This window comes from Actinomadura luzonensis (genome assembly GCF_022664455.2).
Taxonomy (GTDB): domain Bacteria; phylum Actinomycetota; class Actinomycetes; order Streptosporangiales; family Streptosporangiaceae; genus Nonomuraea; species Nonomuraea luzonensis.
Map to the genome: position 1 here is coordinate 2064344 of NZ_JAKRKC020000001.1, position 111807 is coordinate 2176150.

At 73.2% G+C, this 111807-nt stretch carries 106 protein-coding genes, 1 tRNA gene, 1 other RNA gene and 1 pseudogene (2 of these 109 only partly in view); 56 read left to right on the forward strand and 53 right to left on the reverse strand.

Annotated elements, in window-relative coordinates; all coding sequences use genetic code 11:
• Nucleotides 1-674, forward strand: partial view of a GmrSD restriction endonuclease domain-containing protein gene (locus MF672_RS09730; RefSeq protein WP_242373399.1) — the final stretch only. Its footprint begins 1180 nt before the window's first position; only the last 674 of its 1854 coding nucleotides appear in the window; its start codon lies beyond the left edge, outside the window; the stop codon is at nucleotides 672-674.
• Between the two features lie 386 nt (nucleotides 675-1060).
• Here the strand turns inward: MF672_RS09730 and MF672_RS09735 are convergent, their stop codons facing one another.
• From MF672_RS09735 to MF672_RS52075, 3 genes are all read right to left on the reverse strand, one after another.
• Complete coding sequence (locus MF672_RS09735; RefSeq protein WP_242373400.1) at nucleotides 1061-1462, reverse strand: hypothetical protein; 402 nt, start codon at nucleotides 1460-1462, stop codon at nucleotides 1061-1063.
• Nucleotides 1463-1986: 524 nt separating this feature from the next.
• The gene (locus tag MF672_RS09740) at nucleotides 1987-2424 is read right to left on the reverse strand and encodes a recombinase zinc ribbon domain-containing protein (protein ID WP_242373401.1); all 438 of its coding nucleotides are present in this window, start codon (nucleotides 2422-2424) and stop codon (nucleotides 1987-1989) included.
• Entirely contained in the window at nucleotides 2421-2723 is a 303-nt protein-coding gene (locus MF672_RS52075) for a recombinase family protein (RefSeq protein WP_407654764.1), read from the reverse strand. Before MF672_RS52075 ends, MF672_RS09740 begins: the two co-directional genes overlap by 4 nt.
• A 625-nt stretch (nucleotides 2724-3348) precedes the next feature.
• On the opposite strand from MF672_RS52075, the gene MF672_RS09745 reads away from it, so the two are divergent.
• Entirely contained in the window at nucleotides 3349-4086 is a 738-nt protein-coding gene (locus MF672_RS09745; RefSeq protein ID WP_242373402.1) for a DUF433 domain-containing protein, read from the forward strand.
• A 60-nt stretch (nucleotides 4087-4146) separates the two neighbouring features.
• Nucleotides 4147-4500, forward strand: coding sequence for a PIN-like domain-containing protein (locus tag MF672_RS09750; protein WP_242373403.1), 354 nt, complete (start codon nucleotides 4147-4149; stop codon nucleotides 4498-4500).
• A gap of 303 nt (nucleotides 4501-4803) precedes the next feature.
• On the opposite strand, the gene MF672_RS09755 is transcribed toward MF672_RS09750, so the two are convergent.
• Nucleotides 4804-5208 (reverse strand): hypothetical protein, encoded by a 405-nt coding sequence (locus tag MF672_RS09755; protein ID WP_242373404.1) that lies wholly within the window; start codon nucleotides 5206-5208, stop codon nucleotides 4804-4806.
• A 372-nt stretch (nucleotides 5209-5580) separates the two neighbouring features.
• Between MF672_RS09755 and MF672_RS09760 the strand changes: the two genes are divergently transcribed.
• Nucleotides 5581-6240 carry a hypothetical protein gene (locus MF672_RS09760; protein ID WP_242373405.1) on the forward strand — a complete coding sequence of 220 codons (660 nt, stop codon included), beginning with the start codon at nucleotides 5581-5583 and terminating at the stop codon, nucleotides 6238-6240.
• On the forward strand, nucleotides 6237-8459 hold the full coding sequence (locus MF672_RS09765; RefSeq protein ID WP_242373406.1) for a bifunctional polysaccharide deacetylase/glycosyltransferase family 2 protein: 2223 nt from the start codon (nucleotides 6237-6239) through the stop codon (nucleotides 8457-8459). The genes MF672_RS09760 and MF672_RS09765 overlap by 4 nt, the downstream gene beginning before the upstream one ends.
• 2 nt (nucleotides 8460-8461) lie before the next feature.
• On the opposite strand, the gene MF672_RS09770 is transcribed toward MF672_RS09765, so the two are convergent.
• The 3 genes from MF672_RS09770 to MF672_RS09780 form a co-directional block, all read right to left on the reverse strand.
• Complete coding sequence (locus tag MF672_RS09770; protein WP_242373407.1) at nucleotides 8462-9316, reverse strand: CU044_5270 family protein; 855 nt, start codon at nucleotides 9314-9316, stop codon at nucleotides 8462-8464.
• Nucleotides 9309-9869, reverse strand: a complete 561-nt coding sequence (locus MF672_RS09775) for an RNA polymerase sigma factor (RefSeq protein WP_308210474.1) — start codon at nucleotides 9867-9869, stop codon at nucleotides 9309-9311. Before MF672_RS09775 ends, MF672_RS09770 begins: the two co-directional genes overlap by 8 nt.
• 103 nt (nucleotides 9870-9972) lie before the next feature.
• Nucleotides 9973-10170, reverse strand: coding sequence for a hypothetical protein (locus MF672_RS09780; RefSeq protein WP_242373409.1), 198 nt, complete (start codon nucleotides 10168-10170; stop codon nucleotides 9973-9975).
• A gap of 158 nt (nucleotides 10171-10328) precedes the next feature.
• Here MF672_RS09780 and MF672_RS09785 point away from each other — a divergent pair, with 158 nt between their 5' ends.
• Nucleotides 10329-11234 carry a helix-turn-helix domain-containing protein gene (locus MF672_RS09785; protein ID WP_242373410.1) on the forward strand — a complete coding sequence of 302 codons (906 nt, stop codon included), beginning with the start codon at nucleotides 10329-10331 and terminating at the stop codon, nucleotides 11232-11234.
• 2 nt (nucleotides 11235-11236) lie between these two features.
• On the opposite strand, the gene MF672_RS09790 is transcribed toward MF672_RS09785, so the two are convergent.
• The 3 genes from MF672_RS09790 to MF672_RS09800 form a co-directional block, all read right to left on the reverse strand.
• Nucleotides 11237-11674: a DoxX family protein gene (locus MF672_RS09790; protein ID WP_242373411.1), complete on the reverse strand. Its 438-nt coding sequence runs from the start codon at nucleotides 11672-11674 to the stop codon at nucleotides 11237-11239.
• A gap of 209 nt (nucleotides 11675-11883) precedes the next feature.
• On the reverse strand, nucleotides 11884-14823 hold the full coding sequence (locus MF672_RS09795) for a histidine kinase (RefSeq protein WP_242373412.1): 2940 nt from the start codon (nucleotides 14821-14823) through the stop codon (nucleotides 11884-11886).
• Nucleotides 14824-14937: 114 nt separating this feature from the next.
• A complete protein-coding gene (locus MF672_RS09800) occupies nucleotides 14938-16041 on the reverse strand; it encodes an epoxide hydrolase family protein (RefSeq protein ID WP_242373413.1) in 1104 nt (367 codons plus the stop codon).
• 158 nt (nucleotides 16042-16199) lie between these two features.
• On the opposite strand from MF672_RS09800, the gene MF672_RS09805 reads away from it, so the two are divergent.
• The 3 genes from MF672_RS09805 to MF672_RS09815 are packed head-to-tail and all read left to right on the forward strand — an operon-like array spanning nucleotide 16200 to nucleotide 18651.
• Nucleotides 16200-16799 (forward strand): hypothetical protein, encoded by a 600-nt coding sequence (locus MF672_RS09805; RefSeq protein ID WP_242373414.1) that lies wholly within the window; start codon nucleotides 16200-16202, stop codon nucleotides 16797-16799.
• Between the two features lie 23 nt (nucleotides 16800-16822).
• Nucleotides 16823-17992, forward strand: a complete 1170-nt coding sequence (locus MF672_RS09810; protein ID WP_242373415.1) for a sensor histidine kinase — start codon at nucleotides 16823-16825, stop codon at nucleotides 17990-17992.
• Nucleotides 17989-18651, forward strand: coding sequence for a response regulator (locus MF672_RS09815; RefSeq protein WP_302893184.1), 663 nt, complete (start codon nucleotides 17989-17991; stop codon nucleotides 18649-18651). Before MF672_RS09810 ends, MF672_RS09815 begins: the two co-directional genes overlap by 4 nt.
• A 3-nt stretch (nucleotides 18652-18654) precedes the next feature.
• Here MF672_RS09815 and MF672_RS09820 read toward each other — a convergent pair whose 3' ends face one another.
• On the reverse strand, nucleotides 18655-19998 hold the full coding sequence (locus MF672_RS09820) for an FAD-binding oxidoreductase (RefSeq protein ID WP_242373416.1): 1344 nt from the start codon (nucleotides 19996-19998) through the stop codon (nucleotides 18655-18657).
• Nucleotides 19999-20221: 223 nt separating this feature from the next.
• On the opposite strand from MF672_RS09820, the gene eno reads away from it, so the two are divergent.
• Entirely contained in the window at nucleotides 20222-21496 is a 1275-nt protein-coding gene (eno, locus tag MF672_RS09825; protein WP_242373417.1) for a phosphopyruvate hydratase, read from the forward strand.
• A 69-nt stretch (nucleotides 21497-21565) separates the two neighbouring features.
• Here eno and MF672_RS09830 read toward each other — a convergent pair whose 3' ends face one another.
• Complete coding sequence (locus MF672_RS09830) at nucleotides 21566-22030, reverse strand: VOC family protein (protein ID WP_242373418.1); 465 nt, start codon at nucleotides 22028-22030, stop codon at nucleotides 21566-21568.
• A gap of 101 nt (nucleotides 22031-22131) precedes the next feature.
• Here MF672_RS09830 and MF672_RS09835 point away from each other — a divergent pair, with 101 nt between their 5' ends.
• Entirely contained in the window at nucleotides 22132-22950 is an 819-nt protein-coding gene (locus MF672_RS09835) for a patatin-like phospholipase family protein (RefSeq protein WP_242373419.1), read from the forward strand.
• 4 nt (nucleotides 22951-22954) lie between these two features.
• Here MF672_RS09835 and MF672_RS09840 read toward each other — a convergent pair whose 3' ends face one another.
• On the reverse strand, nucleotides 22955-23992 hold the full coding sequence (locus tag MF672_RS09840) for an endo-1,4-beta-xylanase (RefSeq protein WP_242373420.1): 1038 nt from the start codon (nucleotides 23990-23992) through the stop codon (nucleotides 22955-22957).
• 106 nt (nucleotides 23993-24098) lie between these two features.
• On the opposite strand from MF672_RS09840, the gene MF672_RS09845 reads away from it, so the two are divergent.
• Nucleotides 24099-24647, forward strand: coding sequence for an AAA family ATPase (locus MF672_RS09845; RefSeq protein WP_242373421.1), 549 nt, complete (start codon nucleotides 24099-24101; stop codon nucleotides 24645-24647).
• Here MF672_RS09845 and MF672_RS09850 read toward each other — a convergent pair.
• Both MF672_RS09850 and MF672_RS09855 read right to left on the reverse strand, forming a co-directional pair.
• On the reverse strand, nucleotides 24619-26853 hold the full coding sequence (locus tag MF672_RS09850) for a polysaccharide lyase 8 family protein (RefSeq protein WP_247815212.1): 2235 nt from the start codon (nucleotides 26851-26853) through the stop codon (nucleotides 24619-24621). The two genes, MF672_RS09845 and MF672_RS09850, sit on opposite strands and share 29 nt — an antisense overlap.
• 11 nt (nucleotides 26854-26864) lie before the next feature.
• A complete protein-coding gene (locus MF672_RS09855; protein WP_242383047.1) occupies nucleotides 26865-27848 on the reverse strand; it encodes an Lrp/AsnC family transcriptional regulator in 984 nt (327 codons plus the stop codon).
• An 84-nt stretch (nucleotides 27849-27932) separates the two neighbouring features.
• Here MF672_RS09855 and MF672_RS09860 point away from each other — a divergent pair, with 84 nt between their 5' ends.
• Complete coding sequence (locus MF672_RS09860; protein ID WP_242383046.1) at nucleotides 27933-29312, forward strand: MFS transporter; 1380 nt, start codon at nucleotides 27933-27935, stop codon at nucleotides 29310-29312.
• Here the strand turns inward: MF672_RS09860 and MF672_RS09865 are convergent.
• The 4 genes from MF672_RS09865 to MF672_RS09880 all read right to left on the reverse strand — a co-directional run bounded on the left by MF672_RS09865 (nucleotide 29309) and on the right by MF672_RS09880 (nucleotide 35208).
• Entirely contained in the window at nucleotides 29309-30733 is a 1425-nt protein-coding gene (locus tag MF672_RS09865) for a WGR domain-containing protein (RefSeq protein WP_247815213.1), read from the reverse strand. The two genes, MF672_RS09860 and MF672_RS09865, sit on opposite strands and share 4 nt — an antisense overlap.
• A 59-nt stretch (nucleotides 30734-30792) precedes the next feature.
• Nucleotides 30793-32154: a polysaccharide lyase domain-containing protein gene (locus MF672_RS09870; protein WP_242383043.1), complete on the reverse strand. Its 1362-nt coding sequence runs from the start codon at nucleotides 32152-32154 to the stop codon at nucleotides 30793-30795.
• Between the two features lie 113 nt (nucleotides 32155-32267).
• Nucleotides 32268-32738: an ATP-binding protein gene (locus MF672_RS09875; RefSeq protein WP_242383041.1), complete on the reverse strand. Its 471-nt coding sequence runs from the start codon at nucleotides 32736-32738 to the stop codon at nucleotides 32268-32270.
• A 184-nt stretch (nucleotides 32739-32922) separates the two neighbouring features.
• Nucleotides 32923-35208 (reverse strand): xanthine dehydrogenase family protein molybdopterin-binding subunit, encoded by a 2286-nt coding sequence (locus MF672_RS09880; protein WP_242383039.1) that lies wholly within the window; start codon nucleotides 35206-35208, stop codon nucleotides 32923-32925.
• Between the two features lie 75 nt (nucleotides 35209-35283).
• On the opposite strand from MF672_RS09880, the gene MF672_RS09885 reads away from it, so the two are divergent.
• Nucleotides 35284-35763: an MSMEG_6728 family protein gene (locus tag MF672_RS09885; RefSeq protein WP_242383038.1), complete on the forward strand. Its 480-nt coding sequence runs from the start codon at nucleotides 35284-35286 to the stop codon at nucleotides 35761-35763.
• 73 nt (nucleotides 35764-35836) lie between these two features.
• On the opposite strand, the gene MF672_RS09890 is transcribed toward MF672_RS09885, so the two are convergent.
• Genes MF672_RS09890 through MF672_RS09900 form a run of 3 tightly spaced genes read right to left on the reverse strand, consistent with a single transcriptional unit; the run spans nucleotide 35837 to nucleotide 38783 of the window.
• Nucleotides 35837-37300 (reverse strand): multicopper oxidase family protein, encoded by a 1464-nt coding sequence (locus MF672_RS09890; protein WP_242383036.1) that lies wholly within the window; start codon nucleotides 37298-37300, stop codon nucleotides 35837-35839.
• Complete coding sequence (locus tag MF672_RS09895) at nucleotides 37297-37698, reverse strand: hypothetical protein (protein WP_242383035.1); 402 nt, start codon at nucleotides 37696-37698, stop codon at nucleotides 37297-37299. The genes MF672_RS09890 and MF672_RS09895 overlap by 4 nt, the downstream gene beginning before the upstream one ends.
• Nucleotides 37695-38783 (reverse strand): carboxymuconolactone decarboxylase family protein, encoded by a 1089-nt coding sequence (locus MF672_RS09900; protein ID WP_247815214.1) that lies wholly within the window; start codon nucleotides 38781-38783, stop codon nucleotides 37695-37697. Before MF672_RS09900 ends, MF672_RS09895 begins: the two co-directional genes overlap by 4 nt.
• Before the next feature lie 165 nt (nucleotides 38784-38948).
• Between MF672_RS09900 and MF672_RS09905 the strand changes: the two genes are divergently transcribed.
• From MF672_RS09905 to MF672_RS09940, 8 genes are all read left to right on the forward strand, one after another.
• The gene (locus MF672_RS09905) at nucleotides 38949-40142 is read left to right on the forward strand and encodes a sensor histidine kinase (RefSeq protein ID WP_242375572.1); all 1194 of its coding nucleotides are present in this window, start codon (nucleotides 38949-38951) and stop codon (nucleotides 40140-40142) included.
• Nucleotides 40139-40816, forward strand: coding sequence for a response regulator (locus tag MF672_RS09910; RefSeq protein WP_242375571.1), 678 nt, complete (start codon nucleotides 40139-40141; stop codon nucleotides 40814-40816). The genes MF672_RS09905 and MF672_RS09910 overlap by 4 nt, the downstream gene beginning before the upstream one ends.
• Nucleotides 40817-40830: 14 nt before the next feature.
• Nucleotides 40831-41430: a sulfite oxidase-like oxidoreductase gene (locus tag MF672_RS09915; RefSeq protein ID WP_242375570.1), complete on the forward strand. Its 600-nt coding sequence runs from the start codon at nucleotides 40831-40833 to the stop codon at nucleotides 41428-41430.
• Nucleotide 41431: 1 nt separating this feature from the next.
• Nucleotides 41432-42160 (forward strand): ferredoxin reductase, encoded by a 729-nt coding sequence (locus MF672_RS09920; protein ID WP_242375569.1) that lies wholly within the window; start codon nucleotides 41432-41434, stop codon nucleotides 42158-42160.
• Nucleotides 42161-42163: 3 nt separating this feature from the next.
• Nucleotides 42164-42430 carry a DUF6510 family protein gene (locus MF672_RS09925; RefSeq protein WP_242375568.1) on the forward strand — a complete coding sequence of 89 codons (267 nt, stop codon included), beginning with the start codon at nucleotides 42164-42166 and terminating at the stop codon, nucleotides 42428-42430.
• Between the two features lie 171 nt (nucleotides 42431-42601).
• On the forward strand, nucleotides 42602-44011 hold the full coding sequence (locus tag MF672_RS09930; protein ID WP_242375567.1) for an LCP family protein: 1410 nt from the start codon (nucleotides 42602-42604) through the stop codon (nucleotides 44009-44011).
• 39 nt (nucleotides 44012-44050) lie between these two features.
• Nucleotides 44051-47098, forward strand: coding sequence for a helix-turn-helix transcriptional regulator (locus MF672_RS09935; protein WP_242375566.1), 3048 nt, complete (start codon nucleotides 44051-44053; stop codon nucleotides 47096-47098).
• 53 nt (nucleotides 47099-47151) lie between these two features.
• The gene (locus MF672_RS09940; RefSeq protein WP_242375565.1) at nucleotides 47152-48051 is read left to right on the forward strand and encodes an alpha/beta fold hydrolase; all 900 of its coding nucleotides are present in this window, start codon (nucleotides 47152-47154) and stop codon (nucleotides 48049-48051) included.
• Nucleotides 48052-48494: 443 nt separating this feature from the next.
• Here MF672_RS09940 and MF672_RS09945 read toward each other — a convergent pair whose 3' ends face one another.
• The gene (locus tag MF672_RS09945) at nucleotides 48495-48665 is read right to left on the reverse strand and encodes a DUF3073 domain-containing protein (RefSeq protein WP_242375564.1); all 171 of its coding nucleotides are present in this window, start codon (nucleotides 48663-48665) and stop codon (nucleotides 48495-48497) included.
• 86 nt (nucleotides 48666-48751) lie between these two features.
• Between MF672_RS09945 and MF672_RS09950 the strand changes: the two genes are divergently transcribed.
• A complete protein-coding gene (locus MF672_RS09950) occupies nucleotides 48752-49084 on the forward strand; it encodes an ArsR/SmtB family transcription factor (protein ID WP_020542962.1) in 333 nt (110 codons plus the stop codon).
• A 45-nt stretch (nucleotides 49085-49129) separates the two neighbouring features.
• On the opposite strand, the gene MF672_RS09955 is transcribed toward MF672_RS09950, so the two are convergent.
• The gene (locus MF672_RS09955) at nucleotides 49130-49687 is read right to left on the reverse strand and encodes a DUF3159 domain-containing protein (RefSeq protein ID WP_242375563.1); all 558 of its coding nucleotides are present in this window, start codon (nucleotides 49685-49687) and stop codon (nucleotides 49130-49132) included.
• Between the two features lie 75 nt (nucleotides 49688-49762).
• Here MF672_RS09955 and MF672_RS09960 point away from each other — a divergent pair, with 75 nt between their 5' ends.
• Entirely contained in the window at nucleotides 49763-50275 is a 513-nt protein-coding gene (locus MF672_RS09960) for a PadR family transcriptional regulator (RefSeq protein WP_242375562.1), read from the forward strand.
• A 10-nt stretch (nucleotides 50276-50285) separates the two neighbouring features.
• Nucleotides 50286-51164, forward strand: coding sequence for a 1,4-dihydroxy-2-naphthoyl-CoA synthase (locus tag MF672_RS09965; RefSeq protein WP_242375561.1), 879 nt, complete (start codon nucleotides 50286-50288; stop codon nucleotides 51162-51164).
• An 8-nt stretch (nucleotides 51165-51172) separates the two neighbouring features.
• Here the strand turns inward: MF672_RS09965 and MF672_RS09970 are convergent, their stop codons facing one another.
• A complete protein-coding gene (locus tag MF672_RS09970; protein WP_242375560.1) occupies nucleotides 51173-52150 on the reverse strand; it encodes an NADP-dependent oxidoreductase in 978 nt (325 codons plus the stop codon).
• Nucleotides 52151-52231: 81 nt separating this feature from the next.
• Between MF672_RS09970 and MF672_RS09975 the strand changes: the two genes are divergently transcribed.
• A complete protein-coding gene (locus tag MF672_RS09975) occupies nucleotides 52232-52804 on the forward strand; it encodes a TetR/AcrR family transcriptional regulator (RefSeq protein WP_242375559.1) in 573 nt (190 codons plus the stop codon).
• Between the two features lie 289 nt (nucleotides 52805-53093).
• Here MF672_RS09975 and MF672_RS09980 read toward each other — a convergent pair whose 3' ends face one another.
• A complete protein-coding gene (locus MF672_RS09980) occupies nucleotides 53094-53933 on the reverse strand; it encodes a lipase family protein (RefSeq protein WP_242375558.1) in 840 nt (279 codons plus the stop codon).
• 89 nt (nucleotides 53934-54022) lie between these two features.
• On the opposite strand from MF672_RS09980, the gene MF672_RS09985 reads away from it, so the two are divergent.
• Nucleotides 54023-54937, forward strand: a complete 915-nt coding sequence (locus tag MF672_RS09985) for an aminoglycoside phosphotransferase family protein (protein ID WP_242375557.1) — start codon at nucleotides 54023-54025, stop codon at nucleotides 54935-54937.
• A 61-nt stretch (nucleotides 54938-54998) separates the two neighbouring features.
• On the opposite strand, the gene MF672_RS09990 is transcribed toward MF672_RS09985, so the two are convergent.
• Entirely contained in the window at nucleotides 54999-55910 is a 912-nt protein-coding gene (locus MF672_RS09990; protein WP_242375574.1) for an NADP-dependent oxidoreductase, read from the reverse strand.
• Nucleotides 55911-56092: 182 nt separating this feature from the next.
• Between MF672_RS09990 and MF672_RS09995 the strand changes: the two genes are divergently transcribed.
• Genes MF672_RS09995 through MF672_RS10005 form a run of 3 tightly spaced genes read left to right on the forward strand, consistent with a single transcriptional unit; the run spans nucleotide 56093 to nucleotide 63560 of the window.
• Nucleotides 56093-56620, forward strand: coding sequence for a YqiJ family protein (locus MF672_RS09995; protein ID WP_242375556.1), 528 nt, complete (start codon nucleotides 56093-56095; stop codon nucleotides 56618-56620).
• Nucleotides 56620-58731: a flotillin family protein gene (locus MF672_RS10000; protein WP_242375555.1), complete on the forward strand. Its 2112-nt coding sequence runs from the start codon at nucleotides 56620-56622 to the stop codon at nucleotides 58729-58731. The genes MF672_RS09995 and MF672_RS10000 overlap by 1 nt, the downstream gene beginning before the upstream one ends.
• 2 nt (nucleotides 58732-58733) lie before the next feature.
• Nucleotides 58734-63560 (forward strand): DNA repair ATPase, encoded by a 4827-nt coding sequence (locus MF672_RS10005; protein ID WP_242375554.1) that lies wholly within the window; start codon nucleotides 58734-58736, stop codon nucleotides 63558-63560.
• Here MF672_RS10005 and MF672_RS10010 read toward each other — a convergent pair.
• A complete protein-coding gene (locus MF672_RS10010; RefSeq protein WP_242375553.1) occupies nucleotides 63541-64416 on the reverse strand; it encodes a dihydrodipicolinate synthase family protein in 876 nt (291 codons plus the stop codon). The genes MF672_RS10005 and MF672_RS10010 overlap by 20 nt on opposite strands.
• Before the next feature lie 71 nt (nucleotides 64417-64487).
• On the opposite strand from MF672_RS10010, the gene MF672_RS10015 reads away from it, so the two are divergent.
• A complete protein-coding gene (locus MF672_RS10015; RefSeq protein ID WP_242375552.1) occupies nucleotides 64488-65375 on the forward strand; it encodes a LysR family transcriptional regulator in 888 nt (295 codons plus the stop codon).
• Here the strand turns inward: MF672_RS10015 and MF672_RS10020 are convergent.
• Entirely contained in the window at nucleotides 65358-65957 is a 600-nt protein-coding gene (locus tag MF672_RS10020; protein ID WP_242375551.1) for a TetR/AcrR family transcriptional regulator, read from the reverse strand. The genes MF672_RS10015 and MF672_RS10020 overlap by 18 nt on opposite strands.
• An 85-nt stretch (nucleotides 65958-66042) precedes the next feature.
• Here MF672_RS10020 and MF672_RS10025 point away from each other — a divergent pair, with 85 nt between their 5' ends.
• On the forward strand, nucleotides 66043-66999 hold the full coding sequence (locus MF672_RS10025) for a quinone oxidoreductase family protein (protein WP_242375550.1): 957 nt from the start codon (nucleotides 66043-66045) through the stop codon (nucleotides 66997-66999).
• Here the strand turns inward: MF672_RS10025 and MF672_RS10030 are convergent.
• Together MF672_RS10030 and MF672_RS10035 are read right to left on the reverse strand one after the other, a co-directional pair.
• Complete coding sequence (locus MF672_RS10030) at nucleotides 66988-67944, reverse strand: serine hydrolase domain-containing protein (protein WP_242375549.1); 957 nt, start codon at nucleotides 67942-67944, stop codon at nucleotides 66988-66990. The two genes, MF672_RS10025 and MF672_RS10030, sit on opposite strands and share 12 nt — an antisense overlap.
• Before the next feature lie 17 nt (nucleotides 67945-67961).
• Nucleotides 67962-68504, reverse strand: coding sequence for a flavoprotein (locus MF672_RS10035; protein ID WP_242375548.1), 543 nt, complete (start codon nucleotides 68502-68504; stop codon nucleotides 67962-67964).
• Nucleotides 68505-68655: 151 nt separating this feature from the next.
• Between MF672_RS10035 and MF672_RS10040 the strand changes: the two genes are divergently transcribed.
• Together MF672_RS10040 and MF672_RS10045 are read left to right on the forward strand one after the other, a co-directional pair.
• Complete coding sequence (locus MF672_RS10040) at nucleotides 68656-69315, forward strand: hypothetical protein (protein ID WP_242375547.1); 660 nt, start codon at nucleotides 68656-68658, stop codon at nucleotides 69313-69315.
• Between the two features lie 42 nt (nucleotides 69316-69357).
• On the forward strand, nucleotides 69358-69975 hold the full coding sequence (locus MF672_RS10045) for a thymidylate synthase family protein (protein ID WP_242375546.1): 618 nt from the start codon (nucleotides 69358-69360) through the stop codon (nucleotides 69973-69975).
• Here the strand turns inward: MF672_RS10045 and MF672_RS10050 are convergent.
• Together MF672_RS10050 and MF672_RS10055 are read right to left on the reverse strand one after the other, a co-directional pair.
• Nucleotides 69902-71341, reverse strand: a complete 1440-nt coding sequence (locus MF672_RS10050) for an MFS transporter (protein ID WP_242375545.1) — start codon at nucleotides 71339-71341, stop codon at nucleotides 69902-69904. The genes MF672_RS10045 and MF672_RS10050 overlap by 74 nt on opposite strands.
• Nucleotides 71342-71372: 31 nt before the next feature.
• Nucleotides 71373-72098 (reverse strand): class I SAM-dependent methyltransferase, encoded by a 726-nt coding sequence (locus MF672_RS10055; protein ID WP_242375544.1) that lies wholly within the window; start codon nucleotides 72096-72098, stop codon nucleotides 71373-71375.
• A gap of 100 nt (nucleotides 72099-72198) precedes the next feature.
• Here MF672_RS10055 and MF672_RS10060 point away from each other — a divergent pair, with 100 nt between their 5' ends.
• The 7 genes from MF672_RS10060 to MF672_RS10090 all read left to right on the forward strand — a co-directional run bounded on the left by MF672_RS10060 (nucleotide 72199) and on the right by MF672_RS10090 (nucleotide 78243).
• The gene (locus tag MF672_RS10060; RefSeq protein ID WP_242375543.1) at nucleotides 72199-73563 is read left to right on the forward strand and encodes an LCP family protein; all 1365 of its coding nucleotides are present in this window, start codon (nucleotides 72199-72201) and stop codon (nucleotides 73561-73563) included.
• A gap of 85 nt (nucleotides 73564-73648) precedes the next feature.
• Nucleotides 73649-74686, forward strand: a complete 1038-nt coding sequence (locus MF672_RS10065; protein ID WP_242375542.1) for an ABC transporter substrate-binding protein — start codon at nucleotides 73649-73651, stop codon at nucleotides 74684-74686.
• Nucleotides 74687-74692: 6 nt separating this feature from the next.
• Nucleotides 74693-75481 (forward strand): ABC transporter ATP-binding protein, encoded by a 789-nt coding sequence (locus MF672_RS10070; protein WP_242375541.1) that lies wholly within the window; start codon nucleotides 74693-74695, stop codon nucleotides 75479-75481.
• The gene (locus tag MF672_RS10075; protein ID WP_242375540.1) at nucleotides 75471-76328 is read left to right on the forward strand and encodes an ABC transporter permease; all 858 of its coding nucleotides are present in this window, start codon (nucleotides 75471-75473) and stop codon (nucleotides 76326-76328) included. The genes MF672_RS10070 and MF672_RS10075 overlap by 11 nt, the downstream gene beginning before the upstream one ends.
• Complete coding sequence (locus MF672_RS10080; RefSeq protein WP_242375539.1) at nucleotides 76328-76711, forward strand: RrF2 family transcriptional regulator; 384 nt, start codon at nucleotides 76328-76330, stop codon at nucleotides 76709-76711. The genes MF672_RS10075 and MF672_RS10080 overlap by 1 nt, the downstream gene beginning before the upstream one ends.
• A 127-nt stretch (nucleotides 76712-76838) precedes the next feature.
• Nucleotides 76839-77771 (forward strand): ATP-binding protein, encoded by a 933-nt coding sequence (locus MF672_RS10085; protein ID WP_242375538.1) that lies wholly within the window; start codon nucleotides 76839-76841, stop codon nucleotides 77769-77771.
• A gap of 85 nt (nucleotides 77772-77856) precedes the next feature.
• Entirely contained in the window at nucleotides 77857-78243 is a 387-nt protein-coding gene (locus tag MF672_RS10090) for an SCO5389 family protein (RefSeq protein WP_242375537.1), read from the forward strand.
• On the opposite strand, the gene MF672_RS10095 is transcribed toward MF672_RS10090, so the two are convergent.
• The 3 genes from MF672_RS10095 to MF672_RS10105 all read right to left on the reverse strand — a co-directional run bounded on the left by MF672_RS10095 (nucleotide 78212) and on the right by MF672_RS10105 (nucleotide 81081).
• Nucleotides 78212-79261, reverse strand: a complete 1050-nt coding sequence (locus tag MF672_RS10095) for an LLM class flavin-dependent oxidoreductase (protein WP_242375536.1) — start codon at nucleotides 79259-79261, stop codon at nucleotides 78212-78214. The two genes, MF672_RS10090 and MF672_RS10095, sit on opposite strands and share 32 nt — an antisense overlap.
• Nucleotides 79262-79340: 79 nt before the next feature.
• A complete protein-coding gene (gene rnhB / locus MF672_RS10100; RefSeq protein ID WP_242375535.1) occupies nucleotides 79341-80012 on the reverse strand; it encodes a ribonuclease HII in 672 nt (223 codons plus the stop codon).
• A 37-nt stretch (nucleotides 80013-80049) separates the two neighbouring features.
• Entirely contained in the window at nucleotides 80050-81081 is a 1032-nt protein-coding gene (locus tag MF672_RS10105; RefSeq protein WP_242375534.1) for a LysR family transcriptional regulator, read from the reverse strand.
• A 79-nt stretch (nucleotides 81082-81160) separates the two neighbouring features.
• Here MF672_RS10105 and MF672_RS10110 point away from each other — a divergent pair, with 79 nt between their 5' ends.
• The 3 genes from MF672_RS10110 (at nucleotide 81161) to MF672_RS10120 (ending at nucleotide 86509) form a co-directional block, all read left to right on the forward strand.
• The gene (locus tag MF672_RS10110; protein ID WP_242375533.1) at nucleotides 81161-82408 is read left to right on the forward strand and encodes a pyridoxal phosphate-dependent aminotransferase; all 1248 of its coding nucleotides are present in this window, start codon (nucleotides 81161-81163) and stop codon (nucleotides 82406-82408) included.
• 181 nt (nucleotides 82409-82589) lie between these two features.
• Complete coding sequence (locus MF672_RS10115) at nucleotides 82590-83234, forward strand: GNAT family N-acetyltransferase (protein WP_242375532.1); 645 nt, start codon at nucleotides 82590-82592, stop codon at nucleotides 83232-83234.
• 170 nt (nucleotides 83235-83404) lie between these two features.
• Entirely contained in the window at nucleotides 83405-86509 is a 3105-nt protein-coding gene (locus tag MF672_RS10120) for an AfsR/SARP family transcriptional regulator (RefSeq protein WP_242375531.1), read from the forward strand.
• Between the two features lie 280 nt (nucleotides 86510-86789).
• Here MF672_RS10120 and MF672_RS10125 read toward each other — a convergent pair whose 3' ends face one another.
• Nucleotides 86790-88196 carry a DUF7059 domain-containing protein gene (locus MF672_RS10125; RefSeq protein ID WP_242375530.1) on the reverse strand — a complete coding sequence of 469 codons (1407 nt, stop codon included), beginning with the start codon at nucleotides 88194-88196 and terminating at the stop codon, nucleotides 86790-86792.
• Nucleotides 88197-88348: 152 nt separating this feature from the next.
• Here MF672_RS10125 and MF672_RS10130 point away from each other — a divergent pair, with 152 nt between their 5' ends.
• The gene (locus tag MF672_RS10130) at nucleotides 88349-88651 is read left to right on the forward strand and encodes a hypothetical protein (RefSeq protein ID WP_242375529.1); all 303 of its coding nucleotides are present in this window, start codon (nucleotides 88349-88351) and stop codon (nucleotides 88649-88651) included.
• A 10-nt stretch (nucleotides 88652-88661) separates the two neighbouring features.
• Here the strand turns inward: MF672_RS10130 and MF672_RS10135 are convergent, their stop codons facing one another.
• The 3 genes from MF672_RS10135 to MF672_RS10145 form a co-directional block, all read right to left on the reverse strand.
• The gene (locus tag MF672_RS10135; protein ID WP_242375528.1) at nucleotides 88662-89630 is read right to left on the reverse strand and encodes a 2-hydroxyacid dehydrogenase; all 969 of its coding nucleotides are present in this window, start codon (nucleotides 89628-89630) and stop codon (nucleotides 88662-88664) included.
• Nucleotides 89631-89828: 198 nt separating this feature from the next.
• Nucleotides 89829-90425: a TetR/AcrR family transcriptional regulator gene (locus MF672_RS10140; RefSeq protein WP_242375527.1), complete on the reverse strand. Its 597-nt coding sequence runs from the start codon at nucleotides 90423-90425 to the stop codon at nucleotides 89829-89831.
• Nucleotides 90422-90937, reverse strand: a complete 516-nt coding sequence (locus MF672_RS10145) for a GNAT family N-acetyltransferase (protein ID WP_242375526.1) — start codon at nucleotides 90935-90937, stop codon at nucleotides 90422-90424. The genes MF672_RS10140 and MF672_RS10145 overlap by 4 nt, the downstream gene beginning before the upstream one ends.
• 59 nt (nucleotides 90938-90996) lie before the next feature.
• Here MF672_RS10145 and MF672_RS10150 point away from each other — a divergent pair, with 59 nt between their 5' ends.
• The 4 genes from MF672_RS10150 (at nucleotide 90997) to MF672_RS10165 (ending at nucleotide 94438) form a co-directional block, all read left to right on the forward strand.
• Nucleotides 90997-91464: a winged helix-turn-helix transcriptional regulator gene (locus MF672_RS10150; RefSeq protein ID WP_242375525.1), complete on the forward strand. Its 468-nt coding sequence runs from the start codon at nucleotides 90997-90999 to the stop codon at nucleotides 91462-91464.
• A gap of 27 nt (nucleotides 91465-91491) precedes the next feature.
• Nucleotides 91492-92319 carry an SURF1 family cytochrome oxidase biogenesis protein gene (locus MF672_RS10155; protein WP_242375524.1) on the forward strand — a complete coding sequence of 276 codons (828 nt, stop codon included), beginning with the start codon at nucleotides 91492-91494 and terminating at the stop codon, nucleotides 92317-92319.
• Between the two features lie 9 nt (nucleotides 92320-92328).
• Nucleotides 92329-93072, forward strand: coding sequence for a tyrosine-protein phosphatase (locus MF672_RS10160; RefSeq protein ID WP_242375523.1), 744 nt, complete (start codon nucleotides 92329-92331; stop codon nucleotides 93070-93072).
• 169 nt (nucleotides 93073-93241) lie between these two features.
• Complete coding sequence (locus MF672_RS10165) at nucleotides 93242-94438, forward strand: amidohydrolase family protein (protein WP_242375522.1); 1197 nt, start codon at nucleotides 93242-93244, stop codon at nucleotides 94436-94438.
• Nucleotides 94439-94466: 28 nt separating this feature from the next.
• Here MF672_RS10165 and MF672_RS10170 read toward each other — a convergent pair whose 3' ends face one another.
• The 4 genes from MF672_RS10170 to MF672_RS10185 form a co-directional block, all read right to left on the reverse strand.
• On the reverse strand, nucleotides 94467-94814 hold the full coding sequence (locus tag MF672_RS10170) for a YkvA family protein (RefSeq protein WP_247815215.1): 348 nt from the start codon (nucleotides 94812-94814) through the stop codon (nucleotides 94467-94469).
• Between the two features lie 65 nt (nucleotides 94815-94879).
• Entirely contained in the window at nucleotides 94880-96319 is a 1440-nt protein-coding gene (locus MF672_RS10175; RefSeq protein ID WP_242375520.1) for an amidase, read from the reverse strand.
• Complete coding sequence (locus MF672_RS10180; protein ID WP_242375519.1) at nucleotides 96312-97289, reverse strand: LLM class F420-dependent oxidoreductase; 978 nt, start codon at nucleotides 97287-97289, stop codon at nucleotides 96312-96314. Before MF672_RS10180 ends, MF672_RS10175 begins: the two co-directional genes overlap by 8 nt.
• 60 nt (nucleotides 97290-97349) lie before the next feature.
• On the reverse strand, nucleotides 97350-98018 hold the full coding sequence (locus MF672_RS10185; protein ID WP_242375518.1) for a TetR/AcrR family transcriptional regulator: 669 nt from the start codon (nucleotides 98016-98018) through the stop codon (nucleotides 97350-97352).
• Between the two features lie 175 nt (nucleotides 98019-98193).
• Here MF672_RS10185 and MF672_RS10190 point away from each other — a divergent pair, with 175 nt between their 5' ends.
• Nucleotides 98194-99501, forward strand: coding sequence for a hypothetical protein (locus tag MF672_RS10190; protein WP_242375517.1), 1308 nt, complete (start codon nucleotides 98194-98196; stop codon nucleotides 99499-99501).
• A 66-nt stretch (nucleotides 99502-99567) separates the two neighbouring features.
• Here MF672_RS10190 and MF672_RS10195 read toward each other — a convergent pair whose 3' ends face one another.
• The 5 genes from MF672_RS10195 to MF672_RS10215 all read right to left on the reverse strand — a co-directional run bounded on the left by MF672_RS10195 (nucleotide 99568) and on the right by MF672_RS10215 (nucleotide 103511).
• Nucleotides 99568-100626 (reverse strand): aspartate-semialdehyde dehydrogenase, encoded by a 1059-nt coding sequence (locus MF672_RS10195; protein WP_242375516.1) that lies wholly within the window; start codon nucleotides 100624-100626, stop codon nucleotides 99568-99570.
• Entirely contained in the window at nucleotides 100623-101897 is a 1275-nt protein-coding gene (locus MF672_RS10200; protein WP_242375515.1) for an aspartate kinase, read from the reverse strand. Before MF672_RS10200 ends, MF672_RS10195 begins: the two co-directional genes overlap by 4 nt.
• 114 nt (nucleotides 101898-102011) lie before the next feature.
• A complete protein-coding gene (locus tag MF672_RS10205) occupies nucleotides 102012-102566 on the reverse strand; it encodes a DUF5063 domain-containing protein (RefSeq protein WP_242375514.1) in 555 nt (184 codons plus the stop codon).
• The gene (gene recR / locus MF672_RS10210; protein ID WP_242375513.1) at nucleotides 102559-103158 is read right to left on the reverse strand and encodes a recombination mediator RecR; all 600 of its coding nucleotides are present in this window, start codon (nucleotides 103156-103158) and stop codon (nucleotides 102559-102561) included. The genes MF672_RS10205 and recR overlap by 8 nt, the downstream gene beginning before the upstream one ends.
• Before the next feature lie 2 nt (nucleotides 103159-103160).
• Nucleotides 103161-103511 (reverse strand): YbaB/EbfC family nucleoid-associated protein, encoded by a 351-nt coding sequence (locus tag MF672_RS10215; protein ID WP_127937722.1) that lies wholly within the window; start codon nucleotides 103509-103511, stop codon nucleotides 103161-103163.
• Nucleotides 103512-103968: 457 nt separating this feature from the next.
• Between MF672_RS10215 and MF672_RS10220 the strand changes: the two genes are divergently transcribed.
• Nucleotides 103969-105654 carry a helix-turn-helix domain-containing protein gene (locus tag MF672_RS10220; RefSeq protein ID WP_242375512.1) on the forward strand — a complete coding sequence of 562 codons (1686 nt, stop codon included), beginning with the start codon at nucleotides 103969-103971 and terminating at the stop codon, nucleotides 105652-105654.
• A 609-nt stretch (nucleotides 105655-106263) separates the two neighbouring features.
• Here MF672_RS10220 and MF672_RS10225 read toward each other — a convergent pair.
• The 3 genes and pseudogenes from MF672_RS10225 to ffs all read right to left on the reverse strand — a co-directional run bounded on the left by MF672_RS10225 (nucleotide 106264) and on the right by ffs (nucleotide 108912).
• Nucleotides 106264-107112 carry a hypothetical protein gene (locus MF672_RS10225; RefSeq protein ID WP_242375511.1) on the reverse strand — a complete coding sequence of 283 codons (849 nt, stop codon included), beginning with the start codon at nucleotides 107110-107112 and terminating at the stop codon, nucleotides 106264-106266.
• 150 nt (nucleotides 107113-107262) lie between these two features.
• Nucleotides 107263-108785, reverse strand: a pseudogene (locus MF672_RS10230) (DNA polymerase III subunit gamma and tau); the annotation flags it as partial.
• A 31-nt stretch (nucleotides 108786-108816) separates the two neighbouring features.
• Nucleotides 108817-108912, reverse strand: an RNA gene (gene ffs, locus MF672_RS10235) — signal recognition particle sRNA small type.
• Nucleotides 108913-109055: 143 nt separating this feature from the next.
• Between ffs and MF672_RS10240 the strand changes: the two genes are divergently transcribed.
• From MF672_RS10240 to MF672_RS10255, 4 genes are all read left to right on the forward strand, one after another.
• Nucleotides 109056-109140 (forward strand) — tRNA-Ser (locus MF672_RS10240).
• Between the two features lie 334 nt (nucleotides 109141-109474).
• Entirely contained in the window at nucleotides 109475-110230 is a 756-nt protein-coding gene (locus tag MF672_RS10245) for a GNAT family N-acetyltransferase (protein ID WP_242374535.1), read from the forward strand.
• A 53-nt stretch (nucleotides 110231-110283) separates the two neighbouring features.
• Complete coding sequence (gene infA, locus MF672_RS10250; RefSeq protein ID WP_242374537.1) at nucleotides 110284-110505, forward strand: translation initiation factor IF-1; 222 nt, start codon at nucleotides 110284-110286, stop codon at nucleotides 110503-110505.
• 131 nt (nucleotides 110506-110636) lie between these two features.
• Nucleotides 110637-111044, forward strand: a complete 408-nt coding sequence (locus MF672_RS10255) for a hypothetical protein (RefSeq protein ID WP_242374538.1) — start codon at nucleotides 110637-110639, stop codon at nucleotides 111042-111044.
• Here the strand turns inward: MF672_RS10255 and MF672_RS10260 are convergent.
• Nucleotides 111034-111675: a LysE family translocator gene (locus MF672_RS10260; RefSeq protein ID WP_242374540.1), complete on the reverse strand. Its 642-nt coding sequence runs from the start codon at nucleotides 111673-111675 to the stop codon at nucleotides 111034-111036. The two genes, MF672_RS10255 and MF672_RS10260, sit on opposite strands and share 11 nt — an antisense overlap.
• A 106-nt stretch (nucleotides 111676-111781) precedes the next feature.
• On the opposite strand from MF672_RS10260, the gene ypfJ reads away from it, so the two are divergent.
• A protein-coding gene (gene ypfJ, locus MF672_RS10265) for a KPN_02809 family neutral zinc metallopeptidase (RefSeq protein ID WP_242374541.1) crosses the window boundary here: on the forward strand, nucleotides 111782-111807 show its beginning. 964 nt of this gene lie beyond the right edge of the window; only the first 26 of its 990 coding nucleotides appear in the window; its start codon is at nucleotides 111782-111784; its stop codon lies off the right edge, out of view.

The following is a 111807-nucleotide window of genomic DNA, read 5'->3' on the forward strand; positions in this document are numbered from 1 at the left end:
GCATCGTCGGCGAGCTATACGGCTCAGCCATCGAGACTCGGTTCGCCCGCGATATCGAGCAGGTCCCCGTTTGGGCACGGGGCATCGAGGCGGCGGTACCCCGGACCGTCGCGGACTGTACCTTCGCCGCTTCCCGTCTCCTGTCGCTACGGACCCGGAATGCGGCGGCATACAAGGGAATCTACGCCCTTGTCCTAGCTCAAGGGGCCAAGGATTGGATGTACGACAAGGCGCTCGACAAGATCCAGTATGTAGATCTAGCCGTCGACATTCACCACATCTTCCCGTCAAAGTGGTGCCTGGACCACGACATCGACCCGAGCCGGCGAGAGAGCATCGTCAACAAGACCCCTCTTTCCGCCGAAACCAACCGCGCGATCGGAGGCGTGGCGCCCTCTGCATACCTCCCGAAGATCGAGAAAAGGGCAGGCGTCAGCTCTACCCAACTCGACACTCTTGTCGGTACCCATCTGGTAGACGCAGCGGAGCTGCGGGGGGACAACTTCGACGTGTTCTTCAACAAGCGCTTGCAGAAGCTCGCTACCCTCATCGAGAACGCAACCGGCAAGCCTGTGCAGAACGACCTCAACGAGGGCAACGGCACTGAGACCCTGCAACTGTTCGACCCCGAAGACGTCGCCGTCGTCCCGGACCTCGATGAGGCCGAGGTTTGACGCCTGGTGAAACGGTGGCGAGTTGCGAAGACGGGATTTCTGGCCTTGGGTATCGGCGGGGCTACGGCGCCTGGGTTTCGGTCAGCTGTCTGCAAGCCGATGACTCGAGGAGATATCCCCTCATGGTGCGCTTAACCGATCACGCTTAGATCGGCGAGCGATCTGCTGCTGCTGTGAGGGCGTCGAGCAACACAGGGAGATCTGAAACCTCGTCAAGGGCCAGCGGGGCGAGGGGGACGTGGTCAAGGAGCAGGGCAGCCGGTCCTCCAACGAGCGCCGTCATCGTCCAGAAGGACCCGTTGGCACGGATCACATAGGTCTCCCGAGGCCACGTCTTCCAGAGGCGGATGGAGCCCGGGGGTAGTTCCTCCTTCGTTGCAAGTGACCTAGCTTCGGCAAGAGCGGCGTCGAAGTGCTGTCGCGCTGGGTAATCCTCTCGGATCAAAAGCCGGGCATCGATGAGCCGTGCAGGTGGTGAGGGGGTCCTGATCCCCCATGTTGTAGGCGTCGAACAGGTAGTTGTCGACGTACTGCTCCTTGCGCAGGTGACCGCCGGCGCGCAGTTCATCGGTGATCCGGTCAGCCATGCTCCGGCGGCCGACAGGTTTCCATTTCAGCTCTGGGGCGCGAAGGAGATCCGCTGTCAAGGCGTCTCGCGGGTCGTGCGGCTCCGGCAGGTCGGCATACCCAAATGTGCAGGGAAGCGGCCATCCCGGACGCAGGCCAATCACGGTCGTCGCAGCCGCCTCGTAGCCCGCTTCATGGCCCGTCTCCCAGATGGAATTCACACTGTCGACCCCGCGGACATCCGTAGTCAACTCGGTCCATCGGGCGCCGCTCTCGTCCTGACACAGGAGGATCCCGTATCCGTCCTTTCTTGCTTTTAGCCCCAGTTCCGCGCAGGCAGAGGAGTAGCTGTCGCCAAGAGCGCCGGGAAATCCTCAACGGTCAGCAAGGTTGCCGTGACCACGCGGAGACGACGCTGCTGGCCCCGCGCCAATCCTTGAGGGCCGGGGAGGCTTTCCGCACGCACGAAGCGTTCCCCGTTCCCCCTACTCTCACCGCTCCTACGCCGCCGTTTTTTCCTGCCTCCGCTCATGACATACGAGCGTCTCAGGAACTCAAGGTCCATCGCATCGCCGAACGGCTACAGGTCGCTCCCCTGTGAACTCGGATCGAGCAGACGGGGTCGCCCGGCCGAGTGCTCAGCCGGGCACAGGTAGGTACGTCAGGCCACGTGAATATGGTGTATGGGAATAGGGATGGTGGTGGGCCATGTGCAGCCGGTGGTGCTCGCCCCTCGGACACAGGATTACCCCATGAAGAGCTCGTCCCCAGGGACGAGCTCTTCTGTGTCGAGCGCAGGCACGACACGAGTCGCCGCTTGGCAGACGATGACCAGGTCTTTGGCTCGTATTGCAGAGACGATCTCCGCCGGCTCCCTCCGCTCTCTGCCGCCGACATGCGCCAATAGCTCCGCCAGCAGTCGGTCCTCACGTATGTACAGAAACTTCAGTCCGGCCTCGCGAGGTCTGGCGCTGGTGTAGCCGTGGCGGCATCGATATCCGGGACGTCCGTTCGCCCAATGCGAATCCAGGCGACGCCCGCAGAACCCGCACTTCAGGAGGCCGGCGAGCAGATAGACGCGCGGGCTGCCGTCCTGGGTGGGTCGAGCAGCCCGGATCGCCTGCGCGGCGACGAAATCGTCGTCGCTGACCAGTGCCGGATGGCTCAGCTTCGTCGAGATCATCCACTCTTGGGGAGCGTTCCAGCCGCGCACGCCGTTGCAGCGGTGACGCCGCCGTTCTGACGATTCCTGACCTGGCGACCGGTATAGCGCGGATTGCTAAGGATCGCCGCAACGGTCCGTAACGTCCAAGCATGCCCAGACCTGTGCGGGTTACGCTCGCGATCCGCGTCCGAGGGGCACGGTACGCCGCGTTCGTTCAGCATCCGGGCGATTCCCGCCACGCTGACACCTGCCAGACGCTGCGCGAAGATACACCGTACGTGCGGTGCCGTGGCCGGGTGGGCGTCAAGCTGATGCAGACGGCGTCCCCAGCGGGCGTGCGCCCGGTTCGGATGCGGACCCCGTCGACCAAGCGGTAGCCATACGGTGGCCGCCCACCGAGAAAGCGCCCCTGATCGGCCACCTGGTTCCGCATCACGGCCAGGACGCGATAGCGGGCCCGCAGCACCTCACGCTGTGATTGCCCGCCCAGCAACAGCATCAACGCCTGATGCGTCGGGCTCTCCGGACCTACCGGCCCACCCGTCTCCGGCATCCACAGCTGGACGCCGCAGGACTGAAGGAGCGGCAGAAACTGCGTGAGCTGATTTCCGCAGAACGCTCTTTCGTACTCACCGACCACGATCGCGTCCCAGCCACGGTTCGGATCGGTCAGAGCCGCCAGCAGCTCGGCGGACTGCGGCCGCTCGCTCCAGCGACCAGGATCTGCGCCGCCTCACGCTGCCACCCGCACGAGGAGACGGGATCCTGGAAATCCTCGGTGGAGGTCCGCGCGTCGAGGGCGAACCGCAACGGCCCGCCCTTCGAACGATGACGATAAGACCGCGGACTGATGACCTTGTGCTGGACCCAGCTGTCGAACAAAGAGGACATACCTGGTTGACGCAGGAATGCGCCGCCTGTGACACCTCATCATGAGGCATCATGGAGAAGCTCAACGACGTGATCCAGGAGGTGAGCATGGCCATCGACCGGTTCACCACGCCGCTGTACGGCATCGCCGAAGCCGCCGGCTACCTCGCGATCCCCGCCTCCACCTTCACCAGTTGGGCCTTTGGTTACCAACGCCGTCAGCGCGACGGTCGTGCGCTCCGCGCTAAGCCGGTCATCACCGCCACCCGGGCAGAGCGGCCGAACGAGGCGTCTGTGCCGTTCATCGGCTTGGCCGAGGGATACGCCTTGGCCGCGTTCAGGCAGGCCGGCGTACCACTGCAGCGCATCCGGCCGGCAATCGACGCATTGCAGCGGGAACTCGGTCTGGAACACGCCCTGGCCAGCCGCCGACTCTTCACCGACGGCGCCGAAGTCCTCTACGACTACGCCGAGCACGTCGGCGACGACTCGGCCCGCGAGCTGGTCGTCGTCCGCAACAACCAACGAGTCTTCACCGAGATCGTGCAGAGCTACCTGCGCCGCGTGCAGTTCGCACAAGATGGATACGCCGAAGTGATCACCCTTCCGCAATACCGTGTCGCCGAGGTCACGATAGATGCCGGCCACGCCTTCGGCCGACCTCGATTCGCCCGCGGGGGCGCCAAGATCGAGGACGCGATCGACCTGTTCCGAGCAGGAGAGCCTGTCGACGTCGTGGCGGAGGAGTACGGGCTCACCCGCGACGAGATCGAGGACGTCCTGCGTGTCGCCACCCGAACAGCCGCGTAGGTTCTTCGTGGATCGCAGTCTCGGCCGGATCGCCGTCCCCAAGCTGCTGCGCGAAGCCGGATGGGAACCGTCGAAGACACCCGCTGGATCGAAGACAGCGCCAAGCTAGGCTGGACCGTCCTCATGAAGGACAAGCGTATCCGCTACCGGCAAGCCGAGATCGCCGCAGTCATCGAGCACCAAGCCCGCTGCTTCGTCATCACCCGCGGCGATCTCACCTCCGCCGCCTACGCCGAACGCTTCATCACCAACCAACAGGCCATCTTCGCCGCCTCCACCACCTCTGGACCCTTCATATACGCCGTCCACACGACCGACTGGAGCGCCTGTATCCCCCACATCACTGATACGCGCACTCGCTGCGCGCTCCTGCCGCTCGTTCTTATCGGTTCGGGCATACCCGGGGGGACGTGAGTCCGGACACCCCCTTCAGCGGAAGTCGGCTTCGAAGGCTGCTGCCGCAGACCATCCGCTTGGGGGCAGCGGATGTGCTACTTCGACCCGTCTCCGTTCAGGGGCGGATCGTCAGGCCACGCGAATGTGGTGTACGGGAATGGGGACGGCGGAAGGCCATGTGCGTCCGGTGGTGCTCAGCCCTCGGACACCCAGGAGACCCCGAGTTTGTGCAAGGCACAGGCTCGGGGCTTTTGCTTTTCCCGCCTGCCTTCCGACGATCAGCGGAAGCCGTCGAGAGGTTCGCCGTAGGGTCGAGGGCCGTCAGGCGGCGGGCGGTGCCGGCTGTGACGGGCTTCTTGCCTGGAGGGCGGGGGTGAACCAGGTTCTCGCCGGGGGAAGCAGGAGCAGGGTCACGATGAGGGCTGACCAGGGTGCGGTGAGGGCCCAGTCAAGGGTGTTCTCGATCAGGAAGTGAATGAAGTCGAGCGAGGGAATGGCGAGCTGGACGGCGATGGTGGCCAGGCGGACGGGAGGGCGTCGGGTGGGCCATTGGTTCGCCAACCAGGCGGCGGCCAGTGGTGGGAGGTAGACGAGGGCGTGGAGCGGGCCCTCGGGGGAGTCGTCCGGGTCGAGAATCAGCCCCAGGATGAGCAGGACGACGCTGATCAGGGCGAGTGTCGCCTGGAACCAGATCAGGTTCCGGGCGATCCTTACGGACAGGGGCATGCTGGGGGATCTGCTTTCGGTTCTCGGGAGCGCGGCGGGGGCGCCCGTGCGGACGGCTCTCCGCGCCAATGGTCCCATTTCTTTCGCTCGGGGCGACGAGGAGCCCCAGGGCGGGCTGGATGCAGATGGCCGGCGTGATGTGCGCCCGAGTTGGTAACGACAAAGGCACGTGCGCATTTCGAAATCGCGTGGGCGAGGGGGCGAATTCCGTCCGGGAGCGTGCGGGGTGCGGGGGGCGATCGAGGCAGGGGGGCGGGTCGGTGGAGGCCGTCCTAGCAGGAGAGACGCCCTAGCCTGCATTTTGGTCACGATTTGTGGAAATGTCCGGAGAATGAAATGAGGTTGCTCCCTCCTCATTTACGATCTTCACTCGTGAATAAGCGGGAGCGGCCGGTGGGGTCCGCCGTGTTCGTCGACCACAGCGGCCGGCGGACGTGGACATTGACGATCAGCGGGATCCTCGCGGGCACCCTCCTGCTGGCCCTGACCGCCGTGCTGATGGGGAGCGCCTTTCGCGGCATCAGGCTGGAGTCCGTGCAGTGGCCGGCCGACGGGCGGGGTGGCGGCGGTGCTCCTGAGCGGTCCGAAGCCGCCGGCGGGACGTCCCCGTCGCCGTCCCTGTCCCGGTCGCCGTCGCCCTCCGCCTCGGCGAGGTCGCGACGGCCCGCCGCCTCGCCGTCCTCCAGCCGGCGCTCCGCGCCCGCCACGAAGACGCCCGCCACGAAGACGCCCGCCGACGAGGGGAGGCCGGACCGGCCCGCGTCGTCGCCGAGCCGTTCCAGGACGACGGCGCGTCCCGCCGGCCCCGGCCCGGCGGACGAGTCCGGCGAGCCCGCCGACTCCATCGGCGGTGACCACGACCCGGGGCGCGAGTCGTCCCCATCTCCGGAGGACGCGGCTCCGTCCCCGTCGCGGAGCGAGAGCGCCGAGGCGTCCACCGCGCCGACCGGGGACCCCGGCCCCTCCCCGGGTCGGGAGACCGCGAGCCCGGCCCAGCGGCCCGGCGCCGCGAGCGGCGGCCGGGACGCGTGAACCCGCCTGACCTCCGCCGGCCGGGCGGCCGCGTCGCACCGCGCCCCCAGCGGCGTCCCCAGCGGCGTCCCCAGCGGCGCGCCCGGCGTCGCGCCAGGCGGCCCGCGCCGCGCGCGCACTGGTTCCTGGCGCTGGTCGCCACCGTGCTCACCGCCGCCTCCCTCCTCCTGTACGGGTACGCCCACGGCGAGCTGGGCGAGCACGAACCCGTCCCCGCGTCCTACGGGCACTCCCCCGAACTCGACCGGGTGCAGCGCGGCGGCCCCGTGGTGGACGCGGTCCCGCAACCGGCCACGGAGCAGGCGGACCGGGGGCCGCGCAGCCTGAGCATGCCGGCCCGTACGGTGGCGCTCACTTTCGACGACGGCCCCGACCCCGAGTGGACGCCGAAGCTGCTGGACGTGCTGAAGCGGCACGGTGCGAAGGCCACGTTCTTCGCCGTCGGCGCCCGGGTCGCCGAGCACCCCGACCTGGCCAGGCGGGTCGTCGACGAGGGCCACGAGCTGGGCAACCACACGTACGCGCACGTGGACCTGTCCGCCGTGCCCGCCTGGCGGCGGCAGCTGGAGCTGTCGCTGACGCAGCACGCCATCGCGGGCGCCACCGGGGTGCACACGCGCCTGGTGCGGCCCCCGTACCACGCGACCCCGTCCGCCGTGTCGGCGCGGCAGTGGGAGACGATGGCGGCCCTGGACGCCGACGGCTACCTGGTGACGCTCGCCGACCTGGACCCGATGGACTGGAGCAGGCCGGGCGTGGCGGCCATCGTCCGCGCGGGCACGCCCTACAGGGGACGCGGGGCCGTGGTCATGCTGCACGACTCCGGCGGCGACCGCGGCCAGACGGTCGAGGCCGTGGACCAGCTGCTGACCAAGCTGGCCAGGCACGGCTACCGGGCCACGACCCTGGCCGAAGGGCTCGACCTGGGCTCGGCGCACGTCCCGGCGGACGCCTCCAGCCGCGTCCTCGGCCGGCTGCTCATCCTGGCGCAGCGGGGCTCGTCCCTCGCGGTGGAGGCGCTGGCCTGGGTGATGGTCGCCGCGGGCGTGCTGACGCTGGCCCGGCTGCTGGTGTTCGTGCTGCTGGCGCGGTCGCACGCCCGCCGGGCGGCGGGTGCGCGGGACCGCCGGCAACGGGGGGAGGAGCCGGAGCCGCCCCCGTACCGGCCGCCGGTCAGCGTGATCGTGCCCGCCTTCAACGAGGAGCTGGGCATCGAGGCGACCGTGTGGTCGCTCGTCGACACCGCGTACCCGGCCCCGGTGGAGGTGATCGTGGTGGACGACGGGTCCTCCGACGCCACGGCCGACCGGGCCGCCGCGCTGGGGCTGCCGGGCGTGCGGGTGTTCCGGCGTCCCAACGGCGGCAAGGCGGCGGCGCTCGACACCGGCATCGCGCGCGCCTCCCACGAGATCGTGATCACGGTGGACGGCGACACCGTGTTCGAGCCCGCCACCATCGGCCACTTGGTGGCGCCGCTGGCCGACCCCGGTGTGGGCGCGGTCAGCGGCAACACGAAGGTCGGCAACCGGCGCGGGCTGCTCGGACACTGGCAGCACCTGGAGTACGTGATCGGCTTCAACCTGGACCGGCGGGCCTACGACCTGCTGGGCTGCATACCGACCGTGCCCGGCGCGATCGGCGCCTTCCGCCGGGCGGCGCTGGAGTCGGCAGGCGGCCTCAGCGGCGACACCCTGGCCGAGGACACCGACCTGACGATGGCGATCAGCCGCGCGGGCTGGCGGGTGGCGTACGAGGAGCGGGCGCTGGCCTGGACGGAGGCGCCCACGTCGCTGCGGCAGCTGTGGCGGCAGCGGTACCGCTGGTGCTACGGCACCATGCAGGCCATGTGGAAGCACCGGCGGGCGGTCGTCGAGCGAGGCCCGTTCGGCCGGCGCGCGCTCGGGTTCCTGACGCTGTTCCACGTGCTGCTGCCGCTGTTCGGGCCCGCGGTGGACGTGATGGCGGTCTACGCCCTGCTGACGCGGGACCCGTTGCCGGCGGCCGGGGTGTGGGCGGGACTCCTCGCCGTGCAGACGCTCACCGGCTGGTACGCGCTGCGGCTGGACGGGGAGCGGGCGGGGGTGCTGTGGGCGCTGCCGCTGCAGCAGTTCGTCTTCCGGCAGCTGATGTACCTGGTGGTCATCCAGTCCACGACCACCGCGCTCCTGGGCACCCGCCTGCCCTGGCAGACCATCCGCCGCGAGGGGGTCTTCTCCTGAGGTCAGCGCGGCAGGTCGTCCGTCCAGCCGGTGGTGACCGAGATGTACGAGGCGCTCATCGCCGCGCCGCCCTCGGCGGTCAGCAGGACGTTGGCGCGGGTCACCCGGGCGGCCTCGGGGTCGACGACCAGCTTGATCTCCGTGCTGCCGGGGAGGGGGATCAGCAGCTCCTGGCCGCCGTCGGCCGGTCCGGCGTTCCTGACGCCCGGCGTGGCGGCCAGGGCCTCGAACGCCGCTGCGCGGACCCGCGCGGGCGTCGGCAGCTCCGTGATCAGGGTGATGAGCGGGGAGACGAGCGCGCCCGGCCGGTCGGCGGAGGTCATGGCGGCGTCGTGGCGGGGCAGCTCGGCGAGGCGTTCCTTCAGCTGCTCCGGATCGGCCGGGAGGCTTTCGAGCTCGTCGAGACCGATCTCGGCGCCCATGAGGCGGAACGGCTTGTCGTCGGCGACGACGGCGCCGGGCGTGGCGTACGGCTCGTTCCTCGACCAGTGGCGGCCGTCACGGCTGGTCCAGGTCTCCTGCGTCTCGGGGCCGTCGGGGCCCTGCCAGGTACGGGTGATGTGCCAGTAGGCGCCCGTGCCCTGGGGGATGCGCTCGGCGCTGGCGGCGGCCATGAGCAGGACGTCCCTGCCGGAGGCCGGCGCGGCGGCGGGCGTGAGCACGCCGGCGACGAGCACCGCGACGGCGGCCGCCGCGGCGACCGCCGTGCCGACCGCCGGCAGGAGCCGGACGCGGCGCCGGCGGGCGTGGCCCCGCGTCGTCATCCTGTCCTGGAGGCGTTCCCTGCTGCGGTCGATCGCCCCGGTAGACGGTCCGGGCTTGGCCAGCAGGGTCGCGACGGCCTTCAGGTCATCCACGGGCGTTCTCCTTGTCGATCAGGGCGAGGATCTTGCTGCGGGCCCGGCTGAGGCGGGAGCCCACGGTGCCGGCGGCGATGCCGAGCGCCTGCGCCACCTCGTCGTAGCTGAGCTGGCCGAGGGCCACGAGCAGCAGCACGTCGCGCTCGCCGCCGGACAGGGCGGCGAGCGCCCTGGCCAGGTGCGGCTGCATGCGCTCGGCGGCGACGGAGGTGACGACCCGCTCCTCGTCGCCTTCCGCGGCGGGCTCGGGCGCCAGCTTGGCCAGCGCCCGGTAGTGCCGGATCTCCTTACGGCGGTGCCTGGCGATCAGGTTGGTGGCGATGCCGAACAGCCAGGGCCGCAGGTCCCCCCGTTCCGGGTCGTACCGGTCGCGCCGGTCGAAGGCCAGCAGGAACGTCTCGGCGGCGAGGTCCTCGGCGATCTGCGTGTCCAGGCGGCCGGCCACGTACAGGTAGATGTCGCGGTAATAGCGGTCGTGGACGGCGGTGAACAGGCCGGGGTCGCGCCGGTATCCGGCGACGAGCTCGGCGTCGGTCGTCTGTTCGCTCACTTCGGCGCTCATGGACAGGTCTCCGGCATGAGGTCGCCCTTCCGGTCGGTGGTCACGATCACCGATACTTCGCCGCAGACCGGGATCGTCTTCCCCGCTGGTCTCAGTCCCCGAGGATCTTCGCCAGCAGCGTCACCACGGCCAGGCTGACGCCGATGGGCACGGCGAGCGCCGGTCGCACCGCGACCGTCACGCCGAACAGCACCGCGGTGACGATGATGAGGAGCGCGCGCGAGCTCAGTAAGGGGCGGGAGCCCGCGGCGTCGGCCGGAGGCTGCGCGTCGCTCTGCTGTTCGCCCATGACGACCTCGGTTTCCGTAGGGGGACGGCGGACGTGGCCATCATGGCCGCACGCTCGTGCATATGCAAGTGCATCGCGATGCATATGCATCGGGCACTATCGGCGGAAGCCCGTAGGATGCTGATACTCGCGCGAGCGGACGGACGACGGGAGCGTTCATGGGCGGACCGGCGAGCCAGGGCGCCGGGGCCACGCCGAGCATGGACGGCCCCTCCCTGAGCGGCCCCACGGTGCTGCGCATCCTGCTCGGCGCACGGCTGCGCGAGCTGCGCCTGGCCCGCCACATCATGGCCGAGCAGGCCGCCTACGTGATCCGCGCGAGCCAGTCGAAGATCAGCCGGCTGGAGTCCGGCCAGGTCAGCTTCAAGGAACGGGACGTCGCGGACCTGCTCACGCACTACGGGCTGACGGATCCGGCCGAGCGCGAGGCGTTGCTGGAGATGGCCAGGCAGTCGAACGCTCCCGGCTGGTGGCACCGATACTCCGACGTCGTGCCGAGCTGGTTCCACACCTATCTCGGCCTGGAGGAGGCGGCGGGCAGCATCCGCGCCTTCGAGACCGTCCACATCCCCGCGCTGCTTCAGACGCGCGAGTACGCCGCCGCCCTGCACACCCGGGGCTCGAAGGACGTCGCCGCGGACACGCGGGAGCGGTTGCTCGACTTCACGGCGAGGCGGCAACGACTGCTCCAGCGAGCGAACGCCCCGCACCTGTGGTTCGTCATCGACGAAGGCGTGCTGCTGCGGCAGGTGGGCGACCGGGAGACGATGCGCGCCCAGTTGGAGCACCTCGCCGGGGTCACCCGCCTGCCGAACGTGACCGTGCAGATCCTGCCTTCCGCCGCCCCCCGGCTGGGCAGCAGCCCTTTTCACATTCTTCGTTTCCTGGAGCCGTCCCTGCCCGACCTGGTGTTCGTGCAGCACCTGACCGGGGCCCTTTATCTCGACCGGGCGGCGGAGGTGGACGTTTATTACTCGGAGCTGGACCGGCTCGCGGTGGCCGCCCGCACTCCCGAGGACAGCCGGGACGCCGTTCTCGCGATGCTCGGCGGCCTGGACCGCTGAGGTCAGGTGGCGGTGTCGGCGGTCTCCGGGCGGGCGAGCTCCCGTACGGGCACCCGGAGGGCGGACAGGGCCCAGCGGCCGGGGCCGAGGACGGCGATGAGCAGGAATCCCCAGCAGAACAGGGCGGCCTTCTCGCCGCCGTTCTGGATGGGGAACAGCGCCTGCGGCTGGTGCACGACGAAGTAGGCGTACGCCATGGTGCCCGAGCAGATCAGGGCCGCGACGCGGGTGCCGAGGCCGAGGACGACGAGGGTGCCGGCGATGAGCTGGATGATGGAGGCCCACCAGCCGGGCCACTGGCCGAAGGCCGGCACCTGGCCGCCCTGCGGGCCGCCGAGGACGTTGAAGAGGGTCGCCACTCCGTGGCAGGCGAACAGCAGGCCGATCACCCAGCGGTACAGGGCCAGGAATGAGCCCTGGTGTTTGGTCAGCGGTTCCATGGCGCGTCCTCTCTACGTGGTGCGTATCTCTTTACCGAGATGTCGGGAAAAAGCCGTGGGAGCGCTCCCATGTAGTTGAAGATTAAGGCTTGAGTATGTCAACCGAGCGTCATTCTGCGGGGCCGTTCGACGGCTCAGGTAATGGGCGTTCACGTGGTTATACACACTGCGGCGTAAACTTTCTTGTCGATGAAATTTTCACCCGCCAGTCAGAGGGGCAGCACCGCCGTGACCTCGGTGCCACCGGAGGGGGACGAGGTGACGGCGCAGGTGCCGCCGATCTCGGCGGCGCGTTCGCGCATCGAGGTCAGGCCCACGCCCGGGGACGGCTCGCCGGGCAGGCCGATCCCGTCGTCCGCGATCGTCACCCGCAGCGTCCCGTCGTCCTGGCGGGAGAGGGCGATCAGGATCGTGGTGGCGTGGGCGTGGCGGCGGGCGTTGGTGAGGGCTTCCTGGGCGATGCGGTAGGCGGCGGTCTCCACGGCGGCCGGGAGGCCGGCGGGGACGTTCTGCGTGCGCACCTCGACGCGAGGGCCGGGGGTGGCGTGGGCGAGGGCGCGCAGGGCGCCGGGGAGGCCCAGCTCCTCCAGGACGGGCGGGCGTAGGCCGTCCACCAGCTCGCGCACCGACTCCAGCGTGGCGGTCATCTCCTCGCGGACCCGGATCAGCAGCTCGTCCACCGCTCCGGGGTCGCGGGCCAGGCGGCGGCGGGCCTCGTCCAGGGTCAGGGTGACGCTGGTCAGGGTCGGGCCGAGGCCGTCGTGCAGCTCGCGGCCGAGGCGGCGGCGCTCCTCGTCGCGGGTGGCGGTGATGCGGTCGAGGGAGTCGCGGAGGTCGGCGTCGAGCCGGACGGCGTGCGCCAGCTCGGCCAGGTGCTTGGCCATGACGGTGAGCCCGCGGCGGCTCCAGCGGGTGCGGGGGCCGCCGGTGAGGAGGAGGCGGCCGGTGGGCTCGCCGTGCCAGACGAGGTCGACGACGAACGGGCGGGAGCCCGGCTCGCCGTCCGCGAACGACAGCGAGCGCGAAGTGGCCGGGACGCCCCTCACCTCGACGGCCGCGCCGCGGGCGCCCAGGCCGGCGCGGACGATGGACAGGGCCTCGGCCAGGGCGGCGGCGGGGTCGCCGGCCCGCTGGACGGTGCGGGAGAGCAGGTCGGCCGCCCGGTACGGGTCGCGTTCGACGTTGAACAGCCGGTCCACCGAGCGTTGCAGGCGCAGCCGTACGGGATGGAAGACCGCGGCCGTGGCGAGGGCGGCGGCCAGGCCGGCGAGGCTGCCGTAGTCGCCGGCGACGCTGTCGGCGGCCCAGATGAGCGCCGGGTAGGTGACGGCCACGCCGACGGCCAGGGTGCCGTACACGAGCGTGCGGTTCAGGATGAGGCGGATGCCGTAGAGCCGGTGGCGCAGCGCCGAGGCGACGACGGCGATGGGGATGCCGGCCGTCAGGAAGACGCGCAGGCCGATGACGACCGGGTCCGTGGAGCCCTGGCTGCCCGCCCAGTACCCCACGAAGATCACCATCGCCCAGAGGTACCAGGCGATCTGGCGGCGCACCTCGGGCGTGGCGGCCCGGTACCGGACGCCCAGCGAGGCGACGCCCAGCAGGCTGAGCAGGACGATGGGGACGCCGATCCAGCTCTCGACGACCTCGGGGACCGTGCCCAGCGCCGGGACGCCGAACGGGTTCTCGATGCGCAGCCCCAGCTCGAACTCCGGGTCCGGCGCCAGGGCGAGCAGCAGCGAGTGGCCGGTCATCAGGACGAGGTGGCCGTGGAGCACCGGCCGCCACCGCCTGGAGGGCAGCCGGCCGTCGGGGAAGAGCAGCGGCATGATGCCGGAGAACGTCGGCACCACCCACAGCCACAGCCACAGCGACGGCCAGGCGAGGTACGGCGTCAGCGGGCCCGGGTCGTAGGTGTGCGTCCAGGCGGTGACCGCGAACAGCAGCAGGTAGCACGACCAGAGCACGCCCGTGCCCCAGAGCAGCCACGGGAACAGCAGCCGCGGGCGGTGCGTGATGAGGAACGCGCCGGCGGCGGGGAACAGCAGGCCGACCGGGTCGGGGAAGCCGTCGATCTCGTTCCAGGAGTCGAGGCGGGAGCCGAGGACGCTCGTGATGACCATGGCGACGGGAGCGGCCAGGGCCAGGGCCCACACGAGGGCGACGACGGCCCGGCGGGCGCGCCCGGAGCCGTCCGCGGTCATGCCGGCTCCCGCACGGGGAGCCGGACGGCGGGCGGTCAGCGTGCGCAGGGCGCGTTCCAGGCCCGGCTCCCCCAGGTGGGCCCCGTCGCGGGCGGGCGGGCGCAGCCCGTATACCAGCTCGCGCACGTCCACCACGGCCTCGGTCATGCGCCCGCGCATGCGGGTCAGCAGCGGGTCGACCGCCTCGGGGCCGCCGGCCAGGCTGCGGCGGGCCTCGTCGGCGCTGCGCGCCAGCTCGGCGAGAGTGGGGCCGAGGTCGTCGTGGAGGCTGCGGCGCAGCTCGTGCCGCTCCTCCTCGCGGGTGAGGAGCAGGCGTTCGCGGGAGCGCCGCAGCTCGGCGGTGAGGCGTACGGCGTGGGCCAGCTCGGCGAGCCGGCGGGCCAGCATGTCCAGCAGGGCCGGGTCCCCGGGGCGGCCGGCGACCAGGAGCCGGCCCACCGACGTGCCCTGCCACTCCAGCGGGACGGCCGACAGGGCCTCGCCGGTCTCGCCGTCGGCGACGGTGCGGGCCCGGCCGCCGGGCAGCGTCACCTCGACCGCGACGCCCGGGGCGCGCAGCGCGCGGCGGACCGCGGCGGCGGCCGAGGCCAGCGCCTCGGCGGGCCCGGGGGCCTCCTGGACGTGCCGGTCGATCCGGTCGGCCAGCCGGTACGGATCGCGTTCGACGCCGAACAGCCGGTCGGCCGCGCCCTGGAGGCGTACCCGCGCCGGGTGGAACACCACGCCCGCGACCAGCGCGGCGACCAGCCCGGCCGAGGAGGTGAGCGGCCGGGCGAGGGCGAGGACGGCGAAGTAGGCCGCGCCCACGGCGGTGACGAGCGCCAGGCCGACCACGGCGCGGTGAGCCAGGACGAGCGCGAGCCGGTCGCGCCGCAGGCCGGACAGGATCGCCACCCGGACGAGCAGCGGTCCCGCCGCTCTCCACAGCACGGGCTTGAGGTTCATGGGTCGCGGACATCACAAGCAGGGCGAATGACCGCGTTTCCGGCACGCATGGCCCCATGATCGTGGTCCTGCCTTGCGTGCCGGTTGCGGACGGCCGTAATCCTCAGCCCGGGCTCATTTCAGGTCGGCGAAGAAGGCCCGCAGGTCGGCGGCCAGGCTCTCCGGGTCCTCCATGGCCGGGAAGTGCCGGCCCCGCTCGTGCTCGGCCCAGTACGTCCCGGGCGCCGGTTCCAGGAGCCGGCGCACGGTCGGGTCGGCGCCGAAGACCGAGTAGCCCTGCGGGACGGCCGGCGGCGCGCCCCAGTCGGTGGAGTGGGCCTGCTCGTAGAGGAAGCGGGCGGCCGAGACGCCGGAGCCGGTGAACCAGTACAGGCTGACGATCGTGAGGAACTGGTCGCGGTCGTACGGCAGGTCGGTCCAGCGTTCGAAGCTCTCCAGGATCCAGCCGAGCTGCCCCGCCGGGGAGTCGTTGAGCAGGTAGCCCATGGTCTGGGGGCGGCTGTTCTGGATGGCGAGGTAGCCGCTGTCGGCGGTGCGGAACTCGGCCATCCGGTCCAGGGCGAGCCGGTCCACCGGGTCCGCCGGGTCCAGGCGCTCGGCCATGCCGGGCAGGAACGTGGCGGTGGCCGCCGCCGTGACCGGGTCGGTCACCACGTGCACGCCCGCCACGTGCTCACCGTCGAGCCCGGCCACCGCGCCCGAGACGCCGGCGCCGACGTCGCCGCCGTGCACGCCGTAGCGGTCGTAGCCGAGGCGGCGCATCAGCTCGGCCCAGGCGCGGGCGGTGCGGCCCAAGGCCCAGCCGGACTGCCGGACCGGTGTGGAGAACCCGAAGCCGGGCAGCGAGGGGACGACGAGGTGGAAGTCGCGCCGCAGCAGCTCGATGAGCTGCGTGAACTCGGCGAACGCGCTGGGGTAGCCGTGCGTGAGCATCAGCGGGAGGGCGTCGGGGCGCTCGGAGCGCACGTGCGCGAAGTGGATGCGCTGCCCGTCGAGGTCGGTGGTGAACTGCGGCAGGGCGTTGAGCCCGGCCTCGGCCGCCCGCCAGTCGTAGCCCTCGCCCCAGTACGCGGCCAGCTCGCGCAGCGGCTCCAGCGGCACGCCCCGGGTCCAGCCGACGTCCGGCAGCTCGTCCGGCCAGCGGGTGCGGGCCAGGCGGTCCTTGAGGTCGTCGAGGTCGGGCTGCGGGACGGCGATGGTGAAGGGCCGGATCTCCATGGGATGCTCCTTCTCGGCTGATGTGTCCCCCACGCTAGGAAGAATTGCGGCAAGGTTCTTTCCGCGATGATCGGCCGTTTCTCACTCCTGCGGGGGAGCCTGCGGATCGCCCGCACCGGCGATGTCCGGGAAAGCCTCCGCCGAGCACGATGTCCGTCATGAAACTTCGTGCCGCGTTCGTCGCCGCTCCCCTCTTCGTCCTCGCCTACGGCGTGATCCGCATCCTCGACGGTCTCGACGGCAGCCGGGGCCCCGGCCTCGCCTGGACCACCGGTCACCTCGCCTTCATGGCGGCCCTCGCCCTGTTCGTCCCGATCTTCTGGCGGCTGCGGCGGATGGCCGGCGGCGGCGCGTTCGCCACCGCGAGCGCGGCGGCGGGCACGGTCGGCGTGGCGGCGCTGCTCGGGCAGTTCGGGGTCGACCTGGTGGTCGGGTTCCTGTCGGCCGACCACGACGCCATGGGCGTGCTGTTCGAGCAGGTCAAGGCCGTGCCCGGCGTGTCCGTCGCGATCTACGACGTGCTGCCGTTCCTGTTCTACATCGGCCAGCTCGCGCTGGTCGGGCTGCTCGCCGCGCGGCGCCAGGTCAAGGCGTGGACGTTCGCGCTGGTGCTGACGGACCTGATGCTGCCGTTCGTGACCAAGGACCTCATCCCGCTCGGCGCGCTCTGCCTGCTCGTGTCGTTCGTGCCGCTCGGCCGCGCCGCCGACGCCGCCGTCGCCGCCGCGCCCGCGCGACCCGCGCACGCGTTCGCGTGACGTCCACGGCAGGATGGGATGCCGTGTCCGATGCACGGTTCCTCCTCCCGCTTCGCCGATGGGCGAACGGCCTGCCCCCGATCTGGGTGGACGCCGGGCTGGCGGCCCTGATCTGGGTCGTGCAGCTCTGGCCATTCCTCAGCCGCGACAACCCGGCCGGCGGGCCGTGGCACTGGTGGGGGTACGTCGTCGTGACGCTCGCCGCGCTGCCGCTGGTGTGGCGGCGGCGCGCCCCCGCGGCCGTCCTGATGGCCACGCTGGCCGCGACCGCCTGCTACGACCTCGTGGACGAGGTGGCCGCCCAGCCCATCTGGTACGGCGGCCTGGTGGCGTTCTACACCGTGGCCGTCTCCTGCACCCGGTGGGTGCGCGTCACCCTGGCCGTCTTCACGCTCGGCGGGGGCCTGCTCCTCGTCGGCTCGTGGGACACGGCGATGCGCGGCGTCGTGGTCTTCGTCGCCGCGTACGCCGTCGGCCGGGCGACCGCCGCCTCCCGCGCCCACGCCGCCGCGCTGGAGGAGCGCGCCGCCCAGCTCGCCCGCGAGCGGCAGGTCGCCGCCGAGCGGGCCGCCGAGCGCGAGCGCGCGCGGATCGCCCGCGACATGCACGACATCCTCGCCCACGCCGTCAGCCTCATGGTGGTGCAGGCCGAGGCCGGCCCGGTCGCGGTCGCCGCGAACCCGGCCCGCGCGGTGGCCGCCTTCGACGCCATCGCCTCGGCGGGACGGGACGCGATGGGCCAGCTCCGCCGCCTGCTCGACGTGCTGAAGGAGGAGGAGGGCCCGCGCGCGCCGCAGCCCACCATCGCCGGGCTGCCCGCGCTGGCCGAGCAGGTGCGGGCCGCCGGGATCGACGTGGCGCACACCGTGACCGGCGAGCCGGGCCGGCTGTCGCCGGACGCCGAGGTGGCCGCGTACCGGATCGCGCAGGAAGCCCTCACCAACATCGTCAAGCACGCCGGCGCGACCCGCGCCGGCCTCACCCTCACCTGGCAGGACGACGCCCTCATGATCGACGTCACCGACGACGGCCGCGGGCGGGGAGCGGCGCTCCCCTCCGGCGGCAACGGCCTCATCGGCATCAGGGAGCGGGCCGCGGCCTGCGGCGGGAGCGCCGACGCCGGGCCGATGCCCGGCGGCGGGTTCCGGGTCCGCGTGCGGCTGCCGCTCCAGGACGCGCGGGAGGCGGCGTGAGCGTGCGCGTGGTGGTCGCCGACGACCAGGAGCTGGTACGGGCCGGGTTCGGCATGATCCTCGACGCGCAGCCGGACATCGAGGTCGTCGCGGAGGCGGGCGACGGCGCGCAGGCGGTCGAGGCGGTGCGGACGCACCGCCCGGACGTGCTGCTGCTCGACATCCGCATGCCGGTCATGGACGGCATCGAGGCGGCCCGGCTGGTCTGCGCGGACAGCGCGTGCCGGGTGATCATGCTGACCACGTTCGACCTGGACGACTACGTCTACGACGCGCTGCGGGCGGGTGCGAGCGGCTTCCTGCTGAAGGACGTGCGCCGCGACGACCTCGTGCACGCCGTGCGGGTGGTCGCGGCCGGGCAGTCCCTGCTCGCGCCCGCGATCACCACGAAGCTGATCGCCGAGTTCACCTCGCGCTCCGCCGCCGCGCAGGTGCCGTCGCAACGGCTGGAGGTGCTGACCGCGCGCGAGCGGGAGACGCTGCGGATGATCGCGCGCGGCCTGTCCAACGCGGAGATCGCGCAGGCCATGGTGGTCAGCGAGCACACGGTGAAGACGCACGTCAGCAACGTGCTGACCAAGCTCGGCCTGCGCGACCGGGTGCAGGCGGTGATCGCCGCGTACGAGAGCGGCCTGACCGTCCCCGGCGACCCGCGCTGAGGCTCAGCCCAGCACCGGGTAGTTGGAGCGGAAGACCCCGCGCGGGTCGCGGGCCCGCTTGACCGCGCGCAGCCGCTCCAGCGTCGCGGGCGGGAACGCCGCCGCGGCCGTCTCCCCGTCGCCGAGGAACGTGAACGGCTTCAGCCCGCTGGTGTGCGCGGACAGCGCCGCGACGATCGCCTCCTGCCGGGCCGTCGCCGCCGCCGCGACCTCGGGCACGGGAGCCGGGCCGATCATGCTCAGCAGGTACGGCTCCGCGACGTGCCCGCAGGCCCCCGCGTCCTCGCCGGCCCGGGCCAGCGCGCCGCCGAGATGCCGCACCTGGACCGTGGCCAGCGGGGCGATGCCCGCGGCCGCCGCCTCCAGCAGGGCCGCCACGGCGTCGTCGCCGAGCCCGGTCAGCAGCTCGGCGCGCAGCAGGGCGGGCATCGGCTCGACCGGCTCGGCGCAGATGCCGCCCACCTCCGCGACCGGCAGGTCGCCGCGGGTGTCCAGCAGCACGCCCGGGACGGACTCCAGCGGGCGCACCAGGGCGCGGCCCGCCTCGGCCGCCCCGAGGAAGGTGAGGTCCACCATGACGGCCGCCAGCCCGCGCAGCGGCTCGGGCACCTCGGGGAACGGCGGGAACTGCGCGAGGGTGAACCACAGGGTCAGCTCCTCGGGCGCGGTCGCGGTGATCTCGCGGAAGGCGGCCATCACCTCGGCGGCGCGGGCGGCGGGCCACATCATCCGGCCGCCGTACAGGCGGGAGGCGGGGAACAGCGCCAGCTCCAGCGCGGTCACCACGCCGAAGTCGCCGCCGCCGCCGCGCAGCGCCCAGAACAGCTCGGGGTCGGAGTCGGCGGTGACCCGGGACGTGCCGCCCTCGGCGTCCACGACCTCCAGCGCGCGGATCGCGTTGCCCGCCAGGCCGTGCGCCCGGCCGTACCAGCTCAGGCCGCCGCCCAGGCTGTAGCCGGCGACGCTGACGATCGGCGAGCTGCCCGCGAGCCCGGTGAGGTCGTGCTTGGCGGCGGCGGCCAGCAGCTCGCCCCACGAGGCCCCGGCCTCCACCCGGGCCACCCACTCGGCCGGGCGGACCTCCACGGCGCGCAGCCGGGACGTGCGGAGCAGGACCTCGCCGTCGAGGCCGGTGGTGGCGCCGTGGCCGTTCGGCTGCGTGGCGACCCGGAGCCCGGCGGCGGCGGCCTGGCGGACCACGGCGGCGACGTCGGCGGCGTCCTCGGCCTCCACCACGGCGGCGATCGGCTGCCGGACGGCCCGGTTCCAGGGCAGCGCGGCCTGCTCGAAGCCGTCGTCGCCGGCGGCCGACAGCCGGCCCTTCAACGTCCTGCCGTCGATGGTCATGTGAACCCCCTGTGGGAACGGTGATCTCGTTCGCCAACAGTGGTCCATCGCGCTAAATGCCGGACTGGAGGTGACTTGCGCCGGACTTGTCCCCGAGGCCGGGCGGCGTGCCCGGCCGGGAAGTTTCTCCAGGAGATGTAGGGGTCACGCCGATCTGCCCTATGTACGGGCCGACGACCATGACACCGTCGAGGGGACGGTGACGCACCCACCTGGAGGAGCCGTGTGCGCGTTCCACATCATCGACCTGGGCGCCATGCAGATCCTGGACTCCCGCGGCCGCCCCACCCTGTCGGTCACCCTCACCCTGGCCGGCGGCGCGACCGGCTGGGCCGGCGTGCCCTCCGGCGCCTCGACCGGCGCCAAGGAGGCCGTGGAGCTGCGTGACGGCGACGACAGCCGGTACGGCGGCGCGGGCGTGACCCGGGCCGCGGCCCGCATCACCGGCACGATCTTCCAGCGGCTCAAGGGGCGTCCCTGGTACTCCCTGGCCGACGTGGACCAGGCGCTGATCGAGCTGGACGGCACCCCGGACAAGAGCCGGCTCGGCGGCAACGCCACCGTGGGCGTGTCGATGGCCACCGCGCGGGCCGTCGCGATGGCGCACGGGCAGCAGTTGTGGGAGTTCCTGAGCCCTTCGACGGTGCGGCCCCGGCTCCCGGTGCCGCACTTCAACATGGTGAGCGGCGGCCTGCACGCCTCCAACCAGCTCGACTTCCAGGAGTTCATGATCGCGCCGATCGGGGCGCCGACCATGGCGGAGGCGGTGCGGGCGGGCGTCGAGATCTACGCCGTGCTGCGCGGCAACCTGGCCGCCGCCGGCCGGCCGACCGGACAGGGCGACGACGGCGGCTTCGCGCCCGACTTCACCCACCCGCGCGAGGTGTTGTCGGCGCTGATGGACGCCGTCGACGACGCCGGCTACACCGCCTCCCGCGACCAGGTCGCGATCGCGCTGGACCCGGCCGCCACCCGCTTCCGCCGCGCCGACGGCGCGTACCAGGTGGCGGGCGAGCGGCTGTCCACCCTGGAGATGATCGAGATGTACGCGCAGCTCGCCGCCGACTACCCGATCTGGAGCATCGAGGACGGCCTGGCCGAGGACGACGAGGACGGCTGGCGGCAGCTCACCGAACGGCTCGGCGACCGGCTGCAGCTCGTCGGCGACGACGTGTTCTGCACCAACCCGGCCGTCATCGAGCAGGGCATCGCCGGCAACATCGGCAACGCGGCGCTCATCAAGGTCAACCAGGTCGGCACCGTGACCGAGACGTTGCAGGCCATGGACCTGTGCCGCAAGCACGGCTACGCCCGGATGGTCTCGCACCGCTCCGGCGAGACCGTGGACGACTTCGTCGCCGAGCTGGCCGTCGCCACCGGGTGCGGCCAGTTCAAGGGGGGCGCGCCGGCGCGCGGCGAGCGGGTGATCAAGTACAACCGGCTCATGCACATCGCCGCGCAGCGGCCCGACCTGCCGTTCGGACTGGCCGACCGGTGAGGGCCGGCCGCGCGGTGCGGGCCGGCCGCGCGGTGCGGGCCGGCCGGTGCGGTCGCCCCGCCTCGCCGGTCACCTGCCGTCGGCCGCCTCCTCCATGGCGCGGAGGTCGATCCTGCTCATGCTCCGCATCGCCTTCATCGCGCGCCGCGCCCGCTCCGGGTCGGGGTCGCCCAGCAGCTCGGGGAGGCCGCGCGGGATGATCTGCCAGGACAGCCCCCACCGGTCCTTGAGCCAGCCGCACGGCCCCTCCTCGCCGCCGTCCGCGGTGAGCCTGGCCCACAGCTCGTCCACCTCCTCCTGCGACTCGCAGTCGACGAACAGCGAGACCGCCTCGGTGAAGCTGTGCTCGGGCCCGCCGTTCAGCGCGAGGTACCGCTGCCCGGCCAGCTCGAACTCGACCGTCATCGCCACCTCCGCCCCCGGGGGACGCTGGACGCTCACGATCCGCGAGCCGGCGAACAGCGAGGTGTAGAAGGCCGCGGCCTCCTCGGCCTGGTTGTCGAACCACAGGAACGTTGTGATCTTCTGCGCCACTTTCTGGCCCTTTCACTAGCCTGGATGCGTTTCGTCATCAACGCGTCGAACACGCTCCGGCCGGTTCGACACGGCAACCGGACTTTTTTGAGGAGTCGTCGATGAGCGGTAAAGCACTGGTGCTGGGCGGGGGCGGGGTGGCCGGGATCGCGTGGGCGACCGGCGTGGTGGCGGCGCTGGAGGACGCCGGCGTGCGCCTGCTGGACGCCGACCGCGTCGTGGGCACGTCGGCGGGCTCGGCGGTGGCCGCCCAGATCACCAGCGGCCTGCCCATGGCCGACCTGCTGGCGCGGCAGACCGACCCGGCGCGGCAGACGCCGGAGCTGCCCGGCGGCGTGGACATGGCGGAGCTGTGGGCCCGGCTGCAGGCCGCCTACGAGAGCTCGCCCGACCCCGCCGAGCAGCGGCGCAAGGTCGGGGAGCTGGCGCTGTCGGCCGCCACGGTGAGCGAGGCCGAGCGGCGCGCGGTGATCGAGGCCCGGCTGCCGGTGCACGCCTGGCCGGAGCGCGACCTGGTGATCACGGCGGTGGACGCGCGCACCGGGGAGCCCCGGCTGTTCACACGGGGGTCGGGGGTCGGGCTGGTGGACGCGGTGGCGGCCAGCTGCGCGGTGCCGGGCGTGTGGCCGTGCGTGCGGATCGGCGGGGTGCCGTACATGGACGGCGGGGTGCGGTCCAGCACGAACGCCGACCTCGCGGCGGGCTTCGACCCGGTGCTGGTGATCGCGCCGATGCCCGACCTCGGCGTGCCGTCCTGGGCGGCGCTCGACGGGGCGGTCGAGGTGATCGGGCCGGACGAGGCCGCGCAGGCCGCGTTCGGCGCCGACCCCCTCGCCCCCGAGTCCCGTACGCCGAGCGCCGAGGCGGGCTACGCCCAGGGCGCGGCCGTGGCGGGCAAGGTGGCGGCGTTCTGGAAGTGAGCCGCTAGCCCCGCTTGACGCTCAGCAGGGCCTGGTAGGCGGGCTTGGGCGCGTAGTTCTCGTCGAACAGGCAGGCCGCGCCCTCGCCGTCGAACCAGCCGGGCACCCACGAGTGGCGGTCGGTGAAGCCCCACACGGTGAACTCGCGGCAGGCGCTCACGCTCAGGCAGCCGCTGAGCGCCCGCCGGTAGTAGTCGGCCTGGGTGGCCAGCTTCTCGGGGGTGACCGGCAGCACCATGCGCACGTCCATCTCGGTGACGGCGACCTCCAGGCCGAGGTCGGCGAAGCGGCGCATGACGGCGGGCCAGTCGCCCGGGTAGTCGTACTGGATGCCGAGGTGGCCCTGGAAGCCGATGCCGTGGATGGGCACGCCCTGCGCCTTGAGGTCCTTGATCAGCGTGTACGTGGTCTCGATCTTGGCGGTGTTCCACTCGATGTTGTAGTCGTTGAGGTAGAGCTTGGCGTGCGGGTCCGCGCGGTGGGCCCAGCGGAAGGCGTCGGCGATGTAGCCTGGGCCGAGGTGGGTGAGCCAGATGCTCTGCCGCAGGTTGCCGTCGTCGTCCACCACCTCGTTCACCACGTCCCAGGCGCGGATCTTGCCCCGGTAGCGGCGGGCCTCGGTCATGATGTGGTCGCGGAGGATGTCCCTGAGCTCGGCGTCGCCGATCGTGCCGTTCTCGACGCCGGTGGTGAGCCAGGCCGGTAGCTGGTTGTGCCACACCAGGTTGTGGCCGCGGATCTTCTGGTCGTGCCGCAGGGCGTTCGCGACGACGGCGTCGGCGTCCTGCCAGGTGTAGGTGCCCCGTTCCGGCTCGACGGACTCCCACTTCATCGCGTTCTCGGCCGTGACGTGGGAGAACTCGCGGTTGAGCACCTTGCGGTAGTCGGCCTCGTCGCGCAGGGAGGCGACGTCCACCGCGGTGCCGATCCTGATGCCGGTCTGCTGCGCCAGCTCGCGCAGGTCGCGGGGCTGCCTGGGGTGGGCCTGGGCGGGGAGCGGGACGGCGAGGACGAGCGCCATCGCGAGGATGAGGGGCTTCACCGGACCTCCGAAAGTTTCGGCAGGGTAACGATAATTTTCAGCGCCGTGGCCGGAACGTATGAGCTGCGGACGAGACCGTCAAGACCCAAAACGGAAGGAAGGCCCCATGAGGCGTTACATCCTGACCGGCGCACCCGGCGCGGGGAAGACGGCCATCCTGCGCCGGCTGGAGCAGGACGGCTACGCCGTCGTCGAGGAGGCGGCCACCGACGTCATCGCCCTGCGGCAGGCCGAGGGCGAGGCCGAGCCGTGGACGCGGCCGTCCTTCATCGAGGAGGTGCTGGCGCTCCAGCTCCGCCGCCGGGAGCGGGCCGCCGCCTTGCCCGGCGGCGGGCCGCAGGTCCACGACCGCTCGCCGGTGTGCACGTACGCGCTGGCCCGCTTCCTTGGCCATCCCGTCCCGCCGGCCCTGTCCACGGCGCTGGACCGCCTGCGGGCCGGGCGCGGCTACGAGGAGGAGGTGTTCTTCGTCGAGAACCTGGGCTTCGTGGCCCCGACCGGCGCGCGCCGGATCACCTTCGAGGAGTCGCTGCGCTTCGAGCGCGTCCACCGGGACGCCTACGCCCGCTTCGGCCACACCTGCCTGCCGGTCCCCGCGGGCCCGCTGCCGGAGCGCGCCGCGGCGGTCAGGGCGCGCCTCGCAGCCGCACGGTGACCGTGACCGAGCCGCCCTCCAGCCCGCCCAGCCCGCGGAGGACCAGGGTGGAGCCGGTCAGCAGGGCGTCGCCGGCGAGCAGCGCGGTGATCGGGCGGTCCCAGGTGAGCGACAGCTCGTCCAGGTCGCGGCGCGGGTCGGACACGGTCAGCGTGGCGGTGCCGTCGTCGTGCTCGCGGGCGAGGACCGCGCACGGCGCGGAGGCGGTCAGGCCGCCCGCCGCCCCGGCGAGCCAGAAGCAGGCGGCCGTGAGGCCGGACGCCGGCACGTGCACGGCCTGCGCGGCCGTGGTGTTGGCGAGCACCCGCAGCCAGGAGGGGTCGGCGGCGCGGGCCGCGGTCCGCTCCCGGGTCGCGCCGGGCAGCAGGACGTAGTGGTAGCCGGCCGCGCGCGGGTCGATGCCGTGGTCCAGCCACAGCGTCACGTAGTCGCGGGTGACCCCGCCGCCCGGGCGGCGTTCGCGCAGCGTGCGCAGCGGCTGCCCCGGCACCAGGTAGCCGCCGTGGCCCGCCAGGTGCGCCCAGCCCTCGCCGGTGGTGAGCGGGGCATCGGTGGTGAGCGGGGCATCGGTGGTGAGCGGGACGGTCCGGCGGTTGTCGACGACCGTCTCGACCGGCGCGCCGTCCCGCGCCGTGATGCCGGCGCCCAGGCAGACCACGGCGTCGTCGAGGAAGAACCACGACGTGAACGCCTCCAGGGTGCTTTCGAGACCGCTCAGGTGCTGGCCGACGGCCGCGTACGTGCCGTCCGTCGCCCCGCCGACCCACCGCCAGGGCGTGCAGGTGTCGCCCCAGGCCCCGCCCGCGCCGTCCGGCAGCCGCTTGGCCGAGACCGTGGTGCCGGGCAGGCGGTAGGGGTCGACGGTGGGCCAGAAGGAGTCGGAGTACTGGTCGGCGTGGCCGCCGGCCCACCAGTAGAGCATGCCGGAGCCGGTGTGCCAGCCGCGCAGGTTCTCGCCGTTGCCGTGCTCGTAGCGGGCGACGCGGTCGGAGGCCATGCTGAGGGCGGCGCACCAGCCGGGCCTCCGGTGCACGGCCCGGGCGCTCATCGGCAGCAGCCGGTGCCCGACCGGCTCGGGCGCGGCGGGCACGGACGGGTCCGCCACGACCGCCGCCAGCCGGGCGCGCGCCGCGGGCTCCAGCCGCTCGGGACGCCGGCCGCGCGCCGCCCACCCCTTCACCAGCGCGTGCCAGCGGGCCCGGGCGGCGGCCGGGGCCACCTCGGCCAGCAGCAGGATCGCGGCGGCGAGCTCGTGGCCGCGCTCGTGGTCGCCGAAGGGGCGGCGGCCGACGCCGCGCCCGCGCACGAGGTCCATGCAGGCCCCGTCGCGCACGAACGGCGCGAACGACCGCTCCACCGCCTCGAACAGCAGCGGGTACGTCACCTCCCACGGCGAGCCGCGCAGCAGCGCGAGGATCGTGGCGGCCCCCGACAGCAGCGTCACGCCGTAACCGCCCTGGTAGGGGACGTGCGTGTGCTGGATGAAGGAGCCGTCGCGGTAGAAGCCGTCGCCGTCGCCGACGTACCCGAACACCGGTCGCAGCGCGGCCACGGCGAGGTCGGCGCGGCCGTGGTCGGCGTCCAGCATGGCCCGCAGCAGCATGACCAGGCACAGATCCACCCGGTTGGCGGCGGTGCTGGTGCCGCTGTAGGGGCCGAGCCGCCGCTCGGGGACGAAGTGGTCGACGGCCGCGGCGAGCGCCGCGCCCTCGCGGTCGCCGAGATGCGGCTCGACCAGCACGGACGCGTCCAGCAGCGCTTTCGGCACGCCGATCTGCCAGTGCCACCAGTTGCCCGTGGCCGCGGCGCCGGCCGCGTACACGTGCCGCCGGTAGTGGTCGATCCCGGCGGCCACCGCCCGGCCCAGCGCGGGGTCGCCGGTCAGGCCGGTGCCGGGGAGCGCGTACCCGAGCGCCATCGTGCGGAGCCGGCGCGGCGTGGCGGCGAAGGACGGGAACGGCTGGTCCGGCCACAGGCGGGAAGGGCCGGCGGCCATGGTGTCCCGGTGGCGGGCGGCGGCCCGGCCGAGGGCGGCGAGGGCGGCCGCGTGCGGCGGGTGGCCGGCGCCCGCGGCCAGCTCGCGCCAGCGGCGGCGCAGCCGGACGAAGGAGTTGTTGGGCGTGCGCGCGAGCCCGGCCGGCGTCAGCGCGCCGGCCAGCCCGGCCGCCGTGACCCCGCCGGCCCGCAGGAACGATCTCCGCCGCACGCCTCCGATTGTCACAGGGGAAGCTGCGCCCCGGCACGTTTGATCGTGCGGATGATGGGCGCGGTCTCGATCTGCCGGATCGCGGGCAGCGCGCCCAGGTCCTCGGTCAGGTAGCGGTAGAAGGCCGCGTCGTCGCGGCACACGATGCTGGCCGCCAGGTTGTGGGGGCCGGTGGCGGCGCCCGCGAAGGCCACCTCCGGGTGGCGGGCGAGGGCGTGCCCGGTCGCGTCCAGCTCGGCGGGCGGCACCGACATCCAGAGCTGCGCCTCCACCTGGTAGCCGAGGAGGGTGGGCAGCACGTCCATGTCGAAGAAGAGCGCTCCGGCCGCGCACAGGTGCTCCATGCGGCGCCTGACCGTCGACTCCGACCAGCCGGTGGCCGCCGCCAGGTCGGCGTGGGCCGCCCGGCCGTCCCGCGACAGCGCCTGGAGCAGCGCGTCGTCGCCGGGGCCGAGCGTGATCGGCTCGTCCGTGGCGGCGTGCCTGGCGTACCCGCGGCCCGCCTCCAGGTGCGCCACCTGGTCGGCGGAGAGCGCGGCGAGCCCGGCCCAGCCGACCCGCCCGCCGACGAACGTGTGCAGCGTCCGGTGGGCCGTCACCGACAGCACCCGGTTGGTCCTGGCCAGCTTGTTCAGCAGCAGCGCCTGCCGCTCGGCGGCGGTGCGCTGGAGCGCGCCGCACGAGATCTCGGTGCCGCCGGACAGCAGGTGCACCCAGAACGTGTCGGAGCGCCGCCCCAGCGCCTCGGCGATCGAGGCGGCGGCGTCGGGCGTGCACCGCAGCCGCAGGGCCCACGACTCGTAGCCGAGCCGCCGCCCGTCCACCACGCCGACGACCCGCAACATCCCGGTCGAGCGCAGCCGCCGATAGCGGCGCGCCACCCGCTGGTCGGACACGCCCAGCACCTCGCCGATCCGGCTGAAGGGGGCCCGCCCGTCCACCTGGAGCGCGTGCAGCAGCCCGCGGTCCACCTCGTCCAGCACGATGTTTTCCACCAGCCAAGCGTAATCCGCACGGAAAACCACCAGAACGGCCCGATCTCCTGGCGACAACCGGCACCCGCCCGCGACCTTGTCCGCATGACTACCTTGCGCACCCCGGAGACCGCCGCGCGGGCGGGCTGGCAGCCGCTCGTCGCGGCCTGCCTCGGGGCCTTCATGTTGCTCGTGGACGTGACCATCGTCATGGTCGCCCTCCCCCCGATCGCCGCCGACCTGCGCATGTCGTTCAGCGACACGCAATGGCTGCTCGACGGCTACGCGCTGGCCCTGGCCGCGCTGCTGCTGGCCGCCGGGTCCGTCGCCGACCACGCCGGGCGGCGGCGGGTCTACCTGGCGGCGCTGGCGGTGTTCGCGCTGGCCTCGCTGGCCTGCGGGATCGCGCCGGACGGCGCGCTGCTGCTGGCGGCCAGGGTGGTGCAGGGGGCCGGCGGCGCGGCCATGATGGCCACGACGCTCGCCCTGATCAGCGCCACCTACCACGGGCGGCGGCGGGGCATCGCCTTCGGCGTGTGGGGCGGCGTGAACGGCGCCGCCGCGGCCGTCGCCCCCGTGCTCGGCGGCCTGCTCACCGAGCACCTGCACTGGCGGGCCATCTTCCTGGTGAACCTGCCGATCAGCCTGGCCGCGGCCTGGCTGACGCTGCGCTCGGTGCCGGAGTCGCGGCTGCCCGGGGAGAAGGGGCGGCCGGACTGGGCGGGCATGGCGACGTTCACCGTGGCGGCGGGGGCGCTGACGTACGGGCTGATCGAGGCCGGGCAGCACGGCTGGGCGGCGGCGCGGACGCTCGTGCCGCTCGGCGCCGCCGCGGTGGCGCTGGCCGCGTTCCTCGCCGTCGAGCTGCGCAGCCCACGGCCCATGCTGGACCTGCGGCTGTTCCGCAACCGGTCGTTCAGCGGGATCATGGCCGGGGCCGGGCTGCTCATGCCGGCCGCGTTCGCCTGCCTGGCCTTCACCTCGCTGTGGCTGCAGCAGGTGCTGGCGCTCGGGCCGGTGATGGCGGGGGTGGCGCTGTCGCCGATGGCGGCCACGTCCCTGGTGGTCTCGGTGGCCGCCGCCCGGCTGTTCCCCCGGCTGTCGCCCCGGGCGGCCGTCGGCGGCGGGCTGCTGCTCATCGGGGCGGGCGCGTTCCTCCAGGGCCGGCTGGGGCCGGACACGGCCTGGACGGCGCTCGCGCCCGGCCTGGTGGTGACCGGGATCGGCGTGGGCCTGGCGATCCCCGCGCTCAGCTCGGCCGCCATGGCCGCCGTGCCGCCGCACCGGGCCGGGATGGCGGCCGGCGCGGTCAACACGGTGCGGCAGCTCGGCTACGCGCTCGGCGTCGCGGTGCTCGGCCTGCTGTACCAGGGGGCGGGGCGGGCGGCGTACGCGGCGCTGAACGAGGTGTACCTGGTCAGCGGGGTGACCGGGGTGGCGGCGGGGCTGCTGGTGCTCGCCGCCGTGCGCGGCCGTGCGCGCTAGAGGAGGCGGCGGATCTCGCCGTAGGCGCGGTAGAAGCCGCCGCGCCCGGCCGAGCGCAGCCCCTCGACGAGGTAGCGCGCGCCCGGCTCGCGGATGTCCTTGGGGAACTGCACGTGCCACGGCTCGAAGCCGGGGCTCACCACGCGCACGCGCAGCCGCCCGCCCTCGCTGACGCACTCCACCACCACGCCGTCGCCCGCTCCGGCGGCCGTCGCGACCACCGTCTCCACCACGGCGGTCGGCTCGACGGCCGGGAGCGAAGCGGCGGCCTTGACGTCCACCGCCTGCGGGACGGTGCCGGACCGGGCCGCCGCGATGGCCGCCTCGCTCGCGTCCACGCAGGCCAGCGTGCCGTCCGTGGTGACGATGTAGAGCCGCTCGTCGAGGTACTGCATCGAGAGCGCAGACCCGCAGCCGGTGCCGAGCTTCCACAGCCGCTCGCCGGAGGCGTCGAAGCAGTAGATCGAGGACTGGTTGTCGCCCGCGAAGACGTGCCGCCCGCCGGGCGAGGTGGCGCAGGAGTAGACGGCCCCGTCGCACTGGTAGACGGCCTCCACGCGGCCGTCGCCCTTGGCCAGCCGGTGCACGGTGCGGCGGGCGGTGCCGGCGTACACCGAGTGCTCCTCCTGCCAGCCGAACAGCACGTGGTCCACGCTCCGGTTCTCCCAGATCCGGGAGCCGTCGGCGAGGTCGTAGCGGGCGACGCCGCGCGAGTGGCCGTAGTAGGCGGAGTCGGCGTCGCAGCGGACCATCCAGGCCGAGTTGCCGCCGTCGGAGCGCGCCCACTGGAACTCGTCCTCGTAGTCGATCGCGGTGACCCGGCCGCCGCGGTCGGAGACGCCGAGCACGCCGTCGTGGATGTCGAGCCAGTAGATGTCCACGTCGGCGGCGATGTCGTACGCGGCCCGCGGCGCCTTGCCGCTGAGGTCGTACACGCGGCCGTCGTCGCAGCCGGCGTAGATCCAGAAGTCGTCGGCCACGATGCACTTGACGCCGTCCGGCAGCCGGAAGCGGCCGGTCACGGTGCCGGAGTGGGTGACGGTGTAGACGTCGCCGTCCTGGTTGCCGGCCCAGCAGCGCTCGCCGTCCACGAAGATGCCGAAGGCGGGGGCGCCGCTGTCGAAGCGCCACAGCACCGGGGCCTGCTGGGCGGTGGAGCGGGTGCTGGCGATGACCCGGCGGGTGACGGCGCGGCGCTGGCGGACGCCGCGCACGGCCGGCGCGTAGCCCTTGCGGGTCTTCTCCGCGACCTTCTTGGCCGCGGCGGCCTGGGCCTTGGCCGCGGTGGGGAAGGACGTGACCTTGCTCTGGCCGCTCTCGCCGATGCGGCCGTAGGTGATCGTGACGTCGGTGCCCGCCACGATCACCTCGTAGAACTTGTGCGAACCGCCGCCGTCCTCCGACAGCTCCAGGTAGGTCATGTCCGGCATCTCCCTCGTGATCAATTGGTCGGGAGAGTAGAGGACGGCGGCGACAAAACCTACTTGTCGTACTCGTAGGCTCCGGCGTCCACGGGCCCGTCGCTGCCGTCGATGGCGCGGCCGGTCACGTCGTCGTCGCTGAACCGGGTGATGCCGAGGTCGATGGCGGGGCTGCCGGCGCGCAGCTTGAGCGGGTTCGCGGCGTCGGTGAGGTCGAACATGGGGTCGGCGGTGACGTTGGCGGAGCCGCCCATCTGGTGCTGGCGGGCGCCGTAGAAGACGTTGTGGTGGCTGTCGGTGACATTGGGGCCGTAGGCGGTCTTGACCACGGCCTGGATGATGTTCTGCGACATCGACAGGTGGGCGTCGGTACAGCCGGCGTCGCAGACGACGCCCTGGGAGTCGGCGTGGGTGAGGCGGACGCTGTTGTTGCGGAAGACGGTGCCGAGGACGGGGCCGTTCGGGTCGGGGTCCTCGCCGGGCTCCTGCGGGCCCCTCGTGACCAGGCCGCCCTGCGTCCGCGGGCCGGTGATGACGTTGTACTCGAAGACGTTGCCCGAGGTGCCGTCCGGGTCCACGGGGCTGCCGTCGGCGTTGACGTCCCTGCTGGTGCCGAGCTCGGTGAAGGTCTCGTTGTCGATCGCGACGTTGTGGTGGACGCGGTTGCGGGAGCCGAGGAAGATCTCGACGGCGGCGCCGTCCGTGCCGTAGTCGTAGCTGAAGGCCGTGGAGCCGCGGATCTCGTTCCAGCCGATGTTGGAGTCGTCGCCCTGCACGAGGATGGCGAACGCGCCGGCGTCGTCGTTGTCGTTGACGTCCGTCGGGGTGAGCTTGCTCATGTAGTTGTTGTCGATGAGGTCGTTGGCCGTGATCGCGGTGTAGCGCACGCCCTTCTCGATGTAGACGCCGGCCGCGGCGCCGGTGATGAGGTTGCGCTCGACGACGTTGTCGTCGCCGGTCACCTTCACCCCGGCCCAGGTGCAGCGCGAGCCGTCCACCGCCAGGCCGATCTGGAGGTTGTACAGCTCGATGTGGCCGCCTTCGAGGCTCACGCACGCCTCGTCGTGCCCGGCGACGATCGGGCGGGCGGCGGCGGCGCCGTAGGCGTCCACGACGATCGGCGCGGCGGACGTGCCCGACCCGGTGATGGCGAGCTGCTGCCCCTTCCACGTGCTGCCGCGGGCCAGCAGCAGCTTGCCGCCGGGGGCGAGCGGCGCGGTGGACGCCTTGGTGAGCGTCCGCCACGCGGTGGCGGGCGTGGTGCCGGCCGCCGCGTCGTTCCCGTTGACGGCGTCCACGTAGTACGTGGCCGCGGCGGCGGCGGACGCGGGGCCGGTGGTGGCGAGGCCGATGGTGAGGGGGGTGACCGCGAGGGTGAGGGTGATGATCGCGGCGCCGGGGCGCGGGTTCCAGACAGACATTGCAGCCTCCAGAACGGCCGGGGCCCGTCACACGACGAAGATCATCCCCGGCTCGCGGCTGCCACTGTAGTCATGATCTTTCCGGAAGTCCTGACTTGACATTGGATGATCAGTTATGTTCCGGGTCTGATCGGGACGACGGCGCAGGCCGGGCCCCTCCGGGACAGAGCGAACCAGGTGCCCTTGCCCACCAGGTCCGGACGGGTGGCGTACCGCTGGGGATGACAGCCGTAGAAGCCGTCGGAGAGCCGGGCCACGATGCGCAGCCCGCGCCCGTGCTCGGCCGCGAGATTGGGAGGCGACGGGGCGGGCGGGACGGGGCTGCCGTCCACGACCACGCACATGATGTCCTTGGCGTCCACGTGCAGCAGCAGCTCGTAGGGGGCGTCGCCGTACATGAAAGCGTTGGTGACCAGCTCGCTCACCATGAGCACGGCGTCGTGGACGAGGTCCGGGTGCAGGTCGAGGGCCGCCAGCCGGTCGCGGATGACCGAGCGCGCGTGACCGACCGTCCGGGCATCCTCCCGCAGCGGCCACACGTACTGCGTCCCGCGGCGGCGGGGCGATCGCAGGGTGGTCGTCATGCTTTCTCTTTTCCGGGGGGTCGCGGGGTGAACTGAAGCGGCTGTCGAAACGTGTACGCACGAGAAGGCCGTCCGGGTCGAGGTTTCGGCGAGAAATCGTCAATTCCCGCTTCGGGCAGGTGACGCGGGTAGGAATGGCGGCATGACAGAGCCCCGGGCCGCCGCCGCGGGACCCCGGACCGTCTCAGCGGTCGCGCAGCAGCGACCACACCGCCGACGGCGTGAGCGGCACGTCGGTGACCCGGGCGGCGATCTCGGGAAGGGCGTCGGCCACGGCGTTCAGCACGGCCGCAGGCGGGCCGATGGTGCCCGCCTCACCGACCCCCTTCATGCCGCCCGGCGTGACCGGCGAGGGCGTCTCCAGCATGACGACCTGGATGTCCGGCACCTCCCGCGTGGTCGGCAGCAGGTAGTCGGTGATCGGCTGGCCCTCCTCGGTGTAGCCGATGTCCTCGCTCAGCGCCTGGCCGAGGCCCTGCGCCACGCCGCCGTGCAGCTGGCCCTCCACCACGGCCGGGTTCACCAGCACGCCCGCGTCGTTCACCACCCAGTAGCGCTCCACCTCGACCGCGCCCGTCTCCGGGTCCACCGCGACGGCCGCCGCGTGCGCGCCGTAGGCGAAGGTGTAGGCGGGCGGGTCGTAGCTGACCCGCTCCTCCAGGCCGGGCTGCGCCCCCTCGGGCAGGTCCCAGCCCCGCCACGCGGACGTGGCCAGCTCGCGCAGCGTCACCGACGCCCGCGGGTCGCCCTTGACCCGCACCGCCTCGTCCACCAGCTCCAGGTCCTCGACGGCGACCTCCAGCCGGTGCGCGGCGAGGGCCAGCAGCTTGTCCCGCAGCCGCCCGGCGGCCCGGACGAGCGCGCCGCCGCCGAGCGTCAGCGCCCGGCTGGCGATCGACCCCACCGACGAGTACGGCGTCGCCGCCGTGTCGCCCAGCACCACCCGCACCCGCTCCAGCGGCACCCCCACGCGGTCGGCGGCGAGCTGCGCCAGCGCGGTCTCGATGCCCTGCCCGATCCCGACCACGCCGCAGGCGACCACCACCGAGGCGTCCTGCTCCATCCGCAGCACCGCCGTCTCGTAGCCGCCGGCGAGCACGCCGATGGCCTTGAGGTCGTCCGACGGGCCCATGCCGGTGCTCTCGACGTGGCACGAGTAGCCGATGCCGCGCCGCCGCCCGTCGTCCGCGCGCACCGGCTCGACCAGGTCGCGCAGGGTGCGGAGGGCGCGCGGGTAGTCGCCGGAGTCGTAGCGCTGGTACACGCGCGTCGTGCAGGGCAGCTCCTCCGGCCCCAGCAGGTTGCGCAGCCGCAGCTCCACGGGGTCCACGCCGAGCCGGCGGGCGGCCTCGTCGATCAGCCGCTCCCTGGTCAGGGTGCCCTCGGGCTGGCCGAAGCCGCGGTAGGAGCCGGTCGGCGTCGTCGTGGTCACCGCGGCGCGCACCCGCACCGCGACCCGGTCGAACCGGTACGGCCCCGGCAGCAGCGTGGCGGTGACCGCCGCCGTGGAGGCGCCGGCGTTCGACGGGTGGGCGCCGAGGTCGGCCAGCACGTCCACCTGGAGGGCCAGGAAGCGCCCGTCGTCGTCGAGGGCCAGCCGGCCCCGGTGCACGGCGGCGCGGGCGGGCAGCGTGGCCAGCAGGCGGTCGCCCGGGGCCTCCGTCCAGGCCACCGGGCGGCCGAGCCGCATCGCGGCCAGGCAGATCAGCGCCTCGTCGGGGTAGAGGTGCTCCTTGCCGCCGAAGCCGCCGCCGGTGTCGCGGGCGATCACGCGGACCCGGTCGTGGGAGAGGCCGAAGGCGTCGGCCAGGTGCTCGCGGGCGTGGTGCGGCGCCTGCGTCGACAGGTGCACGGTCAGCTCGTCGCCGTCGTAGGCGGCCACGACGCCGCGCGGCTCGATGGGGTGCGGCGAGACCCGGCCCATCCGGAACGTCATCTCCACCACGTGCGGCGCCCGCTCGACCACGGCCGCGCAGTCGTCGTCGCCGAGCCGGTAGTCGGTCACCACGTTGGTGCCCCAGTCGGGGTGGAGCAGCGGGGCGTCCGCCGCGAGCGCGCGTTCCACGCCGACGAGCGCGGGCAGCTCGTCGAGCTCCAGGTCGACGAGGTCGGCGGCGTCCCTGGCGGCCTCCGGCGTACGGGCGACCACGACGGCGAGCGGCTGGCCCGCGTACCTGACGGTCTCCTCCAGCACCCGGTAGTGGGTGAGGCGCTGGCCGGGCGCGAGGTTGACGCAGGGCAGGCGGAGGTGGCCGACCTCGGCCGGGGTGATCACGTCGAGCACGCCCTCGCTCGCCCAGGCCGCCTTGGCGTCGCAGCCGAGCAGCCGGCCGTGCGCGACGGGGCTGCGGACGACGTGCGCGTGGACCTGGCCGGGCAGCCGGACGTTGCCGACGTACCCGGCCCGCCCGGTCAGCAGCCGGGCGTCTTCCCGTCGCGGCGTCCTGGCGCCGACATAACCGTCTCCCATGGGCCCGATTGTGAGCGCGCTCCGGCGGACGGTCCAGACGGGCCACGGGGAACAGCACGTCAGTAGGGGTGACCGATGCAGACCTTCCTGCCATATCCGGATTTCACGGCGACCGCGGCGGTGCTCGACCCGCTGCGGCTCGGCAAGCAGCGGGTGGAGACCCTCCAGGTCCTGCGCGCCCTCACCGTCCCCGGCTACGGCTGGCGTCACCATCCCGTCGTCAAGATGTGGGCCGGGTACGAGGAGGCCCTGATCCGCTACGGCCTGGCGGTGTGCGACACCTGGTGCGCCCTCGGCCGGGCCGACACCTGCGCCGCCACGATGACGACCGAGCTGGCGCGGCTCCGCGGCACGCCCGAGATCCGCCAGCAGCCCGAGCTGGCCGCCGCCGGCGAACTGCCGCCCTGGCTCGGCGACGAGGCCCTGCACCTCAGCCACCGCTCGGCGCTGCTGCGCAAGGACCCCGCCTACTACCGGCCCAAGTTCGGCGACGAGGAGCCGGACGACCTGGAGTACGTCTGGCCGCGCTCGGACCGGCTGCCGGAGAGCGCCTAGACCACGCCTGGACCACGCCTGGACCACGCCTGGACCCCGCCTGGACCCCGCCTGGACCCCGCCTGGACCCCGCCTAGACCACCTCGAAGGCGGCCATCATCGCCATGTCCTCGTGCTCCAGGTTGTGGCAGTGCAGGACGTAGCGGCCCCGGTAGCCGGTGAAGCGGGTGACGATCTCGACGGTCTGCGCCTCGCGCAGCTCGACCGTGTCCTTCCACTCGGGCGGGCCGGCCGGGCGCTCGCCGTTGACCGACACCACCTGGAAGTGGCCGAGGTGCAGGTGCACCGGGTGGGCGACGTCGCTGGTCAGCCGCCACACCTCGGTCTCCCCCAGCTTCGGCCTGGCCTCCATGCGCCCGGGGTCGAACGGGCGGCCGTTGATCAGCCAGCCGGTGCCGCCGTGCAGGCCGCCGCTGCTGAAGGTGAAGTCCCGGGTCACCCTGGCCCGGGACGGGTCGAGCGCCTCGACGGCGGAGAGCCGCTGCGGGACGGCCGAGTCGTCCGGCTCGTCCCGGTCCACGGTGAAGCGCATCACCCGGGCCTGCGGGCCCTCCCCCGCCAGGTTCCGCAGCTCGACCTGCTGCCCGAGGCGGTAGGCGGCGAAGTCGACCACGACGTCGGCGCGCTCGCCCGGGGCCAGCCGGATCGTGCGCGCGGTGCGCGGCGCGGCCAGCAGGCCGCCGTCGCCGCCGATCCGGGTGATCGGGCCGCCGGTCGTCAGCTCGTACGCGCGGGCGTTCGAGCCGTTGCAGAGGCGCAGCCGGTACCGGGTCCGGGCCACCCGCAGCTCCGGCCACGGCGCGCCGTTGACCAGGATGACGTCGCCGAGCACGCCCCCCATGTACGCCTCCCGCACCCCCGGCCGCCCGCCGCCGAGCGCCGGGTACAGCAGGGACCCGTCGGCCGCGAACGACCGGTCGCAGATCAGCAGCGGCACGTCGCGCTCCCCCGACGGCAGCGGCAGCGCCTCCTCCTCGTCGTCGCGCACCAGGAACATGCCCGCCAGGCCCCGCCACACCTGCTGCCCCGTGTGGTCCATGCGGTGGTCGTGGTACCAGAGCGTGGCGGCGCGCTGGTCCAGCGGGTACGTGTACGCCCGGGCCGCGCCGGGCGGCACGAGGTCGGTCGGGAAGCCGTCGGACTCCGCCGGCGTGTGCCCGCCGTGCAGGTGCAGCACGGTCGGCTCGGCGAGCTGGTTGACCAGCCGCACCACGGTCCGCCGGCCGCTGCGCGCCACGATCGTCGGGCCGGGGAAGCTTCCGCCGTACCCCCAGACCTGGGTGCGCAGGCCCGGCAGCAGCTCTGCCTCGGCCGGCCGTTCGGTCAGCTCGTAGTGGTCGGCGCCGCCCTCGCTCCTGACCGGCCGGGCCACCTCGGGGATCGGCAGCGGCACGGCGTACGGGCGGGGCAGCGGGGCGGTGCTGGCGAGGAGCTGCGGCTGCGGGGTGCCGGCCAGCAGGGAGCAGCCCGGGGCCGCCGCCGCGACCAGCGCCGCGAGGCCGGCCAGCCGCAGCAGCTCCCGCCTGGTCGAGGTCACGGCCGGGCCCGCCACATGCCGAGCACGCGGTTGAGCTGCAGCACACCCGCGCCGAACATCATCACCCCGAGCGGCACGTGAACCGGTTTCACGTGCATCACGCCGAGGATCGCCGCCGCCACGGTCGCCACCAGGAGCAGCGCCGCCGGCGCGACGAACGTCGCCGGGCCGCCGCCCGGGCGCCACACCAGGATCGCGGCGGCCAGGTGCAGCACGCCGATGACGGCCAGGGCCATGGCCGAGGCCATGTGCAGGGGCCGGCCGCCGGGCACCGACAGCAGCAGGCCGGCCGTCACCGCCTGGACCAGCAGGGCGACGACGTGCAGGACGACCACCGCCCGGAGCGCCTGGGCGGTCCAGGTGGAGGGGGCGGCGGCGGTCGCGGGGAGCGCGGTCATGATCGTCCTTTCGCGGGGGTGAGGGTGGCCGGTCGGGTGATGAGGGTCTCGGCCCGCTCGGTGGCGAGGATCGCCCCGAACGCGACCAGCCGGACAAGATCGGCATCGCTGACCACGGAGCCTCCGCCGCGCCGAGCGGCCATGTCCGCGACGGCGGGGCCGGCGGTGCGCCAGGCGGCCACGTCGGGGTCGGTCACCCGGTACGGGGCCAGCGCCGCGAGGAGCGCCAGCCGGGCCGCGGGCCGCTCCGCCGCGGGCAGCCCGGCGAGCGGGCCGTCCAGCCAGGCCCCGCCCATCGGCGGGTGCTCGCCGTCCCAGGCCGCGACCGTCCCGGCGACCACGGCCCTGGCGGCGTCGCCGAGCAGGTGGCCGCCGTCCCTGGCCGCCGTCCGCAGGGCCGCGTAGGCGACGCCGACCGGGGTGCGCGCCGCCCATCCGGGCTCCGGGCGGCCGCGCAGGTCGGCGACCAGCGGCAGGCTCGCGCCCGGCGGCAGCCGCCTCCGGACCGCGCGGGACATCGCCCGCCCGCCCAAGCTCCGCACCAGCCGCGACTTCTGCAGGTTGCCCGGCAGCAGGTTCTCGGTGAGCAGCGCCGAGGCCATCCGGTTGACGAAGTGGAAGGTGAGCGCGGTCCCCAGGTACTCGGGCGCCTCGTCGTCGGGGAACGGCGCGGGCCCTCGCTCCTTGGCCCAGGCCAGCAGCCGCGCGTGCCCGGGGTCGTCGGGCACGCCCCCGGCGGCGACGGTCTCGGCGAGCCGGTGGTCGCCGGTCGCGTGCAGCAGCGTCGTGTGCGCCGCCACGCAGAACGGGCACCGGTTCGCCAGCGACACCCCCAGCGCCACGACCTCCTTGCCGGTCCGCGCGACCTCCCCGGCCAGCAGCGACTCGCGCAGCAGGGCCCAGGTCGCGGCCAGCACCTCCGGCGCGGGCGACAACGTCAGGAAGACCGGCATGCGGGCCATGCCGAAGTCCTCGGCGAGCTGGGCGTAGACCTCGGCGACCCGGCCGGTCGCGGCCTCGGGGGGCACCGGGGTCACGTACCGGAACTGCCCTTTGCCCCGGCCGTCGTTTCTGATCGTGTCCATGGCCGGAATCGTGCGTCCCGGAGCGGCCCCCGGTCGTCGTGCGGCCGGATGCTTCTGCCCCTACGCCGGCGGGCGGGGACGCCCGGGACGTACTACGCCGGAAGTAGCCGGAGAATACGCCTCCCCGCCGAGGATCAACGCGACGAAACGCCCTAATCTGCAGAGGTGAGCTATCTGGAGCGATGGCGGCCGATCGCCCAGGACGGCCTGCTCGCCGGCGTCGTGGCCGTCCTGCTGGCGGTCAACGCGATCGCCGCGCGGAACCCGACCGTCCTCGACCTCGCGGCCGTGCTCGCCGGCTCGCTCGGGCTGGTGTGGTGGCGGCGGGCGCCGCTCGTCGCGTTGTCCGTCAGCACCGCCTGCATGCTCGTGTACGCCGTGCACGCCGTGCCGGGCCCGCCGGCCGCCTTCCCCGTGCTGGTGTCGGTGTTCGCCGCGGTCAGGTACGGCCACCGCCTGCCCGCCGCGCTGGCCGGCGCCGTGTTCCTGGGCGCGTACCTGAGCGCCGCCCTGGCCACCGTCACCGACCGGCCGGCCTTCGAGACCGTCCAGGGCACGACGCTGCTGCTCGGCTGGTTCCTCGCCGCCGGCGTGACGGGGACGGTGACCCGGCACCGGCAGGCGTACCTGGAGCAGGCCGAGCAGCGCGCCGCCGAGGCCGAGCGGACCCGCGAGGAGGTCGCCAGGCGGCGGGCGGGCGAGGAGCGCCTGCGCATCGCCCGCGAGCTGCACGACTCGCTCACCCACAGCATCTCGGTCATCAAGGTGCAGGCAGGGGTGGCGGTGCACCTGGCGCGCAAGCGCGGCGAGGAGGTGCCGGCGGCGCTGCTGGCCATCCAGGAGGCGAGCGGCGACGCCATGCGCGAGCTGCGCGCCACGCTGGAGGTGCTGCGCGACGAGCCGGCGACGGCCCCGCCTCCGGAGGCGACGGCGGGGGATGCGGAGGACGAGCCGCCCGCGGACCCGGCGCCGAGCGGGCTCGACCGGCTCGACGACCTGGTGCAGCGGGCCCGCTCCATTGGCCTGCCGACCACGGTGACCGTCGAGGGGGACCGGCGCGCGCTGCCGCCCGAGGTGGACCGGGCCGCGTACCGGATCGTCCAGGAGGCGCTGACCAACGTCTCCCGGCACGCCGGCGGCGCGGCGGCCGAGGTGCGCGTCGAGTACGCGCCCGCCGAGCTGGTGGTGCAGGTGGACGACGACGGCGCGGCCAGCGCCGACGCGCCGCCGGTGCCCGGCACGGGCCTGCTCGGCATGCGCGAGCGCGTGACGGCGCTCGGCGGCCGGCTCCGCACCGAGCCGCGCCCCGAGGGCGGCTTCACCGTCCGCGCCGAGCTGCCGCTGCGGGAGCCGGCGTGATCCGGGTGCTGCTCGCCGACGACCAGGCGCTCATCCGCGGCGGCTTCCGCGCCTTGCTGGACGCCGAGGACGACCTGGAGGTGGTGGCCGAGGCCGCGAACGGCGAGCAGGCCGTCGCGCTGGCCCTGGAGCACCGCCCCGACGTGGTCCTGGTGGACATCCAGATGCCGGTGATGGACGGCATCGAGGCCACCCGCCGCATCGCCGCCGACGAGCGCCTGTCCGGCACGCACGTGGTGATCCTCACCAACTACGGCCTGGACGAGTACGTCGTGGACGCCATGCGGGCCGGCGCGGGCGGTTTCCTGGTGAAGGACACCGAGCCCGCCGACCTGCTCCAGGGCGTCCGGGTGGCGGCCCGCGGCGACGCGCTGCTCTCCCCCGCGATCACCCGCCGCCTCATCGGCGAGTACGTCGCCCGCCGCCCCGGCCCCGCCGCCGAGGGACTGGAGGTGCTGACCAACCGCGAGCGCGAGGTCGTCGCCCTGGTCGCCCGCGGCCTGTCCAACGACGAGATCGCCGCCCACATGGTGATCAGCCCGACGACCGCGAAGACGCACGTCAGCCGGGCGATGACCAAGCTGCGGGCCCGCGACCGCGCCCAGCTCGTCGTGTTCGCCTACGAATCCGGGCTGGTCACGCCCCGGCGTGGTGGAATGGGGGCGGATCACTAGGAGGGGGCGTTTTCGTGGGCATTGTTTCGCGCGGCTTCCACGGGAAGCGGAGGGACGGCGGCGACCGGCTGCCGCCCGGGCAGTATCTGGTCGAGGACTTCCCGGTGCTGTCGGCGGGTCCGACGCCGCGGGTGCCGCTGGAGCGGTGGGAGTTCGCGATCGACACCGAGGCGGGGCAGACGCACCGCTGGTCGTGGGACGAGCTGATGGCGTTGCCTCAGGAGACCCCCACCGTCGACATTCATTGCGTGACCAAGTGGTCGAAGCTGGACACCACGTGGGAGGGCGTCTCCCTGGACGTGCTCTTCGAGGACGTCGAGAGCGCCGCCGACTACGCGCTGATCTACTCCTACGGCGGCTACACGACGAACGTGCCGGTCGAGGACCTGCTCGACGGCAAGGCGTGGATCGCGCACCGCTTCGACGGCGAAGAGCTGGCGCCCCAGCACGGCGGCCCGGCCCGGCTGGTCGTGCCGCACCTGTACTTCTGGAAGTCGGCCAAGTGGGTCCGCGGCATCCGCCTGCTCAACGAGGACTACCCGGGCTTCTGGGAGACCGCGGGCTACCACAACTACGGCGACCCGTGGCGCGAGCAGCGCTACGAGGGCGACTAAGGTGCGCCCGCGCCTGATCTGGCGGACCGCCCGCCTGCGCGAGGCCCGCGTGGAGACCGGCACCGCGCGCACGCTGGTGTTCGAGGTGCCCGGCTGGCCGGGGCACGCGGCCGGCCAGCACGTGGACGTGCGGCTGACGGCCGACGACGGCTACACCGCGCAGCGCAGCTACTCGCTGGCCGCGCCCGCCGACGGCGAGCTGCTGGAGCTGACCGTCGAGACGGTGCCGGACGGCGAGGTGTCGCCGTACCTGACCGAGGTGATGCGGCCCGGCGACGAGGTCGAGATCCGCGGGCCGGTGGGCGGCTGGTTCGTCTGGCGGCCGGCGAGCAAGGCCCCGGTGCTGCTGGTGGCGGGCGGGTCCGGCATCGTGCCGCTGATGGCGATGATCAGGGAGCGCAGGCGGGCGGCCAGCCGGGTGCCGTTCCGCCTGGTCTACTCGCTGCGCGCCCCCGAGAGCCGCTACTACGCCGAGGAGCTGCGCCGTCCCGAGCCCGGGCTGGACGTCACCTACCTCTACACCCGGGCCACGCCCGACGGCGTCTCCCGCCCGGCCGGCCGCATCCTGCTGGCCGACCTGGCGGAGGGCGGCTGGCCGGCCGGCTTCGAGCCTGACTGCTACGTGTGCGGCCCGACGGGGTTCGTCGAGGCCGCCGCCGATCTGCTGCTGGCGCTCGGGCACGCCCCCGAGCGCATCAGAACCGAACGATTCGGTCCGACCGGAGGTTGACCCATGACCGCTGAACACCTGGACGGCAACGCTTTGGCGGGCCCGCTCGGCGAGATCTTCGCCGTCGACGTCACCGCCGCCACCGGCCGCTGCGCGAGCTGCGGGCTGGCCGGCCCCGTCGGCGGGCTGCACGTCTACGGCCCGGAGCCGGGGCTGGTGGCGCGCTGCCCCGGCTGCGAGGAGGTGGTGATGAGGCTGGTGCGCGGCCCCGGCACGGCCTGGCTCGACCTGCGCGGCACGGTGTCCCTCAGGATGAGCCTGCCCGAGTGAGCTTCCTGACCTCGGGGTGAACATAACGGGGCCGATCAGGGCGAACGACCCCGTCCGGGCGCAGGAGCGCCGCCGACTGGGTACACTCGGCCTCGATCCACGGCCGAGAACTGTACGGCGAGGCTCTTGGCCAGGGGCGGCCGCCCTTCGGCCCCGTCCCTTGGGAGTCACGTGAGCAGCGGGGTTGTCGACGCGCCGCCTTCCGAGCCGGGCGCACGACCGCGCCGGCGCAGCCGCCGCTGGCTGCGCTGGGTGCTGGCGGTGTCGGTCACGGTCGTCCTGCTGGTGGTGGGCGTCGCGGTCGGCGTCCTCGCCAAGCTGAACGGCAACATCAAGCACGAGGACGTCACCGCCGACGACCTCGGCGCGACCCGGCCGCCGAAGGTCGCCGGCACCGCGATGAACGTCCTGGTGGTCGGCTCCGACCAGCGCGACGGCAAGAACGCCAGGTACGGCCACCACATCGCGGGCGAGCGCACCGACACGATCATGCTCATGCACGTGTCGTCCAACCGCGACAACGCGATGGTCATCAGCTTCCCGCGCGACTCGCTCGTCCAGCTCCCGGCCTGCCGCGCGACGGGCGCGTTCCCCGGCCAGCGGCCGCACCTCGGCATGATCAACGAGTCGTTCAACTCGGGCGGCATCGCCTGCACCTGGAAGACGATCGAGAGCCTCACCCACATCCGCATCGACCACTTCGTGAAGGTCGACTTCACCGGCTTCAAGGGCATCGTCAACGCCCTCGGCGGCGTCGAGGTCTGCCTGCCGCAGCGCGTGGACGACAAGAAGGCGCTGCTGCACCTGCCCGCCGGGCGGCAGACGCTGACCGGCGAGCAGGCGCTCGGCTACGTCCGCGCCCGCTACAGCCTCGGCGACGGCTCCGACATCGGGCGCATCCAGCGGCAGCAGATGTTCATCGCCTCGATGGTCAAGAAGGTGATGAGCGGCGAGACGCTCACCGACCCGGCCAAGCTGTTCGGCCTGCTCGACGCCGCCACCAAGGCGGTCACCACCGACCGCGACCTGACCACGGGCGTCATGAAGGACCTGGCGACCAGCCTCCAGGGGCTCAACGTCGGGAAGATCCGGTTCATCACCACCCCGTGGCACTACTCGCTCACCCAGCCGGGCCGCGTGGAATGGACGCAGCCGCAGGCCGGGCACCTGTTCCAGATCGTCGCGAAGGACCAGAGCGTCGAGGGCATCAAGGGCGGCCAGGCCAAGGTGGGCCGCTCCAAGATCCAGATCGAGCTGCGCAACGGCACCTGGCGCGGCGGGCTCGGCACCCAGGTCGCCGCCTTCCTGGAGCAGCGGGGCTACCACATCACCAAGATCGGCGACACGGCCCGCAAGCCGCAGGCCAGAACCACGGTCCTGTACGGCCCCAACGGCGAGACCCGCGTCCCCACGCTCACCGCCGACCTGCTCGGCGCGAAGCTGCGCGAGGTGCCGGCGGCCAGGACCAACCACCTCATCCTGGTCATCGGCGACGACTGGAAGGGCCTGAAGGCGCTGCGCCCGGACGACACCGAGGCCATCAAGGGCTTCGACGCCACCCACGACTCCTGCGCCACCTGATGTCCGGTTCATCGCCTGATTAGCTATAAAGTCCCTTCCGTGCTGTACGGCAGAGCCACGGAGACCGCCGCCGTCGAGGCCCTGCTCGCCTCGGCCCGGGCCGGCCGCGGCGGTGCGCTGGCGCTGCGCGGCGAGGCCGGCGTCGGCAAGTCCGCCCTCCTCGACCACGCCGCCGCCCTCGCCACCGCTCCCCCCGAGCCCGGCGCGGCGACGGCTCCTCTGGCCGTGTTGCGGGCCGACGGCATCGAGCCGGAGTCCGACCTCGCCTTCGCCGCGCTGCACCAGCTCCTGCACCCGCTGACCCACCTGCTGGACGCCCTCCCCGCGCCGCAACGCGACGCCCTGTCCGCGGCGCTCGGCCTGGCCCACACTCCCGGCCTCCGGGCGGACCGGTTCCTGGTGGCGGCGGGCGTGCTGTCCCTGCTGACCGAGGCGGCGGCGCCCGGCGGGCTGCTGTGCCTGCTGGACGACGTGCAGTGGATGGACCGCGCCTCGGCCGACGCCCTGCTGTTCGCGGCCCGCCGCCTGCGCGCCGAGCGCATCGCGATGCTCTTCGGCGTACGCGGGGACGCGCTGCTCAAGGGCGTGCCGGAGCTGCGGGTGCCCGGCCTGGACGAGCAGAGCGCCGCGGCCCTCCTCGGCGTCGCGCCCGGCGGGGTGGCGCCCGGGGTCGCGGCGCGGCTGTGGGCGTTGACCGGGGGCAACCCGCTCGTTCTGCGTGAGAGCCTGACCGCGCTGTCCCCGGCGCAGCTCGCCGGGCACGCGCCCCTGCCGGACCCTCTTCCGGGGGGCGAGCAATTGTTCGGCGACCAGGTCGCCCGGCTGTCCCCGCAGGCCCGCCGCCTCCTCCTGTTCGCCTCCCTGGAGGCCGACCTCGCCCTCGCCTTGCGCGCCGCGGCCACCGGCACGCCGCCCGCGCCCTCGAACGACGGCACGGGCGGCGGCGGCACGAGCGGCAGCACGAGCGGCGGCACGAGCGGGGGCGCGGGCGGCGGCGCGGGCGGGGGCGCGGAGCCGCGGCCCTCCGACAGCGCCACGATGTCTGGGGCTTTCGACAGCGCCACGGAGCCTGGGCCTTTCGACGGTGCGGCGGCACTGCACGCGGCGGAGGCCGCCGGGCTCGTGACGGCCGCCGACGGGGTGGTTCGGTTCCGGCACCCGCTCGTCCGGTCGGCCGTGCACGCCGCCGCCACCTCGGCGGAGGTGCGGGCCGCGCACGCCGTGCTCGCCGGGCTGACCTCCGGCGACCGGCGCGCCCTGCACCTGGCCGCCGCCGCCCTGGGCCCGGACGAGCCGGTCGCCGCCGAGCTCGCCGCCGCGGCCGCGCGGGCGGAGGCGCGCGGCGGCTACGGTGACGCCGCCACGGCCCTCGCCCGGGCCGCCGAGCTCACCCCGGAACCGTTCCGCAGGGCGGAACGGCTGAAGGACGCCGCCACGGCCGCCTGGCTGGCCGGACGCCCCGGCCAGGCCGAGACGCACCTCGCCGAAGCCCGCGAGCTGGCACAGGCCGCCTCCGCGACCGTCTCCGAGAGCGCCCCCACGACCACGTCCGGGAGCGCCCCCACGACCACGTCCGGGAGCGCCCCCACGACCACCCCCGAGAGCGCCTCCGCAACCGCGTCCGGGAGCGTCCCCGAGACCGCGTCCCCCGTCGCCGGGTTGCTGGAGGAGATCGCGCAGCTCCACGGCCGGTTCGAGCTGAACTCCGGCGACGCCGCCGAGGCCGTCCGCGTCCTGGCCGCGGGCAGCGGCATCGGGATGCTGGCCGACGCCTTCGAGGCCGCCAGCTACGTGGGCGACGTCCAGGCGATGGTGGAGCTGGGCCGCCGGGCCAGGAGCCACCCGCCCGGCTTCCTGCGCGACGTGATCGCCGGCGTCGGCGCCATGCTGGCGGACGGCAGCGGCGGCGAGCTGCTGCGCGGGGCCCTCGCCCGTACGGACGAGCTGACCGAGGCGGCGGAGCTGCTGTGGGCGTCGGCGGCGGCCAGCTACCTCGGGGAGGCCGACGTCTCCGCCGAGCTGGTCGAGCGGGCGGGCCGGGCGGCCCGGGTGTCGGGGATGGTCGGTCAGCTCCCGGTGGTGCTGGAGTTCGTCGCCACGGGCGAGCGGTTCAAGGGCAGGCTGAGCGAGAGCGCCGCCGTCGCGGAGGAGGGCCTGCACCTGGCCCGCGAGGCCGGGTACAGCAACTCGGTCGCCGCCCACCTGGCCAACCTGGCCGTCGTGGCCGCGCTCCGGGGCGAGGAGGAGCGCTGCCGCCACCTCGCCGAGGAGGCGCTGACCATCGCGATCCCGCACCGGATCGGGCTTCGCGCGGGTGTGGCCGCGTACGCGCTGGCGCTGCTGGACCTCGGCCTCGGCCGGTACGCGGCGGCGCACGCGCGCTTCAGCGCCCTCGCCACGGCCGGGCCCGGCGCCGGCCACCCCACGGTGACCTGGCGGTCCACCCCCGACCGGGTGGAGGCCGCGCTGGCGGCGGGCGAGCACGCGGCGGCGGCGGAGGCGGTGGCGGCGTACGAGCGGTGGGCCGCGCACGCCGGCACCGACGAGTCACAGGCGCTCCTGGCCCGCTGCCGCGCCCTGCTCGCCGCCCCAGGCACGGGCCAGGGAGCCGGGCAGGGAGCCGGGCAGGGAGCCGGGCAGGGAGCCGGGCAGGGAGCCGGGCAGGACGGCGTGGACGCTGAGCTGTTCGAGGAGGCGCTGCGGCGGCACGCCGAGCCGGTCGAGCGGGCGCGCACCGCCCTGCTGTACGGCGAGCGGCTGCGCCGCGCCCAGCGTCCCGGCCAGGCCAGGGACCATCTGCGCGCGGCGCTGGAGACCTTCGAGCGGGTGGGGGCCGCGCCCTGGGCCGAGCGGGCGCGCGGCGAGCTGCGGGCGGCCGGCGAGGCCGCGAGCCGGCCCGCGAGCGACGCGCAGACCCTGCTGACGCCGCAGGAGCTGCGGATCGCCCGGCTGGTGGCGGAGGGGGCGTCCAGCAAGGAGGTGGCGGCGCGGCTGTTCCTCAGCCCGCGCACGGTCGAGTACCACCTGTACAAGATCTATCCCAAGCTGGGCATCACGACCCGTACGGAACTGGCCCGGCTCCTGTGAGCACCAGTAGTCCTACTGAAGGCACGCGCCGCCGGGCCGGGCACTCTTGAGGCATGTCAACGAACATGATCGAGATCGACGGCGTGGAACTGTGGACCGAGGAGTTCGGCGACGCCGCGCACCCGCCGATCCTGCTGGTGATGGGCTCGATGTCGCAGGGCGTCCTGTGGCCGGACGAGTTCGTCGGGCGGCTGGTCGCCGCCGGCCGCCGGGTCATCAGGTACGACCACCGCGACACCGGCAGGTCGGCCACCTTCGACTTCGCCACGCAGCCGTACACCTGGCACGACATCAGGGACGACGTGCTGCGGGTGATGGACGCCTACGGGCTGGAGTCCGCGCACCTGGTCTGCCACTCGGCGGGCGGGCTGCTCGGCCAGTACCTGGCCGTGGAGCGGCCGGAGCGGGTGCGCACGCTCACCGTGATCGGCTCCTCGCCGCTCGGCGGGCACGAGGGCGAGGTGATCCTGCGGGCGCTCACCGGGCAGCCGCAGCCGGAGGGGAGCCTGCCGCCGCCGCGGCCGGAGTTCGTGGAGCTCTACACCCGGCTGATCGCCGCGCCGCCGCCCGCCGACCGGCGCGAGCAGGTGCAGCGCATGATCGACGAGGCCCGGGTGCTGAACGGCACCGCGCTGCCCTTCGACGAGGACGCCGAGCGGCGGATCCAGGAGCGGGTGCTGGATCGGGCCAGGGACCTGTCGGCCGTGGCCAACCACCGCCTGGCGCACGCCGCCTGCCCGGACTTCGAGCCGGAGGGCGTGCTGGACCGGGTGAAGGCGCCGACGCTGGTGATCGAGGGCACCCACGAGCCCGCCAAGCCGGGTCACAGCGCGATCATCGCCGAGCGGATCCCGGGTGCGGAGCTGCTGATGATCGAGGGGATGGGGCACATGCTGCCGCCCCAGGTCCACGAGGAGCTGGCCGCGGCGATCGTGCGCCACACGGCCCGGTGACGGCCGCCGTACCCGCGAAGTGATCTTCGAGGTGCGGGACGCCCGGGCGTGTCGCCCGGGCCCGCCGGGACTGATCGCGATCGGCAGCTCACCCTCCGTCGCGTCCGCGCCGCCGGCACGTCGCACCGGCGCCACGACGACCGCCGGACGGTGAGCGCCTGCCTCGACGCCCTGGTCGAGGCGGTGCTCCGCGTCCGGCCCGTCGTCCGCGCCGTCGTCCGCGCCGTCGTCCGCGCCGTCATGCGCGCCGTCGTCGCCCACGCGTCGCCTGCGCCGTCGTCTCCTGCGCCGTCATCTACGGGCGCCGTGCCTGCTCGCCGCGCCGTGGGAGCCCCGCCCGGAACCTCTCCTGGACGGTCCTGCGCACCGAGCCTGGACGCCGCCGGAGACATCGCCGAAGACGCTGCCGAAGACGCTGCCGAAGACGCCACCGGAGACGCGCGTCATTGCGCGCGCTCGGCCTCCGGCTCCGGCGCCGTGCTCGGGTACATCTCCTCGCGCCGCGTGTCGGCACCGAGCTCCTCGCGAAGCCGGTCGTAGTCGATGTTGTGGTTGGCGTACTTCAGCTGGCGAGCGACCTTCGTCTGCTTCGCCTTGGCTCTTCCTCGGCCCATGGCTACTCCCTAGTCCCCGCTGTCATGCTATCCAACAACGTTACGACTTGAAGAATTATGCAACTGCGCTGGATTAGTCTTGCAATATGCACGTGGAGGTCTATCAGGCCAAGGCCGACTTCTTCCGGACGCTCGGCCACCCCGCTCGCATCAGAGTGTTGGAGCTTCTCCAGGAAGGGCCGCTACCCGTCAGGGATCTTCTGGCCCAGATCGACATCGAGCCGTCGAGCCTTTCCCAGCAGCTCGCGGTCCTGCGCAGGGCGGGCATCGTGAGCGCCATCCGCGAGGGCAGCACCGTGGTCTACACGCTGGCCACCCCCGAGCTGGCCGACCTGCTCGGAGCCGCCCGCCGCATCCTCACCGACATGCTTGCCGACCAGGGCGAACTGCTCGCCGAGCTGAGAGCCGAGGTCACCTAGCGGGCGCCCGGGCGGGGCCCCCGTCCCGCCCGGGCGCACCGGAGATCAGCCCGCCGCCGGCCGCCGCCGCACGTGCTTCGGATACCAGGCAGTGAAGGCGGCGGGCACCACGAACGAGAGCACCTTGACGGCGACCACCACGGTCGTGGCGTGCGGCGAGAGCGCCAGCACGTACGTCAGGGAGATCGCCGCGACGGTGAAGGCCACCGCCCAGGCCACGGTGATGACCACGTTGACGCGGTAGAACTGCGGCGTGTCCCAGACCTCGCGCGGCGCCATGGTCCGCGCGATGCCCAGCGTGAACGGCCGCCGCACGGCCAGCGACCCCCACGCCGTGCCGGCCAGCCAGACGTTGACCAGCGCGGGCCCGTACGGCGTGAGCGGCGAGTGCGGGGCCACCAGGGAGAGCACCGTCAGGCAGGCGAAGAACAGCGCCGCGCTGGACTCGATGACCATCTCGTCCCAGCCCCGGCCGGCCCGCCGGTCCAGCAGGACGAGCGCGACGGCGATGACCAGGCCGGTGATGGCCCCCCAGCGCCACTCGTCGCTGGTGGCGACCACGGCGTAGACGATCCAGGGCAGGAAACCGAGCAGACCGCGCATTGCTCTCACTCTCTACATTCCTACAGTGACATGTCGAAGCTAGACCCTCCACTTTCGATGTGTCAATATAGGAATATGAGCCTCCGACACGCCGTGCTGGGCCTGCTCGCCGAAGGGCCGGCGAGCGGCTACGACCTGATGAAGCTGTTCGACGTCTCCCTGGCCAACACCTGGCCGGCCACCCAGAGCCAGCTCTACTCGGAGCTGGGCAAGCTCGCCGAGGCGGGCCTGGTCGCCGTTGCCGCCGAGGGGCCGCGCGGGCGCAAGGAGTACGCGATCACCGACGCGGGCCGCGCCGAGCTGCGCCGCTGGATCACCGACGTCGAGCCGACCCGGGTCACCCGCAGCGACATGTTGCTGCGGGTGTTCTTCCTGGCCCAGGTGTCACCCGAGGAGGCCCGCGGCTACCTGCGCAACCAGGCCGGGCTCGCGGCCGAGCGGGTGGAGCGCCTGGAGGGCATCCGCCCGTTCGTGGAGGACGGCGACGACAACCTGTCCCGCTACGGCCGGATCGCCCTGGAGTACGGCCTGCGCCTGGGCAAGGCCCAGCAGGAGTGGGCCGAGTGGGCCGAGAGCCAGATCAAGTAGGCTCCTGGCCATGGTCTCCGAGCTGTTCGATCCCAAGGCGTGGCAGGCGGTCGAGGGATTCGACTTCACCGACATCACCTACCACCGGGCGATCGACCAGGGCACCGTGCGCATCGCCTTCGACCGGCCCGAGGTGCGCAACGCCTTCCGCCCGCAGACCGTCGACGAGCTCTACCGGGCGTTCGACCACGCCCGGCAGAGCACCGACGTCGGCTGCGTGCTGCTCACCGGCAACGGCCCCTCGCCCAAGGACGGCGGCTGGGCCTTCTGCTCCGGCGGCGACCAGCGCATCCGGGGCAAGGACGGCTACCAGTACGCCGACGGCACGGCCGCGACCGGCCGCCTGCACATCCTGGAGGTGCAGCGGCTCATCCGGTTCATGCCGAAGGTCGTGATCTGCGTGGTGCCGGGCTGGGCCGCGGGCGGCGGCCACAGCCTGCACGTGGTGGCCGACCTCACGCTCGCCAGCGCCGAGCACGCCCGCTTCAAGCAGACCGACGCCGACGTGGCCAGCTTCGACGGCGGCTTCGGCTCGGCGTACCTGGCGCGGCAGGTCGGGCAGAAGTTCGCGCGGGAGATCTTCTTCCTCGGCGACACCTACACCGCGGCCGACGCCCACCGCATGGGCATGGTCAACGCCGTCGTGCCGCACGCCGAGCTGGAGGCCACCGCCCTGGAGTGGGCCCGCAAGATCAACGGCAAGTCGCCGACCGCGCAGCGCATGCTGAAGTTCGCCTTCAACATGATCGACGACGGGCTGGTCGGGCAGCAGGTGTTCGCGGGCGAGGCGACGCGGCTGGCGTACATGACGGACGAGGCGGCCGAGGGGCGCGACTCGTTCCTGCAGAAGCGCGAGCCCGACTGGTCGCCGTTCCCCTGGCACTTCTAGGGGCGGCCTCAGGCCACCTGGAGCACGATCTTGCCCTGGATGTGCCCCTGCTCGGCCCGCTCGTGCGCCTTCGCGGCGTCCGCGAGCGGGTGGACGCTGTCGAGGCCGACCCGGAGGAGCCCGGCGTCGGCCAGGCGGGCCAGCTCGGCCAGTTGCCCGCCGTCGGAGCGCACCTGCCCTGAGGGGAAGGTGATGCCGCGCGCGGCGGCGCGCTCGCGGTGGTACTCGCCGAGGAAGACCGGGCTGATCGTGCCGCCCGGGGCGACCACCGGCACGAGCCGGTGCCCCTCCGGGCCGCCGACGGTGTCGAAGAGGTGGTCCACGTCGCGGACGACGTCCTCGGGCGGCGTGACGGTGTAGTCCACGAACTCGGCCGCGCCGAGGTCGCGCAGGAAGCGCTCGTGGCGGCCGGAGGCGACCGCGATGACCCGGGCGTCCCTGGTGTTCGTCGCGAGCTGGATGAGGAAGTGCCCGACGCCGCCGGCCGCGCCGTTGACCAGCACGGTTCTGCCCGGTTCGAGCCGTACGTGGTCGAAGAGGAACTGGTAGGCGGTGAGCCCGGCCATCGGGATCCCGGCGGCCTCGACGTGGTCGAGCGCGGCCGGCTTGCGGGCCAGGTGGGACGCGGGCGAGGTGGTGTACTCGGCGTAGCCCCTGCCGCCGTCGCCGTCGACGGGCGGGAAACGCACCAGGCCGAACACCTCGTCGCCGACCTCCCACTCGGTGACGCCGGGGCCGAGCGCGGCGACCACGCCCGAGATGTCCGAGCCGGGCGTGAAGGGCAGGCGCAGGGCAGGGCGTAGCTCCTCGGGGATGTTGGCGAAGCCGGTCCTCGCGTACCAGTCGGGCGGGTTGAGACCGGCCGCGCGCACGCGCACCAGCACGTCGCCGGGGCCCGGCTCCGGACGCGGGACCTCCTCGGCCACCAGCACCTCGGGGCCGCCGAAGGCGTGCACGCGCACGGCCGTCATCGTCTGTTCCGTCATGGTCGCTCCCTTGTCGATAGGATGTGGAGCACTGCTCCGGAATATAACCGGAGCAGTGCTCCACATACAAGGGACGGTGCCGTGACGGACGAGGAACCCCGCGCCCCCAGAGCGGACGCGCAACGCAACCGCGCCCGCATCCTGGAGGTCGCCCGGACGGTCGTGGCCGAACAGGGCACGCAGGCATCGCTGCGCGACGTCGCCCGCCGGGCCGGCATCGGCCTCGGCACGCTCTACCGCCACTTCCCGACCCGGGACGAACTCCTCGAAACCCTCCTCAGCGACCGCTTCGACCGGCTCGCCGCCCGAGCCGCCGCACTGGAGTCCACCCGGCCGCCGGCGGACGCCCTCGCACAGTGGGTCAGCGACTTCGCCGAAGGCGCCACCGCCTACCGGGGCCTCGCCGCCTCGATGCTGGCGACCATCGAGGACGAGACGTCGTCGTTGCACGCCTCCTGCCTGGCCATGCGGCAGGCGGCGGGACGACTGCTCGGCAACGCGCAGGCGGCCGGGGCGGTGCGGGCCGACGTGGACGGGACGGACCTGTTCGCGCTGGTCAACGCCGTGGGCTGGATCGCCGACCAGGCCCCGTCCCTGTCGGCGCGCCGCGCCCACCTCCTCTCCCTCGTCCTCGACGGCCTCAAACCCCACTGACCCCCTCTCTCCCCTCAGGACCCCCGCCGCAGCCGCCGCAGTACGGCGAAGGGCACGGGGCCGGCGGCGCACCCGGCCCGGCACCCCACACTCCTCCCCCGAAAGGGCTCACCGGCGAGGTCGGCAAGCCAACCCGAGGAGCGTGCGCCTCCCCCGGAAGAGGGCGCGCCTCTCAGGAGGGCCGGGCTCTCCCGGAAGGACGCCGCCGGAGTACGGAGGGAGGGTGGGCCCTCGCCGCCCTTCCCCCGGCGAGGGGCCCCTGCCCGGAGGGCCCGCCGTAGCACGGCGGTCAGGCGCAGGTGCGGCCGATGGGGGTGGCGACAGTGGGGTGGCCGAGGTAGCGGTCGATGGAGTGCGGTTCGTTGCCGTTCTCCACCTCCACCTGCCGCAGCGGCGTCCCCCACGACCGCTCCAGCGGGTGCCCGAGCGCCACCACGTCGTTCACGTCGTACGTCGTCAGCCAGTCCACCCCGGGATGCACCGTCCCCCGCGCCAGCAGGTTCCGCTGGATGGTGGGCAGGCCCAGCGGCGAGCCGGCCGTCACCCACAGCGTCACGCGCCGCCGCACCGCCTCCTCCACCAGCAGGTCGCGGCCGACGACCGTCCCCAGGCTGTGGGTGACGAGCACGATCGGCCCGTCGGCGGGGAGCTGGCGGCGCACCTCGGCGAGCACCGGCTGCCGGCCGTGGCTGAGGTAGACGGCCACGTCCTGGAGGAAGACCTTGATGATCTCCTTGTCGACGCCGGTGCGCCGGCACACCCATTGGAGCATCTGCCGGGCCAGCGTCCAGGTCAGGATGTCCTCGATGCCCGCCTCCAGCGGCGAGCCGACCGCGCCGGCCAGGTCCGCCATCAGGCAGCGTTCCAGCGTGCCGGTCTCGGCCGGCAGGTACGGGTGGAACGGCACCTCCTGCGTGGCCTCCACCGGCACGGCCTCGGCGAGGTCGGGCAGGCCCGCGATCTCGGCGGTGACCCGGTGGAGCACGTTGCCGTAGTACGCCATCACGGCCTGGACGGGCGGGCGAGCCAGGCCGAGCCCGGCCGACAGCGCGTGGTCCCACTCCTCCAGCAGGGCTCGCGGGTCCTTGCCCTCCTGCCCCCGGCCGTGGATGAAGACGAGAGTCGTCACGTGGGCAGCGTAAGGACGGGCGGCCCCGGGGCGCGTCAGGGTGCGGATAGGGGGAAGCCCTAGCCCGCGCCCCGGGGCAGACTGGGAGCATGAAGATCGTGGTGCCGGAGGCGCTGACCGCCTCGCACGTCAGGTGGGACGGCGAGGCCGGCCGCGCCTGGACGGCCGGGCTGCCCGCGCTGGCCGGGCGCTATCTGGAGGAGTGGGAGCTGCGGCTGGACGGTGAGCCGGGCCACGGCGTGGTGTCCCTGGTGCTGCCGGTGGTCCGGGCGGACGGGACGCCGGCCGCGCTCAAGCTGCAGCCGGTCACCGACGAGAACGTCACCGAGGCGGTGGGCCTGCGCGCCTGGGCCGGCGACGGCTCGGTCCGCCTGCTCGCCGAGGACCCGGCCACCGGCACCCTCCTGCTGGAGCGCCTGCACGCGGGCCGCAGCCTGTCGGCGGTGCCGGACGACCTGGAGGCGCTGGCGGTCCTCACCGCCCTGCTGGCGCGCCTGGTCGCCCACCCCGCTCCGCCCGGCCTGCGCCGCCTGGCGGACCTCGCGCGGGGCATGCTGGACGGCGTGGACCGCGCGCTGGCCGCCCTCCCCGGCGAGGACGACCGCCGCAGGCTGCGCCGCTGGGCCGGCGCGCTCGCCGAGGTGGCCGCCGAGCCCGGCGACCGGCTGCTGCACTGGGACCTGCACTACGACAACGTGCTGGCCGCCGACCGGGAGCCGTGGCTCGCCATCGACCCGAAGCCGCTGGCCGGCGACCCGGGCTTCGACCTGTGGCCGGCGTTGCACAACCGCTGGGCCGACCTGGCGGCGACGGGCGACGTCGGACGGGCGGCGCTGCGCCGCTTCGACCTGATGGCCGACGTCCTCGGCCTGGATCCGCGCCGCGCGGCCCGCTGGACGCTGGGCCGGGCGCTGCAGAACGCCCTGTGGGACGTCGAGGGCGGCGCGGGCCGCCTCGACGAGGCGCACGCGACCCTGGCCGACGCCGTCGCCCGCCGCCTCTGACGAGATCCGGGATCGCCTCTGACGGAGCCCGCCGGCCGTCCCTCTGACGGATCGCCGCCGGTCAGAGGGTCAGCACGATCTTGCCGTGGCCGTGGCCGGTCTCGATCTCGCGGTGCGCGTCCGCCGCCTCCGCCAGCGGGTACGCCCGCCGCACCGGCCAGGCGAACCGCCCCTCGGCGTACCGCGCCGCGTAGCGGCCGAGCCGTTCGGCCGTGCGCTCGCCGCGTACGGTCTGGACGCCCAGCTCGGCGGCCCGCCCGTGCTCGACGAGCGTGACGATCCGCGCCCGGTCGGCGACCAGCTCCAGGGAGACCTCCAGGGCGTGGCCTCCGGCGCCGTCCAGCGCGGCGTCCACGCCGCCGGGCGCGAGCGCCCGCACCCGGTCGGCCAGCCCTTCCCCGTAGGTGACCGGCTCGGCGCCGAGCGCGCGCAGGTGGTCGTGGTTGGCCTCGCGGGCGGTGCCGATCACCCGCGCGCCGCGGGCCACGGCGATCTGCGTCGCGGCCGTCCCGACGGCTCCGGCCGCGCCGTGCACCAGCAGCGTCTCGCCCGCCTTGACGCCGAGCCCGTCGAGGGCGAGTTCGGCGGTCTGCACGCCGGCGGTCAGGCCGCCGGCCACCTCCCACGGCACGCCGGGCGGCTTGGGGGCCACGTCCGTCGCGTCCACCACGATGTACTCGGCGTAGCCGAACAGCCGCGAGAAGCCCAGCACCTCGTCGCCCTCGGCCAGGCCGGTCACGCCGGGGCCGACGCGGTCCACCACCCCGGCGAACTCGTTGCCCGGGATGCGCGGGAAGGGCACCTCCCCCAGGTACGGCGGCAGCCAGCCGGCCCGCACCGCCGTGTCGAAGGGCTGCACCCCGGCCGCCCGCACCCGCACCCGTACCTGGCCGGGCCCCGCCTGCGGGACCGGCAGTTCCATCACCTTCAGCACCTCGGGGCCGCCCGGCTCGGCGAACGCCGCCGCCCTCATCACGTTAGTCATGACCGCCAGCATGCAACCTCAACCTAGGTTGAGAGCAAGTCATCCCGACTTTCAGTCCCGTTTTGGGAACTATCTTCTTTAGTCGTGCTTTATCTAGATATAGTCCGTCGAGACATCGACGCGGGGGATGGGCACAACGGGGTGTGATGGCCGACTTCTTTAGTACGGCGTTGAGTTTTCCGACTGTCGTTTTCAGTTTCCTGCTCGTGGTGGTCGTCGGTTATTGGCTGATCGTCATCACCGGAGTGGTCGAGCTGGACGACGACGCGGCCTGGCTGGGGCTCGGGGGAGTCCCGGCCGGCGTCACGCTCTCGCTGCTGATCGCGCTCGCCTGGCTGCTGTGCCTGATCGGCAGCCAGGTCGCGAGCGGCGGCCCGCTGCTCGCCGTCCCCTTCGCCGCCGCGGGCGGCGCGTGGCTGGCCGTCCGGGGGCTCATCGGGCCGCTGCGCAGGCTGTTCCCCGAGGGCGACCGGCACTCGCGCGGCGACCTGATCGGCCGGCCGTGCGTGATCAGGACCGGCTCGGCGAGCCCCGAGTTCGGCCAGGCCGAGGTCTCCGCCGCCGACGGCTCCACGGCCGTCGTCCAGGTGCGGACGACGGGCGCGGACCGCCTCGCCCGCGGCGACAAAGCCCTCATCTTCGAATACGACAAAGACGGCGAATTCTTCTGGGTCATGCCCTACGAAAGCGAGATTTGATGGACGTCATCTCGACAGGTTTCGGTGTTTTCTTAGCGGTCGTCCTGGTCGTCGCGATCGGCCTGCTCGTCATCATCGGGCGCCTTTTCCGCAAGGTCGAACAGGGCAAGGCACTCATCGTCTCGAAGGTCAACAAGGTGGACGTGACGTTCACCGGCGCCGTCGTGCTGCCCGTCGTCCACAAGGCCGAGATCATGGACATCTCGGTCAAGACCATCGAGATCGAGCGCTCCGGCCGCGAGGGACTGATCTGCCGGGACAACATCCGGGCGGACATCAAGATCACCTTCTTCGTCCGGGTGAACAAGACCGCCGAGGACGTCATCAAGGTCGCCCAGGCCATCGGCACCGCCCGCGCCAGCGACGAGGGCACCCTCCAGTCGTTGTTCAACGCCAAGTTCTCGGAGGCGCTGAAGACCGCCGGCAAGCACCTCGACTTCGTCGACCTCTACACCAAGCGCGACGAGTTCCGCGACGAGATCATCCGCCTCATCGGCACCGACCTCAACGGCTACAGCCTGGAGGACGCCGCCATCGACTACCTGGAGCAGACCAACCTGCTCCAGCTCGACAAGAACAACATCCTCGACGCGCAGGGCATCAGGAAGATCACCGAGCTGACGGCCATCGAGCACGTCCGCACGAACGAGTTCCAGCGCAGCGAGGAGAAGGAGATCACCCGCCAGAACGTGGACGCCCGCGAGGCCATCCTCGAACTCCAGCGCCGCCAGGCCGACGCCGAGCTGAAGCAGCGACGCGAGATCGAGACCGTCAAGGCCCGCGAGGAGGCGGAGATCGCCCGCGTCCAGGCCGAGGAGCGGCTGCGCGCCCAGAGCGCCAACATCAAGGCCGACGAGTCCCTCGGCGTGCAGCGCGAGAACCTGGCCCGCGAGGTCGCGGTCGCCGAGAAGAACCGCGAGCGGGTGATCGCCATCGAGAGTGAGCGCATCGAGAAGGACCGCGTGCTGGAGGTCATCGCCCGCGAGCGGGAGACCGAGCTGTCGCGCATCGCGAAGGACAAGGAGGTCGAGTCCGAGAAGCGGGTCATCGCCGAGGTCATCCGCGAGCGCATCGTCGTCGACAAGACGGTGGCCGAGCAGGAGGAGGCCATCAAGCGGCTGCGCGTGGTCGAGGAGGCCGAGCGCACCCGCCAGCAGGTCGTCATCGCCGCCGAGGCCGAGGCCCAGGAGAACCTGGTCAAGGACATCAAGGCGGCCGAGGCCGCCGAGGCCGCCTCGAAGTTCCGCGCCCGCGAGGAGCTGGTGCTGGCCGAGGCCCGGCAGCAGGCCGCCGAGCTGGAGGCGCGGGCCAAGATCCGGCTCGCCGAGGGCGTGCAGGCCGAGGCCGCGGCGAGCGGGCTGGCGCAGGTGCAGGTCAAGGAGCGCGACGCCGCGGCCATCGAGCAGGTCGGCCGCGCCGAGGCCGCCGCGCTGCGCGAGAAGCTGGCCGCCGAGGCCGACGGCGCCAAGGCGATGGCGCTGGTCGAGGGCGAGCGGCTGAAGGCCCAGGCGGCGGGCGAGCAGGCGATGGCCCTGGCCGGCGCCGCCGCCGTGGGCGAGCGGCTGAAGGCCGAGGCCGAGGGCCTGACCGAGAAGGCCGCCGCGCTGGCCGCGCTGGACGAGGCGAGCCGGGCGCACGAGGAGTACCGCCTGCGCCTGGAGGCCGACAAGGAGATCCGGCTCAAGCACATCGACGTCTCCCGCGCGGTGGCCGAGTCGCAGGCGAGCGTGCTGGCCGCCGGGCTCGCCAAGGCCAACATCGACATCGTCGGCGGCGACACGATGTTCTTCGACAAGGTCGTCGGCTCGATCACGGCGGGCAAGGCCGTGGACGGGTTCGTGGAGCACTCGCAGGTCGCCGGCGCGATCGCCGGCCCGTACGTCAACGGCCAGGCCAGCCTCGCCGCCGACCTCGCGAACGTCATCAGCGGGGTCCGCTCCGAGGACCTCAAGAACGTCACCGTCTCCGCCCTGCTCATGAAGCTCATCGCGGCCGGCGGCCCGCAGGTCACCGCGCTCGGCGAGCTGCTGGAGACCGCCCGCCGGCTCGGCGTCGCCGACTCCCCGGTGAACGGCGCGCACACGGTGACCGCGCTGGCCGGGACGAAGTGAGCATGACCGTCACGGAGCTGGAGGCGGGGACGTACGAGGTCCTGCGGAACCGCCTCCAGGCCCAGGCCAAGGCCCTCGCGGCGGCCGCCGGGACGCTCAACGGCGAGCGGCTGAAGGTCTTCGGCGGCGCGGAGCTGCGCCTGCTCGGCACCGAACGCATCAGGACCGAGAACAACTGCGTCCCAAGGGACATCGTCTCGCTGGGCGGGGTGATGTTGTTCGGCTACAACGTCTTCATCGGGCTCAAGCCGGAGACGAGCGTGGCCGACGTGTTCGCGGTCCACCGCTTCAGCCGCGACGGCGACGCCTTCCGCTTCGACACCGGCACGCTGGACGCGCTCGGCGATCCGGCGTTCGCCAAGGACTTCGCCGAGCTCTACCGCTACTACAAGGAGACCCGGCTCCAGCAGCTCCGGCGGGTCGAGGGCAAGCTGCTGGCGGTGTTCCGGACCGGCCCGGCCGACCTGCGGGTGCTGCGCTGGGCCGTGGACGCCGCCGGGGTCCCCCGCTACCTGGACAACCGGGGCGAGCGCGACCACGTCTTCCCGCCGTCGCACGACTTCGCCTGGACGCCGACCACCCGCGACGACCACGTCCTCGGCCGGCACCCGCACATCTCCATCGGGGGCGAGGTGTTCGTCGAGACGGTCGGCGGCGACCTGACCATCAAGATCGAGGACAACACCGAGACCGGGGCCGGCATCTACAGCGAGCCGGTGAACGAGCCGCTGCAGAGCCTCGCCGACGCCGACGTCGAGCACGCCCGGGTGGGGCCGCTCGTGCTCATGCGGGTGCGGCCGTACAAGGAGAGCGAGTGGCGGCACCTGGTCTTCAACACCCGCACCAAGGCCGTCATCCGGCTGGACGGCATCGGGCAGGCCTGCCAGCGGCTGCCCGAGGACCAAGGGCTGATCTTCCCCGGCGGCTACTACCTGACGACCGGCATCAGCAAGACGTTCGACACCGACGTCAGCGACCTGGAGTTCGAGCGGGTGGTCCGGGCGCCCAACGGCGAGGACGTCCTGTACGTCTTCCACGCGCGCGGTGACGGGCGCTCGCTGCTGCTGCCGTACAACGTGATCAGGAAGGAGGTGGCCAACCCCATCGTCTGCCACGGGTACTCGCTGTTCGACGACGGCACGATGGTGGTCTTCCGCGCCACCTCCGAGGAGCCGACGCGGGTGCACCCGATGCAGGTGTGGCAGACGCCGTACGTCTCCGACACCTACGCCGCCGCGCAGCCCGCCGGGACCGGGCCGCTGGAGCGCATCGGCAACGCCGAGCTGGTGCGCGGCATCTCCGACTGCCTGTCCGTGGCCCGGATGGTCGAGGAGATGGCGCCCTCCTCGGCCACGTTCGAGGCGCTGATCGCCGCCTGCACCCGGGCCTTCGACTCCTACCACTGGCTCGCCGAGCACGGCCTGCGCGGGCCGCTCACCGACGTCCGGGCCACCGCCGAGCAGGTCCTCGACGAGTACGAGAACGTCGAGCAGCTCACTCGCCAGGCCCGCGACACCCTCGGCCGGACCGGCGAGGAGATCGCCCACCTGCTCCGCGAGGCGCGCGGCGGCAGCCCGGACAGCGCCGACGCCTGGGTGAGCACGCTCGCCACGCTGCGCCGGGCGCAGGGCCGGCTGGTGACGCTGCGCGAGACCCGCTACATCGACCTGGCCGCGCTGGACGGCCTGTCGGCGGAGGTGGCCGGGGAGCTGGACGCGACCGGGCGGCGGGCGGTCGCGTTCCTGTCCGGCGCGGAGGCGTTCACCTCCTACCATGCCGCCGTCGAGCGCCTGGCCGCCGAGGCCGCCGCGATCGCCACGGTGGCCGAGGCCGGGCCCGTCACCGAGCGGCTGGCCGAGCAGGCCGAGGGGCTGGAGGTGGTGACCGAGGTCGTCGGCTCGCTGGACATCGCCGACGCGACCGTGCGCACCTCCATCCTCGGCCGCATCGCCGAGGTCCTCGGCGGGGTGAACCGGGCGCGGGCCGTGCTCGACGGGCGGCGGCGCGAGCTGCTGGGCGCCGAGGGCCGGGCCGCGTTCGCCGCCGAGTTCGCGCTGTTCGGGCAGGCCGTCACCGGGGCGCTGGCGGCGGCCGGCACGCCCGCCGCGTGCGACGAGCAGCTCGGCCGGCTCATGCTGCACCTGGAGAACCTGGAGTCGCGCTTCGGCGAGTTCGACGACTTCGCCGCGCAGCTCGCCGCCAAGCGGGACGACGTCTACGAGGCGTTCTCGGCGCGCAAGCAGAGCCGGCTCGACGAGCTGGCGCGGCGGGCCGACCGGCTGTTCGGCTCGGCCGAGCGGGTGCTGGGGACGATCACCCGGCGGCTCGGGACGCTCGCCTCGCCCGACGAGGTCAACACCTACTTCGCGACCGACCCGATGGTGGCCAAGGTGGGCGCGGCGGCGGCCGAGCTGCGGTCGCTGGGCGACGCCGTACGGGCCGAGGAGCTGGACGGGCGGGTCAAGGCGGCGCGGCAGGAGGCGGGCCGGGCCCTCCGGGACCGCCTGGAGCTGTTCGACGACGGCGGCGAGACGCTGCGGCTCGGCCGCCACCGCTTCGCCGTCAACACCCAGCCCATCGACCTGACGCTGGTGCCGCACGAGGGCGCGATGCACTTCGCCATCACCGGCACCGACTACCGCTCCCCCGTGCCCGCCTCCTTCGCCGACACCCGGCCGTTCTGGGACCAGCTCCTGGTCTCGGAGACCGCGGACGTCTACCGCGCCGAGCACCTGGCCGCCTGCCTCCTGCCCGAGGTCACGGCCGGGGTCGCGGTGGCCGACCTGGTCCGGCGGGCCGCCGGGGCCCGCTACGACGAGGGCTACGAGCGCGGCGTCCACGACCACGACGCGGCCGCTATCCTGGACGCGCTGGTCCGCCTGCGCGAGGGCGCCGGGCTGCTGTGCCACCCGCCGGAGGCACGGGCGCTGGCCCAGCTCTTCTGGACGTTCGGGACCGACGAGGTTTCACGTAAAACATTGGCCACCCGGGCCGTGTCGCTGGCCCGCGCCCGCGCCCTGTTCGGGCCCACTCCCGCGCTGGACGCGCTCGCCGCCGAGCTGGGCGGCCGCATCACCGCCTTCGCCGAGAGCTTGGGTGTCAGCCCGGCCGAGGCGGCGGGCGAGTACCTGGTCGAGGAGCTGGGCGGCGCCCCCGACGGGTTCGTGACCGGCAAGGCGGCCCGTGACGTGCTCGACGGGTTCCGCGCCGGGCTCGGCCCGGTCAAGCTGCGCGAGTTCGAGGCGGACCTGCGGGCGCTGCCGCTGCCCGAGCGGGTGCAGCTCGCCCAGGCCTGGCTGACGGCCTACCACCAGGGCCCCGAGACGGCCGAGGCCGTCGCCGTGCTGCTCTGCGGCGACCTGCCCCGCTACGACTCCAGCGCCGCCACCACCGCCACGGTGACCGGCCTGCTCGGCACCCACCCCCGGATCAAGGACCGCGAGCTGAGCCTCCGCCTGGAGGAGTTCCTGCCGCGCACCCGCCGGTTCCGCGCCGAGCGGGTGCCGGCGTACCGGGCCTACCAGCGCCGCCGCACCGAGCTGGTCCAGGCCGAGCGCGCCCGGCTGCGGCTGGAGGAGTACAAGCCGAAGGTCATGAGCGCCTTCGTCCGCAACCGCCTGCTCGACGAGGTCTACCTGCCGCTGATCGGCGACAACCTGGCCAAGCAGGTCGGCGCGGCGGGCGCGGGCAAGCGCACCGACCAGATGGGCCTGCTGCTGCTCATCTCGCCGCCCGGCTACGGCAAGACCACGCTCATGGAGTACGTGGCGAGCCGCCTCGGCCTGGTCTTCGTCAAGGTGAACGGCCCCGCCCTGGGCCACCAGGTCACCTCGCTGGACCCGGCCGACGCGCCCGACGCGACCGCCCGGCAGGAGGTCGAGAAGATCTCCTTCGCGCTGGAGACCGGCAACAACACGCTGCTCTACCTGGACGACATCCAGCACACCTCGCCGGAGCTGCTGCAGAAGTTCATCTCGCTCTGCGACGCCCAGCGCCGCATCGAGGGCGTGTGGAACGGCCGGACCAGGACCTACGACCTGCGCGGCAAACGCTTCGCGGTGTGCATGGCGGGCAACCCGTACACCGAGTCGGGCACCCGCTTCCGCATCCCCGACATGCTGGCCAACCGGGCCGACGTGTGGAACCTGGGCGACGTGCTGTCCGGCAAGGACGAGCTGTTCGCGCTCAGCTACGTGGACAACGCCCTCACCTCCAACCCGGTGCTCGCCCCGCTGGCCGGCCGCGACCGGGCGGACGTGGAGCTGCTGGTGCGGCTGGCCAAGGGCGACCCGGCCGTCCGGGCCGACCAGCTCGCGCACCCCTACACGAAGCCGGAGCTGGAGCAGATCCTCGCCGTCCTGGCCAAGCTGGTGCGGGCGCAGGAGGTCGTGCTGGCCAACAACCGGGCCTACATCGCCTCGGCGGCCCAGTCGGACGCGGCGCGGACCGAGCCGCCGTACCGGCTGCAGGGCTCCTACCGCAACATGAACAAGCTGGCCGAGCGGATCGTCCCGGCGATGAACGACGACGAGCTGGAGGCGGTGATCGACGACCACTACCTGGGCGAGGCGCAGACGCTGACCGCGGACGCCGAGGCCAACCTGCTCAAGCTGGCCGAGCTGCGCGGCCGCCTCACCCCGGAGCAGGCCGCGCGCTGGGCGGAGATCAAGCGCGCCTACCTGAAGGCGAAGGCGCTCGGCGGCGCCGAGGACGACCCGGCCGCCCGGGCCGTGGGCGCGATCGGGCTGCTGGCGGACCGGGTGGGCGAGGTCGGCACGGCCATCAGGGAGTCGCGCACCTCCCCCTGGTTCAGCCCGCCCGCCCGCTGATCTCCAGCGCTCTGGACACCGCCGCGGGGCCGGCGGGCAGCAGCGGCAGCCGCACGTCCGGGGTCGGGATGAGGCCCCGGGCGTGCAGGACGCCCTTGAGCACGGTGGGGTTCGGCTCGGCGAACAGCGCGGCCGACAGCCCCGACAGCCGGTGGCCGAGCGCCCGGGCGCGGACCGCGTTCCCCTCCCGCCAGGCGTCGGCGAGGCCAGTGAACTCGCGCGTCCGCAGGTGCGCCGAGGCGAGGACGCCGCCCGCCGCCCCGAGGGCCAGCATCGGCGAGACGAACAGGTCGTCGCCGCACAACACCTCGAACCCCTCGGGCGGGTCGCGAAGCAGGTCGATGGCGTCCTGGTCGAGGCCGCCCGCGGCGTACTTGACCCCGGCGACCATCGGGTGCTCCCCCAGCCGCCGCAGCGTCGCCGCCCCCACGGCCTGCCCGGTCCGGTACGGGATGTGGTAGATCACCAGCGGCACCGGCGTCCGCTCGGCCAGCGCCTCGACGTGCGCGAGGACGCCGCGCTCGCCGGGCCGCAGGAACGACGGGACGGTCACCAGCGCCGCCCCCACCCCCGGCGGCAGGGCGTCCAGCGCGCGGGCGGCCGCGCGGGTGTCGCTGCCGGTCACGCCCACGGTGAGCAGCGCGTCCCGGGCGGCGCAGACGCGGGCGCAGGTCTCGATGACCAGGGCCCGCTCGTCCGGGTCGAGCGCGGCGGCCTCGCCGGTGGTGCCGAGCGCGACCAGCCCGGCCGCGCCCTCGTCCAGGACGTGGCCGGCGAGCTTCTCGACGGCGTCGGCGGCCACCTCGCCGCCGGGGGTGAAGGGGGTGACCAGCGGTACGTGGATTCCTCTCAGCATGCTCCGAGCCTGGCCCGGGCTCGACCTTAAGGTCCAGTTCGGATCGCTGACGTGGAGCGTAAGGTGAGCTTATGCTCGATCCGCGCAAGCTCCATCTGCTCCGCGAGCTGGCCGCGCGCGGCACGATCGCCGCGGTCGCGGAGGCCGTCATGTTCACCCCGTCGGCCGTGTCGCAGCAGCTCAGCGCGCTGGAGCGGGAGGCCGGCGTGCCGCTGCTGGAGCGCACCGGCCGGCGGGTGAGCCTGACCCCGGCCGGTCACCTGCTCGTCGAGCACGCGCAGGCCGTGCTCGAACAGCTCGACCGCGCCGCGGCCGCGCTGTCCGCGGCGCGGGGCGGCCCGTCCGGTCCCTTGCGGATCGGCGCGTTCCCGACGGCCGCCCGGGTGCTGCTGCCGTCCGCGCTGGCCGCGCTCACCGCCGGGCATCCCGGGCTGGAGCCGATGGTCGCCGAGATCGACCCCGCCGACGTCTCGGCCGCGCTGCGGGCCGGCGAGCTGGACGTGGCGCTGGTCCACGACTACGACTTCGTCCCGCCGGTCACCGACGCGGCCGTCGGCACCGAGCCGCTGTTCGCCGAGCCCGTCTACCTGACCGGCCGCCGCTCGCTGGCCGAGGCCCGCGACGACGCCTGGATCACCGGCAAGCCGGGCACGCTCTGCCACCTGATGACGATCCGGGCCTGCCAGGCGGCCGGGTTCGAGCCGCGGGTGCGGCACCACGTGGACGACTTCGACACCGTGCTGGCCTTCGCCGCGGCCGGTCAGGGCGTGGCGCTCGTCCCGCACCTGGCCGCGACCGCTCCGCCGGCCGGCGTCACGCTGACCCCCTTGCCGCTGAGCCGCCGCACGCTCGCCGCCTTCCGGCGCGGGCACGGCGGCCATCCGGGGGTGCGCGCCGCGATCGCCGCCTTCCGCACCGCCTTCCGTGCCGCCGCGGCGGACCTACCCCCGGCCCGCTGAGCCGCCCAGCAGCCCCCGCACCAGGTCGGCGTAGCTCGCGGCGAGCCGTTCGTGCGCGCCGGCCCGCAGGCTGCTCGCGACCGGCTCCATGTGCAGCACGCCGAGCAGCATGTGCGCGATCAGCCCGGCGTCCACGTCGGGCCGCCCCTCGGCGATCAGGGCCGTCACGTGCCGGTGCCAGGAGAGGTAGATCGGGTGCGACTCCCGGGGCTCGGGGCTCTTGCTGGTGAGGACGGCGTGCTCGTGGGCCGCCAGCAGGTTGCCGTTGCGCGCGGCCAGCGCGGCCACCTCGGCGAGGAAGGCGACCAGCCGCTCGGCCGGCGGCGCGCCCGGCCCGAGCGGCGGCGGCCCCTCGGCGACGGCCTGCTCCAGCTCGCGCGCCCGCTCGTTCATCAGCTCCCGCATGAGCCCGGTCCTGCTGCCGAACCGGTGGAAGACGGTGCCCTTGCCCACGCCGGCCTCGGCCGCCACCCGCTCGATCGACACCTGCTCGGGCGGGTGCCGCCGCAGCAGCTCCTCGGCCGCCCGGAGGATGGCCTGCCTGTTGCGCGCGGCGTCGGCCCGCTCCCGGCGTTCTTCCATCCGGTCATTCTTTCGCATGGACAAACTTGACCAGTGGTCCATATATTAACTGAACCAACGGTCCACTTACCCCTTGGAGACCTCCATGCGCGCTGTCGTCCTGACCGAGACCGGCGGCCCCGAGCAGCTCAAGGCCCAGGACGTGCCGCGGCCCGTCCCCGGCCCCGGGCAGCTCCTCATCCGCGCCCACGCCGCCGGCGTCGGCTACGCCGAGACGCAGATCCGGGCCGGCACGCTGCCCTTCCCGCTGCCGCTGCCCGCCGTGCTCGGCGCCGAGGCGGTCGGCGAGGTCGTGGAGACCGGCGACGGCGTCGCCCCCGAGCTGCTGGGCACCGTCCGCGTCGGCGTGACCGGCGGGCTGGGCGCCTACGCGGAGTACGTCCTCATGCCGGCCGCCCTGACCTGCCCCGTCCCCGAGGGCGTGCCCCCGCTGGACGCGCTCGCCCTGGCCGCGCCCGGCGCGATCGCGCTCGCCCTGCTGCACCGCGCCGGGCTGCGCGGCGGGGAGAGCGTGCTGGTGGAGGCCGCGACCAGCTCGGTCGGCACCCAGCTCGTCCGGCACGCCAAGGAGTTCGGCGCGGCCAGGGTGATCGCCACCGCCGGCTCGGCCGCCAAGCGGGAGCGCGCCGCCGGGCTGGGCGCCGACCTCGTCCTCGACCACGGCTCGGCGGACTGGCCCGATGAGCTGCCCGGCGACGTGGACGTGGTCTTCGACTCCATCGGCGGCGCGTCGGCCCGCGCGGTGCTCGACCATCTGACGCCCGGCTCGGGACGCCTGCTCTCCTACGGCCTGCTCAGCGGCGAGCCGGCCGCCGTCACCGCCGCCGACCTGATCGACCGCGGCCTCACCCTCATCGGCTGCGGCGGCCCCGGCTGGGCCGCGCAGGTGTTCGGCACGCACTACCCCGAGATGCTGGAGCGCCTGGCGGACGGCCGGAGCCGGGCCTTCGTCGAGCGCACGCTCCCGCTGGAGGCGGCGGCCGAGGCCCACCGCCTGGTGGAGGGCCGCACGCTCACCGGCCGCGTCCTGCTAGTCCCCTAGGACGGCCGCCAGGAGCGCCCACGAGCCGTTCGCGTCGCCGTCGTAGTTCCCGCCGGTCACCGCCACCACCAGCTCCTCGCCGGGCACCACGGCGAGCAGCTGCCCGCCGTTGCCGATGCCGAGGACGCGGCGGCGTTCCCCGGTGACGACGTACCAGTGGTAGCCGTAGGTGAAGGAGCCGTCGATCGGCACCCGCGAGCGCAGCGTCTCCCCCAGCCAGTCCGCCGGCACGATCCCGCGCCCGCCGTCGAGCACGAGCTGCCCGACGGCGGCCAGGTCCACCGGCCGCAGCCGCAGCCCGGCGGCGGCCGAGACGACCCCGTCGCCCCCCTTCGTCCACGCGAAGGACGTGATGCCGAGCGGCCCGAACAACGCCTCGGCCGCGTACTCCTCCAGCGGCCGGCCCACGCCCCTCGCGATGATGCCGCCGAGCAGCGCGGTCGCGCCGCCGCAGTAGCGCCAGCGCTTGCCCGCCTCCTCGGCGACCGGGCGCTCCAGCACGTACCGGTAGCGGTCGGGGGCCAGCTCCATGGCGATCTCGCTGTTGGCGGGGCTGGTATAGGGGGCGTCCTCGTTCCAGTCGAGGCCGAGCGTCATGGTCAGCGCGTGCTCGATCGTCAGGTGGGCCCGGCCGGGGTCGGCCGCCAGGTCCGGATAGTGCGGGAACTGCGCCAGCAGGCCGGCCCCGGGCTCCGGCACCAGCCCGTCGCCGAGCGCGACGCCGTACAGCAGCGCCACCACGCTCTTGCTGACCGACCGCACGTCGTGCAGCGTGTCCCGGTCGAACGTGACGTGCCCGAGCGCCTCGCCCAGCCGCCGGTCCTGGCCGGCCCCGTACCGCTCCAGCACCGGCTCCCCACCCCGCATCACCACCAGTCCGTGGAAGCCGGGCGCGCGCCCGTCCCGCAGCACCGCCTCGACCCGCTCCGCCATGCTCATGTCCATGCTTCAGGCATACGCCCTCACACCGTGTGAGACTCAACTCCCGCTGGTGGCGGGCCCAGCTCCTTCAGCGCGGGTCTCCAGGGGTCGGGGTCGGCGGCGTCGGCCGGGGGCAGGACGCGGACGCCGTCGGCGAGCAGGTCGGCGACCGCGCGCCGGAACGGCAGCCGGGCGGCCAGCGCCGCGTTGACGAAGGGCAGCACGACGACCGGGATGCCGAGCCCCGGCGCCTCGGCCAGCACCCCCAGCGCGTACGTGTCCGCGATCCCCTGCGCGAACTTGTTGACCGTGTTGTACGTCGCCGGCGCCACGATCATGGCGTCGGCCCGCGGCGGCTTCGGCTCCGACGGCTTGCGGTAGCGGCTGCGGACCGGCCGCCCGGTGCGGGCCTCCAGGGCCGGGACGTCGATGAAGTCCAGCGCGGCCGGGGTGGCGACGACCTGCACGATCCAGCCGAGGTCCTGGGCCGCGGCGACGAGGCGGCCGGCGTCCGAGGCCGCGAAGGCGGCGCACACGATGACGTACAGGACCTTCCCGGCGGGCGGGGGTGGGGATGCGGTCACGTCCGCCAGGATCGCACGCGCCCCGCCGGAAGGCCCTGACGCACCCCCTGACGCCAACCAGTCGAGATTTGTTGGAACAAATGGTAGAAATCTTGGCCCATTCCCAAAAAATGCGCTCATACTGGAGGTACACACCTCCGGGAGCACGCCCATGCGGAAGACCCCCCAGCGTGACGACTGGGCCCCGGGCCAGTTCCTCCAGCTGGCCGCGGTGGACTTCACCGGCATCTACGCGGTGCACCTCGCCGCGAAGGAGGAGCGGCTGAAGATGACCAGGCTCGCGCTGAGCCTGCTCTCCGCCCCGTTCCTCGCCGCCGTCGCCCTGGCCGGCGCGAAAGTGGTCGACCCGCAGAGCCTGACGCGGTGGGAGCAGGTGCCGTGGTACCTGTTCGCCCTGGTGACCGCGTTCGGGCTGCTGAGCGTGCTGCCGTTCCTGCGCCTCATCGAGGCGGTCAACGCGCACGCCAGGACCGCGCGGGCGATCAACAACTTCCGGCTCCTGTACGCCACCCGGTTGCTCAAGGACCTGGACTGGAGCCCGAACCTGCCGATCGACCCGCGCTTCCCCGAGACGTACGCGCCGCTGGCCTGGCCGGGCATCAACGTCATGGTGCTCGCCATCGTCAACAGCACCTATCTGACCGTCGGCATGACGGGCCTGACCGGGCAGCGGCCCGGCCTGCCCTCGCTCATGACCGGCATCCTGCTGGTGGCACTGGTCCACTACGCGGTGTACTACGTGCGCTGCAACGTGAGCAGGCGCCGCCGGCTCCCCCGCAATCCGTACGAATTCCCGAATCTGGAGACCTGAATGCCCGGCCCGGCTCAATGGGCGTCGTGTGGGGAGGCGTGGATGTGGTTGATGCGCCACGTGTGGTCGGCGGGGACGCTCGCCCTCGACGACCGCGGCCCCGTCATCGAGGGGCCGGCCGTGCTGTTCGAGATCGCTCGGGTCAGCCGAGACGACCCGATCCTCGAACGGCACGGCGACCCCGAACGGCTGGCGTTGTACAGCCGCAAGTTCAGCGAGGAGGCGGTCGTGCCGCCGTTCAAGTACAGCTATGGAGCACGGATCAAGGGCCAGCTCCGGTGGGCGGCCGACCTGTTACGGCTGAAGCCGTACAGCAAGAGCGCGTGGATCTCGCTCACCGAGCCGGGCGAGGCGTACGACGCCGTGCCGTGCCTGGTGGGGCTGGCGTTCCGGATCAGGCAGGACGCGCTCGTCATGACCGCGTCGTTCCGTTCCCAGAACGCCTACACCAGCTACCTCAACTACGTGCCGCTCGCCGACGTGCACGCGCGCATGGCGCGCACGCTGCGCATGGAACGCGGCCCGATGCGGGTGTTCGTGGACGTGCCCCACCTGTACCTGGCCGACAGCACCCAGGTGCTGACGATCATGCGGCGGCCCGTGCCCCGGCAGCGGACAGCGGCTCGGCGATATCCTCAAGCCCCCTCCGCTCGGCCTTGACCCCGAGGAACACCTCGACCAGGCCGCCGACGATCATCACCAGCCCGCCGATGCTGAACGCGAGCGCCGTGTCACCCGGCACCCCGCTCTCGACCAGCGAGGAGAAGACCAGCGGGCCGGCGATGCCGCCGGCGGCGGTGCCGATCGCGAAGAAGAACGCGATGGCCATGGCCCTGGTCTCCATCGGGAAGATCTCGCTCACCGTCAGGTAGGCCGAGCTCGCCCCCGCCGAGGCCACGAACAGCACCACGCACCAGCAGGCGGTCAGCGTCACCGCGGTCAGCATGCCCTGGTTGAACAGCCAGGCCGTGCCGAGCAGCAGCACCCCGGAGCCGATGTAGGTGGCCGAGATCATCGGCACCCGGCCGACGGTGTCGAAGAGGTGGCCGAGCAGCAGCGGGCCGAGGAAGTTGCCGGCCGCGATGACCGCGAAGTAGTAGCCCGTGTGCGTGTCGATCTTGAAGAACGTGGACAGGATCTGCGCGTACCCGAAGGTGATGGCGTTGTAGAGGAACGCCTGCCCGATGAACAGCGACAGGCCCAGCACCGTGCGCTTGGGGTAGAGCGCGACCATCGTGTGCGCGATCCGCAGGAAGCCGATCGACCTGCGCGTGTGGATGGTCATCGAGCGCTCCGGCTCGGGCAGGTCGCCGCCGATCTGCCGCTCGACGTCGTCGACGATCCCCTCGGCCTCCTTGCCGCGGCCGTGGATGAACAACCAGCGCGGGCTCTCCGGCACGTGCCGCCGGACCAGCAGGATGGCCAGGCCCAGCACCACGCCCAGCCCGAACGCCACCCGCCAGCCGATGTTGACCGGCAGGTCGTTGAGCAGCGGCACGGTCAGCAGCGCGCCGCCGGCCGCGCCGAGCCAGTAGCTGCCGTTGATGATGATGTCGATGCGGCCCCGGTGCTTGCTCGGGATCAGCTCGTCGATCGCCGAGTTGATGGCCGCGTACTCGCCGCCGATGCCGAAACCGGTCATGAACCTGAACAGGAAGAACCACCACGCGCTGAAGGAGAAGGCCGTCATCAGCGTCGCCGCCAGGTAGACCAGCAGCGTGATGAGGAACAGCTTCTTGCGGCCGAAGCGGTCGGTCAGCCAGCCGAAGAACAGCGCCCCGGCGCAGGCCCCCGCGACGTAGAGCGCGGCGGCCAGGCCCGCGACCTGGGCCTGCGTGATGTCGATCCCGCTGCCCGGCTTGGCGAGCTGGGCGGACAGGTTGCCGACGATGGTGACCTCCAGCCCGTCGAGGATCCAGACGGTGCCGAGGCCGATGACGATCATCCAGTGCCAGCGGGACCAGGGAAGCCGGTCCAGCCGCGCGGGCACCTTGGTGGTGACGGTGCCGGTTTCCACGTCGCTCATAAAAGCGACCCGATACCCCGGAAAGCCTTTTCTACGCGGGTTTCCTGGCTTCCAACAGCCATGTGGCGAACCAGGGGCCGCCGTACCAGAAGCGCCAGCCGGCGTCGCGGCGGCGCACGTCCACGACGCCGAGCCCGCGTAAGAGCTCCTCGTAGTCGGGGGTGTGGCGGAAGTCGGCGACGAGCAGGAGCCCGCCGGGCCGCAGCACCCGGTGCGCCTCGCGCACGGCCTGGGCCCGCCCCTCGGCGTCGGCGATGTTGTGGATCGCCATGCTGGAGACGACCACGTCGAACGCGGCGTCGCCGAAGGGCAGGTCGCGCAGGTCGCCGGTGACCAGCTCCACCCGGTCGGCGACGCCCTCGGCCGCGGCGTTGGCCCGGGTCACCGCCTCGGCGTTGCCCGACTGGTCCTTCGCGCGCCACAGGTCGACGCCGGTGGCGCGGCCCTTCGGCAGGTGCTCCGCGGCCATGAGCAGCACCGCGCCGCGCCCGCAGCCGAGGTCGAGCAGGCGCTCGTGGCCCTCCAGCCGCCGCAGCTCGCCGGCCCAGACGGCGAACTTGCCGCGCCGGGTCGTGTAGAGGTAGCTGGCCGCGCTGGCCAGCGTGTAGAGCCCGCCGAAGAGGAAGGCGATGCCCGCCGCCACGATGTCGAGGGCGAACGAGACCACTGCGAGGGCCACCAGCACGACCGCTCCGAAGAGCAGACCCGCCAGGGCCCACGGCGCGTCGAAGCCGTAGCTGCCGTGTCGTTTGCGCACACTCACGTTATATCGCAAGATGGTTATTTGACGGCGACTTGACCTGACCCTTCCCTTTCGCAGCGGCAATCACGCACATCCCATTACTAGGGTGACGTGGATGGATAAACAGCGGGGATTCGGCCTCGGCGCCAGCATCGCGTTGACGCTGGCCTCGGCCGTGTTGTGGGGTGTGGCGCACCTGGCCGCCGAGCGGCGGCGGGCCGGGCTCGCGCTGATGGCGGCGTACATCCTCATGCTGGCCGCGATCCTCGTCGTGTTCACCGCCTTCAGCACGCGCCTGCTCTCGCTCGCGGTGCAGCCCCGCTGGATGATCGGGCTGACCGTCGGCCTGGTGGTGATCGCGCTGGCCTGGACCGGGGTGATCATCTGGTCGTTCCTGCTGGTCCGGCCGCCGCGCGCGGACGCCGTCGGCCGCGTGCTCAGCACCTCGCTGGTCATCGCCCTGTGCGCGCTCGTCCTCGGGCCGACGGTCTACGCCGCCCGGCTCGCCTACGTCTCGCGCGACGTCGTGGACAGCCTGTTCCCGTCCGGGGGCGGCGCCCCGGTCCTCGCCCAGGACCCGTGGAACGACGCCGACCGGGTCAACTTCCTGCTGCTCGGCGCGGACGCCGCGCCCGGCAGGCCCGGCGTGCGCACCGACAGCATGACCGTGGCCAGCGTGGACGTGCACACCGGCGCGACCACGCTGTTCGGCCTGCCGCGCAACCTCCAGCGCGTGCAGCTCCCCGAGGGCCCGGCGCGGGCCCGCTTCCCCTCCGGCTTCACGGGCGAGGGCCCGGAGACCCCGGGCCTGCTCAACGAGGTCTTCCAGTACGCCGAGGACCACCCCGACCTGGTGCCCGGCGTCGAGCGCGGCCGACGCGGCGCCGAGCTGCTGAAGCAGACCGTCGGCGACATCCTCGGCCTCCCGGTGAGCTACTACGCGATGGTCGACATGAAGGGCTTCGCCGAGATCATCGACGCCATGGGCGGCGTCGAGGTCACCGTCAAGGAGCCCATCGTGTACGGCCGCTACCGCGAGGGCCTGCTGCCCGCCGGCACCCGCAAGCTGACCGGCCAGCAGGCGTTGTGGTTCGGCCGCTCGCGCACCGACAGCGACGACTACGTCCGGATGGGCCGCCAGAAGTGCCTGCTCAACGCCGTCGCCAAGCAGGCCGACCCGATGACCGTGCTCAACAGCTTCGAGCGCCTGGCGGCCGCCACCAAGCGGGCCATCTCCACCGACCTGCCGCAGGACCTGCTGCCGGCCCTGGTGGAGCTGTCGCAGAAGGTGAAGGAGAACAAGATCCACAGCCTCAGCTTCGTCCCGCCGCTGATCAGCACGGTCGATCCGGACTGGTCGCTGATCCGGCGCAAGGTGGCCGACGCGCTGGACGAGCGCCGCACGGCCCGCTCGGCCAGGAACGCCACGCCGCAGCAGAGCCCGGAGGATCCGGTCAACCTCGACGCGGCCTGCCGGTAAGCCCTTTATCCCTACTTGACGTATCGGGAACTGTGCCCTTTAATCTGGCATAGCCGACTAAAAAAGTAGGAATAGAGGGTACGGCATGAACGCTCGCCGGGTGCTGGCCGCATTGGCGCTGATGGCACTCACCGCCGGGACGGCCGCCTGCGGGAACGACGCCGCCGGCAGCGCCGACGCGGGCGCCGACCAGGTGCGCCTCGGCTTCTTCCCGAACATCACCCACGCCACCGCCCTGGTGGGGGTCGAGAAGGGCTTCTACCAGAAGGAGCTGGGCGTCCCGGTCAGGACCAGCACGTTCAACGCCGGCCCCGCCGCCATCGAGGCGGTCTTCTCCGGCGCCATCGACGCCACCTACGTCGGCCCGAACCCGGCCATCAACGCCTGGCAGAAGTCCAAGGGCCAGGCCATCAAGATCATCGCAGGGGCCGCGTCCGGCGGCGTCGCCCTGGTCGTCAAGCCGGAGATCAAGAGCGTCGAGGACCTCCGGGGCAAGAAGATCGCCACCCCGCAGCTCGGCAACACCCAGGACGTCGCGCTCCGCTACTGGCTGCGCAGCAAGGGCCTCAACACCGACACCAAGGGCGGCGGCGACGTGCACATCGTGCCGCAGGAGAACGCGCAGACGCTCCAGACCTTCGCCACCGGCGACATCGACGGCGCCTGGGTGCCCGAGCCGTTCGCCAGCCGGCTGGTCCTCGAGAGCGGCGGCAAGGTGCTCCAGGACGAGCGTGAGCTGTGGCCGGGCAAGCAGTTCGTGATCACCCACCTGATCGTCCGGCAGGAGTGGGCCAAGGCCCACCCCGACCTGGTCAAGAAGCTGCTCAAGGCGCACGTCGCGGCCAACAAGTTCATCAACGACGACCCGGACGGCGCCGCCCAGGTCGCCAACGCCGCGATCGAGAAGCTGACCAAGAAGCCGCTCAAGCCCGAGGTGCTGGCGAGCGCCTTCAAGAACATCACCTTCACGAACGACCCGATCGCCTCCTCGCTGACCGCCAGCGCCAAGCACGCCGAGGAGGTCGGCCTGCTCGAGCCGGTGGACCTCACCGGCATCTACGACCTCAAGCCGCTCAACGAGGTCCTGGCCGCCGAGGGCCAGGCGGCCGTCTCGGACAGATGAGGTGACATGACCACCACCACCACGCAGCTCGACGGCGGGACCGCGGTCCGCCTGGAGACCGTCTCGAAGACCTACGGCCACGGCAGGAACGCGCTGCTCGCGCTGGACCAGGTGTCGCTGGAGGTGGGGCCCGGCGAGTTCGTCTGCCTGCTCGGGGCCTCCGGCTGCGGCAAGAGCACGCTGCTGTCGCTGGTCGCCGGCCTCGACCGGCCGAGCACGGGACAGATCTCCACCAACGGCCACAAGGTCGCGATGATGTTCCAGGACCCGGCGTTGTTCCCGTGGCTGACCGTCGGGGCCAACGTCGAGCTGGCCTTCCGCGCCGGCGGCGTGCCCAAGGCCGAGCGCAGGGCCAGGGCGGCGGAGTTCCTGGAGCTGGTGCACCTGGGCGGGTTCGGCGGCAAGCGCCCGCACGAGCTGTCCGGCGGCATGCGCCAGCGGGTGGCGCTGGCCCGCGCGCTCGCCCAGTCGTCGTCCTCGGAGGGCTCGGCGGTGCTGCTCATGGACGAGCCGTTCGGCGCGCTCGACGCGATGACCCGCGACCTGCTGCACGACGAGCTGGAGCGCATCTGGCGCGAGCGGTCGCTGTCGGTGTTGTTCGTCACTCACAACGTGCGCGAGGCCGTCCGGCTCGGCGACCGGGTCGTGCTGCTGAGCAGCCGGCCCGGACGGGTCGTGGAGGAGTTCCCCGTCGAGCTGGCGCGGCCCCGCCGCACCGACTCGGCCGAGGTCGCCACGCTCGCCGCGAGGATCACCGACCGGCTGAAGGAGGAGGTCGCGCGGCATGGCCGTTGACACGCAGCACGCCCAGCGGCTCGCCGGGCTGGACGCGCTGGAGCTGGGCGGCGAGCGGCGGGCCGGGTTCGCGGCGCGGGCGTGGGCGCGCACCTGGCCGATGCTGACGGCGGTCGCGCTGGTGCTGGTGGCCTGGCAGCTCGTCGTGATGAGCGGGCGCTGGCCCGAGTACGTCTTCGCCGGGCCGGTGGAGACGTTCCAGGCCATGGCCAAGCGGTTCGGCGAGGCCGACTTCTACCGGGCGATCGCCACGACCATGCGGCGGGCGTTCACCGGGTTCGCGCTCGCGGTGCTGGTCGGGCTGCTGGTCGGCGCGGCGGTGTCGCGGGTGAAGGTGCTGCGGGCGGCGTTCGGGGCGCTCATCACCGGGCTGCAGACGATGCCGTCGATCGCCTGGTTCCCGTTCGCGATCCTGCTGTTCGGGCTGACCGAGAGCGCGATCACGTTCGTGGTGATCCTGGGGGCGGCGCCGTCCATCGCCAACGGGCTGATCACCGGCGTGGACTACACGCCGCCGCTGCTGCTGCGGGCCGGGCACGTGCTCGGGTTCCGGCGGCTGAGCCTCTACCGGCACGTCATCCTGCCGGCGTCGCTGCCGTCGTTCCTCGCGGGGCTGAAGCAGGGATGGGCCTTCGCCTGGCGCTCGCTCATGGCGGGCGAGCTGCTGGTGATCATCGCCTACCAGTCCTCGCTGGGCGAGCAGCTCGCCTACGCCCGCGAGGTGTCGGACTCGCCGGGCCTGATCGGCACCATGATCGTGATCTTGGCCATCGGCATCGTCATCGACCTGCTCTTCGAGGCGGCCGACGGCGCGCTGCGCCGCCGCTGGGGTCTCGACCAGGCGTGATGCGCGTCTCCGCGAGAACCGACTACGCGCTGCGGGCGGTCAGCGAGCTGGCCGCCGCACCGCCCGGACCGGTTCCGGCCGAACGCATCGCCGCGGCGCAGAACATCCCGCGGAGGTTCCTCGACAACATCCTGCTCCAGCTCCGGCGGGCCGGGCTGATCCACAGCCTGCGCGGCCCCGAGGGCGGCTACTGGCTGGCCCGGCCGCCCGAGGAGATCACGCTGGCCGACGTCGTGCTCGTCGTCGAGGGCAAGCCGGAGTACCAGGAACGCGGCGGCTATCCCGGCGTGGCCAAGCCGCTGGCGGAGGTGTGGACGGCCCTGCGCGAGCACGAGGAGCGCCTGCTCGCCGAGATCACCTTCGCCCAGATCGTCGAGCGCTGACCGTCCCACCCGGCCCGAACCCACCCGGCCCGAACCCCCCTGCCCGAACCCACCGTGCGCCGGTCGTCGTTGTGGCATGATGATGCCGACGGAATGACAACGATTTTCATCCTCACCTGGAGCACGCGTGAGAGTGGCCTTCGTCGGCAAGGGCGGCAGCGGCAAGACGACGATGTCGGCGCTGTTCGCCAGACACCTGGCGAGCCAGGGCGCACCGGTGGTCGCCGTGGACGCCGACATCAACCAGCACCTGGCCCTCGTCCTCGGCCTCGACCGGCAGCCCGAGCCGCTCGGCGCCCACCTCACCGAGATCAAGGACCGCCTGCGCGGCGACAACCCGCGCATCCCGTCCGCGGCGGCCATGGTCAAGACCACCCCGCCGGGGCGCGGCTCCCGGCTGCTGAGCTTCGACGACCTCGCCGCCGACCCGTACGGGCTGACCACTCCCGACGGCCTCCGCCTGCTGGCCACCGGCCCCTTCAGCGAGGACGACCTCGGCGTCTCCTGCTACCACTCCAAGGTCGGCGCGGTCGAGCTGCTGCTCAACCACCTCGTGGACGGCCCGGGCGAGTACGTCGTCGTGGACATGACCGCCGGCGCCGACTCCTTCGCCTCCGGCCTGTTCACCCGCTTCGACCTGACCTTCCTCGTCGCCGAGCCCACCCGCCAGGGCGTCAGCGTCTACCGCCAGTACCGCGAGTACGCCGCGAAGTACGACGTGGCCCTCGCCGTGGTCGGCAACAAGGTGCACGGCCCGTCCGACGTCGCGTTCCTGCGCGAGCAGGCGGGCGGCGACCTGCTCACCTGGATGGAGCACTCCGCCGCCGTGCGCGCGATGGAGCAGGGCCGCCACTTCACCCTCGACGACCTGGAGCCGGCCAACGCCGACGCGCTCAGCCTGCTGCGCAAGACGCTCGACGAGCGGGAGAAGGACTGGGAGCGCTTCGGCCGCCAGACGGTCGAGTTCCACCTGCGCAACGCCCTCGCGTGGGCGAACGAGCGCACCGGCCTCGACCTGGCCGGACAGGTCGATCCGGGCTTCGTCTATGGCCCGCGATGACCATGACACTGTGCCCGCCAGGTATCTGGAGAGTCACCATTTTTCAACCTAGCGTCATTGATGACCCCTTTCGAGAGGAGAAAGCATGTCGCTGACCGTTCCGAACGATCTGCTCGACCAGGCCAGGGCCGGTGACGTCGACGACGCCGCCTTCGTCGCGTGCGTGCGCGACTCCCTGCCCTACGCGTGGTCGCTGATCAGCGAGCTGGTCAAGCAGCGTGAGCACAGCGGGGCCGACTTCGCCGACAACCAGGTGCCGCCGCCGTCCGAGGAGGCCCGCGGCCAGCTCCTGCGCTGCCTGGCGAGCGACTCGATGCGCGGCGCGCTGGAGCGTCACTTCGGGGTGCGGCTGGCCTTCCAGAACTGCCACCGGGTCGCCGTCTTCGACCCGTCGGCGACGGCCGCCCTGGCCGACTTCGTCACCCCGAGGGCACAGATCCTCAACCAGAAACCGGAGCTGGTGGACTGCTGAGGTCCCCGTCCGGCGGGCCGGCCCTGCCCGGCCCGCCGGCGCTCCGCACCAGGGGCAGCACCTCCGCGCCGAGCCGCCGGACGTTCTCCAGCGCGCGCCGGTGCCCGCCGCCGCCCTCGACCAGCAGGATGACGTGCCCGATCCCGGTGCGCTCCGCGGTGCGCAGGATCGTCGCGGCGCAGTGCGCGGGCGAGCCGACCGGGTGGATGCGGGTGAGCAGGTCCACGTAGTCGCCGACGTCGCGCGACGGACGCGGCCGGCCGTCCACCGGCCGGTAGCCCGCGAGCCCGGGCCCGAGCCAGCGCGGCATCGCCTCCTTCAGCTCGCGCACCGCCTCGGCGGTGGTGTCGGCGACGTGCCCGACGGCCGCCGCCACGTGCCCTACCGCGCGCCCGCCGCCCGCCCGGTAGGCGGCGACCGCGGCCGCCTTCTCCTCGTCGCCGACGTGCAGGCCGAGCAGCATCGGCAGGTCGCGCGCGGCGGCCAGCGCGACGGTGCCCGGCGACGTGCAGGCCACCACGGGCCGCAGCGGCGCGCGCGGCACCACGCGGACCTCGCGGAAGCGGAAGAACTCGCCCTCGGCGGCCACCCGCTCCGCCGAGAGCGCGGCCAGCAGCAGGTCCAGCGACTCGGGGAAGCCGCGCTCGTAGCGCTCCAGGCCGGTGCCGAACACCTCCAGGTCCACCCATGGGCCGCCCCGCCCCACGCCGAGCGTGAACCGCCTGCCGGACAGGTGGTGCAGCATCGCCGCCTGCTCGGCCAGCGCCACCGGGTGCTGCGTGGACAGCACGCTCACCGCCGTGCCGAGCCCGATGCGCGTGGTGCGGCCCGCGGCGACCGCCATCAGCGTGGTCGCCGACGGGCAGACGCCGTAGGACATGAAGTGGTGCTCGGCCACCCACGCGTCGTCGAACCCCGCCCGCTCGGCCGCCACGACCAGCTCCACCGTGTCGGCCAGCACCCGCCCGGCCTCCTGGCCGGGGAACTGCGCCGCGACGAGAAACACGCCTATCCGCACCCGACCGATGATGGCCGATCGGCCGGGACCGCCGCAGGTCGAGGGCGCTTTGTCGGTATTCGGGCCGACCGGGGCGTGGCTAGCCGAAGAGCGCGGCCTGGCCCTCGCCCGCCAGCGGGTCGCGGTGCAGCTTGAGGTGCCGCCAGCGCGGCAGGTCGTCGAGGTAGGACCAGGACAGCCGGTGGTGGGCGGTGGGGCCGAGCCGGGCCAGGGCCTCCTGGTGCAGGGGCGAGGGGTAGCCGGCGTTGTCGGCGAAGCCGTACTCGTCGCAGCCGAGCGTCGCCATGTAGGCGTCGCGCCGCACCTTGGCCAGCACCGACGCCGCCGCCACCGACACGCTGGCGGCGTCCCCCTTGACCTCCAGCCGCACCGGCCAGGGGGCGCCGATGTAGTCGTGCTTGCCGTCCAGGATCACCGCGTCGGGGCGGACCGGCAGCGCCTCCAGCGCGCGGCGGGCGGCCCGGCGCAGCGCCTCGGTCATGCCGAGCGCGTCGATCTCCTCGTGCGTGGCCTCGCCGAAGGCGGCGCCCGCCGCCCACGCGGCCAGCTCGGCGGCGAGCGGGCCGCGCCGGGCCGGGGTGAGCTGCTTGGAGTCGGTCAGGCCGGCCGGGGGCGCGGACAGGTCGGTGACGACCGCGCAGACGGTGACGGGGCCCGCCCAGGCGCCCCGGCCGACCTCGTCGACGCCGGCGACCGTGCGGACGCTCGGCTGGGCGAGCAAGAGCTGCTCGATCTCGTACGTCGGCGCCATGACAGCAGACGCTACCGCCTCCCCCGGTGCCGCGGGATCACTCCCCGAGCGGGCTGCCGAGGTGGCTGTCGAAGGACCCGTCCAGAGGGACGCCGTCGAGAGGGACGCCGTCGAGGGGGACGCCGTCGAGCGGCCGCCGCTCGGCCGCCCGCACCGGCTCCAGGTCGGCGGCGAGGTAGCGGGCGGCCACGTGGACGGCCCGCAGCGTCACCGACACCGACGGCCGGTGCACGCTGGAGCCGCGGGCGACGGCGTGCACGTCCCGGCCGACGGGGTTGCCCGGGATGGGCCGCACGGCCAGCCCGCGCACGCCCGCGGCCAGCGCCAGCGCGGGCACGGCCGCGATGCCGATGCCCTTGGCGACCAGCGACAGGATGGTGCCGAGGCCCTCGAACTCCCACGGCGTGGGCCGGGTGCCGCCGACGTCCACCAGCAGCCGGTCCACGGCCAGGCGTGACGGCTCGCCGTCGGGCGTCGCCATCCACGCCTCGTCGCGCAGCTCCCGCAGGTCGACCGGGACGAGCGGGTCGGCCAGGCGGTGCTTGCGCGGCACCACCAGCACCAGCGGGTCGCGCAGCAGCGGGAAGACGCGCAGGCTCTCGCTGTCGCGGACGCGCCCGTACCAGTCGTCCACCAGGGCGATGTCCACCTCGCCCGACTGCACCTCGCGCATGCCGCGACCGGAGCGGGCCTGGCCGAGCCGCAGTGTGAGGCCGGTGTGCCGGCGCAGCGAGCGGGCCAGCGCGGGCGCGAAGGCCACCGCCGCCGTCGGGAACGCGGTCACCGTGACCCGTCCCGACGGGGTGCCGGCGTGCGCCGACAGGTCGGACTCGGCCTCCTCCACCATGGACAGGATGCGCTCGGCGTGCGCGACCAGGCGGCGGCCCGCGTCGGTGAGCTCGGCGCTGCGCGCGGTGCGGTCGATGAGCGCGGTGCCGGCCTCCCGTTCGAGCGCCTGGAGCTGCTGCGAGACGGCCGACGGGCTGTAGCCGAGCGAGGCGGCGGCGCCCGCGATGCTGCCCCGGCGAGCGAACTCGCAAATCAGGACCAATCGCCGCAATTCAAGCATCGGACTTCCTTACGCCTACCCACGAAAAGCCTCGCTTGTGCTGATGCCTTCATCCAACCACGCTGGGAACGTGACAAGCATGACGGTTACCTTGTCCGCCACTTTGGCGGCCAACGAGGACATCGAACGAAGACGACGCGCCGGGGAACGCGTGCTTCATCTCGCCTTCGGCGAGGCCGGGCTGCCCGTCCACCCGGCGCTCCGCGACAGGCTGGCAGCCGCCTCCGGACGCAACGGCTACGGGCCGGTCGCGGGCGCGGAGGCGTTGCGGGAGTCGGCGGCGGGCTACTGGAGCCGGCGCGGCCTCCCCACCGATCCCGAGACGGTGGTCTGCGGGCCGGGCAGCAAGTCGCTGCTCTACGGCCTGCTGCTGGCGCTCGGCGGCGACATCGTGCTGCCCATGCCGAGCTGGGTGAGCTACGCGGCGCAGGCCGACCTCGTCGGATCCCGCCCCCTCCTGGTGCCCGCACCACCAGGAGAGGGCGGCGCGCCCGACCCGGACCTGGTGGCCGAGGCCGTGCGCGCGGCCCGGGCGGCGGGCAGGACGGTCAGCTCCGTGCTGGTGACGCTGCCGGACAACCCGACAGGACGGCTGGCCCCGCCCGAGGTCGTCGCCCGCCTGGTGGCGGTCGCCAGGGAGCTGGACCTGACGATCATCTCGGACGAGATCTACCGCGACGTGGTCCACGACCCGGCCCTGCCGTACACCTCGCCCGCCGACCTCGCGCCCGAGCGCACGGTCGTCACCACCGGCCTCAGCAAGAGCCTCGCCCTCGGCGGCTGGCGGATCGGCGTGGCCCGGCTGCCCGCCGGGGCGCACGAGCTGCGCAGGAAGCTGCTGGCGGTGGCGAGCGAGATCTGGTCGGCGCCCGCCGCCCCCGTGCAGGAGGCCGCGGCCTACGCCTTCGGCGAGCCGGAGGAGCTGGTGGAGCGCGTCGCGCTCAGCCGGCGGCTGCACGGCGCGGTCGCGCGGGCGGTCCACCGGAGCTTCACCGCCGCGGGGGCGCTGACGCCGGAGCCGCAGGGCGGCTTCTACCTCTATCCGGACCTCGGCCACCTCGGCCGCGGCGGCTCGGCCGAGATCACCAAGCTGCTGCTGGAGGAGCACGGCATCGGCGTCCTGCCCGGGCACGCCTTCGGCGACGACCCGGCGGCGGCCCGCGTGCGCGTGGCCGTCAGCCTGCTCTACGGCACCACCCCCGAGCAGCGCCTGACCGCGCTGACCAGCGAGGACCCGCTCCGGCTGCCGTGGATCGCGGACAGCCTCGACCACCTCGCCCGCGGCCTGGACGGGCTCGCCGGCGGCCGCCTCCGGCAGCCCGGGTGAACCCCGCCCGGCCGCCGTCCCGACGGGATGTCACGGTTAGGCGAATCTTTTCCCAAGGGGAGGTTGACCGTCCCCCAAAAGGGGCCTTTGACCTGCGAGAACACCCTGCCGGCCGAACCCCCTAAAAGATCTTCCCGCCGGCCTGGTCACATGCACCCATCGCACCCCCCATCATGTGCACATGCCCGCTCTTGTCACCTTGTCCGGGCGCCTCGTGCGCCTGGAGCCTCTCAGCCTCGCGGCGGTCGATGACCTGGTCGCCGCGGCGAGTGAAGACCGTGCCACGTACGCCTTCACTCGGGTCCCGAACGGTCGGGACGAGATGGTCTCCTATGTGGAGGCCGCCATGGCTGAGCAGGCGGAGGGCCGTTCGATGCCCTTCGCCATCCGGTGGCTGAACACCGACCGCGTGGTCGGTGCCACCCGTCTCATGCACCTGGAGTACTGGCAGGGCCCCATGCCCTGGCCTCCGGGCACGCGCGGCGCGGTGGGCGACATCCCGTCCGTGGCGGACATCGGTTACACCTGGCTGGGCGCGAGCGCCCAGGGCACGGGAGTCAACCGGGAGAGCAAGTTCCTCATGCTCTCGCACGCCTTCGAGACCTGGGACGTCCATCGCATCACGTTGAAGGCAGACGTACGCAACACCAAGTCCCGGGCCGCCATCGAGGCCCTCGGCGCACACTTCGACGGGGTGCGGCGAGCGGACAGCCGAGGCGCCGACAACACGGTCCGAGATACCGCGTTCTACTCGATCCTGAACTGCGAATGGCCGCTCGTGCGTGAGCGCCTGATCGCACGGATGGGACTGTTCGAGGCAGCCTGAGTCCCCGTTCACCACGGCCCCGCCCTCCTTCGGGCGGGGCCGGTATTTTTCCCGGTCTGTCCCGGCTCTGTCTGACCGCATGCTCAACACCCGATCTGGATCTAGGTGACGAGCGAGCATGGATCTATCATTTGGTCACAAAACGTTCCATTGGCTGGGAGACAGACGGCATGGCTGGTCAGAGCGGTGAGGGCGGGCTGTGGTTCGCCGTGCTCGGTCCTGTCCGCGCGTGGCGTGACGGCCGGGAACTCGACCTGGGCACCCCGCTGCAGCGGTCCATCCTCGGGATGCTGCTGCTGCGCGAGGGCCGCGCGGTCACGCCCAACGAGATGATCGACGCGGTCTGGGGCGAGGACGCGCCGCCACGGGCCCTCGGCGCCCTGCGCACCTACGTCTCCCGCCTCCGCACCGTGCTCGAACCCGACCGGCCCGCCCGCTCCCGTCCCGAGCTGCTGACCTCCATCGGCCGCGGCTACGCGCTGCGCCTGCCCGACGACGCCCTCGACCTCACCCGCTTCGAGCGCCGCATCGCCGCCGCCGAGGCCGCGCGCAAGGCCGGCCGCCCGCGCGAGGCCGCCGAGGGCCTGCGCGCCGCGCTCGCCCTGTTCGAGGGCGAGCCGCTGGCCGGCACCGTCGGCCCGTACGCCGAGCACCAGCGCGACCGCCTGGCCGAGCGCCGCCTCAGCGTCGTCGAGACCCTGATGGACGTCGACCTCGAACTCGGCGACCACGCCGCCGTCGTCTCCGAGCTGATCGCGCTCACCGCCGACCACCCGCTGCGCGAGCGCCTGCGCGCCCAGCTCATGCTGGCCCTCTACCGCTGCGGCCGGCAGGGCGACGCGCTCAACGTCTTCACCGAGACCCGCGAGGCGCTGATCGACGAGCTGGGCATCGAGCCCGGCCCCGAGCTGGCTGCGCTGCACCAGCGCATCCTGGCCGCCGACCCCACGCTCGCGCCGCCCCCGGCCCCCGCCGAGCCGGCGGCGCCCGCCACCGGAACCGCCGCCGGGCCCTCCGCCGCCCCCGCTCATGGGGCCGCCGGGCGTCCCGACGAGCCGGCGCCCGAGCCAGCCGACGACGACCAGCCCGCCCCGCCCGAGCTGCCGCGCCCCGCCCAGCTCCCCGCCGCCGTCACCGACTTCACCGGCCGCAAGGAGGTCGCCGGCCGGCTGCGCACGCTGCTGTCCACGGCCTCCGCCGACGGCGTGCCGATGGTCGCGATCTCCGGCATCGGCGGCGTCGGCAAGACCACCCTCGCCGTGCACGTCGCCCACCAGGTCGACGAGGTCTTCCCCGACGGCCAGCTCTACGCCGACCTGCGCGGCTACACCGACGGCACCACCGCGCCCGAGTCCGCGCTCGGCGGCTTCCTGCGCGCCCTCGGCATCCCGCCCGACGTCATCCCCGACGGCCTGCCCGAGCGCTCGGCGCTCTACCGCTCGATCCTGGCCGAGCGCCGCATCCTCGTGCTGCTCGACAACGCCCGCGACGCCGAGCAGGTCAGCCCGCTGCTGCCCGGCTCGCCTGGCTGCGCCACGATCGTCACCAGCCGGGTCAAGCTGGCCGACCTGCCCGGCGCCCGGCTGGTCGACCTCGACGTGATGGAGCCGGACGAGGCCCTGTCGCTGTTCGCCGCCGTCGCCGGGCCCGAACGGGTGGCCGCCGAGCACGGCGCGGCCATGGACGTCGTCGCCGCCTGCGGCTTCCTGCCGCTCGCGGTCCGCATCGTGGCCGCCCGGCTGGCCGCCCGCCCGTCCTGGACGGTCGCCTCGCTGGTGCCGCGCCTGGCCGACGAGCAACGCCGGCTCGACGAGATGCGGGTCGGCACCCTGGCCGTCGAGGCCACCTTCGCGCTCGGCTACAGCCAGCTCACCGCCGAGCAGGCCCGCGCGTTCCGGCTGCTGTCGCTGCCCAACGGGCCCGACGTCTCCTCCGGCGCCGCCGCGGCCGTGCTCGCGCTGAGCGCGTTCGAGGCCGAGGAGGTGCTGGAGTCGCTGGTGGACGCGAGCCTGCTGGAGGCCCCCGGCCCCGGCCGCTACCGCTTCCACGACCTGCTCAAGCTGTTCGCCCGGCGCGAGCTGGACAAGAGCGAGCGCCCCCAGGCCAAGGCGCTCGCGCTGCGCCGGCTGCTCGGCTTCTACCTGGCCTCCGCCCAGTCGGCGCACCGGCTGGCCTACGAGGGCAGCGCCATCGCCGACAACCTCGTGGTGGTCGGCAGCGGACGCACGTTCACGACGGTGGACGAGGCCGTGGCGTGGCTGATCGCCGAGGGCGACTCGTTGTTCGCCGCCATCGGCCAGGCCGCCGACTCCTCCCGCACCGGCGAGCAGCTGCTGCCCGCCGGCGACCTGCTGGTGGCCATGGAGCCGCTGCTGGAGTCCGGCACCCACACCCGCGAGTTCGACCAGGGCACCAGGGCCGTGCTGGCCGCCGCGCTCAAGCTCGGCGACCGGGGCAGCGAGCTGCGCTCCCGCTACGTGCTGGGCCGGGTGCTGTTCGCCGCCAACCGGCTGCGCGAGGCCGAGGAGCAGTTCCGGCGGGTGCGCGAGCTGTCGGCCGAGCGCGGCGAGAAGGTCGTCACCGGCGAGGTGCTCAACGCCCTGGCCGTGGTCGTCGGCAGGCAGCGCCGCCACGCCGAGGCGCTGACCCTGTTCGAGGCCGCGATGGCCTGGTACCGGGAGAACGGCGTGCCGGCCGGCGAGGCGCTGGTGCTCAGCTACTCCGCCCGCGACCACCTGGGCCTCGGCCACCCCGAGGACGCCATCGCCGCCGCCGAGAAGGGCCTGGCCATCTTCACCGAGATGGGCAGCGGCGCCGGCACCGCGCGGGCCCGCTACCACCTGGGCATCGTCCTCAGCAGGGTCGGCCGGCTCACCGAGGCCGTGCACCACCACGCCGAGTGCCTGGCCTTCTTCCGGGCCAGCAAGCAGCGGGTCTGGGAGCAGCGGGTGTGCTCGCGGCTGGCGGAGACGTTCATCGCCGCCGAGCGGTACCCGGAGGCGGTCCGCCACGCCGAGCAGGCGCTCGTCGTCTCCAGGGAGATCGGCCACCCGTACGGCGAGGCGCTGTCGCTGACCGTGCTCGGCAAGGCCCTGCGCGGGCTCGGCAGCACGGCGCGGAGCGTCGACTGCCTACGACGGGCGTTCGACATCTTCTCGCGGCTCGGCGCCCCCGAGGCCGGCGACCTCAAGGTCCTGCTCGACACCGTCGCTCTGACCGACCCCATGACCGGCCCCATGACCGGTGCCGCGGTCAGCGGTGTCGTCGAGACCTGAGTACAGCTCGTCGTCCAGACGTGTCATCCACACATGGTTGATCAAGGCTGTCCTCGGCATTCACGATCGCGCTCTCGATCGGAGCTGATGAGCAGCCCGGCCGGTCATCCTCGCCACCGCGCGTCGCTAGGGGGCCCGGTCATCCGGATGCTCCGCGCGGTGGCCAGCCGCCTCACTGATCAGACGACCGGCCGGACTCCGACACGGCCCTCGAACCCCCCAGGTCCGTGTCGTGCGTCACACTCTTCACGACCGGGGTCAACGTCCAATCAACGGCGGATTAAAGCAGGAAATAACCCTCCGCTATGAGCGGCCGGATGGCGTCGGCGTCGGGCATCTCACCCTGTCCGACCAGCTCGGCGATGACGTTGAGCAGCGGGCCGAGCGCCAGCTCGCCGTCGCACACCCCGGCCAGCGCGGCCTCCACCGTGCCGACCTCCCTGCTGCGCCGCAGCCCCTGGGTCTGGCGCAGCACGATGCGGATCGGGTCCTCGGCGCCGGGCAGGCCGATGCGCTCGTCGAGCAGGCCGTCGGCGGTGCGCAGCCGGGCCGCGTCGAGGCCCTGCGCCCGGTGCGCGGCGGCGATCGCGTCGAGCACGTCGTCCACGTAGTCGCCGACGGGGAGCGCCACCTGGTGGTCGAGGTGCTCGACCCGGACGACGGGGTCGAGGCTGCCGGACGCGCGCAGGCTGATCCAGCCGAAGCCGATCCCCTCGACCTTGTTGTCGTCGAACCAGCCGAGCCAGCGGTCGTAGAGCTCGGTGTAGCGGGCGGTGCCCTGCTGGGCGGCGTCCCTCAGCCACAGCTCGACGTACTCGGCCGGGTCCTGGACGTCGCGCTGCACCACCCAGCCGTCGCAGCCGGTCTCGCGCAGCCAGCCGCCCACCCGGTCGTGCCAGTCCTCGCCCTCGACGTGCAGCCAGTTGGCCAGGAAGTGGGCCTGGCCGCCCGGGTTGAGCCGGGCGGGGGTGCCGCGCACCAGCTCGCGGCAGAAGGAGTCGCCGGCCTGCCCCGACTCGCGGTAGGTCAGCTCGCCGCCGTCGCCGGGGGCGATGACGAACGGCGGGTTGCTCACGATCAGGTCGAACCGCTCGTCGCCGACCGGGTCGTACATCGAGCCGGCCCGCGCCTCCACGCCCTCGACGCCGGACAGCGCCCAGCTCAGCCGGGCCAGCTCCAGGGCGCGCGGGTTGAGGTCGGTGGCGACGATCCGCCCGGCCCGCCCGGCCAGGTGCAGCACTTGTACGCCGCAGCCGGTGCCGAGGTCGAGCGCGCTGCCCACGGGCCGGCGGGTGACGAGCTGGGCCAGGTTGGCCGAGGCCCCGCCGGCCCCCACGACGTGGTCGGGCCGCAGCGGCGGGTCGCCGGGCCGCACTTTGCGGTCGGAGACCAGGTAGCCGCCGGTCTCCCACGGCTGCAGGTGCACGGTGGCCCGGATCTCGCCGTCGCCGGTCTCCTCGACCAGCCCGGACCGCGCGACCTCCGGGGCCACGGCCGCGGCCGGGACGGGCACGCCGAGCCACCACAGCCTGATCAGGACGGCGAGGGGGTCGCCGTCGGCGGTCGCCCGCAGGGCGGGGACCAGCTCCTCGCGGGCCAGGGCCGAGGCGGCCATGCTGCCCAGTCGTTCGCGTACGCCGTCGATCGTGTAGTCGGTCTCGAGCAGATGATGGCGCAGTCGTTCCACGCGTCCATCCTTTCACCGCGGACGCTCGCGCATGATCTGATACCGACAGTGCCCATACTGTTACTTAGATACCCAAGTGAACTGCAAGCGGCGGATAAGTGGGACACGGTATCTCTAGGGGTGCACGGCACGACATCCCGAGGAGTGGACCCATGCTGATCCCTTGCTTGGCCTGCGAGTCCCGCTTCGGGCCCGACGAGTACTTCAGCGCCTGCTCCGACTACAACCGCGGCCTGGACCTCGTCTCCTGGACGTGCCCGCGCTGCGGCAATCGCGACGACCTGCGGGTGCTGCCCGGCGAGCTGGGCTTCGGCTACCCGCACCGGGGGCGGTTCGACGTGCACGACCGGCTGCGCGTGCCCGGCCTGCGGCGTCATCGTGGCGACCTGCGGCTCGACATTTCCTTGGACCGCTCCAGCTGGCGCGTCCCCACGCGGCTGCGCCAGCCGGCCTGAGCGGGCGGGATCAGGCGGGCTCGGCCGCCAGCGGCACGGCCCAGCCGTCCGGGTCGTCGCCGCGCAGCACCCGTTCGAGGTCGGCGACCAGCGCCTCGGCCAGCTCCTCCCGCGACTCCCCGGTGGCCGCGCCGAGCCGGGGCGTCAGCACGACGTTCGGCAGCCGGATCAGGGGGTGGGAGGCGTCCAGCCACTCGCCCTCGAAGTGGTCGAGCCCGGCGCCGCCCACCTGGCCCTGGCGCAGCGCCTCGACCAGGGCCGTCAGGTCGTGGAGCGCGCCACGCGAGGTGTTGAGGTAGATCGCGCCCGGTCGCATCGCGCCGAACTCGGCGTAGCCGAACAGGCCGCGGGTCTCGTCGGTCAGCGGCACGTGCAGCGAGACCACGTCCGACTCGGCGAGCAGGTCGGGGAAGGCGTGCGTGGCCTCGGGGTCGCGCGGGTCGCAGGCGATCACCCGCATGCCGATGCCCTCGCAGCGCCAGCGCATGGCCCGGCCGGTGCGGCCGAGCCCGACGATGCCGAGCGTGCGGCCGGTGAGCCGGCGCCCGCGGTGGCGCTGGGCGGGCGGCACCCTCCCGTGGTACGGGCGGCCCCTGCGGACCTCCCTGTCGGCCGTGACGATGTGCCTGCTGACCGCGAGCATCAGCGCCAGCGTCAGCTCGGCCACCGCGTCGGGGTCGCGGTCGCGGGCGTGCAGCACGGTGACCCCGCGCTCGGCGGCGAGGGCCAGGTCGACGCTGGAGGGCTGGCCGAGGACGGCCACGACGCGCAGGTCCAGGTCGAGGACGGAGGCGCGCACCTGGTCCCCGTCGGTGACGAGCACGGTGGCGCCGGTCGCCACGACCAGGTCGGCCAGCCGGTCGTCGGTGAACCCGAGGCTGGGGCGCGGCGGAACCTCGGTCAGCTCGGCCACCTCGCGCAGGCGGGCGAGCGCGCTCTCCGGCATGGCGGGCAGCACCAGAGCCCGAGGTCTGTTCACATTCAGGACAATAACACCACAGACCGTGCTCAATTCATCGCTCCCCGCGCAGGCATCAGAGCCCGTCAGGCAACCCCCTTGTCGCTCGCGGGGGCTGGCGCACGGGCACCCGATCCGCTCGCGCGGACTCCCGGCAGCCTCCTGGCCCGCCCCACGTCGCCGGCGTCACAGCGGCGCCGCGGCGGCCTCACGCCCGGGTCACCCGGCCGGCTGGCGGAGGCTGTGCCACGCGGCCTCGCCCAGGCCCTTGATCTCCTCCTCGGTGGGCGTGTGCGCCCCCGCGAACCACAACCGGCACATCTCCTGCGCCGGGCCCAGCCACAACACGTAACACATGGTCGGATGGACCGGCTGGAGCAGCCCGTTCTTCATGTGCGGCCGCCACCAGTCGGAGACCTGGCGGAAGAAGGCGCGGCGGGCCTCGGCCACCTCCACGCCGCCCGGCTCCTGCTTGCGCGGCGGGCGCTCGCTGATGAACAGCCGGGCGCGCTCCGGGTGCTCGCCGGCCCAGCGCATGTGGAAGGCGACCACGGCCTCGATGCCGTCGCGCGCCTCCTCGTGCCGCGTCAGCTCGGCGAGGAACGCCTCCTGGTAGGCGTCGAGGATCTCGGCGTACAGGACGCCGAAGACGTGTTCCTTGCTGGCGAAGTGGTGGTAGAAGCTGCCGACGCTTACGCCGCTCTCCTCGCGGAGGCTGGCCAGCGTCGTGGCCGAGACCCCGTCCTGGCTGAAGCGGCGGAGGGCGCCCTCGATGATGCGGGTCCGGCCGTCGCGTCCGTTCTTGGCACTCTTCACGCTGTCAATGGTGTGGCACCAGAACCTTGTTCCGCAAATAGCACCGCCTGATCGATCATAGCGGTCACTTCGACAGCACCCGAACTCACCGTCATCCGGGCGTCCGGCCACATCCTACGCACCAGGCGTAACATACGCCGGTTCTCCCCCATCACGTCGGCCGCCACCGTCCGCGCGCCCCGGACGGCGGCCCGCAGCACCAGCGCGTTGATCAGCCGCGGGCCGAGGCCGAGGCCCTGCCAGCGGTCGGTCACCACCACCGCGACCTCGACGTCGGCGAGGCCGCCCCGGTAGCTCATGCCGTGCCCGACGACCTCGCCGTCCGGCGTGGTGGCCACCAGCGCGTCACGCCGCTCGTCGAGCGCGATCATCGCGCGGACCAGGCTCGCCGCCGGCTGGGCGTACCCGGAGAAGAACCTCAGCGTCTTCGTGTGCAGCGACAGCCCGCACAGGAAGTGCCTGATCCGCTCCTCGTCCTCCGGGCGGACGGGCCTGATCTGAGTCTGATGCATGAACCCAGCCTGCTCCTCGACCCCTGAGTCTGTCAATCGAACTCAGGTATAATGCAAAGATGAACGTTCCCTTCCGGGTGGACAACTGCTCGATCGAGCGCACCCTGGACATCGTCGGGGAGAAGTGGACCTTCCTGGTGCTGCGTGAGGCGTTCAGCGGCGTGCGGCGCTTCGCCGACATGCAGGCCGTCACCGGCGCCCCCCGCCAGGTGCTCAGCGCCCGCCTGGCCCGGCTGGTCGAGGAGGGGTTGCTGCGCAAGGAGCCCTATCGCGAGCCCGGCCAGCGCCAGCGCGACGAGTACCGCCTCACCGACAAGGGCCGCGACCTCTATCCACTGCTGGTCGCGCTCATGCACTGGGGCGACAAGTACCTCGCGGGCGAGGAGGGCCCGCCCGTGCTGCTCACCCACCGCGACTGCGGCGCCCCCATCGAGCTGCACTTCCGCTGCGCCGACGGCCACGAGGTGGCCGGCCCGCGCGAGGTCACCCCGCTGCCCGGCCAGGGCGCCCGGGTCAGGAGCGCCTGACCAGGCGAGGCGCGTACGGGGGCACCGGTGCGGGTGCCTACCCTGGAGAGCGTGTACCGGTTCCTGCTGACGCCCCGATGGCTCGGGCTCACCCTGGTGGTGCTGCTCGTCATCCCCGCCTTCGTCCTGCTCGGGCGCTGGCAGTACGGGCGCTTCGAGGAGCGGTCGGCCAACAGCGAGCGGGTCACCGCCAACATCGAGGCCCCGCCGGTGCCGCTGGAGAAGCTGGCCGCGCCGGGCGGGAAGGTCAGCGAGGACGACCGGTTCCGCCGCGTCACCGTGGCCGGCTCGTACGACACCGCGCACGCGCTCGTCGTCCGGCGCCGCCCGCAGGAGGGCCGCCCCGGCTTCTACGTCCTGACCCCGCTCGTCACCGCCGGCGGCACCGCCGTGCTGGTCAACCGCGGCTGGGTCCCGGCCGGCGCCACCGCCGACACCCCGCCCGCCGTCCCGCCGCCGCCCACCGGTCAGGTAACTGTCACCGGCCGGCTACGGCCGAGCGAGACCGAGGAGTCGGCCGGCCTCCGCGAGGTCTCCGGGCTGCCGCCCGGCCAGGTGCTGCTCATCGACGCCGGCGCGATCGGCCGGCGGCTGCCGTACCGGGTGCTGGACGGGTACGTCGAGCTCATCGCCCAGCAACCGGCCGCCACCCCGGCGCCCGCTCCCGTCCCCGAGCCCGACGTGGGCGCCGGCGGCGGGCTCAACCTGGCCTACGCCTTCCAGTGGTGGCTGTTCATCGGCATCGCGATCGGCGGCTGGATCCTGCTCATGCGGCGCGAGGCCGCCGAGCTGCGGGTCAAGGCGCGGCCCGCCGCTCCCGCCGCCGCCGAGGAGGCCCAGACCCCGGCGACGTAATGTAAGGGCGTGATCCGGCACATCGAGTTCGCCAACCTCTGCAACTTCCGCGACATGGGCGGATACCGCACCGCCGACGGCCGCGCCGTCCAGTGGCAGCGGCTCTACCGCGCCGACTCGCTCGGCTGGCTCGCCGGCGACGACCTGCCCGCCTTCCGCGCGCTGCGCGTGCGCACCGTCATCGACCTGCGGCACCCGTTCGAGGTGGAGAAGATGGGGCGGGTGCCGGAGAGCGAGGGCCAGAGCTACCACAACCTGCCCATCGAGGGCCGCCGCTGGGACGTCGCCGCCTACAGCGACGCCCTGGGCGTGGCCCGCTACCTGGCCGACCGCTACCTCGAGGTCAGCGAGGACGGCGTCGCCAACCTCAGGACGGCGCTGGAGACCATCGCCGAGGCGGGCAACGCCCCGGTGGTGATCCACTGCGCGGCCGGGAAGGACCGCACCGGCGTGCTGGCCGCGCTGGTGCTGGCGCTGGCCGGGGTGAGCGAGGACGACATCGTCGCCGACTACGCCCTCACCGGGCTCGCCACCGAGCGCTTCGTCGCCGACTGGCGCCGCCGGCACCCCGAGGCGCCCATGTGGCCGGGCTTCGGCCTCGCCCCCGCCGAGGCGATGCGCCACTTCCTCACCGATCTGTCCGCCCGGCACGGCTCACCCGAGCGGTACGTCACGCAGGTCATCGGCCTTTCTCCCGACGCGATCGGCGAGTTGCGCCGGCATCTGCTGACTGAAAGCGCGCCGGAGGGGTAGTGGCGCGCCGGGGTCCGCATGAGCAGTACCCTCGCCGACGGCGGACCCTCGAACACCCGGGATCGCCAGCCATCCCCCTCCCGGCGATCCCGGGGTTCCAATCCGTCGGATATCCAACGGATACGTCGCAGCTTGTTCGACGTTATCCCGCCGTCGTACGGTTACCTGCGTGACTACGCCGCTGCTCCCCGACCCCGAACCCCGGCGGCGCGATTATGTGATCATCTCCGCCGACGACCACCTGATCGAGCCGCCCGACCTCTTCGAGGGCCGGCTGCCGGAGAAGTACGCCGACGTCGCGCCCAAGGTGGTGGAGACGGAGGCGGGTCACCAGGTCTGGCGCTACGGCGGCGCCACCTACCCGTGCGCCGGCATCGACGTCGGCGCGGGCCTGCCGCGCGAGCAGTGGACCCTCGACCCGGTCCGCTTCGAGAACATGCGTCCCGGCTGCCACGACATCGAGGCCCGCGTCCAGGACATGGACGTGGCCGGCATCTGGGCCGCGCTGTGCTTCCCCGGCATGCTGGCGCAGCAGGCCGGCATGCCGTTCGCCCGCACCCGCGACCAGGAGCTCGGCCTCGCCCTCGTGCGGGCGTGGAACGACTGGCACATCGACGTCTGGGCGGGCACCTACCCCGAGCGCATGATCGGCCTGCAGCTCCCTTGGCTGCCCGACCCCGACGTGGCCGCCAAGGAGATCCGGGCCAACGCCGCCCGCGGCTTCAAGGCCGTGGTCTTCCCCGAGTTCCCCAACCGGATGCGGCTGCCGTCGATCCACACCGGCCACTGGGACCCGTTCTTCGCCGCCTGCGAGGAGACTGGCACCGTCGTGTGCCTGCACACCAGCGACTCCTCCTGGTCGCCGGTGCCCTCGCCGGACACCCCGATCGAGGCGATCACCACGCTGATGCCCACCACGGCGATGTTCGCCTGCGCCGACTGGTTGTGGTCGGGGCTGCCGCTGCGCTTCCCCGCGCTGCGCGTGCTCATCGTCGAGGGCGGCGTGGGCTGGCTGCCGCTGCTGGCCGAGCGCGCCGACTACGCTCTCGACCACCCGGTGGCCGGGGAGGCGTCCTGGGACGGCGGGCTCAAGCCGAGCGAGGTGCTGCGCCGCAACTTCTTCTTCGGCACCCGCGACGACCACGCCCTGTCGGGGGTGCGGCTCGCGGTCGGCCTCGACCACGTGCTCCAGGAGAGCGGCTACCCGCACTCCGACTCCACCTGGCCCGACACGCAGAAGGCCGTCTCGCGCAACCTCGGCCCGCTGCCGCCCGCGGACATCGCCCGGGTGGCCTACGGCAACGCGGCCCGCCTGTTCGGGCACCCGCTGCCGTCGCGGGCCTGGCTGCGCATGGAGGAGATCTGAGCCCTTCCTGAGCTGGGCCTCTCCGGAGCTAGGCCTCTTCGGCGTGGCCCAGGATGACCCGGCGCTCGTGCTCGACGTAGCGGCCGCTCTCGCCGAGCAGCGACGCGGCCAGCCAGAGGAACACGCCGAAGTCGTCGGCGACGCCGATGAGGGTGAGGAAGTCGGGGACGATGTCGATCGGGGACAGAATGTAGACGACGCCGAGGGCGAGGAGGCCGAGCCGGCCCTTGCCCATGCCGCCGTAGTCGCCGCGCATCACCGCGCGGACCATCCGCGGGATGGCGCGCACCCTGGTCATGAGACCCGGCGACCCAGGCTTGGTCACCTCGCGGTACGTGCGCCACGCCGCCGCTGCCCGTGCTGCCTTAGCCATCATGTCGAACCCCCTACCCCCGGTTTTTCACGATATAACGCGACGCGAGGGTGAGAGGTTCCTGACGATCAGCCCTTGCCCCGCGCCGATCCCCCCATCGCGTCGTGCGTGACGGGCCGGGCCCGCTCGACCTGGGCCGCCACCCTGATCAGCAGGTCCTCCCTGCCGTACGCGGCCACGAGCTGCACGCCCACCGGCAGCCCGGCGGCCGTCCGGTGCAGCGGCAGGGAGATCGCGGGCTGCCCGGTGGCGTTGACCGGCGAGGTGAACGCCACGGCGTGCCCCGTCCGGCCGAGCGCGAGCCCGAGGTCGTCGGACGGGATCCAGCCCAGCCGGAACGGCGCGACGCCGAGCGACGGCATCAGCAGCAGGTCGTGGCCGGCGCTCCACCAGGCGGCCATGCGCCGGCGGAAGGCGTCCACCCACTGCGTGGCGCGGATGTGGTCGGAGGCGGTGCGGGTGCGCGCGAGGCTCACCATGGCGGCGTTGCGCGGCTCCAGCTCGTCCAGCTCGACCGGCTTGCCGCGGCTCTCGCCGAGGCCGTCCACCTGGGCGGCCAGGTTCTCGGCCACGATCGCGCCGAAGTGCCCGGCGAAGGCCGGGTCGGCCAGCGCCTCGGGGCCGCCCGGCGTCACGTCGTGGCCGAGCGAGGCCAGCAGCGCCGCCGCCGCGCCCACCGCCGCCGCCGGCTCGGGGTCCTCGGGCACGTCGCCCCTCGGGTGGGCGGTGAGGAAGCCGATGCGCAGGCGGCCCGGGTCGCGGCCGGTCTCGGCGGCCAGCGGGCCGGGCAGCGGCGGCGCGTCGTACGGGTCGCCCGGATGGTACCCGGCGACCACGTCCAGGGCGGCGGCGGTGTCGCGGACGGTCCTCGTGACGAACCCCGGGCACGAGAAGCCGCTCCAGCCCTCCCCGAGCGCCGGGCCCAGGCTGACCCTGCCCCGCGACGGCTTGAGCCCCACGAGGCCGCACAGGGACGCGGGGATGCGGATGGAGCCGCCGCCGTCGCTCGCGGTGGCCAGCGCCACCATGCCCGCCGCCACGGCCGCGGCCGAGCCGCCGCTGGAGCCGCCCGCCGAGTACGCCGGGTCGTACGGGTTGCGGGTCGGCCCGAACGCGACCGGCTCGGTGCTGATCGTGCTGCCGAACTCGGGCGTGTTCGTCCGCCCGAGCACGACGAACCCGGCCTCGCGCAACCGCCGCACGCCGTGGCCGTCCTCGGTGACCTCCGCGCCCTCGCGGACCGCCGAGCCGGCCGCGTACGGCTCGCCCGCCTGCCGCCAGCCCAGGTCCTTCAGCAGGATCGGCACCCCGGCGAAGGGCGCCCCGGGCGGGATCGCGTCCAGCTCGGCCAGCGCCCGCTCGAAGCGCGGGAAGACCACCGCGTTCAGCTCGCCGTCGCGGGCCGCGATCGCGGCGATCGCGGCCTCGGCCAGCTCGCGCGGCGACACCGCGCCGCTCCTGACCGCCTCGGCCTGGCCCACCGCGTCGAGCCGCAGGACCTCATGCACGATCGGCCTCCCCCGCCTTCGGCGACAGGTCGCGCACGGCCTGCTCGATCGGCACCTCGCCGCCCGGGATGGGGGCGAGGACCGGGGTGTTCAGGCCGTTGGCGACGTACTCGCGGATCCTCGCGCGGCAGGTCGCGGCGTCGCCGTGCACGATGAGGTCGTCCACCACCTCGTCGGGGATGGCCTTGAGCGCCGCCTGGCGGTCGCCGGCCGCCCACGCCTCGTGCATGGGGCGCAGCAGCTCGCCGCGGCCGAGCCAGTCGTGGAAGGCGGCGTACACGGGGACGGTCAGGTAGCTCGCCAGCATCCAGCGGGCCAGCTCGCGCACCTTGTCGGTGTCCTCGCTGACGCACACGAACAGGCGGGCGATCAGCTCGGTGTCCTCGCCGATCTCGGCGCGCACCTTGCGCACGTCGGCGGGCGAGAGCCAGTTGGTGATCGCGCCGTCGGCCTCCTCGGCGGCCAGGCGCAGCATGCGCGGGCGCAGCGCGGCCAGCACGATCTTCGGGGGGTTCTTCGGCGCGCGTTCGAGCTTGAAGCCCTTGATCTCGAACGTCTCGTACGCCTCGGTCACCTTCTCCCCCGCCAGCGCCTTCTTCAGGAAGCGGAGGGTGTCGCGGGTGCGCGCGTAGGGCTTGGTGAACCGGCCGGCGTTCCAGCGCTCGACGATCGCCGGGGAGGAGGCGCCGATGCCGAGCACGAACCGGCCGGGCGCGAGGTCGGCGACCGTGGCCGCGGACATCGCCAGCAGCCCGGGGCCGCGCGTGGAGACCGGCACGATGGCGCTGCCCAGCCGCACCCCCGGCGCCCATTCGGCGGCGAGGGCCAGGGGCGTGAACCCGTCCACCCCGTTGACCTCGGCGGACCAGGCGTCGGTGTAGCCGAGCCCGGGCAGCTCGGCGACGAGCTCCCGGGACCTCGCGAGCGATCGGTCGTAGAAGGGGATGGTCATGCCCCAGTTCTGCGTCATCGGCCAGCCTCCAGAATGATGTTCGACAGGCCGACCATACCAACCGGGTGGTATGTCCCCCTAGGCGCGCAGCTCGTGCACGGCGGCGATGAAGTCCTGGGTGATGCCCCGCAGCCCCGGCAGGTGCGACAGCCCCACCAGCCGGTCCACCAGCGGCACCGTCACCTCGATCAGCCGGTACGTCCGCGCGCACCCCGGCGAGGTGTCGTGCACCCAGAACAGCACCATCCCCATGGACAGCAGCCACAGCAGCTCCGGCAGCTCCTCGCGCAGCTCGGCGTTCATCCGGTCCCGCGAGCCCTCGACGACCTCGCGGTAGAGGGCGATGGACGCCTCACGGGCGGGCGAGGACTGCTTGCTGAACGGGCTCAGCGGGTTCGTCGGCTCGGCCGCGTGCTTGAAGAACTTCACGGCGAACTCGTGGTACGGGTCGGAGACGCGGACCCACTCGCGCAGCACCCCGCTCAGCCTCGCCGCGAACGACGTCTCGCCGGCCAGGAACTCCCGGCAGGCCGCCTCGTGCTCGGCCTGGGCGCGGTCGTAATACGCCTGGATCAACGCCTCCTTGCTGTCGAAGTAGTAGTAGGCGTTGCCCACGGACACCCCGGCCTCGGCGGCGATGGCGCGCATCGTGGTCTTGTCGAAGCCGCGCTCCCTGAACAGTCGCAAGGCCGTCTCGACGATGACCTCTCGGGTGCTCTCCGCTCCTCGGTTTCGGGCTTCGGACACGTTCGTCACTTTACGTCGTGAAACGCGGTTCAGTCATGAAGCCGCACGGTGATCACCGCCACAAGGCAAAGTTGCCTCTGCGGCGCGAGTTATCTCAGGTGAATGGTGGGATTGTCGTTTGTGGCGGAAGGGCTATTTCCGCGAAAAAGGCATCGACATGTGGATACGTGGAACAGTGCGGCTCGCAGTGGTCGCGCTCCTCGGCATTGAGATCACCATAATCGCGCTGGCCTCGGCCGCCTCCGCCGCTTCCCACCCCGAAGGGAGGCCGGCCGCGGGCGGCACGACCGGGGCCGCACTCCGCCACGGGACGTCCCAGCCGGAGAGCGCCGCCTTCCTGGCGGGGCTCACGGACGTGATGGGGCCCCGGGCGGACCGCTCGGCCGTCGAGCGTCTCCTGCTCGTGCAGGTGCGCCTGGACGGCGCCCGGAGCGCGCACGGGGACGTCACGCGTCCTGAGGCCGCGGCGACGACCCTCGTCCGGCCGCTCACCGCCGCCCTGCGGCCGCTCACCGCCGACGGGACCGTCGAGGAGACCGGCGACCAGGCGGGCACGCCGGCCGGAGAGCAGGCGGGGACACAGACGGGGACACAGACGGGGACACAGGCCGAAGCCCGGTCGTTCAGCGCCGGCTCGTCCGGCGCGGGCTCGTCCGGCGCGGGCTCGATCCGCCCGGGGACCGGGGCCGGGACTGAGGCCGGGGCCTGGGCCGAGCTCGGCACTCAGAACGGGACCAGGACGGGGCTCGGGACTCAGAACGGGACCAGGGCTGAGCTCGGGACTCCGGCCGGGGCCGGGACCGAGCTGGGGACCAGGACGGGGCTCGGGGCTCAGGCCGGGGCGCCGAGGCAGCCCGGCGGCCACGCCGCCCGGCGCTCCGCCCCTTCCGTGATCCGTTCCGCGACCCGCGCCGTCATCGGCGGCCGCACGCTCCGCAGCGCCGCCGTCGTCAAGGCCCTGGAGAGCCCGGTGCGCACCGGCGTGGTGCGGCTGCCGCGGATCCGGCCGCACGCCGTCCACGGCCGCGCCCGGGTGCTCGGCCCGCAGGCCCGGGTGGACCTCACGCGGGTGCTGCCCCGCCAGGCGGCCGTGCGCATGTCCCACGCCATCGCGAACGGCTGGCTGAGGAGCGCGGGCCTGCGCACCAAGTCCACCGGCAACTGCGCGAGCAAGCACCAGCACCACTGCACGTCGCTGGACAAGGTGCGCACCGGCACGGTCGCCCGGATCATCCAGCTCAAGCAGGAGAGCCGCTGCCCGATCATGGTCACCGGCGGCACGGAGGAAGGCCACGCGCCCGGCCGCTTCAGCCACGGCAACGGCTACAAGCTCGACATCAGCCACAACTCCTGCATCGACCACTACATCACGAAGAACCACAAGAAGTCAGGAGTGCGCGGCGACGGCGCCCGGCTCTACCGCTCCGCCTCGGGCACGACCTTCGCCGACGAGATCGACCACTGGGACATCCTGTTCCGGTGAGCACGACGCGGAAGTGGACGCCGCGCGACCCGCGCGACGCCCACTTCCCCGAAGGACCAAGTACCGCTACAGCTCGCCCGCGACCAGCTCGGCGATCTCCGCCGCGTTGAGCGCCGCGCCCTTGCGCAGGTTGTCGCCGCACACGAACAGGTCGAGCGTGTTCGGGAAGTCGATCGCCTGGCGGATGCGGCCCACGTAGGTCGGGTCGTTGCCGACCACGTCGAGCGGCGTCGGGTACACGCCGTTCGCCGGGTCGTCCATGAGGACCACCGTCGGCGCCGCCTCCAGGACGCGGTGCGCGTCGGCGACCGTGATCGGGCGCTCGAAGCGCGCGTGCACGGCCAGCGAGTGCGTGGTGATCACCGGCACCCGGACGCAGGTCGCGGAGACCTTCAGGTCGGGGATGCCGAGGATCTTGCGGGACTCGTTGCGGAGCTTGAGCTCCTCGGAGGCCCAGCCGTCGTCCTTGAGCGAGCCGGCCCACGGCACCACGTTGAACGCGATCGGCGCCGGGAACGGCGAGTCGGCGGGCAGCTTGTTGGCCAGCGCCTTGCGCACGTCGCCGGCCGCCTGGCCGATCGTGCGGTCGCCGGCCAGCGCCTCGACCTCGTCGTACAGGCGGGCCGAACCGGCCACGCCCGCGCCCGAGACCGCCTGGTAGGAGGCCACGACCAGCTCGGTCAGGGTGTACTCGGCGTGCAGCGCGCCCATGGCCGCCATCATCGACAGCGTCGTGCAGTTGGGCGTGGAGATGATGCCGCGCGGCCGGTTGCGCGCGTCGAGCGGGTTGACCTCGGGCACCACCAGCGGCACGTCGGGGTCCATGCGGAAGGTGCCGGACTTGTCGATGGCGATCGCGCCGCGCTCGGCCGCGATCGGCACCCACACGGCCGAGACCTCGTCGGGCACGTCGAAGATGGCGATGTCGACGCCGTCGAACACCTCGGGCGCGAGCGCCTGCACCACGACGTCCTCGCCGCGCACCCGCAGCACCTTGCCGGCCGAGCGCGGGGAGGCCACGAGGCGGATCTCGCCCCAGATGTCCTCGCGGGTCGACACGATGTCGCGCATGACGGTGCCCACGGCGCCGGTCGCGCCGATCAGGGCCAGATTGGGCCTGCTCATCGTCCACTACCTCCGTACACCACGGCTTCGACCTGGTCGGCGTCGAGATCGAAGGCGCGGTGCGCGGCCGCCACGGCCGCGTCGACGCCGTCCTGCTCGACGATCACTGAGATGCGGATCTCGGACGTCGAGATCATCTCGATGTTGACCCCCGCGTCGGCGAGGGCCGCGAAGAACGTCGCCGTGACGCCGGGGTGCGAGCGCATGCCCGCGCCGATCAGCGACACCTTCCCGATCTGGTCGTCGAAGAGCAGCGACTCGTAACCGATGCGCGCCTGGATCTTCTTCAGCGCCGTCAGCGCGGTCTGCGCGTCGGCCGTCGGCAGCGTGAAGGAGATGTCCGTGCGGCCCGTGGCCGCGGCCGAGACGTTCTGCACGATCATGTCGATGTTGATCTCGGCGTCGGCCAGCGTTTTGAAGATCGAGGCAGCCTCGCCGACCTTGTCGGGCACCCCGACAACAGTGATCTTGGCCTCGCTCCGGTCGTGCGCGACGCCGGAGATGATCGGCTGCTCCATCTCGGTTCCTTCGGTGTAAGGGTCGGAGACGACCCACGTGCCTTCCTTGGTGCTGAACGAGCTCCGGACGTGGATCGGCAGGTCGAAGCGACGAGCGTACTCGACGCACCGCAGATGCAGGATCTTCGCGCCGCACGCGGCCATCTCCATCATCTCGTCGTACGAGATCCTGGGGATCTTGCGGGCCGCGGGCACGATGCGCGGGTCTGCGGTGAAGATGCCGTCCACGTCGGTGTAGATCTCGCACACGTCGGCCTCCAGGGCCGCCGCGAGCGCCACCGCCGTGGTGTCGGAGCCGCCCCGGCCCAGCGTGGTGATGTCCTTGGTGTCCTGCGAGACGCCCTGGAAGCCGGCCACGATCGCGATGTGGCCCTGGGCGATGGCCTCCTGGATGCGGCCCGGCGTCACGTCGATGATGCGCGCCTTGCCGTGCGTGGAGTCGGTGATCACACCGGCCTGCGAGCCGGTGAACGAGCGGGCCTCGTGGCCGAGGTTGGCGATCGCCATCGCCAGCAGCGCCATCGAGATGCGCTCGCCCGAGGTCAGCAGCATGTCGAGCTCGCGGCCCGGAGGCAGCGGCGACACCTGCTCGGCCAGGTCGAGCAGCTCGTCCGTCGTGTCGCCCATCGCGGAGACGATCACGACGACGTCGTTGCCGGCTTTTTTCGTCGCGACGATCCGCTGCGCGACCCGCTTGATGCAGGACGCGTCGGCGACGGACGAACCACCGTACTTTTGCACAACGAGCGCCACGAGAGTCTCCCGGTCTGGACTGTGAGCTGCCAGTCTACTTGGGTCGTCTCATGCGCCTGCGGGCTCATACCACTATGTGGGACCAAGCCGCTCAGAGCGTGGTCACCTTCGCGGTCAGACCGTGGTCGCCTCGCCCGCCACGTCCAGGGTGCTCTCCTCCGCCACGTCGAGCCGCGAGTGGGCGGCCAGCGCCTGCAGCGCGCGCATCGCGGCGCCCGCGTGGTTGCCCCACGTGTTGAAGTAGGAGTACTGCCACCACCACAGCGCCTCGCCCGGCCGGCCGGCGCGGTAGTGCCGCAGGCCGTGGATGAGGTCGGCGGCGACCGCCGTCAGGTCGTCGGACAGCCGGTAGGGGGTCACGCCCGTGTCCTTGTACGGGTCGAACACCTCGGCGTAGTCGTCGACCGGCCCGAGCCGCTCGGCCAGCGCCGTGCGCACGCCGTCGATGTCGGGGTCCTCGCTCATCGGCGGCTCGTAGTTGCCGGAGAGGATGACGTCCCGGTTGGCGCCCAGCTTGGCGCCCGCGAGGCTCACCTGGGCGACCTCGACCAGCAGCAGCGACCAGATGGCGTCGCCGCCCTCGCCGCCCGCGACCCTGGTCAGGCCGTCCACGTAGTCCTGCGCGTGCCTGGAGATCTCCTCGGCGAGCGCGCTCCACTCGTCAGACATCCAGCAGCCTCCGTCCTTCGAACGCGCGGCCCAAGGTCACTTCGTCGGCGTACTCCAGATCGCCGCCGACGGGCAGACCGCTGGCCAGTCGTGTCACTTTGATGCCCATCGGCTTGACCAGACGGGCGAGGTAGGTAGCCGTCGCCTCACCCTCGAGATTGGGGTCGGTGGCGAGGATCAGCTCGGTGACCCGGCCGTCGGCCAGGCGGGTCATCAGCTCGCGAATGCGCAGGTCGTCGGGGCCGACACCGTCGATCGGGCTGATCGCGCCGCCGAGCACGTGGTAGGTGCCGCGGAACTCGCGGGTCTTCTCGATCGCGACGACGTCCTTCGGCTCCTCGACCACGCAGATCACGTGCGTGTCGCGCCGCGTGTCGCGGCAGATGCGGCACTCCTCCTCGGAGGCCACGTTGCCGCACACCCGGCAGAAGCGGGTCTTCTCCTTGACCTCCAGCAACGCGTGCGCCAGCCGTTTGACGTCGGCCGGATCGGCCGCCAGCAGGTGGAACGCGATCCGCTGCGCGCTCTTGGGACCGACGCCGGGCAGCAGCCCCAGCTCGTCGATCAGGTTCTGGACGACCCCCTCGTACATGCCTAGAACCCTGGCAACTGTCCGAGGCCGCCGCCGCCCAGCCCCTGGGCCAGCGGGCCGAGCTTCTCCTGCTGCAGGTCGGCCGCCGCGCGCACCGCGTCGCGGACCGCCGCGATCACCAGGTCGGCGATCGTGTCGGCGGTGTCCTGCGGGTCGCCGGCGTCGATCACGCTCGGGTCGATCTTCAGTTCGAGCAGCTCGCCCGACCCGTTGACGACGGCCGTCACCAGGCCACCGCCGGATGAGCCCTCGATCTGCGCGTCGTTGAGCTCCTGCTGGGCGCTCACAAGCTGCTGCTGCATGAGCTGGGCCTGCTCCAGCAGCTGCTGCAGGTTGACATCCCCTGGGTTCACCGTCGTGCGCTCCTCGTGGCTCCGCGTTCTTGACTGCCACGAGCCTACGGTGTTTGGGCGGCGACATGTACTGCGGGGACACCCCATGTTTCGCCGCCCGTCCGGTCGCCACCCCGCCGCCCGCCCGCGCCGCCCGGCGGCACTGGGACGCGTGGGACCCGTGTTCCCCGCCGGACCTGCCATGCGGGCCTCGGGGCTGCCGTGTGGGACCGATGTCATACCTGCCGTGGGTGTGCTTGGTGGTGTTATGGCCGGATCCCGGCCCCCCTCCAGTGTCCGAGACCCGGCCAACACGCCGACGGAGCGGCCGCACCACGCCGACGCGATGGGCCATGACATTACGCGGGGCGACGTTGCACACACGTTGCGTTCATTCAAACACCCTCCGCAATCCCCCGAACAGGTTGCGCAGATCGGCCGCAAGGCGGATGCTCTACATGACTACTTGGAGTGACCGATGAGTTACGCCCACCTCGACGCGTACTCCCGCCTGCTACGCGGGGCACACGAAGCCGCGGCCGCCGGCCACGTCTGGCCGGACGCGCCCCGCAGCCTCATCCAGGACTCCTGGCGCCGTTCGCTGGCCGCCGGGATCGACCTCGAGGCCAGGAGCGCGCCGCTCGTCTACGACGAGGCGCACCTCGACGACATCCGCAGGGAGCACCCGCTGCAGCCGTTGCTGCCCCTGCTCGCCACCACCCTCGCCGGCCTCGCCGCCGAGACCGGCCACGTGATGATCATCACGGACGGCCGGGGCCGGGTGCTCTGGCGCGAGGGCGGCAGCTCCATCCTGCGCCGCGCCGACCAGGTCGGCCTCGCCGACGGGCACGAGTGGGAGGAGGGCACGGTCGGCACCAACGGCATCGGCACCGCCCTCGCCACCGGCCGCCCCGTGCACGTCTACTCCGAGGAGCACCTGCTGCGCGTGCTGCACGTCTGGTCGTGCAGCGCCGCCCCGATCACCGACCCCGACTCGGGGCGGGTCATCGGCTGCGTCGACGTCAGCGGCACCGCCCGCACCCTCCACCCCGCCACGGTCGCCCTCGTCGGGGCGGCGGCCAAGCTCGCCGAGAGCCAGCTCGCGCTGCGCATGCACGAGCGCGACGAGCGCCTGCGGCGGCGGTACGAGTCGCTGCGGGCGCGGTCCGGCGTGCTGCTCTCGCCCACGGGCCGGGTCATCTCCGGCGACCCGGGCGGGCGGCTGGGCGAGCGCGTCCCCCTCTGGGACGACACCGCCCTGTCCGCCGCGGACGACCCGCCGCCCGGCGGCGGCTTCGCCCTGCCCGGTGACGGCGCCCTGCCCGGCGGCGGCCTCGCCATGCCCGGCGGCCTCGTCCCGCCCGGCGGCCTCATTCCCCCCGGCGGCCTCGCCCTGCCCGGCGGCGGCGCCTCTTCCCGCGTCACCGGCCTGTCCGCCATCGTGTCCGGCCCGCCCGGCCGGGAGCCCGCCGCCGGCCCACCGCTCTACCCCGGCCACCGCCCGCGCCTGTCCGGGCAGCGCATGATCCTGCGCGACGGCACCGTGGCCGTGCTGGAGCCCTTCTCCGAGGGCTACCTCCTGCGCACCCTGCCCGGCGCCGCGCCGGGCGCGCTCACCCTGACCTTCCTCGGCGAAGGCGTGCCGTCGATCACCCTGAACGAGCGCGACCGCCCCCTGTCGCTCCGCCACGCCGAGATCCTGGCCCTGCTCGCGCTGCACCCCCACGGCCTGACGGCCGAGCAGCTCTCCTTCCACATGTACGGCGACTCCGGCAACCCCGTGACCATCCGGGCCGAGATCCACCGGCTGCGCACCCAGCTCGGCAACGCCGTCTCCGCCAAGCCGTACCGGCTGGCCTGCCCGGTCGAGGCCGACTTCCTGGCCGTCCGCCGGCACGTGGCCGCCAAGGACGCGGCGGCGCTGGCGCGCACGTACAAGGGGCCGCTCCTGCCCCGCTCCGAGTCGCCCGAGATCCGCCGCGAACGGGACGAGCTGGAAGCCCAGGTCCGCGCCTGCCTCCTCCGCCACGGCTCCCCCGAACACCTGTGGACCTACGCGCAGACCCCGAACGGCCGGGACGACTACGAGGTGCTGGAACGCCTCGCCGCCCTCCACCCCACGGACAGCCGCGCCGCCGCCGCCCGCACCCGCCTCCTCCCCTGACCCTCCACCCGAAGCCCCCCACCCGTTCGCCCATCGATTCACCGGGCCCGCATGAGGGCCGAACGGCCGCCGGCAGGCCCACTGCCAGCAAGTTCACCACCAGCGGGTCCACCGCCACCCGACCACTGCCAGTGAGCTCGCCACCGGCGGGGTCCACCATGAGCAGATCCGCCGCCGGTAGGCACCCGCCAACAGGCCACCGATCAGCGGCTGCGCTGTCAGCAGGGTGCCCACCAACCGGCCGCCCACCAACAGGTCCGCCACTGGCGGATCCACCATCGCAGCCCACCCACCAGCGGTCCGCCGCCGCGACCACAGCCCCCACCTGTGCTTCAGCCCGCCGTCCTCGAACGGTCGGCATCAGCCACCCCCCGGCCGGCGCACCTCGCACCAGCGGCCCAGCAGGCGGTAGAGGCAAGGATCCAGGGATCGTGGACCCGAAGCGGCGGAATTTGGGACTCACGCCATCCGGGAGCCGCGAGGCTTGAGAATCCGAGGCCCGGAAGTCGGGATGCCCGAAAGCCGTGACATCCGCAGGTCACGACGTCCGGAAGTCACGCGTCCACGCGAGCCGCGCGTCCTGGAGCTACGAGCCGCGCGGTCAGCGGGTCACGTGTGGTCGATCTCGCCGATGACGCGAGCCCCCAGCTCGCGCTCCAGCAGCGCCATCCCCGAGACCGCATCCACATCGGCGTCCGCGTCGTTGAGCGGATCGACCTCGTCCGCGTCCGGCCCCTTGTTACGCCCGGGGACGGCATCGGGCCAGGCCGCCGCCGTGGCGCCCCGTCCGCCGGCCGCCACCCGGGGCCCGGCCTGGGCGGCCGCCTTCGCCGCCGACCGTGCGGCGGCCAGGCCCGCGCTCGGCATGGTGGAGACGGCCGCGGCAGGCGCGGTACGGGTCAGGTCGGGCGAGGGCGGCATGCCGGGGCCCGGGTCGTCCGGGGCCTCGGGCCAGGACTCGTCCGTGGTCGCCCGCGCCGCCGGCACCGCGGCGGCGACCACAGCGGTGGCCGCGGGAGGCCGCCCGGGGTCCTGCGCGCCCTGGTCGTCCTGGGAGCCGCCGTCGCCGTGCGACGACGTGCGCCCCTGAGGCCCGGGCGCGCCGTTCTGCGGGCCGGGAGCGGGGCTCTGCGCGTCCGGCGCGGCAGGCGGCACGTACGCCGGCGGCTGCGCGGGCGCCGGTGGACGGCCGCCCCGCCCGGACGGCGAAGGAGGCGGCGCGTTCCCGACGACCGCCTCGACGCGCCACGTCCCGCCGAGCACGTCGCTCAACGCGCTGGCCACGACGGCGTCCTTGCCCCCGCCCGTGAAGTTCTTCATCGCGCCGACCTGGCTGAACCCGAGCGTGACGATGTTGCCCTCGACGCCCACCACCTGGGCGTTGGTGCTCACGTTGGCCCAGACCACGATGCTGCGCTGCTTGAGTGAGGCCAGCACGGCGGGCCACTGCTGCTGCATGACCGCGGCCCCGGCTCCGGCCTGGCCCCCGCCGCCGGCGGGAGCTTCCGGAGCGGCCGCGGAGGGAGCAGAGACGGAGGGAGCGGACACGGGAGAAGGAGGCGCAGATGCAGCGGGCGCGGCGGCCGGGGCGCCAGGACGGGCCGGTTCCGGCCAGTCGTCCGCCCCACCGCCTCCACCGGCGGCCCCACCGGCGGCCCCACCGGCAGCGCCGGCACCGGCCCCTTGCTCCGCACGACCGGCCGCACCGGACGACGCCCCGCCGACGGCGGCCCCGCCCGGCGCCTGCTCGACGACACCCGGTCACCGGCCCCGGCCGGAGCCGGCTCCGGCGCGGCGTGAACCGAGACGGCACTCGCGCCAGGCGCAGCCGACGCCCCGGCCGGCTCGGCGGCCAGCCGCGCGGACGCCGCCCCCGGCCGCGGGATCGCCACGCCCCCGGAGACCGTTCCCCCGGAGACCCCTCCCCCGGAAGCGAGCGCCGGAGCGGCGGCGCGGGCGGCCATGGCGGCGACGGCGCCGCCGCGCTCCAGCCGTTCGAGGCGGGCCAGCAGCGCCGCCTCCCCCTGCGCGGCCCCCGGCAGCAGCACCCGGGCGCACATCAGTTCGAGCAGCAGCCGCGGCGACGTGGCCCCGCGCATCTCGGTCAGCCCGGCGTTGAACACCTCGGCGGCCCTGGTCAGCTCGGCGGGCCCCATGGACGCGGCCTGCTGCACGAGCCGCTCCAGCTCGTCGGCGGGCCGGTCGAGCAGCCCGCTGGTGGCCGCCTCGGGCACGTTGGCCAGGATCACCAGGTCACGGAAGCGTTCGAGCAGGTCGGCGGCGAAGCGGCGCGGGTCGTGGCCGCCCTCGATGACCCGGTTGACCGTCTGGAACACCTTGCCGCCGTCGCGCGCCGCGAACGCGTTGACGACCTCGTCGAGCAGGTCGCCGTCGGTGTAGCCGAGCAGCGAGACGGCCTTGGCGTACGTGATGCCGTCCTCCTCGGCCCCGGCGAGGAGCTGGTCGAGGATGGACAGCGAGTCGCGGGCGGAGCCGGCTCCTGCGCGCACGACGAGCGGCAGCGCGGCCGGCTCGAAGGGGACGTTCTCGGAGGTGAGGATCTCCTCCAGCAGCCCGCGGAGCGTCGCCGGCGGCATCAGCCGGAACGGGTAGTGGTGCGTGCGCGACTTGATCGTGCCGATGACCTTCTCGGGCTCGGTCGTCGCGAAGATGAACTTCAGGTGCGGCGGGGGCTCCTCGACGAGCTTGAGCAGCGCGTTGAACCCTTCGCGGGTCACCATGTGCGCCTCGTCGATGATGTAGATCTTGTAGCGCGCCGAGACGGGGGCGAAGAAGGCCCGCTCGCGCAGGTCGCGCGCGTCGTCGACGCCGCCGTGCGAGGCGGCGTCGATCTCGATGACGTCGAGGTGACCGGGGCCGGTGGGCGCGAGGGCGACGCACGACTCGCAGACGCCGCAGGGGTCGGGGGTGGGCCCCTGCTCGCAGTTGAGAGAGCGGGCCAGGATGCGGGCGCTGGAGGTCTTGCCGCAGCCGCGCGGGCCGCTGAACAGGAAAGCGTGGTTGATGCGGCCCATCCGGAGGGCCTGCCGCAGCGGGTCGGTGACGTGTTCCTGACCCTTGACCTCGGCGAAGGTCCCGGGCCGGTACTTGCGGTAAAGCGCAAGGCTCATGCGACCATCCCGCCTGCGAGGGGGCTCTCAACGAAGAGACCCCCCGCACACCCGCCAGAGCCCGCTTATCCTTGCTGCCTTCCGGCCCTGGGGAGGTTCACAGGATGACGCCGCGCGAGGGGTCCTTGGACAGTCTAGCCGGACCCGGCAGTGCTTGCTCCATGTCCGCGCCTCAGGAACGCGGAAAGTCGGACCCGGAAAGTCGGACCCGGAAAGTCGGACGAGGAAAGGTGGTCCGGACACCGCCGGAAGTCCGGTAAGCTCGTCGGCGGAGGATTCGCCTAGTGGCCGAGGGCGCACGCTTGGAAAGCGTGTATAGGGCAACCTATCGGGGGTTCAAATCCCCCATCCTCCGCGCCTGGTTGAGGCAGTAGTACGAAGGGGCCGACCCCATCCAAGTCGGCCCCTTCGTCGTTTCCGCCCTGGGAGGGTCCTCGGCGCGGAAGCCGGGAGCGGCGCGCCGGAAATGGTTCGACCGGAGGGTGTCCGGGCTGGTAACGTCCAGCGGACCGTGACCTGACGCCAGGAGGTGAGACCCATGAACGCTGTAACGACGTGGGTGCTCCGCCTCCTCGTCACGGTCGGGCGACTGACGTAGGTGTCGCCGGGAGCGCCTGGACGAGGCAATCCCGGAAAGGCGACAAGCTATGCACTCTGCTCATTTCTCTCCGGACACGGGCAAGCATGCCGTGTCCGTCACGCGGGTCGCGGAGACGCAGTGGCATGCCGTGGAGGACGACCTGACGGTCGGCCGCGGCCACACCTCGCGCCGCCTCGACGGACGCACCTTCCTCAGCATCGACGCCTGGCACGGCGCGGCCTTCGACCGGCTCGCCGAGGCCATGCTGGCGGACCTGCCGAGGCCGCTGTACACGGTGGTCGACGAGGCCGACCTCGACCTGGCCGCGCAGTGGCGGCGGGCCGGCTTCGCGACGCGCCGCCGCGAGTGGGAGTACGCCGTGCCCACCGACCCGGAGGTCACCGGGCTCGGCTCCGCGCTGCCGCCGCCGGACGTGACGATCGTGGCCGCGGGCGGCGCCCAGGCGGGGCCGCTGCGCGCGCTCGACCGTGCGATCAGGGCCGAGGTCGAGGCCACCGTCGGCTGGCAGGAGATGCCCGCCGAGGTGCTGCCCCTCCTGGACGAGGCCACCCGGCTGGACCCGTCGAAGTACGTGGTGGCGGCCCGGCCCGGCGCGTACGTGGGGCTGCTCCGGGTGGCCCACGTGCCGCGCCGGCCGCGCATCGGCCTGGTCGCGGTGCGGTCGGCCCAGCAGCGGCGCGGCATCGCCCGGGCGCTGCTCGCCCACACACTGAACGCGCTCCACCGCTGCGGCACCGCGACGGCGTCGGCCGAGGTGCACGAGTCCAACGCGGCGGCCATGGCGCTGTTCGAGGGGATCGGCGCCCGGCGCGCGAGCAGCAACCTGGAGCTGGTGCTCCGCTGACACCCCGCCGCCGCGAGCGCGGCGGCTCATCGACTTCGAGAAAGCGAGAGATCATGCCAAGAACAGCGAACGGCATCGAGATGGAGGGCACCGTCCTCGAGTGCCTCCGCAACGCCACCTTCCGGGTGGAGCTGCAGAACGGGCACAAGGTGCTCGCGCACATCAGCGGGAAGATCCGCAAGAACTACATCAAGATCCTCCCGTACGACCGGGTGCTCGTGGAGCTCAGCCCGTACGACCTCACCCGGGGCCGCATCCTCTACCGGTACAGGTAGCGGCGGCGGCAGGGGCGGCACGGTGGCGGAGCGGCTGGTATGCCGTCTTCGTCGGGTCACGGGCGTCGGCGGAAAGGCCCGCTTACGATCGGCTTTGTCGCCCCTGTCCGCCCCGTGAAGGGTGAGCGCGTATGGCCGAGTCGTACCGGGTCGAGGTCGTTCCCCTGCCGGTGAGCGTGGCGCGCATCTGCATGTGGGTTCAGGCGGGCATGGGCGCGCTGGGGCTGGCGCTGCTGCTCACGCTGGTCGGCGGGATGAGCGGCGAGGCCGTCGGGACGGCGCTGCCGATGCTGGCCGTCCCGCTGGCCGCGATCCTGGTGATCGGGTACGCCGCCTACCAGGTCCGGTCGCGCCGCCGCTGGGTGCGGGCGGCCGGCATCGTCGTCGAGTCGTTGCAGGTCCTGCACGGCATCTGGTCGCTCACCGGCGGGTTCGGCGTCAGCACGGTGCTCAACGTGGCGCTGGCGCTGGCCGTGGCGTACCTGCTGGTCCGGCCGGAGTCGGCGGCCTGGTTCGACCGGTCAGCGGTCAGGCGCTGACCAGGGCCTTGGAGCGGTCGGTCGCCATGTGCACCGCGAAGACGCCGAGGACGCTCCCGGTCACGTAACGCTGGACGCGCAGCCAGAGCGGGCGCGCGGCGAGGAACGCCGCGAGACCGCTCGCCGAGATCGCGATCAGGCCGTTGACCGTCGTCGCCACCACGATCTGCACCGACCCCAGCGCCAGGCTCTGCAGCAGCACGTGCCCCATCGCCGGGTCGATGAACTGCGGCAGCAGCGACAGGTACAGGATCGCGATCTTGGGGTTGAGCAGGCAGGTGAGCAGGCCCATCCCGAACAGCTTGGCCGGGCGCTCGGCGGGCAGCTCGCGCGGCTCGAAGGCCGAGGTGCCGCCCGGCTTGACGGCGTTCCAGGCGAGCCAGAGCAGGTACGCGGCGCCGGCGAGCTTGAGCGCGGTGTACGCGGCCGGCACGTACGCGAAGACGGCCGTCAGCCCGAGGCAGGTCGCGGTCAGGTAGACGGTGAAGCCCAGGAAGACGCCGGTGAGGGAGATCAGCCCGGCGCGGCGGCCCTGGGTGATCGAACGCGAGATGAGATAGATCATGTTGGGGCCGGGAGTGAGGACCATCCCGAGCGACACCAGCGCGATCCCGATCAGAGCACCCGTCATGGCGGCAGATTAACCGACATGCCGGACAAAAGATCACAGCGCCCCCTTCCCATCACCCTGCGTATCCGCCCCGCTACGGGGGAGAAACCGGCCAGGGAGGGAACACATGCAGTTCGACGACGATGCGCGGCT

What these genes read in the sequence shown, in the direction of transcription:
- MF672_RS09740 (WP_242373401.1), bottom strand. Translation starts at nt 2,424, where the DNA reads ATGATCTCGACGAAGCTGAGCCATCCGGCACTGGTCAGCGACGACGAT.
- MF672_RS09745 (WP_242373402.1), top strand. Translation starts at nt 3,349, where the DNA reads ATGGAGAAGCTCAACGACGTGATCCAGGAGGTGAGCATGGCCATCGAC.
- MF672_RS09750 (WP_242373403.1), top strand. Translation starts at nt 4,147, where the DNA reads ATGGGAACCGTCGAAGACACCCGCTGGATCGAAGACAGCGCCAAGCTA.
- MF672_RS09755 (WP_242373404.1), bottom strand. Translation starts at nt 5,208, where the DNA reads ATGCCCCTGTCCGTAAGGATCGCCCGGAACCTGATCTGGTTCCAGGCG.
- MF672_RS09780 (WP_242373409.1), bottom strand. Translation starts at nt 10,170, where the DNA reads ATGGGCGAACAGCAGAGCGACGCGCAGCCTCCGGCCGACGCCGCGGGC.
- MF672_RS09785 (WP_242373410.1), top strand. Translation starts at nt 10,329, where the DNA reads ATGGGCGGACCGGCGAGCCAGGGCGCCGGGGCCACGCCGAGCATGGAC.
- MF672_RS09790 (WP_242373411.1), bottom strand. Translation starts at nt 11,674, where the DNA reads ATGGAACCGCTGACCAAACACCAGGGCTCATTCCTGGCCCTGTACCGC.
- MF672_RS09795 (WP_242373412.1), bottom strand. Translation starts at nt 14,823, where the DNA reads ATGAACCTCAAGCCCGTGCTGTGGAGAGCGGCGGGACCGCTGCTCGTC.
- MF672_RS09800 (WP_242373413.1), bottom strand. Translation starts at nt 16,041, where the DNA reads ATGGAGATCCGGCCCTTCACCATCGCCGTCCCGCAGCCCGACCTCGAC.
- MF672_RS09805 (WP_242373414.1), top strand. Translation starts at nt 16,200, where the DNA reads ATGAAACTTCGTGCCGCGTTCGTCGCCGCTCCCCTCTTCGTCCTCGCC.
- MF672_RS09820 (WP_242373416.1), bottom strand. Translation starts at nt 19,998, where the DNA reads ATGACCATCGACGGCAGGACGTTGAAGGGCCGGCTGTCGGCCGCCGGC.
- MF672_RS09835 (WP_242373419.1), top strand. Translation starts at nt 22,132, where the DNA reads ATGAGCGGTAAAGCACTGGTGCTGGGCGGGGGCGGGGTGGCCGGGATC.
- MF672_RS09845 (WP_242373421.1), top strand. Translation starts at nt 24,099, where the DNA reads ATGAGGCGTTACATCCTGACCGGCGCACCCGGCGCGGGGAAGACGGCC.
- MF672_RS09860 (WP_242383046.1), top strand. Translation starts at nt 27,933, where the DNA reads ATGACTACCTTGCGCACCCCGGAGACCGCCGCGCGGGCGGGCTGGCAG.
- MF672_RS09865 (WP_247815213.1), bottom strand. Translation starts at nt 30,733, where the DNA reads ATGACCTACCTGGAGCTGTCGGAGGACGGCGGCGGTTCGCACAAGTTC.
- MF672_RS09870 (WP_242383043.1), bottom strand. Translation starts at nt 32,154, where the DNA reads ATGTCTGTCTGGAACCCGCGCCCCGGCGCCGCGATCATCACCCTCACC.
- MF672_RS09875 (WP_242383041.1), bottom strand. Translation starts at nt 32,738, where the DNA reads ATGACGACCACCCTGCGATCGCCCCGCCGCCGCGGGACGCAGTACGTG.
- MF672_RS09880 (WP_242383039.1), bottom strand. Translation starts at nt 35,208, where the DNA reads ATGGGAGACGGTTATGTCGGCGCCAGGACGCCGCGACGGGAAGACGCC.
- MF672_RS09885 (WP_242383038.1), top strand. Translation starts at nt 35,284, where the DNA reads ATGCAGACCTTCCTGCCATATCCGGATTTCACGGCGACCGCGGCGGTG.
- MF672_RS09895 (WP_242383035.1), bottom strand. Translation starts at nt 37,698, where the DNA reads ATGACCGCGCTCCCCGCGACCGCCGCCGCCCCCTCCACCTGGACCGCC.
- MF672_RS09900 (WP_247815214.1), bottom strand. Translation starts at nt 38,783, where the DNA reads ATGGACACGATCAGAAACGACGGCCGGGGCAAAGGGCAGTTCCGGTAC.
- MF672_RS09925 (WP_242375568.1), top strand. Translation starts at nt 42,164, where the DNA reads ATGACCGCTGAACACCTGGACGGCAACGCTTTGGCGGGCCCGCTCGGC.
- MF672_RS09940 (WP_242375565.1), top strand. Translation starts at nt 47,152, where the DNA reads ATGTCAACGAACATGATCGAGATCGACGGCGTGGAACTGTGGACCGAG.
- MF672_RS09945 (WP_242375564.1), bottom strand. Translation starts at nt 48,665, where the DNA reads ATGGGCCGAGGAAGAGCCAAGGCGAAGCAGACGAAGGTCGCTCGCCAG.
- MF672_RS09950 (WP_020542962.1), top strand. Translation starts at nt 48,752, where the DNA reads ATGCACGTGGAGGTCTATCAGGCCAAGGCCGACTTCTTCCGGACGCTC.
- MF672_RS09955 (WP_242375563.1), bottom strand. Translation starts at nt 49,687, where the DNA reads ATGCGCGGTCTGCTCGGTTTCCTGCCCTGGATCGTCTACGCCGTGGTC.
- MF672_RS09960 (WP_242375562.1), top strand. Translation starts at nt 49,763, where the DNA reads ATGAGCCTCCGACACGCCGTGCTGGGCCTGCTCGCCGAAGGGCCGGCG.
- MF672_RS09965 (WP_242375561.1), top strand. Translation starts at nt 50,286, where the DNA reads ATGGTCTCCGAGCTGTTCGATCCCAAGGCGTGGCAGGCGGTCGAGGGA.
- MF672_RS09970 (WP_242375560.1), bottom strand. Translation starts at nt 52,150, where the DNA reads ATGACGGAACAGACGATGACGGCCGTGCGCGTGCACGCCTTCGGCGGC.
- MF672_RS09985 (WP_242375557.1), top strand. Translation starts at nt 54,023, where the DNA reads ATGAAGATCGTGGTGCCGGAGGCGCTGACCGCCTCGCACGTCAGGTGG.
- MF672_RS09990 (WP_242375574.1), bottom strand. Translation starts at nt 55,910, where the DNA reads ATGAGGGCGGCGGCGTTCGCCGAGCCGGGCGGCCCCGAGGTGCTGAAG.
- MF672_RS10000 (WP_242375555.1), top strand. Translation starts at nt 56,620, where the DNA reads ATGGACGTCATCTCGACAGGTTTCGGTGTTTTCTTAGCGGTCGTCCTG.
- MF672_RS10005 (WP_242375554.1), top strand. Translation starts at nt 58,734, where the DNA reads ATGACCGTCACGGAGCTGGAGGCGGGGACGTACGAGGTCCTGCGGAAC.
- MF672_RS10010 (WP_242375553.1), bottom strand. Translation starts at nt 64,416, where the DNA reads ATGCTGAGAGGAATCCACGTACCGCTGGTCACCCCCTTCACCCCCGGC.
- MF672_RS10015 (WP_242375552.1), top strand. Translation starts at nt 64,488, where the DNA reads ATGCTCGATCCGCGCAAGCTCCATCTGCTCCGCGAGCTGGCCGCGCGC.
- MF672_RS10020 (WP_242375551.1), bottom strand. Translation starts at nt 65,957, where the DNA reads ATGGAAGAACGCCGGGAGCGGGCCGACGCCGCGCGCAACAGGCAGGCC.
- MF672_RS10025 (WP_242375550.1), top strand. Translation starts at nt 66,043, where the DNA reads ATGCGCGCTGTCGTCCTGACCGAGACCGGCGGCCCCGAGCAGCTCAAG.
- MF672_RS10030 (WP_242375549.1), bottom strand. Translation starts at nt 67,944, where the DNA reads ATGGACATGAGCATGGCGGAGCGGGTCGAGGCGGTGCTGCGGGACGGG.
- MF672_RS10040 (WP_242375547.1), top strand. Translation starts at nt 68,656, where the DNA reads ATGCGGAAGACCCCCCAGCGTGACGACTGGGCCCCGGGCCAGTTCCTC.
- MF672_RS10045 (WP_242375546.1), top strand. Translation starts at nt 69,358, where the DNA reads ATGTGGTTGATGCGCCACGTGTGGTCGGCGGGGACGCTCGCCCTCGAC.
- MF672_RS10050 (WP_242375545.1), bottom strand. Translation starts at nt 71,341, where the DNA reads ATGAGCGACGTGGAAACCGGCACCGTCACCACCAAGGTGCCCGCGCGG.
- MF672_RS10060 (WP_242375543.1), top strand. Translation starts at nt 72,199, where the DNA reads ATGGATAAACAGCGGGGATTCGGCCTCGGCGCCAGCATCGCGTTGACG.
- MF672_RS10065 (WP_242375542.1), top strand. Translation starts at nt 73,649, where the DNA reads ATGAACGCTCGCCGGGTGCTGGCCGCATTGGCGCTGATGGCACTCACC.
- MF672_RS10070 (WP_242375541.1), top strand. Translation starts at nt 74,693, where the DNA reads ATGACCACCACCACCACGCAGCTCGACGGCGGGACCGCGGTCCGCCTG.
- MF672_RS10075 (WP_242375540.1), top strand. Translation starts at nt 75,471, where the DNA reads ATGGCCGTTGACACGCAGCACGCCCAGCGGCTCGCCGGGCTGGACGCG.
- MF672_RS10080 (WP_242375539.1), top strand. Translation starts at nt 76,328, where the DNA reads ATGCGCGTCTCCGCGAGAACCGACTACGCGCTGCGGGCGGTCAGCGAG.
- MF672_RS10090 (WP_242375537.1), top strand. Translation starts at nt 77,857, where the DNA reads ATGTCGCTGACCGTTCCGAACGATCTGCTCGACCAGGCCAGGGCCGGT.
- rnhB (WP_242375535.1), bottom strand. Translation starts at nt 80,012, where the DNA reads ATGGCGCCGACGTACGAGATCGAGCAGCTCTTGCTCGCCCAGCCGAGC.
- MF672_RS10105 (WP_242375534.1), bottom strand. Translation starts at nt 81,081, where the DNA reads ATGCTTGAATTGCGGCGATTGGTCCTGATTTGCGAGTTCGCTCGCCGG.
- MF672_RS10110 (WP_242375533.1), top strand. Translation starts at nt 81,161, where the DNA reads ATGACGGTTACCTTGTCCGCCACTTTGGCGGCCAACGAGGACATCGAA.
- MF672_RS10115 (WP_242375532.1), top strand. Translation starts at nt 82,590, where the DNA reads ATGCCCGCTCTTGTCACCTTGTCCGGGCGCCTCGTGCGCCTGGAGCCT.
- MF672_RS10120 (WP_242375531.1), top strand. Translation starts at nt 83,405, where the DNA reads ATGGCTGGTCAGAGCGGTGAGGGCGGGCTGTGGTTCGCCGTGCTCGGT.
- MF672_RS10130 (WP_242375529.1), top strand. Translation starts at nt 88,349, where the DNA reads ATGCTGATCCCTTGCTTGGCCTGCGAGTCCCGCTTCGGGCCCGACGAG.
- MF672_RS10145 (WP_242375526.1), bottom strand. Translation starts at nt 90,937, where the DNA reads ATGCATCAGACTCAGATCAGGCCCGTCCGCCCGGAGGACGAGGAGCGG.
- MF672_RS10150 (WP_242375525.1), top strand. Translation starts at nt 90,997, where the DNA reads ATGAACGTTCCCTTCCGGGTGGACAACTGCTCGATCGAGCGCACCCTG.
- MF672_RS10170 (WP_247815215.1), bottom strand. Translation starts at nt 94,814, where the DNA reads ATGATGGCTAAGGCAGCACGGGCAGCGGCGGCGTGGCGCACGTACCGC.
- MF672_RS10180 (WP_242375519.1), bottom strand. Translation starts at nt 97,289, where the DNA reads ATGACGCAGAACTGGGGCATGACCATCCCCTTCTACGACCGATCGCTC.
- MF672_RS10195 (WP_242375516.1), bottom strand. Translation starts at nt 100,626, where the DNA reads ATGAGCAGGCCCAATCTGGCCCTGATCGGCGCGACCGGCGCCGTGGGC.
- MF672_RS10205 (WP_242375514.1), bottom strand. Translation starts at nt 102,566, where the DNA reads ATGTCTGACGAGTGGAGCGCGCTCGCCGAGGAGATCTCCAGGCACGCG.
- recR (WP_242375513.1), bottom strand. Translation starts at nt 103,158, where the DNA reads ATGTACGAGGGGGTCGTCCAGAACCTGATCGACGAGCTGGGGCTGCTG.
- MF672_RS10220 (WP_242375512.1), top strand. Translation starts at nt 103,969, where the DNA reads ATGAGTTACGCCCACCTCGACGCGTACTCCCGCCTGCTACGCGGGGCA.
- MF672_RS10225 (WP_242375511.1), bottom strand. Translation starts at nt 107,112, where the DNA reads ATGCAGCAGCAGTGGCCCGCCGTGCTGGCCTCACTCAAGCAGCGCAGC.
- infA (WP_242374537.1), top strand. Translation starts at nt 110,284, where the DNA reads ATGCCAAGAACAGCGAACGGCATCGAGATGGAGGGCACCGTCCTCGAG.
- MF672_RS10255 (WP_242374538.1), top strand. Translation starts at nt 110,637, where the DNA reads ATGGCCGAGTCGTACCGGGTCGAGGTCGTTCCCCTGCCGGTGAGCGTG.
- MF672_RS10260 (WP_242374540.1), bottom strand. Translation starts at nt 111,675, where the DNA reads ATGACGGGTGCTCTGATCGGGATCGCGCTGGTGTCGCTCGGGATGGTC.